At 61.4% G+C, this 112,994-nt stretch carries 99 protein-coding genes, 1 tRNA gene and 1 riboswitch (1 of these 101 running past the window's edge); of the genes, 51 read left to right on the top strand and 49 right to left on the bottom strand.

Annotated features, from left to right (window positions below; genetic code table 11):
• Positions 1 to 142: 142 nt before the first annotated feature.
• A complete protein-coding gene (locus C0V76_RS09375) occupies positions 143 to 739 on the top strand; it encodes a hypothetical protein (protein ID WP_101942121.1) in 597 nt (198 codons plus the stop codon).
• Here C0V76_RS09375 and C0V76_RS09370 read toward each other — a convergent pair.
• The 5 genes from C0V76_RS09370 to C0V76_RS09350 form a co-directional block, all read right to left on the bottom strand.
• Positions 721 to 1,446, bottom strand: a complete 726-nt coding sequence (locus tag C0V76_RS09370; protein ID WP_101942120.1) for an ABC transporter ATP-binding protein — start codon at positions 1,444 to 1,446, stop codon at positions 721 to 723. The genes C0V76_RS09375 and C0V76_RS09370 overlap by 19 nt on opposite strands.
• Positions 1,436 to 2,209 carry an ABC transporter ATP-binding protein gene (locus tag C0V76_RS09365; RefSeq protein WP_101942119.1) on the bottom strand — a complete coding sequence of 258 codons (774 nt, stop codon included), beginning with the start codon at positions 2,207 to 2,209 and terminating at the stop codon, positions 1,436 to 1,438. Before C0V76_RS09365 ends, C0V76_RS09370 begins: the two co-directional genes overlap by 11 nt.
• Positions 2,206 to 3,306, bottom strand: coding sequence for an ABC transporter ATP-binding protein (locus tag C0V76_RS09360; RefSeq protein ID WP_101942118.1), 1,101 nt, complete (start codon positions 3,304 to 3,306; stop codon positions 2,206 to 2,208). Before C0V76_RS09360 ends, C0V76_RS09365 begins: the two co-directional genes overlap by 4 nt.
• A gap of 24 nt (positions 3,307 to 3,330) precedes the next feature.
• Positions 3,331 to 4,332, bottom strand: coding sequence for a branched-chain amino acid ABC transporter permease (locus tag C0V76_RS09355; protein WP_101942117.1), 1,002 nt, complete (start codon positions 4,330 to 4,332; stop codon positions 3,331 to 3,333).
• 156 nt (positions 4,333 to 4,488) lie between these two features.
• Positions 4,489 to 5,601, bottom strand: coding sequence for a branched-chain amino acid ABC transporter substrate-binding protein (locus tag C0V76_RS09350; RefSeq protein WP_101942246.1), 1,113 nt, complete (start codon positions 5,599 to 5,601; stop codon positions 4,489 to 4,491).
• Between the two features lie 229 nt (positions 5,602 to 5,830).
• Between C0V76_RS09350 and bamE the strand changes: the two genes are divergently transcribed.
• Positions 5,831 to 6,343 (top strand): outer membrane protein assembly factor BamE, encoded by a 513-nt coding sequence (bamE, locus tag C0V76_RS09345; protein WP_101942116.1) that lies wholly within the window; start codon positions 5,831 to 5,833, stop codon positions 6,341 to 6,343.
• Between the two features lie 7 nt (positions 6,344 to 6,350).
• Positions 6,351 to 6,456, top strand: a riboswitch (S-adenosyl-L-homocysteine riboswitch).
• 91 nt (positions 6,457 to 6,547) lie between these two features.
• On the top strand, positions 6,548 to 10,249 hold the full coding sequence (metH, locus tag C0V76_RS09340) for a methionine synthase (protein ID WP_101942115.1): 3,702 nt from the start codon (positions 6,548 to 6,550) through the stop codon (positions 10,247 to 10,249).
• A gap of 115 nt (positions 10,250 to 10,364) precedes the next feature.
• Here metH and C0V76_RS09335 read toward each other — a convergent pair whose 3' ends face one another.
• Positions 10,365 to 11,561: a hypothetical protein gene (locus C0V76_RS09335; protein WP_143707387.1), complete on the bottom strand. Its 1,197-nt coding sequence runs from the start codon at positions 11,559 to 11,561 to the stop codon at positions 10,365 to 10,367.
• Between the two features lie 689 nt (positions 11,562 to 12,250).
• Here C0V76_RS09335 and ygiD point away from each other — a divergent pair.
• The 3 genes from ygiD (at position 12,251) to C0V76_RS09320 (ending at position 14,641) form a co-directional block, all read left to right on the top strand.
• The gene (ygiD, locus tag C0V76_RS09330; protein ID WP_101942113.1) at positions 12,251 to 13,177 is read left to right on the top strand and encodes a 4,5-DOPA dioxygenase extradiol; all 927 of its coding nucleotides are present in this window, start codon (positions 12,251 to 12,253) and stop codon (positions 13,175 to 13,177) included.
• A gap of 523 nt (positions 13,178 to 13,700) precedes the next feature.
• The gene (locus tag C0V76_RS09325; RefSeq protein WP_101942112.1) at positions 13,701 to 14,189 is read left to right on the top strand and encodes a glutathione peroxidase; all 489 of its coding nucleotides are present in this window, start codon (positions 13,701 to 13,703) and stop codon (positions 14,187 to 14,189) included.
• Entirely contained in the window at positions 14,186 to 14,641 is a 456-nt protein-coding gene (locus C0V76_RS09320; RefSeq protein ID WP_101942111.1) for a MarR family winged helix-turn-helix transcriptional regulator, read from the top strand. Before C0V76_RS09325 ends, C0V76_RS09320 begins: the two co-directional genes overlap by 4 nt.
• 3 nt (positions 14,642 to 14,644) lie before the next feature.
• Here the strand turns inward: C0V76_RS09320 and C0V76_RS09315 are convergent, their stop codons facing one another.
• From C0V76_RS09315 to C0V76_RS09300, 4 genes are read right to left on the bottom strand one after another with little or no spacing between them, the layout of a single operon-like run.
• On the bottom strand, positions 14,645 to 15,118 hold the full coding sequence (locus C0V76_RS09315) for a nuclear transport factor 2 family protein (protein ID WP_101942110.1): 474 nt from the start codon (positions 15,116 to 15,118) through the stop codon (positions 14,645 to 14,647).
• A complete protein-coding gene (locus C0V76_RS09310; protein WP_101942109.1) occupies positions 15,115 to 15,741 on the bottom strand; it encodes a pyridoxamine 5'-phosphate oxidase family protein in 627 nt (208 codons plus the stop codon). The genes C0V76_RS09315 and C0V76_RS09310 overlap by 4 nt, the downstream gene beginning before the upstream one ends.
• A gap of 3 nt (positions 15,742 to 15,744) precedes the next feature.
• Positions 15,745 to 15,978: a glutaredoxin 3 gene (gene grxC, locus C0V76_RS09305; protein WP_101942108.1), complete on the bottom strand. Its 234-nt coding sequence runs from the start codon at positions 15,976 to 15,978 to the stop codon at positions 15,745 to 15,747.
• Between the two features lie 54 nt (positions 15,979 to 16,032).
• Positions 16,033 to 16,578, bottom strand: a complete 546-nt coding sequence (locus C0V76_RS09300; protein WP_101942107.1) for a carboxymuconolactone decarboxylase family protein — start codon at positions 16,576 to 16,578, stop codon at positions 16,033 to 16,035.
• 142 nt (positions 16,579 to 16,720) lie between these two features.
• Here C0V76_RS09300 and C0V76_RS09295 point away from each other — a divergent pair, with 142 nt between their 5' ends.
• Positions 16,721 to 17,626 carry a LysR family transcriptional regulator gene (locus C0V76_RS09295; protein ID WP_101942106.1) on the top strand — a complete coding sequence of 302 codons (906 nt, stop codon included), beginning with the start codon at positions 16,721 to 16,723 and terminating at the stop codon, positions 17,624 to 17,626.
• Positions 17,627 to 17,688: 62 nt separating this feature from the next.
• Here C0V76_RS09295 and C0V76_RS09290 read toward each other — a convergent pair whose 3' ends face one another.
• The 4 genes from C0V76_RS09290 to C0V76_RS20330 all read right to left on the bottom strand — a co-directional run bounded on the left by C0V76_RS09290 (position 17,689) and on the right by C0V76_RS20330 (position 20,354).
• A complete protein-coding gene (locus tag C0V76_RS09290) occupies positions 17,689 to 18,453 on the bottom strand; it encodes a hypothetical protein (protein ID WP_101942105.1) in 765 nt (254 codons plus the stop codon).
• A complete protein-coding gene (locus tag C0V76_RS09285) occupies positions 18,450 to 19,343 on the bottom strand; it encodes a hypothetical protein (RefSeq protein ID WP_101942104.1) in 894 nt (297 codons plus the stop codon). The genes C0V76_RS09290 and C0V76_RS09285 overlap by 4 nt, the downstream gene beginning before the upstream one ends.
• Complete coding sequence (locus C0V76_RS09280) at positions 19,330 to 19,932, bottom strand: 5-fold beta-flower protein (RefSeq protein ID WP_216821702.1); 603 nt, start codon at positions 19,930 to 19,932, stop codon at positions 19,330 to 19,332. Before C0V76_RS09280 ends, C0V76_RS09285 begins: the two co-directional genes overlap by 14 nt.
• A gap of 290 nt (positions 19,933 to 20,222) precedes the next feature.
• Positions 20,223 to 20,354 (bottom strand): hypothetical protein, encoded by a 132-nt coding sequence (locus C0V76_RS20330; RefSeq protein WP_256376400.1) that lies wholly within the window; start codon positions 20,352 to 20,354, stop codon positions 20,223 to 20,225.
• Here C0V76_RS20330 and C0V76_RS09275 point away from each other — a divergent pair.
• Together C0V76_RS09275 and C0V76_RS09270 are read left to right on the top strand one after the other, a co-directional pair.
• Positions 20,353 to 20,649 carry a hypothetical protein gene (locus tag C0V76_RS09275; protein WP_101942103.1) on the top strand — a complete coding sequence of 99 codons (297 nt, stop codon included), beginning with the start codon at positions 20,353 to 20,355 and terminating at the stop codon, positions 20,647 to 20,649. The genes C0V76_RS20330 and C0V76_RS09275 overlap by 2 nt on opposite strands.
• A gap of 186 nt (positions 20,650 to 20,835) precedes the next feature.
• Positions 20,836 to 22,206 carry a Fic family protein gene (locus C0V76_RS09270; RefSeq protein ID WP_101942102.1) on the top strand — a complete coding sequence of 457 codons (1,371 nt, stop codon included), beginning with the start codon at positions 20,836 to 20,838 and terminating at the stop codon, positions 22,204 to 22,206.
• On the opposite strand, the gene C0V76_RS09265 is transcribed toward C0V76_RS09270, so the two are convergent.
• Together C0V76_RS09265 and C0V76_RS09260 are read right to left on the bottom strand one after the other, a co-directional pair.
• Entirely contained in the window at positions 22,203 to 23,201 is a 999-nt protein-coding gene (locus C0V76_RS09265) for a 2-hydroxyacid dehydrogenase (RefSeq protein WP_101942101.1), read from the bottom strand. The two genes, C0V76_RS09270 and C0V76_RS09265, sit on opposite strands and share 4 nt — an antisense overlap.
• A gap of 171 nt (positions 23,202 to 23,372) precedes the next feature.
• Positions 23,373 to 24,086, bottom strand: a complete 714-nt coding sequence (locus C0V76_RS09260) for a YebC/PmpR family DNA-binding transcriptional regulator (RefSeq protein WP_101942245.1) — start codon at positions 24,084 to 24,086, stop codon at positions 23,373 to 23,375.
• A gap of 176 nt (positions 24,087 to 24,262) precedes the next feature.
• Between C0V76_RS09260 and C0V76_RS09255 the strand changes: the two genes are divergently transcribed.
• From C0V76_RS09255 to C0V76_RS09235, 5 genes are all read left to right on the top strand, one after another.
• Positions 24,263 to 25,138 (top strand): EamA family transporter, encoded by an 876-nt coding sequence (locus C0V76_RS09255; protein WP_101942100.1) that lies wholly within the window; start codon positions 24,263 to 24,265, stop codon positions 25,136 to 25,138.
• A 137-nt stretch (positions 25,139 to 25,275) separates the two neighbouring features.
• Positions 25,276 to 25,602 carry a multidrug efflux SMR transporter gene (locus tag C0V76_RS09250; protein ID WP_101942099.1) on the top strand — a complete coding sequence of 109 codons (327 nt, stop codon included), beginning with the start codon at positions 25,276 to 25,278 and terminating at the stop codon, positions 25,600 to 25,602.
• Positions 25,603 to 25,640: 38 nt separating this feature from the next.
• Positions 25,641 to 26,504 (top strand): S9 family peptidase, encoded by an 864-nt coding sequence (locus C0V76_RS09245; RefSeq protein ID WP_158239194.1) that lies wholly within the window; start codon positions 25,641 to 25,643, stop codon positions 26,502 to 26,504.
• A 73-nt stretch (positions 26,505 to 26,577) separates the two neighbouring features.
• Positions 26,578 to 26,654 (top strand) — tRNA-Arg (locus C0V76_RS09240).
• Positions 26,655 to 26,692: 38 nt separating this feature from the next.
• Entirely contained in the window at positions 26,693 to 27,109 is a 417-nt protein-coding gene (locus C0V76_RS09235; RefSeq protein WP_101942097.1) for a cytochrome c5 family protein, read from the top strand.
• Between the two features lie 59 nt (positions 27,110 to 27,168).
• Here C0V76_RS09235 and grxD read toward each other — a convergent pair whose 3' ends face one another.
• The 5 genes from grxD to hemA form a co-directional block, all read right to left on the bottom strand.
• Positions 27,169 to 27,489, bottom strand: a complete 321-nt coding sequence (gene grxD, locus C0V76_RS09230) for a Grx4 family monothiol glutaredoxin (RefSeq protein ID WP_101942096.1) — start codon at positions 27,487 to 27,489, stop codon at positions 27,169 to 27,171.
• Positions 27,490 to 27,578: 89 nt separating this feature from the next.
• Positions 27,579 to 28,406 (bottom strand): peptide chain release factor N(5)-glutamine methyltransferase, encoded by an 828-nt coding sequence (gene prmC, locus C0V76_RS09225; protein WP_101942095.1) that lies wholly within the window; start codon positions 28,404 to 28,406, stop codon positions 27,579 to 27,581.
• Entirely contained in the window at positions 28,403 to 29,236 is an 834-nt protein-coding gene (locus C0V76_RS09220; RefSeq protein ID WP_101942094.1) for a peptidyl-prolyl cis-trans isomerase, read from the bottom strand. The genes prmC and C0V76_RS09220 overlap by 4 nt, the downstream gene beginning before the upstream one ends.
• Before the next feature lie 23 nt (positions 29,237 to 29,259).
• Complete coding sequence (gene prfA, locus C0V76_RS09215) at positions 29,260 to 30,342, bottom strand: peptide chain release factor 1 (RefSeq protein ID WP_101942093.1); 1,083 nt, start codon at positions 30,340 to 30,342, stop codon at positions 29,260 to 29,262.
• The gene (hemA, locus tag C0V76_RS09210; RefSeq protein ID WP_101942244.1) at positions 30,339 to 31,616 is read right to left on the bottom strand and encodes a glutamyl-tRNA reductase; all 1,278 of its coding nucleotides are present in this window, start codon (positions 31,614 to 31,616) and stop codon (positions 30,339 to 30,341) included. The genes prfA and hemA overlap by 4 nt, the downstream gene beginning before the upstream one ends.
• Positions 31,617 to 31,775: 159 nt before the next feature.
• Between hemA and C0V76_RS09205 the strand changes: the two genes are divergently transcribed.
• Positions 31,776 to 32,675, top strand: a complete 900-nt coding sequence (locus C0V76_RS09205; RefSeq protein ID WP_158239193.1) for a DMT family transporter — start codon at positions 31,776 to 31,778, stop codon at positions 32,673 to 32,675.
• A gap of 6 nt (positions 32,676 to 32,681) precedes the next feature.
• Here C0V76_RS09205 and hemL read toward each other — a convergent pair whose 3' ends face one another.
• Genes hemL through C0V76_RS09190 form a run of 3 tightly spaced genes read right to left on the bottom strand, consistent with a single transcriptional unit; the run spans position 32,682 to position 35,426 of the window.
• A complete protein-coding gene (gene hemL, locus C0V76_RS09200) occupies positions 32,682 to 33,959 on the bottom strand; it encodes a glutamate-1-semialdehyde 2,1-aminomutase (protein ID WP_101942091.1) in 1,278 nt (425 codons plus the stop codon).
• Between the two features lie 46 nt (positions 33,960 to 34,005).
• Positions 34,006 to 34,614 carry a thiamine phosphate synthase gene (gene thiE / locus C0V76_RS09195; RefSeq protein ID WP_101942090.1) on the bottom strand — a complete coding sequence of 203 codons (609 nt, stop codon included), beginning with the start codon at positions 34,612 to 34,614 and terminating at the stop codon, positions 34,006 to 34,008.
• Positions 34,611 to 35,426: a hydroxymethylpyrimidine/phosphomethylpyrimidine kinase gene (locus tag C0V76_RS09190; RefSeq protein ID WP_101942089.1), complete on the bottom strand. Its 816-nt coding sequence runs from the start codon at positions 35,424 to 35,426 to the stop codon at positions 34,611 to 34,613. Before C0V76_RS09190 ends, thiE begins: the two co-directional genes overlap by 4 nt.
• Before the next feature lie 333 nt (positions 35,427 to 35,759).
• Here C0V76_RS09190 and pilG point away from each other — a divergent pair, with 333 nt between their 5' ends.
• From pilG to C0V76_RS09140, 10 genes are all read left to right on the top strand, one after another.
• On the top strand, positions 35,760 to 36,125 hold the full coding sequence (pilG, locus tag C0V76_RS09185) for a twitching motility response regulator PilG (protein WP_101942243.1): 366 nt from the start codon (positions 35,760 to 35,762) through the stop codon (positions 36,123 to 36,125).
• A gap of 25 nt (positions 36,126 to 36,150) precedes the next feature.
• On the top strand, positions 36,151 to 36,516 hold the full coding sequence (locus tag C0V76_RS09180; protein ID WP_101942088.1) for a response regulator transcription factor: 366 nt from the start codon (positions 36,151 to 36,153) through the stop codon (positions 36,514 to 36,516).
• A gap of 23 nt (positions 36,517 to 36,539) precedes the next feature.
• Positions 36,540 to 37,061, top strand: coding sequence for a chemotaxis protein CheW (locus C0V76_RS09175; RefSeq protein WP_101942087.1), 522 nt, complete (start codon positions 36,540 to 36,542; stop codon positions 37,059 to 37,061).
• A gap of 93 nt (positions 37,062 to 37,154) precedes the next feature.
• The gene (locus tag C0V76_RS09170; RefSeq protein WP_101942086.1) at positions 37,155 to 39,302 is read left to right on the top strand and encodes a methyl-accepting chemotaxis protein; all 2,148 of its coding nucleotides are present in this window, start codon (positions 37,155 to 37,157) and stop codon (positions 39,300 to 39,302) included.
• A gap of 97 nt (positions 39,303 to 39,399) precedes the next feature.
• A complete protein-coding gene (locus C0V76_RS09165) occupies positions 39,400 to 45,723 on the top strand; it encodes an Hpt domain-containing protein (protein WP_101942085.1) in 6,324 nt (2,107 codons plus the stop codon).
• 140 nt (positions 45,724 to 45,863) lie between these two features.
• Positions 45,864 to 46,991 carry an ABC transporter permease gene (locus tag C0V76_RS09160; protein WP_101942084.1) on the top strand — a complete coding sequence of 376 codons (1,128 nt, stop codon included), beginning with the start codon at positions 45,864 to 45,866 and terminating at the stop codon, positions 46,989 to 46,991.
• Positions 46,988 to 47,743: an ABC transporter ATP-binding protein gene (locus C0V76_RS09155; RefSeq protein WP_216821701.1), complete on the top strand. Its 756-nt coding sequence runs from the start codon at positions 46,988 to 46,990 to the stop codon at positions 47,741 to 47,743. The genes C0V76_RS09160 and C0V76_RS09155 overlap by 4 nt, the downstream gene beginning before the upstream one ends.
• On the top strand, positions 47,740 to 48,741 hold the full coding sequence (locus tag C0V76_RS09150) for an MlaD family protein (protein ID WP_101942082.1): 1,002 nt from the start codon (positions 47,740 to 47,742) through the stop codon (positions 48,739 to 48,741). The genes C0V76_RS09155 and C0V76_RS09150 overlap by 4 nt, the downstream gene beginning before the upstream one ends.
• Positions 48,741 to 49,325 (top strand): membrane integrity-associated transporter subunit PqiC, encoded by a 585-nt coding sequence (locus tag C0V76_RS09145; RefSeq protein WP_101942081.1) that lies wholly within the window; start codon positions 48,741 to 48,743, stop codon positions 49,323 to 49,325. Before C0V76_RS09150 ends, C0V76_RS09145 begins: the two co-directional genes overlap by 1 nt.
• 179 nt (positions 49,326 to 49,504) lie before the next feature.
• The gene (locus C0V76_RS09140) at positions 49,505 to 51,295 is read left to right on the top strand and encodes an ABC transporter ATP-binding protein/permease (RefSeq protein ID WP_216821700.1); all 1,791 of its coding nucleotides are present in this window, start codon (positions 49,505 to 49,507) and stop codon (positions 51,293 to 51,295) included.
• Positions 51,296 to 51,356: 61 nt separating this feature from the next.
• Here C0V76_RS09140 and C0V76_RS19890 read toward each other — a convergent pair whose 3' ends face one another.
• Positions 51,357 to 51,530 (bottom strand): hypothetical protein, encoded by a 174-nt coding sequence (locus C0V76_RS19890; protein WP_158239192.1) that lies wholly within the window; start codon positions 51,528 to 51,530, stop codon positions 51,357 to 51,359.
• Between the two features lie 14 nt (positions 51,531 to 51,544).
• Between C0V76_RS19890 and C0V76_RS09135 the strand changes: the two genes are divergently transcribed.
• Positions 51,545 to 53,560, top strand: coding sequence for a BCCT family transporter (locus C0V76_RS09135; protein ID WP_101942079.1), 2,016 nt, complete (start codon positions 51,545 to 51,547; stop codon positions 53,558 to 53,560).
• A gap of 57 nt (positions 53,561 to 53,617) precedes the next feature.
• On the opposite strand, the gene C0V76_RS09130 is transcribed toward C0V76_RS09135, so the two are convergent.
• Positions 53,618 to 54,643, bottom strand: coding sequence for a hypothetical protein (locus tag C0V76_RS09130; RefSeq protein WP_101942078.1), 1,026 nt, complete (start codon positions 54,641 to 54,643; stop codon positions 53,618 to 53,620).
• A gap of 68 nt (positions 54,644 to 54,711) precedes the next feature.
• Between C0V76_RS09130 and ruvB the strand changes: the two genes are divergently transcribed.
• The 3 genes from ruvB (at position 54,712) to C0V76_RS09115 (ending at position 57,188) form a co-directional block, all read left to right on the top strand.
• Positions 54,712 to 55,776, top strand: coding sequence for a Holliday junction branch migration DNA helicase RuvB (ruvB, locus tag C0V76_RS09125; protein ID WP_101942242.1), 1,065 nt, complete (start codon positions 54,712 to 54,714; stop codon positions 55,774 to 55,776).
• Positions 55,773 to 56,408, top strand: a complete 636-nt coding sequence (locus C0V76_RS09120) for a DUF502 domain-containing protein (protein ID WP_101942077.1) — start codon at positions 55,773 to 55,775, stop codon at positions 56,406 to 56,408. Before ruvB ends, C0V76_RS09120 begins: the two co-directional genes overlap by 4 nt.
• A gap of 63 nt (positions 56,409 to 56,471) precedes the next feature.
• Complete coding sequence (locus C0V76_RS09115; RefSeq protein ID WP_101942241.1) at positions 56,472 to 57,188, top strand: UPF0149 family protein; 717 nt, start codon at positions 56,472 to 56,474, stop codon at positions 57,186 to 57,188.
• A 122-nt stretch (positions 57,189 to 57,310) separates the two neighbouring features.
• Here the strand turns inward: C0V76_RS09115 and C0V76_RS09110 are convergent, their stop codons facing one another.
• The gene (locus C0V76_RS09110; protein WP_101942076.1) at positions 57,311 to 58,711 is read right to left on the bottom strand and encodes an EAL and HDOD domain-containing protein; all 1,401 of its coding nucleotides are present in this window, start codon (positions 58,709 to 58,711) and stop codon (positions 57,311 to 57,313) included.
• A gap of 137 nt (positions 58,712 to 58,848) precedes the next feature.
• Between C0V76_RS09110 and C0V76_RS09105 the strand changes: the two genes are divergently transcribed.
• Positions 58,849 to 59,451 carry a flavin prenyltransferase UbiX gene (locus C0V76_RS09105; RefSeq protein ID WP_101942075.1) on the top strand — a complete coding sequence of 201 codons (603 nt, stop codon included), beginning with the start codon at positions 58,849 to 58,851 and terminating at the stop codon, positions 59,449 to 59,451.
• Positions 59,452 to 59,533: 82 nt separating this feature from the next.
• On the opposite strand, the gene C0V76_RS09100 is transcribed toward C0V76_RS09105, so the two are convergent.
• Entirely contained in the window at positions 59,534 to 60,463 is a 930-nt protein-coding gene (locus C0V76_RS09100) for a hypothetical protein (protein ID WP_101942074.1), read from the bottom strand.
• Positions 60,464 to 60,787: 324 nt separating this feature from the next.
• Here C0V76_RS09100 and C0V76_RS09095 point away from each other — a divergent pair, with 324 nt between their 5' ends.
• On the top strand, positions 60,788 to 62,437 hold the full coding sequence (locus C0V76_RS09095) for an ABC-F family ATPase (protein WP_101942073.1): 1,650 nt from the start codon (positions 60,788 to 60,790) through the stop codon (positions 62,435 to 62,437).
• A 199-nt stretch (positions 62,438 to 62,636) separates the two neighbouring features.
• Here the strand turns inward: C0V76_RS09095 and C0V76_RS09090 are convergent, their stop codons facing one another.
• Genes C0V76_RS09090 through C0V76_RS09055 form a run of 8 tightly spaced genes read right to left on the bottom strand, consistent with a single transcriptional unit; the run spans position 62,637 to position 76,454 of the window.
• The gene (locus C0V76_RS09090) at positions 62,637 to 63,953 is read right to left on the bottom strand and encodes an McrC family protein (protein WP_101942072.1); all 1,317 of its coding nucleotides are present in this window, start codon (positions 63,951 to 63,953) and stop codon (positions 62,637 to 62,639) included.
• Positions 63,950 to 66,346: an McrB family protein gene (locus C0V76_RS09085; protein WP_101942071.1), complete on the bottom strand. Its 2,397-nt coding sequence runs from the start codon at positions 66,344 to 66,346 to the stop codon at positions 63,950 to 63,952. The genes C0V76_RS09090 and C0V76_RS09085 overlap by 4 nt, the downstream gene beginning before the upstream one ends.
• A 6-nt stretch (positions 66,347 to 66,352) precedes the next feature.
• The gene (locus C0V76_RS09080) at positions 66,353 to 67,105 is read right to left on the bottom strand and encodes a M48 family metallopeptidase (RefSeq protein ID WP_101942070.1); all 753 of its coding nucleotides are present in this window, start codon (positions 67,103 to 67,105) and stop codon (positions 66,353 to 66,355) included.
• A 2-nt stretch (positions 67,106 to 67,107) separates the two neighbouring features.
• Positions 67,108 to 70,455 (bottom strand): type I restriction endonuclease subunit R, encoded by a 3,348-nt coding sequence (locus C0V76_RS09075; RefSeq protein ID WP_101942069.1) that lies wholly within the window; start codon positions 70,453 to 70,455, stop codon positions 67,108 to 67,110.
• Positions 70,455 to 71,822, bottom strand: a complete 1,368-nt coding sequence (locus tag C0V76_RS09070; protein ID WP_101942068.1) for a restriction endonuclease subunit S — start codon at positions 71,820 to 71,822, stop codon at positions 70,455 to 70,457. The genes C0V76_RS09075 and C0V76_RS09070 overlap by 1 nt, the downstream gene beginning before the upstream one ends.
• Entirely contained in the window at positions 71,815 to 74,319 is a 2,505-nt protein-coding gene (locus tag C0V76_RS09065) for a class I SAM-dependent DNA methyltransferase (RefSeq protein ID WP_101942067.1), read from the bottom strand. Before C0V76_RS09065 ends, C0V76_RS09070 begins: the two co-directional genes overlap by 8 nt.
• Before the next feature lie 46 nt (positions 74,320 to 74,365).
• Positions 74,366 to 76,207, bottom strand: a complete 1,842-nt coding sequence (locus tag C0V76_RS09060; protein WP_101942066.1) for an N-6 DNA methylase — start codon at positions 76,205 to 76,207, stop codon at positions 74,366 to 74,368.
• Entirely contained in the window at positions 76,200 to 76,454 is a 255-nt protein-coding gene (locus C0V76_RS09055; protein ID WP_143707386.1) for a hypothetical protein, read from the bottom strand. Before C0V76_RS09055 ends, C0V76_RS09060 begins: the two co-directional genes overlap by 8 nt.
• Positions 76,455 to 76,834: 380 nt before the next feature.
• Here C0V76_RS09055 and C0V76_RS09050 point away from each other — a divergent pair, with 380 nt between their 5' ends.
• The 9 genes from C0V76_RS09050 to C0V76_RS09020 all read left to right on the top strand — a co-directional run bounded on the left by C0V76_RS09050 (position 76,835) and on the right by C0V76_RS09020 (position 89,914).
• Positions 76,835 to 77,416: a hypothetical protein gene (locus C0V76_RS09050; RefSeq protein WP_101942064.1), complete on the top strand. Its 582-nt coding sequence runs from the start codon at positions 76,835 to 76,837 to the stop codon at positions 77,414 to 77,416.
• A 54-nt stretch (positions 77,417 to 77,470) separates the two neighbouring features.
• Positions 77,471 to 78,736 (top strand): site-specific integrase, encoded by a 1,266-nt coding sequence (locus C0V76_RS09045; RefSeq protein WP_101942063.1) that lies wholly within the window; start codon positions 77,471 to 77,473, stop codon positions 78,734 to 78,736.
• Complete coding sequence (locus C0V76_RS19590; RefSeq protein WP_143707385.1) at positions 78,723 to 80,459, top strand: site-specific integrase; 1,737 nt, start codon at positions 78,723 to 78,725, stop codon at positions 80,457 to 80,459. The genes C0V76_RS09045 and C0V76_RS19590 overlap by 14 nt, the downstream gene beginning before the upstream one ends.
• Position 80,460: 1 nt before the next feature.
• Positions 80,461 to 82,509, top strand: a complete 2,049-nt coding sequence (locus tag C0V76_RS19585) for a hypothetical protein (protein ID WP_143707384.1) — start codon at positions 80,461 to 80,463, stop codon at positions 82,507 to 82,509.
• A 34-nt stretch (positions 82,510 to 82,543) separates the two neighbouring features.
• Positions 82,544 to 82,945 carry a hypothetical protein gene (locus C0V76_RS09035; RefSeq protein ID WP_101942061.1) on the top strand — a complete coding sequence of 134 codons (402 nt, stop codon included), beginning with the start codon at positions 82,544 to 82,546 and terminating at the stop codon, positions 82,943 to 82,945.
• Positions 82,946 to 83,253: 308 nt separating this feature from the next.
• Positions 83,254 to 83,655, top strand: coding sequence for a hypothetical protein (locus tag C0V76_RS19580; RefSeq protein ID WP_143707383.1), 402 nt, complete (start codon positions 83,254 to 83,256; stop codon positions 83,653 to 83,655).
• 3 nt (positions 83,656 to 83,658) lie between these two features.
• Entirely contained in the window at positions 83,659 to 84,369 is a 711-nt protein-coding gene (locus C0V76_RS19575) for a hypothetical protein (RefSeq protein ID WP_143707382.1), read from the top strand.
• A 590-nt stretch (positions 84,370 to 84,959) separates the two neighbouring features.
• Positions 84,960 to 85,685, top strand: a complete 726-nt coding sequence (locus C0V76_RS09025; RefSeq protein ID WP_101942059.1) for an FKBP-type peptidyl-prolyl cis-trans isomerase — start codon at positions 84,960 to 84,962, stop codon at positions 85,683 to 85,685.
• 164 nt (positions 85,686 to 85,849) lie between these two features.
• The gene (locus tag C0V76_RS09020) at positions 85,850 to 89,914 is read left to right on the top strand and encodes a PAS domain-containing protein (protein ID WP_158239191.1); all 4,065 of its coding nucleotides are present in this window, start codon (positions 85,850 to 85,852) and stop codon (positions 89,912 to 89,914) included.
• A 63-nt stretch (positions 89,915 to 89,977) separates the two neighbouring features.
• Here C0V76_RS09020 and C0V76_RS09015 read toward each other — a convergent pair whose 3' ends face one another.
• The 7 genes from C0V76_RS09015 to dctP all read right to left on the bottom strand — a co-directional run bounded on the left by C0V76_RS09015 (position 89,978) and on the right by dctP (position 99,514).
• Entirely contained in the window at positions 89,978 to 90,367 is a 390-nt protein-coding gene (locus tag C0V76_RS09015) for a hypothetical protein (protein ID WP_101942057.1), read from the bottom strand.
• 118 nt (positions 90,368 to 90,485) lie between these two features.
• Positions 90,486 to 92,129, bottom strand: coding sequence for a DEAD/DEAH box helicase (locus C0V76_RS09010; protein ID WP_101942056.1), 1,644 nt, complete (start codon positions 92,127 to 92,129; stop codon positions 90,486 to 90,488).
• 321 nt (positions 92,130 to 92,450) lie between these two features.
• Positions 92,451 to 92,963, bottom strand: a complete 513-nt coding sequence (locus C0V76_RS09005) for a hypothetical protein (protein ID WP_101942055.1) — start codon at positions 92,961 to 92,963, stop codon at positions 92,451 to 92,453.
• Positions 92,960 to 93,589 carry an esterase gene (gene ypfH / locus C0V76_RS09000; RefSeq protein WP_101942054.1) on the bottom strand — a complete coding sequence of 210 codons (630 nt, stop codon included), beginning with the start codon at positions 93,587 to 93,589 and terminating at the stop codon, positions 92,960 to 92,962. The genes C0V76_RS09005 and ypfH overlap by 4 nt, the downstream gene beginning before the upstream one ends.
• 172 nt (positions 93,590 to 93,761) lie before the next feature.
• A complete protein-coding gene (locus tag C0V76_RS08995) occupies positions 93,762 to 95,966 on the bottom strand; it encodes a rhamnogalacturonan lyase (protein WP_254048213.1) in 2,205 nt (734 codons plus the stop codon).
• Positions 95,967 to 96,210: 244 nt separating this feature from the next.
• Positions 96,211 to 97,200, bottom strand: a complete 990-nt coding sequence (locus C0V76_RS08990; protein WP_158239190.1) for a TRAP transporter substrate-binding protein — start codon at positions 97,198 to 97,200, stop codon at positions 96,211 to 96,213.
• Positions 97,201 to 97,357: 157 nt separating this feature from the next.
• Positions 97,358 to 99,514: a TRAP transporter substrate-binding protein DctP gene (dctP, locus tag C0V76_RS08985; protein ID WP_158239189.1), complete on the bottom strand. Its 2,157-nt coding sequence runs from the start codon at positions 99,512 to 99,514 to the stop codon at positions 97,358 to 97,360.
• Between the two features lie 207 nt (positions 99,515 to 99,721).
• Here dctP and ccmA point away from each other — a divergent pair, with 207 nt between their 5' ends.
• The 11 genes from ccmA (at position 99,722) to C0V76_RS08930 (ending at position 107,702) form a co-directional block, all read left to right on the top strand.
• The gene (ccmA, locus tag C0V76_RS08980) at positions 99,722 to 100,348 is read left to right on the top strand and encodes a cytochrome c biogenesis heme-transporting ATPase CcmA (protein WP_101942239.1); all 627 of its coding nucleotides are present in this window, start codon (positions 99,722 to 99,724) and stop codon (positions 100,346 to 100,348) included.
• Positions 100,345 to 101,010 carry a heme exporter protein CcmB gene (gene ccmB, locus C0V76_RS08975; protein ID WP_101942051.1) on the top strand — a complete coding sequence of 222 codons (666 nt, stop codon included), beginning with the start codon at positions 100,345 to 100,347 and terminating at the stop codon, positions 101,008 to 101,010. The genes ccmA and ccmB overlap by 4 nt, the downstream gene beginning before the upstream one ends.
• Before the next feature lie 82 nt (positions 101,011 to 101,092).
• The gene (gene ccmC, locus C0V76_RS08970) at positions 101,093 to 101,830 is read left to right on the top strand and encodes a heme ABC transporter permease CcmC (protein WP_101942050.1); all 738 of its coding nucleotides are present in this window, start codon (positions 101,093 to 101,095) and stop codon (positions 101,828 to 101,830) included.
• Complete coding sequence (gene ccmD, locus C0V76_RS08965; protein ID WP_254048212.1) at positions 101,827 to 102,006, top strand: heme exporter protein CcmD; 180 nt, start codon at positions 101,827 to 101,829, stop codon at positions 102,004 to 102,006. The genes ccmC and ccmD overlap by 4 nt, the downstream gene beginning before the upstream one ends.
• Positions 102,003 to 102,656 (top strand): class I SAM-dependent methyltransferase, encoded by a 654-nt coding sequence (locus C0V76_RS08960; protein WP_216821699.1) that lies wholly within the window; start codon positions 102,003 to 102,005, stop codon positions 102,654 to 102,656. Before ccmD ends, C0V76_RS08960 begins: the two co-directional genes overlap by 4 nt.
• 17 nt (positions 102,657 to 102,673) lie before the next feature.
• The gene (ccmE, locus tag C0V76_RS08955) at positions 102,674 to 103,117 is read left to right on the top strand and encodes a cytochrome c maturation protein CcmE (protein WP_101942048.1); all 444 of its coding nucleotides are present in this window, start codon (positions 102,674 to 102,676) and stop codon (positions 103,115 to 103,117) included.
• A 10-nt stretch (positions 103,118 to 103,127) separates the two neighbouring features.
• Positions 103,128 to 105,056, top strand: coding sequence for a heme lyase CcmF/NrfE family subunit (locus C0V76_RS08950; RefSeq protein WP_101942047.1), 1,929 nt, complete (start codon positions 103,128 to 103,130; stop codon positions 105,054 to 105,056).
• Complete coding sequence (locus tag C0V76_RS08945; RefSeq protein WP_101942046.1) at positions 105,053 to 105,583, top strand: DsbE family thiol:disulfide interchange protein; 531 nt, start codon at positions 105,053 to 105,055, stop codon at positions 105,581 to 105,583. The genes C0V76_RS08950 and C0V76_RS08945 overlap by 4 nt, the downstream gene beginning before the upstream one ends.
• Entirely contained in the window at positions 105,576 to 106,022 is a 447-nt protein-coding gene (locus C0V76_RS08940) for a cytochrome c-type biogenesis protein (RefSeq protein WP_101942045.1), read from the top strand. The genes C0V76_RS08945 and C0V76_RS08940 overlap by 8 nt, the downstream gene beginning before the upstream one ends.
• The gene (ccmI, locus tag C0V76_RS08935; protein ID WP_101942044.1) at positions 106,019 to 107,224 is read left to right on the top strand and encodes a c-type cytochrome biogenesis protein CcmI; all 1,206 of its coding nucleotides are present in this window, start codon (positions 106,019 to 106,021) and stop codon (positions 107,222 to 107,224) included. The genes C0V76_RS08940 and ccmI overlap by 4 nt, the downstream gene beginning before the upstream one ends.
• A 175-nt stretch (positions 107,225 to 107,399) precedes the next feature.
• Positions 107,400 to 107,702, top strand: coding sequence for a hypothetical protein (locus C0V76_RS08930; protein ID WP_101942043.1), 303 nt, complete (start codon positions 107,400 to 107,402; stop codon positions 107,700 to 107,702).
• On the opposite strand, the gene C0V76_RS08925 is transcribed toward C0V76_RS08930, so the two are convergent.
• From C0V76_RS08925 to C0V76_RS19570, 6 genes are all read right to left on the bottom strand, one after another.
• Positions 107,618 to 108,349 carry a hypothetical protein gene (locus C0V76_RS08925; RefSeq protein ID WP_101942042.1) on the bottom strand — a complete coding sequence of 244 codons (732 nt, stop codon included), beginning with the start codon at positions 108,347 to 108,349 and terminating at the stop codon, positions 107,618 to 107,620. The two genes, C0V76_RS08930 and C0V76_RS08925, sit on opposite strands and share 85 nt — an antisense overlap.
• Positions 108,350 to 108,419: 70 nt before the next feature.
• Positions 108,420 to 109,049 (bottom strand): YceH family protein, encoded by a 630-nt coding sequence (locus C0V76_RS08920; RefSeq protein ID WP_101942041.1) that lies wholly within the window; start codon positions 109,047 to 109,049, stop codon positions 108,420 to 108,422.
• A gap of 61 nt (positions 109,050 to 109,110) precedes the next feature.
• Entirely contained in the window at positions 109,111 to 109,824 is a 714-nt protein-coding gene (locus tag C0V76_RS08915; protein ID WP_101942040.1) for a pseudouridine synthase, read from the bottom strand.
• Positions 109,825 to 109,883: 59 nt separating this feature from the next.
• The gene (gene thiD / locus C0V76_RS08910; RefSeq protein WP_101942039.1) at positions 109,884 to 110,717 is read right to left on the bottom strand and encodes a bifunctional hydroxymethylpyrimidine kinase/phosphomethylpyrimidine kinase; all 834 of its coding nucleotides are present in this window, start codon (positions 110,715 to 110,717) and stop codon (positions 109,884 to 109,886) included.
• Positions 110,718 to 110,913: 196 nt separating this feature from the next.
• Positions 110,914 to 112,863 carry a U32 family peptidase gene (locus C0V76_RS08905; RefSeq protein WP_101942038.1) on the bottom strand — a complete coding sequence of 650 codons (1,950 nt, stop codon included), beginning with the start codon at positions 112,861 to 112,863 and terminating at the stop codon, positions 110,914 to 110,916.
• A gap of 112 nt (positions 112,864 to 112,975) precedes the next feature.
• On the bottom strand, positions 112,976 to 112,994 hold the 3' portion of the coding sequence (locus C0V76_RS19570) for a hypothetical protein (protein ID WP_143707381.1). Its footprint extends 167 nt past the window's final position; only the last 19 of its 186 coding nucleotides appear in the window; its start codon lies beyond the right edge, outside the window; the stop codon is at positions 112,976 to 112,978.

Here is a 112,994-nt window from a genome sequence, read left to right as displayed (position 1 = left end):
CGGCTTAAACCCGTCGGGGCAGGGGGCGCCGGGATATCCGTGAAGAGGCGCTTGAGCGCTGGCTTTGCACGCGGTGCCTGCCTTGCAGGTGGCACTGGCCGTCCGAGGCAGATCATGGCGCCGGGGGCAAAGCGCGGCTTGAATGGCAGCAGGAAGCTCCTCGCTGACCATCATGATCGAACTGCTGCCCCGGATCCTGACTGTGAGTTTGTTGTGCCTGGCCCTGTGGCTGGGCTGGCGGGCGTATTGCCAGTCGCCGCTGCGCCTGCGCCAGATCCGGCCCTATCGTCAGTCACGTGGCGCGCTGGTGGTGCTGACGGCGCGCGAGGGCCATCTGGCGCAGAGCATCGCGCAGGTCGAGGCGCATATCGAGGCGGCGATGGCGCTGGGTTTGCCGGTGATTACCGTACAGCAGACCGAGAGCCTGATCATGAGTGTGGTGAGTAGCCTGCTCGGCCGGCATCCGCACGGCGAGGCCAATGCCGAGGGGCATCTGCTGATGTTCACGGTGAGCAGTGAAGATGCTTTCGACAATGCGGCTTTCGAAGCCCTGCTGGTCGCCCTGCAGGTTTCCGAGCTCTACACCCTCAGTGCCAATCCGGCTTTCCCGCCCGAACCTACGGTGTGCAGCGCACGGGCACGTGGCTATGAGACGCGTACCTTGCGCCCGGCCGCTGCGTTGCAGCCCGCGCGCGCCGAGGCACGCGGGCTGGGTGGCTATCAGGCTTCGCCGAGGTAGGCGCTGCGCACAGCGGGATCGTTCAGCAGCTCGCTGCCCGAGCCGGCCAGGGTGATGCGGCCGCCATCCATCACATAGCCGCGGCTGGCAAATTCCAGCGCGAGGTTGGCGTTCTGCTCCACCAGCAGGATACTCATGCCTTCCTTCACCACGGTCTGGATCACTTCGAAGATCTTTTCGACCACCAGCGGGGCGAGGCCCATCGAGGGCTCATCCAGCAGCAGCAGCTTGGGGCGCGAAAGCAAGGCGCGGCCGATCGCCACCATCTGCTGTTCGCCACCCGAGAGCGTGCCGGCGACCTGGGCCAGCCGTTCCTTCACGCGCGGCAGCATGCTGTAGACGCGCTCGAGATCCTGCTCGATGGCTTCCTTGTCGTCGCGTGTGTAGGCGCCCATGCGCAGGTTTTCTTCCACCGTCAGGCGGGTGAAGATGCCGCGGCCTTCCGGCACCAGGGCGAGGCCCTGGCGCAGGCGCAGGTGGGCCGGCAGCTTGCTGATGTCCTGCCCGGCGAAGCGGATCTCGCCGCTCTTGATCGGCAGGGTGCCGGAGATGGCATTCAGGGTGGTGGTCTTGCCGGCGCCGTTGGCACCGATCAGGCACACCAGCTCGCCGGTGCTGACGTGAAAGTCGATGCCCTTCACGGCCTGGATCTGGCCGTAGGCGATCTGCACGTCCTTGAGTTCGAGGATGGTGTTGTCAGTGGGCATGGCTGCTTCCCAGATAGGCTTCGATCACTTCCGGATTCTTCTGCACTTCGGCCGGTACGTCTTCGGCGATCTTCTTGCCAAAGTTCAGCACCGCGACGCGGTCGCACAGGCCCATCACCAGCTTCACATCGTGTTCGATCAGTAGCACGGTGACGCCGTCCTGGCGGATCGTGGAGATGAGGTCGCGGAGTTGCGACGTTTCGGTGGCATTCATGCCGGCGGCCGGCTCGTCCAGCGCCAGCAGCTGCGGCTCGGTGGCGAGTGCACGGGCGATCTCCAGGCGGCGTTGATCGCCGTAGGAGAGGTTGCGCGAGAGTGTGGTGGCGTGGCGCTCGATGCCCACGTAACGCAGCATCTCGAAGGCACGCTCGGTGATCAGGCGCTCTTCTTCGCGCATGTGGCGGTTCTGGGTGAGAATGCCCCACAGGCTCGAATCCGAGCGCAGGTGGTGGCCGGCCATCACGTTTTCCAGGGCGGTCATTTCGCGGAACAGACGGATGTTCTGGAAGGTGCGGGCGATGCCGCGCGCCACTACTTCATGCGGCTTGCCGGTGGGCAGCTCGCTGCCGGCGAAGATGAACTCGCCGCCATTAGGCGTGTAGGCACCGGTGAGCACGTTGAAGAAGGTGGTCTTGCCGGCGCCATTGGGGCCAATCAGGCCGTACACCTCACCCTTGCGGATGGTCAGCGAGACATCCGACAGCGCGGTGAGGCCACCGAAACGCTTGCCGATGTTCTGGGCTTCAAGAAGGGTGATGCTCATTCAGTGATCCTCCCGGCGCCGGCGAGTTCTGGTCGTGAGTAGCGGGCATGGGCAGGCAGCAGGCCGGCCGGGCGCAGCAACATCATGAAAATCATGGCCAGCGAGAGCAGCAGCATGCGCAGCACTTCCGGATCCAGGATCACATGGCCGAACAGCGCTTGCTGCACCGGCAGGGCCACGCTGCGCAGCAGCTCGGGCAGCAGCGAGAGGGCGATGGCGCCGAGGATCACACCGCCGAGGTTGCCCATGCCGCCGAACACGACCATGGTCAGGATCGCGATGGACTCCATCAGCGAGAAGGATTCCGGCGAGACGAAGCCCTGGAAGCTGCCGAACAGGCCGCCGGCCACGCCCCCGAAGGTGGCGCCCATCGAGAAGGCCAGCAGCTTCATGTTGCGTACATTGATGCCGATGGCCTTGGCAGCCAGTTCGTCGTCACGAATCGCAGCCCAGGCACGGCCCACGCGCGACAGTTGCAGGCGCCGGATCACGATCACCGAGCCCACCACGCAGAGCAGGAACACGTAATAGAACAGCACCAGCGAGTTGATCTTGAAGTCATCCGTGATCTGGATGTGGCGCGAGATGTCCCAGCCGAACAGGCTCAGGGAATCGAGCATGTTCACGCCCTGCGGCCCGTTGGTGATGTTGATCGGGTGGTTCAGGTTGTTCATGAAGATGCGCACGATCTCGCCGAAGCCCAGCGTGACGATGGCGAGATAGTCGCCCCGTAGCCGCAGTACCGGCGCACCGAGGATCAGGCCAGCGAGGGCCGCGAAACCGGCTCCGGCCGGCAGCACGATCCAGAACGGCAGGTGCAGGCCAAAGTGCGGCGAGGCCAGGAAGGCCCAGGTGTAGGCGCCCACGGCGTAGAAGGCGATGTAGCCCAGATCGAGCAGACCAGCAAAGCCCACCACCAGGTTCAGGCCCAGCGCCAGCATCACGTAGAGCAGGGCGAAGTCGAGGATGCGCACCCAGGTATTGCCCGCCGACAAGGCGATCATGGGGGCAATCAGCATCAGCGCCAGCACCACGCCGCGTGCAGCACGCGGGTTGCGGCTGCCGAGCCAGGGAACTGCTTCAGCAAGTTCGTACATAAGAAGGTTCCGTAAAGAATGGGGTCAGGCGCGATCGGATACGCGCTCACCGAGCAGGCCGGTGGGGCGGAAGATCAGCACGATGCCGAGAATCACGAAGGCGAAGATGTCCTGATAGTTCGAGGACAGCAGCTCGAAGCTGCCACCATTGGCGCAGGTCTCGATCAGCGAGGCGCTTTGCGCCCAGCTTGGCAAGTTGCACAGATCGGTAGCCGAGCCGAGGTAGCCGGCACCGATGGATTCCACCAGGCCCAGCACCACACCGCCGACCATCGCGCCGCCGAGGTTGCCAATGCCACCCAGCACCGCAGCGGTGAAGGCCTTCAGCCCCGGCGTGAAGCCCATCGCGTAATGCGCCACACCGTAGTTGGACGAGAACATCACGCCGGCTACGGCTGCCAGGGCTGAACCGATGATGAAGGTGGTGGCGATGATCTTGTTGGTATCCACGCCCATCAGGCTGGCCACGCGGTGATTCTCTGCGGTGGCACGCATGGCGCGGCCGAGCCGGGTCTTGTTCACCAGCAGGATGAGGCCGGTCATCAGCAGAGCAGAGCTGACCAGGATGATGATCTGCACCGGGGTGATGAACACGCCTTCCACCGGCTGTAGCGGAGTGGTTGTGATCAGCTGCGGGAAGCTGTGGTAGTTGCGCCCCCAGATGATCATTGCCAGCGTCTGCAGCAGGAAGGACACGCCGATCGCGGTGATCAGCGGCGCCAGGCGCGGTGCGTTGCGCAGACGCCGGTAGGCGGTGCGTTCGATGATGTAGCCGAGTGCCATGCACACCGCCATCGCCACCGTGAGGGCGATCAGCAGGGTGGGAACAGCCCCAAGCAGGGGAAAGGCTTTTTGCAGGAAGAGTACAACCTGCAGGGCAACCAGGGCTCCGACCATGAGCACGTCACCGTGCGCGAAATTGATCAGGCCGAGGATGCCGTAGACCATGGTGTAGCCGAGGGCGACGAGCGCATACACGCTACCTACCACGAGGCCATTGACGATTTGCTGGAGCAGGGTTTCCATGATCCGGGCGTAAGTCGAAAGTTATAGACAAGGCATGGGATTTGCCGTACGGCTGCGCATTGTCCGGAGTTCGAACAATGTGTCAATGCGCTGCGACAAGAGTTTGCGCCTAAGAAAACGGGGCGCCGCCGGCGCCCCGTTCGTGTGTGGTCAGGCTTACTTCAGCGCGACCCAGTTGCCAGCCTTGTACTGGTACATGGTGATGGCGCCGAACTTGGTGTCACCCTTCTCATCGAAGGCCACTTCGCCGGTCACACCCTTGAACTGCACCTTCTTGAGGGCAGCCAGGTACTTGGAAGGCTCGGCCGAGTTGGCGGCCTTCATGCCTTCGATGAGTGCAGCGGCAGCATCGTAGGAATACGGTGCGTAGATCTGCACGTCGGCACCGAAGCGCTTCTTGAAGCGATCCTTGAAGGTCTTGTCGGCGATCTGATCCAGCGGCAGGCCAGCCTGGGTGCAGAAGGCTGCTTCAGACATGGCGTCACCGGCCAGCTTGATGAACTCGGGCGTGCAGCCGCCGTCGCCGGTGACGAATTTGGCCGGGATGCCCAGTGCCTTGACTTGCTTGAGCATCGGGCCGCCCTGGGCATCCATGCCGGTGTAGACGATCACGTCCGGCTTCTGGGCCTTGATCTTGGTGAGAATGGCCATGAAGTCAGTGGCCTGGTTGTTGGTGAATTCACGCGAAGTCACTTTGCCGCCAGCCGCTTTCACGCCCTTTTCCACTTCGTCGGCGAGGCCCTGGCCGTAGGCGGTGCGGTCGTCGATGATGGCCACGGTCTTGCCGAGCTTGCTGGCCGCGTACTTGCCGATCACGCTGCCTTGCTGGGCATCGTTGGCCATGGTGCGGAAGATGTTCGCGAAGCCTTGTTGGGTCAGCGTCACATTGGTCGCCGAGGGCGAAATCATCGGGATTCCGGACTGGTTGTAAATGCGCGAAGCGGGGATTGTGGTGCCCGAATTCAGGTGGCCGACCACACCCTTAACGCCAGCATCCACCAGGCGCTGGGCCACGATGTTGCCGGTCTTCGGATCGGCGGCGTCATCTTCACCGACCAACTCGAACTTCACCTTCTTGCCGCCGATCGTGATGCCCTTGGTGTTGTACTCCTCGACCGCGAGGCGGGCGCCATTTTCGTTGTCCTTGCCAAGGTGGGCGATGTTGCCGGTGAGCGGGCCGACGTGGCCGATCTTCACGACGACTTCCTGAGCCTGTGCAAGGCCACTGGTGGTGCCAAGTACTGCAAGTGCAATCAAGGTCTTCTTCATTTCGAACATTCTCCAGAGTGGATGATGAGTTCAGGGGCCGCTGGCTTGTCTCCGACCGGGGCGGTATGTCCCGGAGGCATGTTACACAAATAAGCGAGCGGGCAAGCCCACACGGGGCCAGACTGCTCCGTATGCAAGAAGCGCACCCACGCCGCAGGGGAATACGAGAATTGGCGCTGACTGGCGTGCCAACTAGGCTGCTTGGGTAGCCCTGCGGGATAAGCCGTCGATGTTCAAATCCACCCTTCTGCTGTTGCTTGCCAGCCTGCTGGCTGCCTGTATTGGCAGCTCCAGTGTGGAACCGGGCAAGACGACCTTGCCGCAACTGCTTGAGCAGCTCGGACAGCCCAGCATGGTGTGGTCTGAGCGGGATGGCAGCCTGCAGATGGAGTTCGCCCGGGTGACGCAGGGCGGGGGCAATTTCATGGCCCGTTTGGCTCCCAGCGGGGTGCTCTTGAGCCTGCAGCAGGTGCTGACCGAAGCCAGCGTGGATGCCCTGCGACAGGGCATGAGCCGCGACGAGGTGCGACGCCAGATGGGGCGGCCGGCGCGCACCGAACATGTTGCCGGAGGGGAGGTCTGGCACTGGCCGCTGGATGTGCGGCGCCCCGCAAACTGGCAGGTCGATGCCCACTTTGGTGCAGAGGGTATTCTTCAGGAGGTAAGGCGCAGCCGGATTCGCCTCGAGCGGCCTGCTCCTGAAGCCCGGCTGGCTGGTCAGCCCGAGCGTTCGCCCTTATAATTCAGTCCTTTCCGAGGAGCGCTGCGAGACTGCCGGGTTTTTTCCCGCAATCCCAGGCTCGGAACCTGCCGCCTCTCTTTGGCGCAGGCCAGATTCAACGGCGCTCACCGCTTCGTGCAGAACTCGTGCGGATTGCCGGTGAGCCAGAACTCCCCCGCCCATCCCCGGCTTGCCCGAAGCGTTGAACGCTTTGGAGAGTGACTCATGCAAGCCGACCGCAGCCAAGAACTCAACGCCCTGCTCCGTGAACGTATCCTGATTCTGGATGGCGGCATGGGCACCGAGATCCAGCAATACAAGCTCTCCGAAGCCGATTACCGGGGAAGCCGCTTTGCTGCGCACAACAAGGATCTGAAGGGCAATAACGATCTGCTGGTGCTCACCCGTCCGGACGTGGTCGGCGCGATCCACCGCGAGTATCTGGAGGCGGGTGCGGACATCATCGAAACCTGCACCTTCAACGGCACGCGCGTGTCGCAAGCCGAATACGGCCTGCAGGACTTCGCGTATGAGATCAACGTGGCTGGCGCGCGTCTGGTGCGTGAGCTGTGCGACGAATTCACCGCAAGGACACCTAACAAGCCGCGCTACTGCGCTGGCGTGATCGGCCCGACCTCGCGCACCCTTTCGATCTCGCCGGATGTGAACGACCCCGGCTACCGTAACGTCAGCTTCGACGAGCTGGTCGACGACTACTACGACTCGGCCAAGGCTCTGATGGAAGGCGGCGCCGATCTGCTGCTGATCGAAACGGTGTTCGACACCGCCAATGCCAAGGCTGCCATCTTCGCCGTGCTCAAGCTCTTCGATGATCTGGGCCGCAAGTTGCCGGTCATGATCTCGGGCACCATCACCGATGCCTCGGGCCGCACGCTCTCGGGCCAGACCGCCACCGCCTTCTGGAACTCGCTCAAGCACGTCAAGCCGATCTCCTTCGGTCTCAACTGTGCGCTCGGCGCCAAGGAGTTGCGCCAGTACGTGGCCGAGCTTTCCGGCATCTGCGATACCTTCGTCTCCGCCCACCCCAACGCCGGCCTGCCGAATCCGCTGGCCCCCACCGGTTACGACGAAACGCCTGAGCAGCTGGCGGCCGATATCAAGGATTGGGCAGAGTCCGGCTTCCTCAATATCGTCGGCGGTTGCTGCGGCACCCGGCCTTCACATATCAAGGCCGTGAGTGAGGCGGTGGCGCAGATCCGCCCGCGCGCCATTCCCGAGCTCGAAGTGAGGCAGGCCCTGTCGGGTCTGGAGCCTTTCTTCATCGGCAAGGACAGCCTGTTCGTGAACGTCGGCGAGCGCAACAACGTCACCGGCTCGCGCGCTTTTGCCAAGATGATCATCGAAGGCCGCTTCGACGATGCACTGGCCGTGGCTCGCCAGCAGGTGGAAAACGGCGCCCAGGTCATCGACATCAACATGGACGAAGCCATGCTGGACTCGAAGGCCGCGATGGAGCGCTTCCTCAAGCTCATCGCCTCCGAGCCGGACATCTCGCGCGTGCCGATCATGATCGACTCCTCCAAGTGGGAGATCATCGAAGCCGGCCTCAAGTGCATCCAGGGCAAGGGCATCGTTAACTCGATCTCCATGAAGGAGGGCGAGGAAGCCTTCCTGCATCACGCCCGCCTGTGCATGAAATACGGCGCGGCCGCCGTGGTGATGGCCTTCGACGAGCAGGGCCAGGCCGACACCTATGCGCGCAAGACTGAGATCTGCAAGCGCGCCTACGATCTCTTGATGACGATCGGCTTCCCGCCGGAAGACATCATTTTTGATGCCAACATCTTCGCCATTGCCACCGGCATCGAAGAGCACAACAACTACGCGGTCGACTTCATCGAAGCTGTGCGCTGGATTCACACGAATCTGCCTTATGCCAAGACCAGCGGCGGTGTTTCCAACGTGAGCTTCAGCTTCCGTGGCAACGACCCGGTGCGCGAAGCCATTCACACCGTATTCCTCTACCACGCCATCAAGGCGGGCCTCACCATGGGCATCGTTAACGCCGGTCAGCTCGGCGTGTATGACGACCTTGCCCCCGAGCTGCGCGACAAGGTGGAAGACGTTGTATTGAATCGTCATCCCGAAGCCGGCGAGCGCCTGGTCGAATTCGCACAGACCGTGAAGGGCCAGGCCAAGGAAAACGTGCAGGATCTGGCCTGGCGCGAATGGCCGGTCGAAGAGCGCCTGTCGCATGCGCTGGTGAAGGGCATCACCCAGTTCGTGGTGGAAGACACCGAAGAAGTCCGGGCCAAGCTGTTTGCCGAGGGCAAGCCGCCGCTGGCGGTGATCGAAGGCCCGCTGATGGCCGGCATGTCGGTCGTGGGGGATCTCTTCGGCGCGGGCAAGATGTTCCTGCCGCAGGTGGTCAAATCCGCTCGCGTCATGAAGTCCGCCGTGGCGCATCTGATTCCCTACATCGAGGAAGAAAAGAAGCGCACCGGCGCGGCCGCCAAGGGCAAGATCATCATGGCCACCGTGAAGGGCGATGTGCATGACATCGGCAAGAACATCGTCGGCGTGGTGCTCTCCTGCAACGGCTACGAAGTCGTCGATCTCGGCGTGATGGTGCCCTGCGACAAGATCCTTGCCGCCGCGAAGGAGCATGGCGCGCAGGCCATTGGCCTCTCCGGCCTGATCACGCCCTCGCTTGAAGAAATGGCCCATGTCGCCAGCGAGATGAAGCGCCTTGGCTTCGGTGGCGAGAATGCCGTGCCCCTGCTGATTGGTGGCGCCACCACCAGCCGCGCCCACACCGCGATCAAGATCGCGCCGCACTACGATGGCCCGGTGGTCTACACGCCGGATGCTTCACGCGCCGTGGGCGTGGTCACCAGCCTGCTCTCCATCGATCAGCGCGAAAGCTATGTCGCCGAAATCGCGGCGGACTATGAAAAGCTGCGCGTTCAGCATGCCTCCAAGAGTGGCGTGAAGCTGGTCTCGCTCGAAGCCGCACGCGCCAACCGCTTCAAGTGGAACAGCGACGCCAGCTATGTGCCGGCGAAGCCTTCACGCCCCGGCATCCAGCGCCTGCGCAACATCGATCTCGCCACGCTCGAGCAGTACATCGACTGGGGCCCCTTCTTCCAGACCTGGGATCTGGCCGGCGCCTACCCGGCGATTCTGGATGACGAGATCGTGGGCGAAACCGCACGCAACGTCTTCCGTGATGCCAAGGCCATGCTCAAGAGCGCCATCGAGCAGCGCTGGATCGAAGTGCACGCCGTGTTCGGCCTCTTTCCCGCCGCTGCGCATCAGGATGATGTGCTGGTTTATGGCGACGAATCACGTGGCGAAGTGATCGCCAAGTGGCACGGATTGCGCCAGCAGCACGAACGTCCGGCCGGCAAGCCCAACTACTGCCTGAGCGACTTCATCGCGGATCGTGATTCTGGTGTGGCGGACTGGGTCGGCATGTTCGCCGTTTCGGCCGGTCGGGGGCTGGAGCCGCGCATCGCTGCCTATGAAGCCGAGCACGACGACTATCACGCCATCATGCTCAAGGCCATTGCTGACCGCTTTGCGGAAGCTGCAGCCGAATGGCTGCACCAGCGCGTGCGCAAGGAATACTGGGCTTACGCCCCTGCCGAGACGCTCGATGGAGCCGCCCTGATCGCCGAGCAATACAGCGGCATCCGTCCTGCTCCCGGCTATCCGGCCTGCCCAGATCACACCGCCAAAGGCGAGATCTTCCGGGTGCTGAACCCGCAGGAAGCCATCGGTCTGGAGATCACCGAAACCTTCGCCATGTACCCGGCGGCGGCCGTATCAGGCTTCTACCTCGCGCATCCGGAGGCGCAGTACTTCGCGGTGAGCAAGATTGGGGAAGATCAGATGAAGGATTGGGCACAGCGGGCGGGCTTCAGTGAAGGCGAGGCGAAGAGGTGGCTGGCGCCGATTCTTTGATTAGCGTCGAAGCGTGAAATGACAAAGGGGCCAATTTCGGCCCCTTTGTTTTATCTGTAGGGTGGGCGCAGTGTGCCCACGTATTTCGCGGATGTGCACTCAACACCGCGCGGGCTCAGTTTCGCGAATAGGTCAGCGCGGCAGCGTCGGTTCTGAGGTTGTAATGCCAGATGTTTCTCACCCCGCCATCGACGATGTAGACCAGCGCAATGTCATCCCCGGTTGCTGCGATTTGCAGCCTGGGCGGTCGACCATTGCCGCGGTCATAGACACGACCGAAACTTTCTAGGCGCGATATAACCGGCTGGGCAAACAACGCATCGCCCGTGCCGGAGATGAATAGCAGGCTGCCCTGGTCCGTCCAGGCCACATAGCGATCTGCCTTCGCGTCATAGCTCAAGGAGAAGATATCGACGTTATTGACGGACCGATAGTCGAGCCACTTTTGATTCCGTGCATCAAACCGGTAAAGGAAGCCTTCGCCACCGAGCGTGACAATCGAAACGACATTCCGCTTGCTGTCGTAGGCCAGGTCCATCGCCCACGAAAACCGTGGGAAATCAGGTGGCAAGGCGATGCTGGTGGCTTGCCCTGTCGGGACATCTACCGACTCAAGTTGATCACCTCTCAATCTGAAAGCGCGATCGCCTGACTCCGATACGGCAATTTTCCCCTCGCTCACGTAGGCTTCCTTGCCGCCATTTAGTGGGCCCGACAATGTCCAGCGCGCCCTGCCGTAGTCCCGCGTCGGAAGCCTGAATGTGAAGCCTGAGCTGGACGCTCTGGGCTTTGGTCCTTGCATGGTCAGATCGGCGCGTGGTGCATCCGGCGCAGTCACGCTGATCAGCGCCGGCAGCGTATAGCTGCCCCGGAAGGCATTCACCTGCTCGACGCCGAATAGCTGGTTCAAGCGTACAAGCAGCTCTCTGAATTTTAGGTTTTCGGTTTCGTAGGCATACGGCAGTTTCACCATATAGCCTTGCGTCTGCAGCGTCGTCGAAACGGTAGATGGGTGATATCCACCAACAAGAATCGCCACGATTGAGGTCTTGGGCGAAGCTGTTACCCGCCAATTGATTTGTTCGTAGCTTGTCATGACCAGCAAGACCTTCGCGCCAGGCCGGTCGATATTGACATGCACAGCTCCCTTTGGTGGCTCGTAGCCGGATACCAGAATGACTTCAGCGTCCTGTGCTAGTTCCCGCGCTGGCGGCTCTGGCGACAAGACCAGCAAGTTGTCCTGCTGCTGTACTCCGGCTTTCACCGGCGCACCAAAGCGAAGTACTTCATCAGCCCGAACCACACTTGCCAAGACAGGGGCAAGTCCTATCAAACAATGCGCGACCAGTCGTACGGCTCTCAAAATGCCTCCGATGCATAGAGTGGATTCAAGACATGCAGCCTGTTATGCGTTCAGCGTACCAAAACGAACTGTTCTTGGCCTCGCTGCTCTTTGTACGATGGCGTCGAGAATGCATGTTCAAGCTCGGTAGGGGCTTTGCGCATGGATGTCACATGACCGCGTACGGCGCAGTCGTAGGGTGCGGTGCCAACCGCACCGGATGTTTCCCTCGCGCGCGACAGCGTGCGTTGATCAAAGTGGCGGAGTTTGCACTCCGCCCTACGCCTGAACGCCCGTTTTCAATTCTCCGACCGTCCGCATCGGGTCGAAAGCGGCTGTTCGCAGCTCCAGTGGCATGCTCAAGTCACGCCAGCGTAGTGATCATGCGTTCCAGACTTCGCAAGAAGTCCTGAGATGTTCCTGCGGCCGGCGACGCTCCGCGACTCACCGCGTACGTCGGAGTGTAGGGTGCGGTGCAAACCGCACCGGATGTTTTCCCCTGTATGACGGAGTGCGTTGATCAGGCTGGCGGAGTTTGCACTCCGCCCTACGCCGGGCACTCGGATTGTTGCGGAAGCTGGGAGGGGCTTTTGCGGGGCGCGGCTGGAACCTCCGGGCTGGGGCGGGTATCAATGGGGTTTTGAATCTGCAGGATCAGCATGAGTCATTCCCGCCACCCCGATTCCCAACGTCGCCGCTTCCTGATTCAGGGCTCGGCGTTCGGCACGCTCACCGCCCTCCACAGCCTGGGCGCCTGGGCGGCCACGCAAGGCAAGCCCTCGGGCAAGGGCGAAAAGTTCAAGCCTGCGCCGGTGCTTTTCATCGGCCACGGCAGCCCGATGAATGCGATCCACGAAAATGCCTTTACCCGCTGCCTTAACGCGCTGGGCAAGAAGCTGCCTGCGCCGAAGGCGATGCTGGTGGTGTCTGCGCACTGGCTCTCGCCCGGCGTGACAGCGGTGAACGTGGCCGAGCGCCCGCCGACGATTCACGACTTCGGTGGCTTCCCGGCCGAACTCCACGCCATGGAATACCCGGCACCGGGCTCGCCCCGGCTTGCACGCGAAGCGATCCGCGCGGTGAAGGGCGTGAAGGTGGTGGCGACCGAGGAGTGGGGGCTGGATCATGGCACCTGGACCGTGCTGCACCACCTGTATCCGGAGGCGAAGATTCCGGTCTTCCAGCTTTCCATCGATTACGCCAGGGGGCCGGAATTTCATTACCAGCTCGGTCGCGAGCTGGCCGCCCTGCGCCAGAAGGGGGTGATGATCATCGGCAGCGGCAACATCGTGCACAACCTGCGTGCTACCCAGCGCAACCAGTCTGAGGCAATGCGCGCCTCGCAGGACTGGGCTCAGCGCTTCGATGAGGCCTTTGCTGCTGCGCTCGCTCAGCGGGAAGACAAACGCATTCTCGACTACACCCGGCTGGACGCCAGCGTGAGCATGGCCGTGCCCACGCCTGACCATTACTTTCCGATGCTCTACGCGCTGGGCGCGGCCGGTCGTGATGAAGCGGCAGAGACGCTCTTCACCGGCTTTCACAGCGGCACCCTGAGCATGCGCTGCTTCGGTTTCGGGGTGTAAGCGGCGAACCGGGCAGGAAATGAAACGCCGTGTGCGGCTCGGCCTTGGGGGCGGGCACTCCAAACCACCGCGTACGGCGCAGTCTTAGGGTGAAGTGAAACTCCACCGCATGTGTTGATCAAAGCGGCGGAGTTTGCACTCCGCCCTACGCTGGGCTGGATGTCATGTAACCCAGGCGGAGGAGGGGCCGAAGTCGCTTTCGGTAATGGTCGTTGAATCAAGTGTCGCACCACCTTGGAACGCCATGATCGCAAGAAGAATCCTGCCGCTTCCGACATGCCATGCGCCTAAATGAACGGTATTAGCCTCGCGGCCCCTTTTTGTCGTTCTGGCAGATCGAGAGATCAGGCGGCTCTGCGCGTTGGCGCAGTCCCGTCAAAGCGGGGCTCGCGGCAGAAACGTGATCCGCCCGCTTGATCTGCTGGCGGCGATTGACAGAGCGGGTCGGAAAGCGCGAATATAAGTCGCACGCGATTTAATCGTAAAAGATTTAAGTTCCCCCCAGATCATTCCGGAGTTCAGCATGAGCAGCTTTCATCAATTCAGCGCCCGCAGCCTGCGCGGCGAGCCCGTCGATTTCAGCCGCTACGCCGGCAAGGTGGTGCTGGTGGTGAATACCGCCAGCCAGTGTGGTCTCACGCCGCAATACACCGGGCTGGAGGCGCTGTACCAGAAGTACCGCGAGCATGGGCTGGAGATCCTCGGCTTTCCCTGCAACCAGTTTGGCCAGCAGGAGCCGGGCGGGGTGAAGGAAATCGAGCAGACCTGCCTGCTCAACTACGGGGTGAGCTTTCCGATGTTCGAGAAGGTGGATGTGAATGGTGGGCAGAGCCATCCGCTGTTTGCCTGGCTGCGCGGCGCGCTGCCGGGGTTCTTCGGGCAGAAGATCCGCTGGAATTTCACCAAGTTCCTGATCGGTCGCGATGGCCAGCCGATCAAGCGTTTCGCGCCGATCACCAAGCCGGCGGCGCTTGAAGCACAAGTGCGTCGCGCGCTGGGGCTGGCGGCATGAGCGAGGCCCAGCCCGACGATCCGCTGCGCCTGGAGCTTCAGCTGTGCTTTCCGCTCTACGCCGCTTCGCGGCTGGTCACGCGCCTGTATCAGCCGTTGCTGGAGCCGCTGGGCCTGACCTATCCGCAGTACATCGTGCTGATGATCCTGTGGGAAGAGTCGCCCTGCTCGGTGTCGCACATCGGCGAGCGCGCGCTGCTGGCCTCGAACACGCTTACGCCGCTGCTCAAGCGCCTGGAGCAGCAAGGCCTGGTGCAGCGCAGCCGCGCGGCGCATGACGAGCGCGTGGTCACCATCGCCCTCACCGAAGCCGGGCAGGCGCTGCGGCAGGACTGCGCCTGTGTGCCGGAGAAGCTCTACCAGCAGGTGGGCTATCCGCTCGATGAGGCGCGCCAGCTCAAGGCGCAGCTGGACACCTTGCTGGCGCGGCTGGCGAGCCTGCCGCCGGAGTGAGGCTCAGAGCCCCAGCTCGCTCAGGCCGGGGTGATCGTCCGGCCGGCGGCCTTGTGGCCAGTGGAACTTGCGCTCGGCTGCGCTGATCGGCAAATCGTTGATGCTGGCGTAGCGCTTGGCCATCAGGCCGTGCTCGTCGAATTCCCAGTTTTCGTTGCCGTAGGAGCGGAACCAGTTGCCGCCCTCGTCGTGCCATTCATAGGCGAAGCGCACGGCGATGCGATTGGCTGTGAAGGCCCAAAGCTCCTTGATGAGCCGGTAGTCGTGTTCGCGCGCCCACTTGCGCACCAGAAAGGCTTCGATCTCGGCGCGGCCGCGCGGGAATTCGGCGCGATTGCGCCACTGACTGTCCGGCGTATAGGCCAGCGCCACGCGTGCGGGCTCACGGCTGTTCCAGGCATCTTCGGCGAGGCGCACTTTCTGGCGCGCGCTGTCTTCGTTGAAGGGCGGCAGGGGCGGGCGGTCGACGGTGTTCATGGTTTCGATTCCTGTGAGGCTTGAAGGCTGGCGACTTGCGCGCGCAGTTGCTGCAGTTCGTCGAGCAAGGGCGCCAGCATGGGTTTGAGTTCGGCTTCGGTAAAACGCGGGGTGATGTGCTGCGGGCAGTTCCACTCGATGGCTTCGATGTGGATCAGCACACCGCGCTCGACTGCTGCAGGGTAGTTGGGCAGGGCGAGCTGCGCCATGACTTCGGGCGCGTCCTCGGCATGCACGATGCGGGCCAGCCCCCACAGCTTGAGGCGGCGCTGGCCTGCGTAATCCATGAGGATCAGCGAGACGCGCTCGTCGGCGTTCAGGTTGCCTACGCTGAGGTACTGCGCATTGCCCCGGAAGTCGGCATAGCCAATCGTGCGCGCATCGAGCACGCGCAGAAAGCCGGCCGGCCCGCCGCGATGCTGGACGTAGGGCCAGCCGGTTTCGCTGACTGTGGCCTGATAGAAGCTGTCGCGCGTGCTGATGAAGGCAATGTCGGCTTCGCGCAGGGTGTTGCGCGGATCGGAGGCACGCTCGAAGCCTTCCATGTGGGCGCGGCTGCCGTAGCGCGTCTGCGCCGCACGCACGCTGTCGGTGAAGCTGATGTCGGCGAATGCGCGTGGCATAGCTCAGCCCTGCTTTGCAAACCAGGCCTGCAGATCGTCGAAGCCGCCGATGTGCTGCTCGCCCGCGAAGATCTGCGGCACGGTGCGGCGCTGGCTGCGGGCTTGCGCTTCGGCGCGTGCGGCGGGGTTGGTGCTGACGTCGATCTCGGTGAAGCCGAGTCCGCGCTGCGTGAGCAGGGATTTTGCTGCGTGGCAGTAGGGGCAGGTGCTTGAGGTGTAGAGCGTGATGTCGGACATGTTGATTCCTTTCTTGAGGAAAATGCCCCGGGCTGGTGCCGGGGCTGTGCTTGATCAGGCGGCCTTGTGCGCGACGAGCGGGAAATCCACATCGGTCTGCGCAACGTTGTTGATGTAGTTGGTGAGCACATTGAGCGCGACGTTGAGCACGATTTCGACGACTTCCGCTTCGCCGAAGCCGGCGGCGCGCAGGCTGGCGAGATCACCATCGCTGACGCGACCGCGCTCGGCTGCGACACGGCGGGCGAATTTCAGCGCAGCGGCGGTCTTGGCATCGCTGGAGTGCGCGTCGCGCGCAGCGTCGATTTCTGCCGCGCTGACCTTGGCGAGATTGGCTGCGAGGTAGCTGTGGGCCGAGAGGCAGTAATCGCAGCCGTTGTATTCGGCGATGGCCAGCGCAATGCGCTCGCGCAGCGGGGCGGACAGCGCGCCCTTGGCGAGAGCGCCGTTGAGCAACAGATAGCCTTCGAGCGCGGCCGGGCTGTGGCCGACGAGCTTCATCAGGTTGGGCACGACGCCCAGTTGCTTGTGGACAGCGTCCAGCAGGGGGCGGGAAGCGGCTTGGGATTGTTCGACGGCGGGGATGCTGATGCGTGACATGGTGGTTCTCCTTGGGTTTGCATGGCTGCCGTTGCACACCGTGTGCAGCGGATGGAATGCATTCTTCCAAGTTCCACCAGATTGAAGAATATCCATGATTTGCAATTTATAATTCCACTTATTGGAATGCAGAGAGCGCGGCATGGACCGACTGTTGAGCATGGGCGTCTTCGTGGCGGTGGCGGAGGAAGAGAGCTTCGCGGGGGCTGCGCGGCGGCTGGCGATGTCGCCCCCTGCGGTGACACGCACGATTGCCGCGCTGGAGGGGCACCTGGGCGTGAAGCTGCTCAACCGCACGACACGCTATGTGCGCGTGACCGAAGCCGGGCAGCGTTATCTGGACGATTCGCGGCGCGTGATCGCGGCGGCGGATGAAGCGGACGAAGCCGCCGCCGGCGTGAATGCTGCGCCGCGTGGCCATGTGACGATCACGGCACCCGTTTCATTCGGCCGCCTGCATGTGATGCCCTGCGTGGTGGAGTACCTCGCGCGCTATCCGGAAACCGAGGTAAACGCGCTGCTGCTGGACCGCGTGGTGAACCTGGTGGAAGAAGGCGTGGATGTTGGCGTACGCATCGGCAATCTGCCGGATGCGAGCTTCAAGGCGCTGCGCGTGGGGCAGATCCGGCGCGTGCTGTGTGCCGCGCCGGACTATCTCGCACAACACGACGAACCCACCGAGCCGCAACAGCTCGCGGCGCATCAGATCATCGCGGCAACGAGCGTGAGCCCCATGGTGGAATGGCGCTTCGGGCTGGAAGGCGCGGAACAATCGGTGCGCATCCGCCCCCGCCTCACCGTGACGAACAATGACGCGGCCATCGCAGCCGCAGTGCGTGGCGCTGGCATCGCGCGCCTGCTCTCCTACCAGGTCGCCAGCGCAGTGGCGGAAGGCACGCTGCGGATCGTGATGGCCGCGCACGAGCCGCCGCCGATGCCGATCCACGTGATCCACCGCGAAGGGCGGCAAGCCTCAGCGAAGGTGCGCGCGCTGGTGGATCTGCTGGTCGAACACTTGCGCGCAGAACGCAGCCTGCAGCCGGGTTGAGAGGGTGCGGGCCGTGATGGCGCGCAGCCAGGCCCTCGCGTTTGCCTGGTGTGGCGAACGGCTCAGCCGCCGTGCCGCCGTTCGATGACCTCGCCGTTCTTTCTGCGCCAGTCGTAAATCTGCCAGCGCAGCGGCTCCGTTGTGAGCGGCACTTCGGCTTTTTCCAGCACCTGCCCGTTGATGATCACGGTGATCCAGCTCTTCTGTGGCGGGGTGTCGAAGCGGCTGGGCAGGAGGCTCATCTCCTGAGACTGCTTGGCGCGCGTAACGCCGTCGTAGGTGATGCTGCGCGAGCCGTCCCACGGCGACTTCATGTGCGAGCCATCGCGCTTGCTGACGATGAACATCGGCAGCATGACTTTCTTGCCATCGCGCTGGCCCTTAAGGCCGGGGATCGGCGCCTTCTCAAATTCCCATTCCACCCAGGCCATGAGGTCGTCCTGATCCTTGGTGCCAAGGAAAGAGGGCGGCAGGGCGAGTTGCAGCTCGAAGAGACAGGTCTGGCCGCGTGAGGCCTCGCCGACGATCAGCCCCTTGCCGGGCAGGAAGAGCCCGCGCCGGTCGGGGCGGTCGTCAGGGGTGACACGCTCGGGAAACACCGGCGGCCAGTCGCAGCGAAAATTGAAGCCGTAGTAGCGCGGCGGGCTGTCGAGACTGGCGCAGTAGTTGGGGTCGCGCCCGAAGCACAGGATGCGCTGCATCTTTTGCGAGCGCGGGCTGTTGGTGTCGAAGACGCGGCCGCTATCGTATTCCTCTTCCGGCACCAGGGTGAGTGCGTGGCTGTGGCTGGCGAGCAGCAAGAGGGCCGCAAGCAGGGCGCGGATCATGGTTTCACCTCGAATCGGGTGCGGCTGAGGAGTTTGCCGGCGTACCACCATTCGAAGGTGTAGAAGCCGGGTGGATCCTTGGGGCCGATGCGCCAGCTCTGGCTGAGAGTGCGGTAGTACTCGCCGACGTTGAAATTGACGCTGTGGCGGAAGATGTAGGAGGTCACCTCGCGCTGGCTGCGCTGCCCCCAGAGCTTGACCACGTAGCGTGCGCCGCAGTCGCCGCCGCCCTTGTAGTGATGGCTGTTGGGAATCTTGCCGGTGGTGTGCGCCGGCACCAGCGCTGCGGTTTCGCCCATGCACTGGCGCCATTCGACGCCGCGCATGCTCGGGCGCGGGCGGTAGATCACGGTGTCGGACGGCACCACCACGCGCTGTTGCAGGTTGAGGAAACCACCGCCGCGCTGGCGGGCAATGGCCAGCGTGCTGTTGTACTGCTCGCCCGCCTTCAGCGCCGGGATGCTGTCGAGCGGCTGCACGCGGTATTCGGTTTCGCCGCGCGCGTTGTCGCTCACCAATGCATGGCTGGCGCCGAGCAGGAAGAAGTTGGGCTGGGTGAGATCGTCGTTCGAATCGCCGCGCCGATTGGCGAGACGCTCGGCGGCGAGCGTTTCCGGCCGCGAGGGGTCGAAGAAGCGCAGGGCGACGGGGAATTGCGTGAAGGGCTGGTCGTAGTCCAGCGGCAACTGTGTGCACAGCTTGCTCATGCTGCTGAGCGGCGGGTCGCACAGGCGTTCATTGAAAATTACGCCGGGCGCTTCGAAGGCTTCGAGGTACTGCACTTCCTTTTCGCTCAGCTCACGATGCGGCAGGGTTTGCGCCAGCGCGGCGGGTGATGCGGCCACCGCGATGCAGCAGGCCAGCAGGCGAGCGGCATCAGGGGCGCGCACAGTCGGCGTCTCCGTAAGTGCAGAAGGTCGAGGGGCTGAGTTGCCGGCTCTGCTCGACCTGGGTGGCGCGCGTGCGGGCGGCGTTGCTGTCGCCAGGCGCTGGCGGGTTGGGCGAGGGCGCAGCAGGTGTTGCCGTGTCGGACGTCAGGCGGCCGGTGTAGCGCCCCTGCGCGTCGTATTGCCGGCCATCGGCATCGACGCGGCCCTGATAGGCGCCTTGTGCGCTGTAGATGCGTCCGCTGGCATCGATGCGGCCGGTGTGCACGCCCTGCGCGTCGTAGAAGCGCCCGGAGACATCCGTCTTGCCGATGTAGCGACCCTGGCTGTCGTACATGCGCCCGCTCTGCGGATCAGTGCGCCCCTGATAGCGCCCTTGGCTGTCGTAACGGCGGCCGTCGGCATCGATGCGGCCGGTATGGCGCCCTTGGCTGTCGTACTGCCGGGCGGGGGCGGGGCGGGCCTGTGCGCTGCCCGCGCGCGTGCCCTTGGCGACGGCGGGCACGGCATGCAGCGCCAGTAGCGGGCAGAGCAGGGCAAGCAGGACAGCAAGGCAGCGTGACGCAGTCGATCGGATGGCGGGCGGATTCATGCAGGCAGCGTTCCTCACAGGCGGTTGGGGACCCCTCCGCACTGCTGGAAACTACGACCGCTGAAGGCGTACGCTTGATGGCATGGGTGTAAAAAAAGGATGCAGCGTGCGCCCGACGACAAGCCCGTTCTTTTCTGAGAAGCTGTTCCCGATCTTACTGCGAGGCCGTGATCAGGGCTCATGCGCAGCTCGGAATCCTCATTGATCAACATAAACTCCGGCTCCTGTGCAGCTCTTCCCTTGCTGAACGGCTTCTCGCTACAGATCGTGATCAGCTTCTGAGGGCCGACTCAGACGAGATTGCAGGCGTAGTCTTCGAGCTGCTGGATGCAGATTCCCCAGCCTTCGTGAAAGCCCATCTCTTCGCGCTGGCGCTTCGCTTCCGGCGTGCCGTGCATCAGGTGAGCGGTGCAGCCGGCCATGGGCGTGCAGCTCGATTCCACGGCCCATATCGGTATCGCGCCGATCAGCGCGCTGAGCGCCGAGGGTGTGCAGCATCCGCACGGCTATATCGGTGCGCTGATGGCGGCGTCCGAAATGGCTTGGGCCGGTATGGCGTGGGGGACGCTGAGCTGGGGCTCACATAGGCGTGCTGCCATCCTTGCCGACGGTGAGGCGTTCGCTCGTCAGTTTGCCGTTGGCGTCGCGGCTGACGCTGAGCACGACATGCGCGCCGCTTACGAGTTGGCTGCGTTCGCCCATTTCCGTCTGGATTGAACGCACGAAACACCCACGGGACAAGGCTTTCCGCCTCTTTTTTTCGACTTTAATTGTCTGGAACAACTCCAAACCAGGGGGGGCGCCGTGCGTAGAGGTCAGTTAATACTAATTTAATTGATGATTAGTAGACATTGCCGGAGTGAGTTGCTACTTTCTACTAAATTAAATTTGAATTAGTAGAAAATGCGCATCCCTCGCACGCCTCCCGCACTCAAGGATGTATTTGCTTCGCTGGCCCGGCCTGAGGATTTGGCGCTGATTGCTCAGCACGCCAATCCGCTGCCGGCAGGGCGCTATCTGCATCGGGAGGATCTGCGCTATCGCAGGCCGCCTGAGGGCCTGAATCATGAGCAGTGGTGGGCGGCGACCTGTCTTGGGCGGGCTCCCCTGCTGTATGAACTGCCCTTGCTGGATGTGCAGGGACAGCCGTTCCGGTTTGCGACCCCCCAGCCTGTCCTGATCGATCTGCATCATATTGACCGGGATGCGGCCGGCCAGATCCGGGCGCCGGAGGGGGCGCCGATCCATGAGAACCGGCAGCCTTATCTGCTTGCTTCACTGATCGAGGAGGCCATTACTTCTAGTCAGCTGGAAGGTGCGGCCACCACCCGCAAGGTGGCCGCAGACATGCTGCGCGAAGGGCGCCAGCCGCGGGACCATGGCGAGCAGATGATTTTCAACAATTACCGGGCGATGGAATACCTGCGGGAGCTGCGCGATGAGCCGATCACGCCTCAGCGCATCCTGGACCTGCACCGCCTGCTGACGGTTGATACCCTGGAGAGCCCGGAGGATGCCGGGCGTTTGCGCAGTGGCAATGATGTGCAGGTCATCGATCAGCGCGATGGCAGCACGCTCCACACCCCGCCGGATTTCAGCGAGCTGCCCGGCCGGCTGGAGGCGCTGTGCGCGTTTGCCAATGCTGACGAGAACAGCCAGCCCTTCGTGCATCCGGTTCTGCGCGCAATCCTGCTGCACTTCATGCTGGGCTATGACCATCCCTTTGTGGATGGCAACGGGCGCACGGCGCGCGCCTTGTTCTACTGGGCGATGGCGCGCAGCGGCTACTGGCTGATGGAGTTCGTGTCGATCTCGCACATCATCAAGCAGGCGCCCGCCCGGTATGTGCGAGCCTATCTGCATACCGAAACGGATCACGGCGACACCAGCTACTTCCTGATTCATCAGCTGGGCACCATCCGCCGGGCGATCACGGCCCTGCACGCCTACATTGCGCGCAAGACTCGCGAGCAGCAGGATACCGAGCAGTTGCTGACGGACAAGTCTCCGTTTCTGCGCTTCCGCCTGAACCACCGGCAGATTTCCTTGCTGCGCAGCGCCCTGAAACACCCGTCTACGCCGCTGCGCATCGATGCGCACCAGAACACGCACGGCGTGGTCTATCAGACGGCACGTGCCGACTTGCTGGACCTGGAGTCTCTCGGGCTGTTCATCAAGGGCAAGCGCGGCAATGCCTACGAGTTCTACCCCCAGCCTGAGTTGCTGACGCGGATCCAGAGCCTGGCTGACACCGGGCCGGCGGCAAAGACCTAACCCAGTCGCACCCGGTTGATCACTTCTGCGCCGCGCTCGAAGGCGCTGGCGCTGGCGAGCGTGGTCTGGGCGATGGCGTTGAGGGCCTCACGCGTGAGGAAGCCCTGGTGAGAGGTGATCAGCACGTTGGGGAAGGTCATCAGGCGGGCCAGCTGGTCATCCTGCAGTGGGCGATCGGAGAGGTCGTGGAAGAACACGCCTTCCTCCATTTCATACACATCCAGCCCCACGCCGCCGACCTGGCCGCTCTTGAGCGCTTCGATCAGCGCTGGCGTGTCGATCAGGCCACCGCGTGAGGTGTTGATGAGAATCACGCCGCGCCGGGTCTGCGCCAGTGCGGCGGCATTGATGATGTGGTGGCTCTGTTCGGTGAGCGGCAGGTGCAGCGAGATCACGTCGGCCTCGGCCAGCACGCGTTCCAGGCTCGCATATTCGAAGCCGATCTCGGCCGCGATGGCGGGATTTTCGTAGGGGTCGTAGGCGATCAGCTTGCAGCCGAAACCCTTGGCGATGCGCATCGCGCACTGGCCGATGCGACCGGCACCGAGCGAGCCGTAGGTCTTGCCATGCAGGGTGAAGCCTTCGAGATTGTCGAGCGAGAAATTCTGCTCGCGCACGCGGTTGTAGGCGCGGTGGGTCTTGCGGACCAGGGTCAGGAGGAGCGCGAAGGCGTGCTCGGCGACGGCTTCCGGCGAGTAGGCCGGCACGCGTGCCACGACGATCCCGGCGCGCTCGGCAGCGGCGATGTCAATGCCATTGAAACCGGCCGCGCGCAGGGCCACCAGGCGGACGCCCAGCTCCGCTAAACGCTGCAGCACATGCTCGGTGAGGCGGCAATTCACGAAGGGGCAGACGGCGTCGAAGCCGGCGGCGAGTTCCACGGTCTTGTCGTGCAACCGCTCTTCGAAGAATTCGAGCTGATGGGCGCCACTGGCGTTGGCTTCGCTCAGGGCGCGTTCATCGTAAGGATGGGTGTCGAAAACTGCGATGCGCATCGTGCTTCTCCTGTCTGCTGCGATGAGGTCAGTATGCCGCGTCAGCGCGAGGCCGCGCATCGTTTGTCCGGATGCAGCAAGCAAAGACTTTGATCCCTCGGCAAGACGCGGCGCTGCAATGCACAGGGGCCGCAAATGCGGCCCCTGAGGTGGTGACAGAGCCGGCGAGGTTCAGTCCGTCAGCGCGACGTAAACGTTCTGCACGTCGTCGTTTTCATCGATGGCGGCGAGGAAGGCTTCGACCTCCTCCAGCGCTTCGGCACTCAGGCTGGCAGCGCTGACCGGGTTCTTGGGGCGGTAGCCGAGCTTGGCTGAGAGCACGTTGAAGCCCTGACCGGCGAGCGCCTTGCTGACCAGATCGAGCTCGGTCGGATCGGTATAGAAGAGGGTTGTGCCCGCCTCATCACCAGCCTCCAGATCCTGCGCGCCGGCTTCGATGGCGGCTTCTTCCGGATCGACGCCAGCCTTGACTGCTTCGGCTTCGATCATGCCCAGGTGATCGAAGTCCCAGGCTACCGAGCCGGAGGTGCCGAGCTGGCCCTTGCGGAACAGCACGCGCATTTCGGGCGCGGTGCGGCGCACGTTGTCGGTGAGGCACTCGACCATCACCGCAACCTGATGCGGGGCGAAACCTTCGTAGATGACGTGTTCGAAGCTGACCGGCTCGTCGGTGAGACCCGCGCCGCGTTTGATCGCGCGTTCCAGCGTGTCCTTGGGCATGGAAGCCTTCTTGGCCTGCTCCACGGCCAGACGCAGGCGCGAGTTCATCGCCGGGTCGGCACCGCCGCGCGCGGCGACGAGGATTTCCTTGACCAGTTTGCCGAAAATCTTGCCTTTGACGTTGGCGGCGATGTCTTTATGTTTGGCTTTCCACTGAGCGCCCATGGTGCGATTACCTGTATTGGTTGGCGTGACGGCGCCTGAAAGGTTCCAGGCTGTGCAGGCCGGCATTTTAAGCGCGCTGGCGGAAGACGGGTTCTGTCCTCATCCGCGCCTTGAGCCAGATCCATTGGCCGCACTCTGCGGCACAATGGCGACCCCCGTGTTCCGGAAGCGCCGCCATGCTTTACGTTCTTCTCGCTGCCACCTGCAGCGTGCTTGTCGCCGTGCTGCTGAAGCGCGCCCGGCGCCATGAAATTGATGTGGCCCAGGCGGTTGGCTGGAATTATCTGGCGGCATCCGTGCTGTGCTGGTTTCTGCTCCAGCCTTCGCTGAGCAGCCTGCAGCAGCCGGGCGCCCCCTGGCCTTCCTTGCTGGGTCTGGCCGTGGTGTTGCCGACCCTGTTCCTGGTGCTGGCGGCGAGCGTGCGCCGTGCCGGCATCGTGCTGACCGATATCGCTCAGCGCCTGTCCTTGCTCTTGTCCCTGCTGGCGGCCTTCCTGCTCTTTGGTGAAACCGCCAGCCTGCTCAAGCTGGCCGGGCTGGGGCTGGGCCTGTTGGCTGTGCTGGGGATTGTGTGGCGGCCGCAGCGCAGCGCGGCCAGCGAAGGCGGCGCGGCCTGGCCGCTGCTGCTCACGGTGTGGGCTGGCTTTGCGCTGGTCGACGTGATGCTCAAGCATATTGCCGCCGCCGGAACGCCTTTTGCTGCGTCCTTGCAGGTCAGCTTTGCTCTGGCCTTTGTCGGCATGGCGAGCTGGCTGCTGATCCGCGCTGTGCGCGCGCAAAAAACGGGGCAGGGGCGGCTCACCCTGCGCAATGGCGCAGCCGGCCTGCTGCTGGGGGCGCTCAATTTCGGCAACATCTTGTTCTATGTGCAGGCTCACCGCGCCCTGGCCAGCCAGCCAGCGGTGGTGTTTGCGAGCATGAACATCGGCGTGGTGGTGCTGGGCACGCTGGTGGGCGTGCTGGCCTTCGGCGAGCGCCTCTCGCGGCTCAATCGTGTGGCGATCGGGCTAGCGATCCTGGCCATCGGCCTGATTGCCCTGGCCAGGGCCTGAGCCGGGCGCGGCGGGTTCCGTGGCATAATCCGCCCCCTTTCACGTGGCGCAAGGCCACGCGCAGTGCTCCTTTCTTCAGGGTTTCCGGGGAGCGCGGTGTGTTGAGTACGAGCCCCGTTGCGTCATGGGAGCGTGCAATGTTCAATTACTGGTTCGTCCTGTTCATCGCGGTGATCACGGAGATCCTGTGGGCCTTGAGCCTCAAATGGATCCATCACCAGCCGGCGGGCATCTGGCCGATCGCGGCCTCCGTGCTGCTGACGGCAACCAACATGACTCTGCTGTCCTTCGCCATGCGCGGCATTCCGGCTGGTGTGGCCTACGCGGTGTGGACCGGGTTGGGGGCCGTGGGCGTGGCGATCTTCAGCGCGATGGTGTTCGGCGATCATCTCAACAACGGCCAGATCGCTTCGATGGCGCTGGTCATCCTTGGCGTGGTGGGGATGAAGCTGAGTACTGGTTGAGTGGGTAGAATCCGCATTTTCATGCCGAAGGAATGAACATGCGGGTCCTGCTGGGAATGCTGTGCTTGCTGCTGGGCCTGATCCGGGCGGCCAGTGCTCAGGAGGTGCTGGACGTCAGCCTGCATGAAGAGATCGTGCAGCTGCCGGTCGCTGCGCTGGCGACTGGCGAAGAGCCGCGCCAGATCGTGGCGACTCTGTTCCGGCCCGATGGTGCCGGGCCTTTCCCCTTGCTGGTGCTGAGCCATGGCAATCCGCCCTCGGCGGCTGATCGACCCAGGATCGGGCGCTATCGCCAGATCGTGCAGATCCGCGAATTCGTGCAGCGTGGCTATGCGGTGATTGTGCCGATCCGGCGCGGCTATGGTGCGAGTGGTGGCGACTATGCCGAATCCTATGCGCGTTGCAGTTCGAATGAGTTTTTCCGAGCCGGCATGGAGGCTGCACGGGATGTGCTGGCTGCGCTGGCGTATGCCCGTACGCTGCCTTGGGTACGGACTGAGGGCACGGTGCTGGCGGGGCAGTCGGCGGGGGGCTTTGCTTCCATCGCGGCGGCCAGCCTGCAACCGGCCGGCGTTGTGGCCGTGCTGAATTTCTCGGGCGGACGTGGCGGAGATCCGGTGAAGCATCCTGCGGTGCCCTGTGGTGAGGGCGCCATGGCCGCCACTTTCGCCCGCTTCGGCGCAAGCACCCGGGTGCCGGTGTTGTTCCACTATGTTGAAAACGACCAGTTCTTCGGGCCGGACTACACCCGCAGCTGGTTCGAGGCGTTCGAGCAGGCGGGAGGGCGCGGGCGCTTTGTGCTGCAGCCGGCCTATGGCAAGGATGGCCATGGTCTCTTTGCCAGCAAGGGCGCCACGCAGATCTGGAGCCGTGAGGTGGATGCGTTTCTGGCCGCTTTGTAGCGGCTTGCCGGACTGCCACACGCTTTGCAAGCCTTCCGGCGGCAGCTCGGTGTAGAATGCGGGCCTCAATCGCGCATCCGTAGCTCAGCTGGATAGAGTACTGCCCTCCGAAGGCAGGGGTCGCACGTTCGAATCGTGTCGGATGCGCCAATAATTCAAGTTTTGCCCTGAGAGCAAAGGACTTTCCCATGAACAGCTTCCGTCCGGCCACGCTGCTGCTGGCCCTGATTGCTGCCGCAACGCTGGTGGCTTGCGGCAAGGCCAAAGTGGATGAAGAGAAGACGGCTGAGCTGATCCAGCCGGTGGCGCGCGTGGAGCTGGCGGCGGCTGCGCCGGCTGAAGCTGCCGCGACGGGTGGGGCACCGAAATCCGGCGAACAGGTGGTCGCTCAGGTCTGTGGCGCTTGCCACAGCACGGGCGCTGCCGGCGCGCCGAAGATCGGCGACAAGGCCGCCTGGGCTCCGCGTATCGCGCAGGGGCTGAGCACCCTGGTGGCGAGCGTGACCAATGGCAAGAATGCGATGCCAGCGCGTGGCGGCAATCCAGCACTGAGCGACGAAGAGCTCAAGGCGGCGGTGGATTACCTGGTCAAGCAGGCCAAGTAAGCTGTTCCGGCCGAAAAAAAGGCGACCCGCGGGTCGCCTTTTTCATGTTTGCCAACTCTTCAGCCGGCAATGCCTTCGAGCAGCTTCTGCAGCTCGCCGGACTGGTACATCTCTTTCATGATGTCGCTGCCACCCACGAATTCACCCTTGATGTAGAGCTGGGGAATGGTCGGCCAGCTGGCGTATTCCTTGATGCCCTGGCGCACATCATCGTCTGCCAGCACATTCACGGCGACGTAGTTGGTCACGCCGCACAGCTTGAGGATGTGTGCTGCGGCTGACGAGAAGCCGCACTGCGGGAAAGTGGGGGTGCCCTTCATGTAAAGGACGACGGGGTTGCCGGTAACGGTGGCGTGGATCTTTTCCTGGGCGGTGCTCATCGAGGTTCTCCTGCGCTGGGGGAATGCGCTTTATACCCGAGTAATTTTATCGGACTTTTCCGGCCGCCGTAAACCCGCCGCCGTCAGACTCAGAGATGCCCGCCGCTGACGCGCTCAATGCCGGCCAGATCGTGCCAGGAATGCACGCCCCGGAATCCTGCATCTTCGAGCAGGGCGCGTACTGCCTCGGCCTGGTCGTAGCCATGTTCGAGCAGCAACCAGCCGCCATCTTCCAGATGCTCGGGAGCGTTGTGGATGATGTGGCACAGATCGTTGAGGCCATCTGCGCCGGAGGCCAGTGCGGTGAGCGGCTCGAAGCGCAGGTCGCCCTGGCTCAGGTGCGGATCTGCTTCGGCAATGTAGGGCGGGTTGCTCAGGATGCAGTCAAAGCGCGCCGCGTTCAGCGAACTGAACCAGCTGCCGGATTGAAACTGCACCCGTGCGCCGAGCGCCAGGGCATTGCTCTGGGCGATTTCGAGCGCGGCGGGGGAAAAGTCCACCGCCCACACTTCGGCCTGCGGACATTCGAGGGCGATGCTGATTGCAATGGCCCCACTGCCGGTGCCCAGGTCGAGGATGCGCGGGGTTTGCCGGCCGGCGAGTTGATGCAGGCCGAGTTCGACCAGTAGTTCGGTATCTGGGCGCGGAATCAGGGTGGCGGGGCTGACGCGGAAGGGGCGGCCGTAGAACTCGCGACAGCCCAGAATGTGCGCGACCGGCTCTCCAACGGCCCGCCGCTCCAGCCAGTCGGCATAGCAACGAGCCGCGCCTGGGGCCAGCGCGCGCTCCTGAAAGGCGATCAGCTGCGCCGTGGTGGCGCCGCTGGCTTCGCGTAGCAGGATGCGCGCATCAACCGGGTCGATGCGCCCGCGCGCCCGGGCGAGGGCGTCGCCCAGGGTGACGGGCAGATCGTTCATTGCGAGGCTGCGGCCTTGGGTTCGGCCGGCTTGCTGTCTTCAACCTTGGCCTTGGCAACCAGATCCTTGATGTAGGCCGCCAGTGCTTCCTGTTGCAGGGATTGCTGGAGTTGCGGCTTGATCGATTCGATCGGCGGCGGTGCAATCTTGCGCACGTCTTCGAGAAGGATCACGTGATAGCCGAACTGGCTCTTGACCGGGGTTTCGGTGAACTTGCCCTTTTCCAGGCCCTTGAGGGCTTCGGCGAACTCGGGCACGAAGGTGGCGGGGCGGGCCCAGCCCAGGTCGCCACCGGTGGCGGCGCTGCCCGGATCCTTGGACGCCTTGGCCAGATCGGCGAACTTGCCGCCCTTCTTGAGCTTCTCGATGAGGGCCTTGGCGTCCTCTTCCTTCTCGACGAGGATGTGACGGGCCTTGAATTCGGTGTCGCCGGCCTCAGCGATGCGCTTGTCGAACTCGGCCTTCACCTTTTCGTCGGTCACCGGGTTCTTGGCGAGCCAGTCCTTGATGTAGGCGTTGACCAGCTGTTCGTCGCGCACGTATTCCATGCGCATCTTGATGTCGGCTTGCTGATCGAGCTTGGCGGTGCGGGCGGCTTCGAGCAGCACGGCGCGCTGGACCAGGTGATCGCGGGCGCGCAGACGCAGGGAATCGTCCACCGGGGTGCCGGCCGGAACCTGTTCCTTGATCAGCCAATCCAGCGTATCGGTGCTGATCACGTTGCCGTTCACCTTGGTCAGGACCTTGTCGGTCGGGGTCTTGTCGCCGCAGGCGGCAAGGGTGAGGGTGGCGGCTACGGCGAGAACGGCTGCTTTCAGGGTATGCGTCACTGCTTGTCTCCTTGGTTAGACGATCAATCGTCCTGGGTGAGCTGAGCGAGAAGCTCGGTCTGGTGCTCGGTGATGAGGGCGTCGATCAGCTCATTGATCTCGCCTTCCATCGCCGCATCAAGCTTGTAGAGCGTGAGGTTGATGCGGTGATCGGTGATTCGCCCCTGCGGGAAATTGTACGTGCGGATGCGCTCGGAGCGATCGCCACTGCCGACCAGGCTCTTGCGCGTGGCGGCTTCCTTGGCTTGTTGCTCGCGCAGCTGCACGTCCTGGATACGGGCCGCCAGCACGCTCATGGCCTGGGCCTTGTTGCGATGCTGGGAGCGGTCGTCCTGGCATTCGACGACGATGCCGGTCGGCAGGTGGGTGATGCGTACGGCCGAATCGGTCTTGTTGATGTGCTGGCCACCGGCACCGCTGGCACGGAAGGTGTCGATGCGCAGATCGGCCGGATTGATGCTCACCTCGGCGAGTTCATCTGCTTCCGGCATCACGGCCACGGTACAGGCCGAGGTATGAATGCGGCCCTGCGTTTCGGTGGCCGGCACGCGCTGCACGCGATGGCCGCCGGATTCGAACTTGAGGCGAGAGAAGGCGCCGAAGCCGGCCACGCGGGCGATCACTTCTTTGTAACCGCCGAGATCTGATTCGCTGACCGAGACCAGCTCCACCTTCCAGCCCTGACGTTCAGCGTAGCGGGTGTACATGCGCAGCAGGTCACCGGCGAACAGGGCCGCTTCATCGCCACCGGTGCCTGCACGGATTTCGAGGAAGAGGTTGCGTTCGTCGTTCGGATCCTTGGGCAGCAAGGCCAGCTGCAATGCGTGCTCGATGCCGGCCTGAGCGGACTGGGCGGTCTCCAGTTCGGCCTGGGCGAACTCCTTCATTTCCGGGTCGGCGAGCATTTCGCGGGCACTCTGCTCATCGGCTTCGGCCTGCACGAAGCGCTGCCAGAGCCCGATGATCGGACCCAGCTCGGCGTGCTCACGGCTGAGTTTGCGGAAAGCGTCGATGTTCTGCGTAATGGTCTCGGACGCCAGCAGGCCTTCGAGTTCTTCGAGGCGGAAGGCGAGCTGTTCGAGACGGGCGCGGATACCTGGTTTCATGAATCCTGACGAGGTGGATGAGCCCCGGACTGATCGAGCTGGAACACTTCGCGCACGCTGCTCACGGCCGGGGCAATGCGCTCGCCTTCAGCATGATTCAGGAAGTGCGTGGGGGCGTGGAGCAGCTTGTTACTGAGGGCGTGGCTGAAGGCTTCGAGTACGGCTTGCGGATCTTCGCCCCGGGCGAGCTGACGCTGAGCGCGTTGCAGCTCGGCCTGGCGCAGGTTGTCGGCATGCTCGCGCAGCTGGCGAATGGTGGGTACCGCATCGCGGCTGCCCAGCCAGTGCTGGAAGCCATCGACCCGGCTGCGGATGATCGTTTCGGCCTCGGCGACGGCAGACTGGCGCGATTCCATGCCCTTGCTGACGATCTGGGCGAGATCGTCCACGGTGTACAGGAATATGTCCGAGAGCGTGGCCACTTCCGGTTCGATATCGCGTGGCACCGCCAGGTCGACCATCACGAGAGGGCGGCGGCGGCGGATCTTGAGCGCACGCTCGGCCATGCCGCGGCCAATCAGGGGGAGCGGGCTGCCGGTGCAGCTGATGATCACATCATGGCGCGGCAAGGCATCGGCAAGGGCTTCGAGCGGCAGTACTTCGGCACCGAAGCGGCTCGCCAGCGTTTCGGCACGGCTGAGCGTGCGGTTGGCGATACTCATGCTGCGCGGCTGGCTGCCGGCGAAGTGGGCGGCGCACAGCTCGATCATCTCGCCGGCACCGACGAAGAGGATGCGCGTGTCGCTCATGCGCTCGAAAATGCGGGCCGCCAGATGCACGGCTGCGGCTGCCATCGAGACGGTATTGGCGCCGATGGCAGTGGAGGAGCGGACCTCCTTGGCGACCGCAAAGCTGTTCTGGAAGAGCTTGTGCAGATTGGCGCCCAGCGTGCCGGCGGAATCGGCGAGGCGGGCGGCTTCCTTGAGCTGGCCAAGAATCTGCGGCTCGCCAAGGACCATCGAATCCAGCCCGCTGGCGACGCGGAACACGTGCTGCACGGCTTCCTGCTCGGGCAGCGTGTAGAGGAAGGGCGCAATGTCGCGCAACGCCACGTCACGCCGCCGGGCCAGCCAGTCGGCGGCGGCCTCCGGATTGTCGGTGCTGCAGTAAAGCTCGGTGCGGTTGCAGGTGGATAGCAGCGCCGCCTCCTGCGCCACCCCCTCGGCCAATAAGCCCTGCAAGGCCTCGATCAGGCTTTCGGGCGGAAAGGCCACACGCTCCCGGATCGCGACGGGCGCCGTGTGGTGATTCAGGCCTAAAGCGAAGAGAGGCATGTGGGCGAGGGCTGGGGCCGGAAAATGGCGGCGGGCCGCATGGACGGCCCGCAGAAACAGGCCGGATTGTAGCATCCGGGCGCCCTGGCCCTGCCGCGACGGCAGTCGATACGCAGACGCATGGCACAATCCGCCTTTGCTTCTTGTCCTTCCTGTCGCATGTCCGCTTCCCGCACGCCTGTTGTTGCCAGCCTGGTCCTGTTGCTTGTCACCCTGTGTTGGGGGACCACTTTCCCGGCCATGAAGGCTGTGTCGCAGCAGATGCCGCCGGGGCTGATGGTGGGCACGCGCTGGGCGCTGGCGGCGCTGGCGCTGGCGCCCTTCATCGACTGGCGCAATCGCCGCTTGTGGCGCGATGCGGCCCTGCTGGCGGCAGCACTGTTTGCCAGTTTCGTGCTCCAGGTGCTGGGCCTCACGCTGATGAGCGCCGGGCGGAATGCTTTCATCACCGGCCTCAACGTAATCATGGTGCCGCTGCTCCTGCCGCTGCTTGGGCGACGGATCGGACCGGCGGTGTGGGTGGCCGTGGTGCTGGCGGGGGCGGGCATCGTGGTGATGAGCTACGAGCAGGGCTCCAGCCTGCTTGGTGACGCGCTGACTTTTGCCTGTGCGTTGGCGTTTGCCTTTTACGTGCTGGGCATGGAGCGCTTCGCCCCGCGCCATCCGGCGCTGGCGCTGGCTGGCGCCCAGGCCGTGGTGATGGCGCTGCTGACGCTCTTGTGGATCGGCGTGGAGTGGTGGCTGCAGGGGGCGGCCTATCCGACGCAGGCCGCAGGTGCTTTGCAGGTGTGGCCGGAATTGCTGTATCTGGGTGTGATCTGCAGCGGCCTGATCCTGATCCTGCAGACCTGGGCACAGGCTCGCGCCAGTGCCGTGCAGGCGGCGGTGGTGTATGCGCTGGAGCCCTTCTTCGCGGCGGTGTTTTCGGCTTGGTGGCTGGCGGAGGCGTTTGGCCTGCGGGCCATGCTCGGCGGGGCGCTGGTGATCGGGGCGATGATCGTGTCGCAGTGGCCGCAGCGCCCCCATCAGGGCGCGGAACATCCACACGCCCCGAACTGAGCGCTCTTACAGTGCGTGAAAGGCGGCGTCAGCTGCCGTAAGCGTTGCGGCGATATCCGCCTCGCTGTGCGCGGCCGATACGAAGCCGGCTTCGAAGGCTGAGGGCGCGAGGTAGTGACCAGCGTCCAGCATCAGGTGGAAGAAGCGATTGAAGCGCTCGCGATCCGAAGCCATTACGTCCGCAAAGCTCTGCGGCACGTTCTTGCTGAAATACAGCCCGAACATCGCGCCGACGGCCTGGGCCGAGAAGGCGAGGCCGTGCTTGGCGGCCGCGGCAGTCATGCCATCGACAAATGCGTTGGTACGTGCGGTGAGTGTTTCGTAGAAACCGGGCTGACGGATCAGGCGCAGCGTGGCGAGTCCCGCCGCTACGGCGACCGGACTGCCGGACAAGGTTCCGGCCTGATACACCGTGCCCAGCGGGGCGATGCATTCCATGATCTCGCGCTTGCCGCCGAAGGCCCCAACCGGCATGCCGCCGCCGATGATCTTGCCCAGCGTGGTGAGATCCGGCGTGATCTTGTACAAGCCCTGCACGCCTTGCAGGCCGACGCGGAAGCCGGTCATCACCTCATCGAAGATCAGCACTGCGCCATGCTCGGTGCACAGCGCGCGCAGACGATCCATGTATTCCTGCGAAGGGCGCACGAGGTTCATGTTGCCGGCCACCGGTTCGATAATTACGCAGGCGATGTCCTTGCCGCGCGTGGCGAAACACTCTTCCAGCGCCGGGATGCTGTTGTAATCCAGCACCAGCGTGTGCTTGGCGAAATCGGCCGGTACGCCGCCCGAGGATGGGTTGCCGAAGGTAAGCAGGCCGGAACCCGCTTTCACCAGCAGGCTGTCGGCGTGGCCGTGGTAGCAGCCTTCGAACTTGACGATGGCGTCGCGCCCGGTGAAGCCACGGGCCAAGCGGATCGCGCTCATCGTGGCTTCGGTGCCGGAGGACACCAGACGTACCATTTCGATAGAAGGCAGAAGCTCGATCAGCAGCTCGGCCATCTCGATTTCGCCCTCGGTCGGCGCACCAAAGGAGAGACCATTTATCGCCGCGCGCTGCACGGCTTCGATCACTTCCGGATGGGCGTGCCCCAGGATCGCCGGGCCCCAGGAGCCGACGTAGTCGACGTACTGTTTGCCATCGGCATCCCAGGTGTAAGCGCCCTGCGCGCGGGTCAGGAAGCGCGGCGTGCCGCCGACCGAGCGGAAAGCGCGGACGGGGGAGTTCACTCCACCGGGAATGCTGCGCTGGGCGCGTTCGAAGAGTTCGGCGTTCTTTGACATGACGGGGAGATCCGGAAGTGTGGAGTGAGCTTGGCGAGCCCACGCGTTATCGGAAAAGTGCAGCGATCTTCGCGGCCTGCGCCTGCGGGTCAGCGGCTTGATAAATGTCGGTAATCACCGCAACCCAATCGGCACCCGCGGCGACCAGCGGCGCAGCATTGGCCGCCGTGATGCCGCCAATGCAGGCCACGTTTGCGCCGAGCTCCTGCTTGGCGCGTCGGATCAGGTCGATTGGTGCGGAAGGGGCGTGGGGCTTGGTGGGCGAGGCATACATCGCACCGAAGGCGACATAGGCCGCGCCGCCAGCGTGTGCAGTGCGCGCGCGTTCAAAATCGTTGTAGCAGGAAATACCGACCGGCAGACCGGGCGCAGCCACCAGTACAGCGGCCAGTTCGCCATCCTCCCGACCGATGTGCAGGCCATCTGCAGCTACCTGCAGGGCCAGCGGCAGGTCATCGTTGATGATCAGGCTGACCCCCAGCTCGTGGGTCAGGGCGCGTAGTGCCCGCGCTTGCTCCAGTCGCAGGGCTGCAGCAGCCGTTTTGTGACGGTATTGCAGCACCGTGGCGCCGCCGCGGATCGCGGTCCGGCTGATGTCCAGCAGGCGGGCGCTGTCGTCCAGATCCGGCGTGACAAGGTAGAGGCCGCGTTTCATGGGCGCGACCAAGTGCAGAAACGATTCGGAAAACTCGGGCCCATGCCGGGACGCCAGCCTTGGGCCAGGGCCTGCCAGGTGTAGGACTGGGCTGCGTGCACGGCGGCGGAAAGCTCCATGCCCTGGGCGAGGAAGGTGGCGAGCGCGGCGGCAAGCGTGTCGCCTGCGCCGTGGAAACTGCCCGGCAGGCGTTCCCAGGCATCGGTGCGCAGCACGCCGGTGCTGCCATAGAGGGTGTTGACAAGTTGGGGGCCGGGTTCGCGCGCTCCGGTCAGCAAGACCTGGGCGGCGCCGAATTCAAGCAGCCGGCGGGCGTACTCTGCGCTGGTGATGTCACTTTCTTGCTGCTCTTCTTCGTCGCTGGTCAGGCGCCGGGCCAGCTCGCCATCTGCGATGAGAACGGTGGATTGCGGCACCAGCAGCTCGCACAGGGCTTCGAGCATCTCCTCTTCGGCGAGCGGATCACCGGCGGAGCCCGGATCCGGAGCGAAAACTACCGGCAGATCCGGATAATCAGTCAGCACGTCGGCAACTTCGGTGACATTCTCGGGGCTGGCCAGCTGGCCGATCACGAAGGCGTGTACCGGCATATCCTCCAGCAGGGCGCGTGCCTGATCGGCGACCCAGTCGCCATCCGTCGCCTGCAGGCCCTCGCTGCGCACGCTATCGCGCACCGAGATGCCGGTCAGCACCGACAATGGATGGGCGCCGAGGGCTGCAATGGTGAGCAGGCCGCCTTGCAAGCCTCCTCCGCCACTGGGGTCGGAGACGGCAAAGCTGAGAACGGCATGAGGGGCTGGCTGAGTCGACATGAAGGCGTGCGGGCGACGGGCCCGTAACAAGGACGCGGTAAGGTACCGAGTTTACCTGATAAGGGGCCCGCGCCCGCGATGCAGCGAGATAGGGCAGCGAAGTCAAGCTCCCAAAATTGATACAGGTCTTCCCGCTCCTTGAATGCAAATATGCTTGTCAGGCCGCGTAGGCTTGCAAGTTTGGTATATTTGCCATACAAAGCGCGTGGAGTAGGGGCTGCAGGGTATGCAGCACGCGGTACGAACAAATACTTCTCTGCATCTCCGGCATGCAGAAGGGTTGAGAGGAGTTTGACGTTGGCAGAACGAGCTGAAGCCTCTGGCACCAAGGTGATGGTGATTGATGACAGCAACACCATCCGCCGCAGCGCAGAGATCTTCCTGGCCCAGGCGGGATACCAGGTGCTGTTGGCTGAAGATGGCTTTGATGCCCTCTCAAAGATTGCAGATCATCACCCGGACCTGATTTTTGTCGACATCATGATGCCGCGCCTCGATGGTTATCAGACTTGTGCACTAATCAAGAAGAATCCCCGTTTCGCGTCCACCCCGGTCATCATGCTCTCCTCAAAGGACGGTCTGTTCGATCGCGCCCGGGGGCGTATGGTGGGGTCTGACGAGTACCTGACCAAACCCTTTACGAAAGATAGTTTGCTCAAGGCTGTGTCGACACACATGGCCGCGCGCGAACAACGCTGACATATTCATTGTTTGAGGTTCAAGCATGGCAATCAAGAAAATCCTGGTCGTTGATGACTCCCCCACCGAGCGTTTCGCTCTGATCGAATTCCTCTCCAAGCAAGGATTTTCGGTGGTGACCGCCGATAACGGTGAAGAGGGTGTGGCCAAGGCCAAGGCCGAGATTCCGGACCTGATCCTGATGGATGTGGTGATGCCCGGCATTAATGGCTATCAGGCCACGCGTACCATCTCGCGTGAGGAAACCACGCGCCAGATCCCGATCATCATGACCACCAGCAAGGATCAGGAAACTGACAAGATCTGGGGCATGCGTCAGGGGGCCTTCGACTACATGACCAAGCCGCTCGATCTTGAAGAGTTGCTCCGCAAGATTCAGGCCATCGGCTGATCACTCATACGGGAGTCTGTTGAATGGCCAAGCGCATCAGCCTGCGGGAGTTTCAACAGGATCTGACCAAGCGGCTCGCCGAAATGAGCGCCTCCGGGCGCCGTTCGGCTTTGCTCGCGGTAACCGCCGGTGGTGAAAACTGGCTGGTGGATCTTTCTGACGCTGGCGAAATCATCGCTGCTCCGAGCCTCACCGAAGTGCCGCTGACCCGGAACTGGTTTCGCGGTCTGGCCAACGTGCGCGGCAATCTTTTCAGCGTGGTTGATCTTGCCGCGTTCTGCGGCGATCCGCTGCCGCCACTTACCAATGACTCGCGCATGATGCTGATTGGCGCCAAGCATGGCCTGCACACCGCTTTGCTGGTGTCGCGTGCGCTGGGCTTGCGCAACCCGGACGATTTCGAGGTGGATGAGAGCTTCACTGATTCCCGGCCATGGATCGGCGGCGCCTTGCGTGACCACCAGAATCGGCTGTGGAAGCAACTCGTGGTGCGTCCGCTGTTGTCGGATCCGCGCTTTCTTGATGCGGGTGCCGACCTGCGCTGACATGAAGCTCTCAGACTCTTCTTTCTCTGGCGCGCATCTGCACCACTGCCGAACAACCAAGACATCAACGCCCGCACCAATCGGAGCACACGCATGGCACTGAAACTTCCTGGCTTCCTGAGCCGCTTCACCAGCAAGGCCGCATCAGCTGACTCCACTCTCATGGACAGCCGCGCCACCGTGATCGATCGTACGGTCGCCACGCCCGGCAGTGCCCGCCGCTGGGCGCTGCCTGTGATCGGAGCCAAGCCGCTGAATGAGCAGTTGCGCATTCTTGGCACGATCTTCGGTGTGCTGGTGGCTGTCGTGGTGGCACTGACCTTCCTGCAGATCCGTTCCGGTCGAGAAGGTACCTCCTTCGTGTCGGCGTCCGGGCAGATGGGCACGCTGTCGCAGATTCTTGCCAAGGCTGCTCAGTTGGCCGTGACCGGTGGTCGTACCGGTTTCTCGGAGCTCAAGGATAGCCGCGAGAAATTCGAAGGCATTCTCAAGGCGATTACAGAAGGTGGCGAAATTGATGGTCTGGCCGTGCCGAGTTCGCCGCGTGCTGTGAAGCCGCAGCTTGATACCACGACCGAACTGTGGAACAAGCTCAACAAGGAAGCCAAGGACGTTGCTGGTCAGCAGGTGCAGATCACACGTTTGGGTATGGCCGTAGCCAGCATCAACAGCAATAATGCCCAACTGCTCGACTTCGCTGAGCAGGTGGCACGCTTGAAGCTGGAAGGCCACTCCTCCGCCACCGATATCGAAACGGCCAACCAGGTGGTGATGCTCTCGCAGCGCATGGCCAAGAATGCCAACGCCCTGCTCGCCGCCGAAACGGTGGATCCGGAAGTGATCTTCTTGCTCGGGCGTGACTCCAACAGCTTCGAAGAGCTCCTCGAGAAGCTGGGCGGCACTATGGCCAGCGGCGAAGCCGCAGAGAAATACGAAAGTCTCAAGCTCTACGGAACCAAGCACCAGCTCGCTGTCGGCGGCATTCTGGCCAACGTGCAGCCGCTGCTGACCGCCAAGCGCGCCGGTATCACCATTTTCCAGGAGTCCACCCAGCTGCTGGAGGCGGTGAATGAATTGTCGGCTGCATACAACAAGGCATACACCGGTCTGAACATTTACATTATCGGCTTGATGATATTCGGCCCGCTGTCCTTGCTGGCCCTGGCCGCGCTGGTGTGGGTCTATAACAACGACTTGGCCGTGCGTCGTGATGAGGCAGACCGTCAGCGCCTGGAGGCAGAGACTGACAAGAACAACACCCAGCAGGCCATTCTGCGTCTGATGAACGAAATGGGTGACTTGGCTGACGGTGACTTGACTATCCGCGCAACCGTTACGGAAGACGTGACGGGCGCCATCGCCGACTCGGTGAACTACACGATTGAAGAACTCTCCGTGCTGGTGCGCCGAATCAACGATGCGGCCGGCCGCGTGACCATCGCAACCGAATCCGCCCAGCGCCTGTCGGGCGAGCTGCTCGACGCTTCCGAGCGCCAGTCGCGTGAAATTACTCAGGCCGGTTCGCAGGTGCAGGAAATGGCCCGCTCGATGACGGCCGTATCCGGCTCCGCGCTGCAGACCGCGCAGGTGGCCCGCCGCTCGCTGGAGGCCGCGCGCAAGGGTGCTGACGCGGTGCAGAACTCGATCAAGGGTATGAACGAAATTCGCGAACAGATCCAGGAGACCTCCAAGCGGATCAAGCGCCTCGGCGAATCCTCGCAGGAGATCGGTGAAATCGTGGAACTGATTTCCGACATTACCGAGCAAACCAACGTGCTGGCGCTTAACGCTGCCATTCAGGCCGCGTCCGCCGGTGAAGCCGGTCGCGGCTTTACGGTGGTTGCGGAAGAAGTGCAGCGGCTCGCAGAACGTTCCGCTGAAGCTACCAAGCAGATCGCGGCCATCGTGAAGACCATTCAGACGGATACGGGCGATGCCGTGGCCGCTATGGAAAACTCGACCCGCAACGTGGTTGAAGGGGCCAAACTGTCCGATGCGGCCGGTCAGGCCCTGTCCGAGATCGGCGACGTGTCGGTGGAAATGGCAACCCTGGTTGAAAAGATTTCGTCCGACACGCAGCGTCAGGCCAACGTGGCAACCGAAGTGTCCGAAGCTATGCGCGGCATTCTCTCGATCAATGAATCGACCACGCGCGGTACCCAACAGTCCGCTGTGTCGATCGGCCAGCTGGCTGACCTCGCCGTTGAACTCAAGGGTTCGGTGTCGGGCTTCAAGGTCTGATGAGTGGCGGGTGCGGCCCCGGGGTCGCGCCGATCACTGCCCCCGGCCGCCGGCCGGGGCTGCGGTGGCCTTGCTGAGTCTCCTTACGAGGCAATAGATGAGCCAAAAGAACGAGTTTGATGTCGGCCCGCTGACCTGGGTGAAGGGCGAAATCGATGCAGCCCTGAGTGCTGCACGTGAGCGTCTTGCCGAAGTCCAGGCCGACCCTGCCCAGCGCGAGCCGCTGCGCTTTGCACAGAGCCATGTCCACCAGGCCAGCGGTGCGCTGTCCATCGTTGGGCTGGATGGTGTATCCCAGTTTGCTGAAGCCATCGATAAGCTGCTTTCTGCCTTGGCAGCAGGCGAGCTGGTTGTCAGCAGCGACCTGTTGGCGCTCGCCATGCGCAGCGTGGGTATGCTGGGGAATTACATCAACGAGATTTCCGCTGGTGCGCCGCACCAGCCGCTGCGCCTGTTCCCAGCCTATCAGGAACTGGTCAGCGCCCGCGGTGGCGAAGCCCCGCAGCCCTCAGAACTGTTTTTCCCTGATTTGTCGGTACGTCCGCAGCTGGCCAGTACCGAGTCTCTTGCGCCTGAGCGGGCTGCGCACGAACTGCGCGTGCTGCGTGGGCGTTTTGAAAAGGGCTTGCTGACCTGGCTACGCAAGCCGCAGGACAAGGCGGGTCCGATGGAGATGCTCACGGCGGTACACCGCATCGAGCAAATCCAGTCCCTGCCGGCCACGCGTGCGTTCTGGTGGGCGTCCATCGCCTTCTTCGAAGGCCTGGCATTGCAGGCCATTCCCGCTGATCGTCCGGCGCAGCGTCTGTGCCGCCGCATCGACACTCAAATGCGTCGCCTGCTTGAAGGTTCGCAGATCGTTGCGGAGCGTCTGGTGCGCGATGTGCTGTATTTCGTCGCGACCGCGGGTTTCGATTCCGAGCATGCGCAGGCTGTGCGCCATACCTACGGCCTGGACCGTGCCCTGCCGGCGTCCGATGTAGAACTATCCGACACTTTGCGCCAGCCCTATGTGCTGCGCGTGCGCGAAGTGCTGGAACAGGCCAAGGAATCCTGGAATCGCTTCTGCGCCGGGGCTGCCGTGGCCCTACCGCAATTTCAGGAGCAATTGGGCGAGCTGGTGTCACGCGTCGAACCGATGCGCCTGGCCCAGGTCGACCGTCTGCTGACCGCTTTGCGCGAGGCCATCGAATGGCTGCGTGCCGATCCGCTGCGCCTCTCCGACGACCTTTCGATGGAAGTGGCTACCAGCCTGCTGGTGGTGGAACAGGCCTGCGAATCGCCGAATGCCGACCCGGCCTTGCTGCGCAAGCAGGTTGATCTGCTGTGCACCCAGTTCACTGCTCGTGTGCGCGGTGATCTGGTTATGGAGCTGGATCTCGCCCCCTTTGGCGAAGCCTCGCGTCGGGCTCAGGAACGTCTCTTCTTCAACCAGCTGGCGCGCGAGATTCTGACCAATCTGGGACAGATCGAGCAGACCCTGGATAGTTTCTTCCGCAGCCCCGAGCAACGTGACAGCCTCGCCTCGCTGGCTGCCCCGCTGAAGCAGATCGAAGGTGCTTTTGCCGTGCTTGGCGAGATGCAGGCAGTCGAACTGGTGCGCAACAACGCCGCTGCCATCAGCGCGCTGGGCGCCCAGGACGAGCCGCCGGCGCAGGACGAGTGCGACACGATTGCGCATCAACTCTCGGCACTGGGCTTCTACGTTGAATCCCTGAAAAACGGCCCGGCAAAACTTGAATCTTTCCTCAATCCGGGAAGCGCGCGCGTCGACGAGGAGTTGGTCGCAGCGGCGGACGCCACGGTGGAAGCGCAGTTGCAGCGCGAGACGCGCGAGACGCAAAACCTGGTGGAAGCCCTCAAGGAAGCACCGGAAGATGCCTTCCTGCGTGAGCAGCTGGTCAGCAGTCTTGAAGCCATTCGCGAAGATGCACAGCTGGTGGCGGATTCGGGCCTGGAGCAGAAGGCCAAGGATGCACTGGCCAGCCTCAAGTCTGGCGATGCCACCCAGGAACAGCTCGCCGAGGCGCTGGCCGGTGTGAGTCCGGCAGCAAGCCCGCAGCACTCCGAAGAAACAGCCCGTCTGCTGGAGGCCAGCGACCAGGAGGTAGATGCCGAGCTGCTCGCGATCTTCCTTGAAGAGGCGGTCGAAGTGCTTGCCACGATTGCCGAACATCGCAATAAGGTGGTCTCGGAAGCCCATGATTTCGATGCCCTGACGACGGTCAGGCGCGGCTTCCATACCCTCAAGGGCTCCAGCCGCATGGTGGGCCTGAATGATTTCTCCGATGCGGCGCGCTACATCGAAATGGCGATGAATCGCTGGCTGCAATTGGAGAAAGACGCGGATGCGCGTCTGGTTTCCTTGCTCGACCACGGTTGTCTGACCTTCGGAGCCTGGGTTGAGCAGCTTGAGGCAGGCGGCAGCCTGCATCGTGATGCCACCGCCCTGATTGCCGAAGCGCAAGCCCTGCTGGCCTCGCTGGATGTGCCGGCCGACGAGCAAGCGCCGGTGGTGAGTGTGGCCGCTGCTGCGCCAGCGCTCGCTGAAGCGAATGCCGAGCCGGAAAGCATTGATCTTGACTTGGAAGTGCCTGCACTTGGTGCGCTGACGGAAGAGCCGGCGATCCTCGAAGATGCGCCTGAAGAAGCCCCGGCTGCGGGCGCTTCCGAGCTCGATCTCACCAGCACTTTGCTGGAACTGGACTTGGCCTCGATTTCTTCCGGCGAACGGCACGATACCGTGGTCGACTTGGCCGTTACCGATTTCGAGGGCGACGCCTTGCGTGCCTTCACTGAAGAATTCGGTTCGGAAGCGGGTGACGCTGCGGCACAGGAGCAGCTTGGTCGTTTCGAGGCGCAGCCGATCGCTGCGGCCACGGCCGAGCTGGATCTGGAGTTTGATGATCTCGACAGTGATGACAGCGCACTCGAGCTGCCGGTGCTGGAAGCGGCTGAAGCCGAGGCAGAAGAATCTGCTCAGCATTTGGAGCTGGATCTGACGGCGTCCATGACCACGCCGGATCTCGAGTCCCTGATCGAAGCGGGTAATGAGCCGCAGACCGTGCTTGACCTGAGCGTCACCGATTTTGCTGGTGAAAGCCTTCTTGCTACGCTGGAGATGGGCGAAGAAACTGCCGAAGTGGCCGCGCCCAATACGCCGGAAATCGAGCTCGATATCGACATCGACCTGCCGGTCATCGACGAGCAGGGTGCTGAACTTGATGCTGCCTCTGCGGACGAAGGCCCGACGACTGAAATCGAGGTTAAATTGCCGAGCGAAACGGCCGAGCTGGCTGCGCCAGAGCTCGACGTTGTTGCGGAGCTTCCTGTACTTGAGGGGGCTGGGGCCGCTGCGACTGCTGAGGCAGGCGAAGAGCCTCTCGAAGAGATTGCCATCGACGATGGTGACGATGGGATTGATCTGCCCGAACTGAATTTCGGCGCCCTGAGCGTTCCGGAACCGGTAGCAGCAAGCAGTATTGATCCGCTTGAAGGCCTCTCCGGGGATGAAGTCAGCATTGGCGATCAGACCCTCTCACGCGGTCTCTACGATCTTTACATTGCCGAAGCGCGCCAGTTGCTGGACAACCTGCTCGATGAGCACACCCGCCTGTCGAACAACCCGCTGCGCGTGCCGACCATCGATGCGATCCGTGCGGCGCATACTTTGGCCGGCATTTCCGGTACGGCCCGCATTGAGCCGGCTTATGCGCTTGGCAAGGCGCTGGAACACGCGCTGCATCGTTTCACCGATGTCGAGGTGCCGCCTGAGGCAGGTCAGACCGATGTTTTCGGAACGGCTATCTTGACCCTCGACGGGATGCTGGCAGAGGTTGTGCATCATGTGATGCCGGTCGAGGCGCCCGATCTGATCGAACAGCTCAAGGCACTGCATCCGGCACTGCTGGATGCGCCGAAGCCCGACCTTGTCGTGGCGCCAGTCGTGGTCGAGCCGATCGTCGAAGCGCTTGCCGAAGAAGTGCCCGAGGCGCCGGCTGAAATCCAGATTGCGGCGGCTCTGCCGGTGGCCCCGACGCCTGAAGAGGCGGCAGCGGGGCCGCAAGATGATCTTGATGATCAATTGCTGCCGATTTTCTTTGAGGAAGCCGACGAGCTTTCCGACGCTATGGCTGCCGTGCTGCGCGAAATGCGCGCCAATCCGGCGGATACCGCCCCTCAGCAAGCGTTGGCACGCCATCTGCACACCATCAAGGGCAGTTCGCGGATGGCTGGTGCCATGCGTCTGGGGCAGTACATCCACAACCTTGAAAGCCATCTCGAATCTGCCTTGCACAATGGGCAGACCGGTTCAGCGCTGGTCGATGATCTGGAAAATGGTCTGGACCATATCAGTGCGATGATCGAGGCACTGAAGAATCCGCAGGCTCCGGTTGTAACCGACGAAGACGTCAGTAATGCGGAGGCTGAGCTTGAGCTGATCTCCGCGCCGCCGTCGGCTTCTGTGACGGAGGTCCCGGCTGAGCCGGCTAAGCCGCAAGCGGGGCTTGCGCAGCCTGCAGCTCCGCGTGCGGCCCAGCAGCCGCTGCCGACTCAGGTCTTCGATGAGCTGGAAGCCAGCCAGACCCAGCAGCGCGCTCCGCTGCGGGTGCGTGCCGACATGATTGACCGCTTCGTGAACGAAGCGGGTGAGGTGTCGATTGCACGAACCCGGATTGAGGGTGAGCTGCGTTCTTTGCGTCGCTCCCTGCTGGATCTCACCGAAAACGTGATTCGCTTGCGCAACCAGTTGCGTGAGGTGGAAATTCAGGCCGAGTCACAAATGCAGTCGCGTATTGCGGCGGCAGAATCGACCCACGCCAACTTCGATCCGCTCGAGTTCGACCGCTTCACCCGTCTGCAAGAGCTGACCCGTTTCATGGCCGAGTCGGTGGGTGACGTCACCACCATCCAGCAGAACCTTCTGCGTAACCTCGACGCGGCTGATGCCGCGCTGCATGCCCAGGGCCGCCTCTCACGCGACCTGCAGCAAGCGCTGATGAGTGTGCGGATGGTGCCTTTCGAAGAGCTCGCCGATCGCCTCTACCGCGTCGTGCGCCAGACGTCCAAGGAACTCGGAAAGCGCGCCAACCTGGACATCCAGGGCGGCTCAATCGAAATCGACCGTGGCGTGCTGGACCGCATGACTGCGCCGATCGAACACTTGCTGCGCAACGCGATTGCCCACGGCATTGAAACGCCGGAACAGCGTGCTGCCGCGGGTAAGCCTGAGTTCGGCCAGATCACCCTCAAACTGACCCAGCTCTCCAACGAAATTGCGCTGGAACTGGCCGATGACGGGCATGGCCTCGACTACGCCCGCATCCTGGCGCGTGGCCGAGCCGCTGGCCTGGTGGGTGCCGACGAGCAGCCGAACGAGAATCGCCTCACCCAACTGATCTTCGAACCCGGCTTTTCCACTGCTGAAACCGTGTCCGGCGTTGCTGGCCGCGGTGTGGGCATGGACGTGGTGAAGAATGAAACGCTGTCGGTGGGCGGCCGTATCGAGATCTTCTCCGATGCAGGTCAGGGCTCGCGCTTCCTGATTCACCTGCCACTGACGCTAGCGGTCACGCAGGCCTTGCTGGTGCGATCGGGCGAGCGTACCTACGCCATCCCGTCGAACATGGTCGAGCAGGCGCTCGAACTGAAGGAAGCGGCGCTCAACGAAGTCCGTACCAAGGGCGTCGTCGAGTGGAAGGATACTCAGTATTCATTCACCTACTTGCCGCGTCTGCTGGGCAATCTTCACGCCCATCCGCAGCCTGGTCGTTATCACTGGGTGCTGTTGGTGCGTGCCGGTAGCCAGACCCTTGCGGTACATATTGACGAGCTGCGTGGCAACCAGGAAATCGTGGTCAAGAATGCTGGCCCGCAATTCGTGCGTTTGCTTGGCTACTCGGGTGCCACGGTGCTGGCTGACGGCGAGATCTCGCTGATCATCAATCCGGTGGCGCTGGCGGCTCGCCAGAGCGTGCCGGCGGAAGTGCTGGCCGAGTCTGCGGAAGCCTTCGAAGCGGGCTATCAGGAGCCGGCCGAGACGCGTATCCCCTCGATCATGGTGGTGGATGACTCGCTTACCGTGCGCAAGATCACCAGCCGCATGCTCGAGCGGGAAGGTTTCCAGGTCGTCACTGCCAAGGATGGTGTCGATGCGCTGGAACAACTCGTCGAGTACAAGCCGGATGTGATGCTGCTGGACATCGAGATGCCGCGTATGGACGGTTTCGATCTGGCCCGCAACGTGCGCGCGGATGCCCGCCTGAAAGATGTGCCGATCATCATGATTACCTCGCGCATGGCGGACAAGCACCGCAATTACGCGATGGAGATCGGGGTGAACAACTATCTCGGCAAGCCCTTCCAGGAAGAGCAATTGCTGGAGCTGATCACCGGCTTCATTGCAGCACAGCGCGGCTAAGCGCGTCGCAGCAGAATGCAAAGCGCTCCGCTGGACGGGGCGCTTTGTTTTTGGACTTCCGGTCAGGGCGTGCGCGCTGATTGTCCAATCCTGTCTGGCTTGCGCTACCCTGCAGGCCATCAGTCCTTGATGAAAACTCAATGAGCACGGACGCTTCCCTTTCCGCTCAAGCCCGCTTTGCTCGCCAGGCGATGCAGCTCGATGTGTTCGTCGAGGGGGCCTGGAACTGGCAAGTGCCCGCACCATTGCTGCCGGAAGCGGCGCTGTGGGCGGGTGCGGCGCAACTACGCCTGCAGGCTGGTACGTTCAGTGATCAGGATGGCGCCTTGCTGGCCTGGCTGCTGCGCCTGTGTCGCAGGGCTGTGCAGGCAGGTGTGCAGGTGGATGGCAGTGGGCTGCCGGACAGCATGCGCAAGCTACTAGAACTGGCGCTGGCGGTGCCACCGCAAGCTCAGACACATTCAGCACAGGGGCCTGGTTTCTTCGTCAGCCTGGGCTTGATTACCTTGCATGTCTGGTCGGACCTGCCGCGTGCCCTGCATTTCACCGGCGAGATCACTCAGAGTCTGTGGCGTTTGCTGCGTGGGCGGACGCGTTTGCGGCGGCGAGACTTCCTGTGGCTGATCGAAGCCAGCGGCCCGCGCGCCCTGCCGATTGCGTCCCTGATCAGTTTTCTCGTGGGCACCATCCTGGCGTACATGGGCGCAGTGCAGCTCGCCCAGTTCGGCGCCCAGATCTACATTGCGGACCTGGTTGCAATCGGCATGGTGCGCGAGATCGGTGCCCTGATGACCGGGGTCATCTTGGCAGGCCGCACCGGCGCCTCCTACGCGGCGCAGCTGGGCACGATGCAGGTCAATGAGGAAATCGATGCCTACCGCACCCTGGGGCTCTCACCGATCGACTATCTGGTGCTGCCGCGCCTGTTGGCCCTGCTGCTGATGGTGCCGCTGCTGACTCTGTATGCCGGCGTAGTGGGCATTGTGGCCGGCATGCTGGTGGCGACTACTGTCTTCGGGGTCGGTTTGCGCGAATACTTCAACGAAACGGTCATTGCCTTGTCCTGGAGCCATATCCTGATCGGCATGTTCAAGGGCACCGTGTACGGCGCGCTGGTGGCTTTTTCCGGATGCTGGCGCGGCATGGATTGCGGGCGCAGCGCCCAGGCGGTGGGGGAGGCCACCACTTCCGCGGTGGTGACCAGCATTCTGCTGATCACCGTGTCGGCTTCCTTGCTGACCATCCTGTTCCAGAGGCTCGGGCTGTGAGTACGTCGGGGCCGGCCATCACGGTGCGGGATCTCACCATGGCTTATGACGGTCGGGTGATTCAGCATGATCTGAGCTTCGACGTCCAGCGTGGCGACATCTTCGTCATCATGGGGGGCAGCGGTTGTGGCAAGAGTACTCTGTTGCGTCACTTGATCGGTTTGCAATCACCGGTGGTGGGTACAGTGAAGTATGGCAGCGAGGATTTCTGGGCCGCTGATCCTGCCGCCCAGGCTGCCCTCAAACGCCGCTTCGGCGTGCTGTTCCAGGCAGGTGCCTTATGGAGTTCGCTGACCCTGGCCGAAAACGTGGCTTTGCCACTGGAGGAGTTTTCGACCTTGCCGGCGGATGCAATTCGCGAAATTGTCAGCGTCAAGCTGGCGCTGGTTGGTCTGGCGGGCTTCGAGCATTACTATCCGAGCGAAATTTCCGGCGGCATGAAAAAGCGTGCCGGGCTCGCCAGGGCGATGGCCCTGAACCCGGACATCCTGTTCTTTGACGAGCCGTCGGCTGGGCTTGATCCGCTCAGCTCCAAGCGCCTGGATGAACTGATTCTGCAGTTGCGTGACAGCCTCGGTGCCACCATCGTGCTGGTAACCCATGAACTGGCGAGTATTTTTGCGGTGGCGAACAAGGCCATCTTTCTGGATGCGGAGAGCCGCAGCATGATCGCCAGCGGCGATCCGAAACAACTCCTGCACCATGGCCCGGCGGCCGTGCGTGCCTTTCTTTCGCGTGGAGACCTCCCATGAGTCAGCGCTCCAGTCCTGCCTTGATTGGCGCCTTTGTTTTTGGCGCCATGGTCTTGATCGTGATCGGGATCTTCCTGTTCACAGGCCATGATTTCTTCACCCGCAAACCGCGCTATGTGATGTATTTCGAGGGCTCGGTTTATGGACTGCAGATCGGTGCGCCGGTCGTCTTCCGTGGGGTGCAGATCGGCTCGGTGCAGCGCATCGACCTGCGATATGACGCCGGTCACGATCAGCTGGTGGTTCCGGTTGTAATGGAAGGGATTCCGCGCAAGGTGCTGGATGTGGACGGTGATGCGGCCGACGAGTTGCTGCCGAATATCGACGAAATGGTCAATCGTGGCTTGCGTGCGCGCCTGGCCAGCCAGAGCATGCTGACCGGTCAGCTCTACATCGATCTCGATCTGTTGCCGGACAAGCCTTTGGTCTACCGCGCACCGACCAAACGCCTGCCGGAGATCCCCACCGTAGTGTCGCCAGTGCAGGAAATCGCTCAGAAACTGCAACAAGTGGATCTTGAAAGCCTGCTCAAGGACATGGCGGCGATCGTTGAAAGCGCTCGTGACTTTGTGCGCAGCCCGGAATTGCGCACCTCACTGGCCAAGGTGGATGCCAGCCTTGGTGCCATGCAAGGCGTGAGCCAGCAACTCGAACAGCGGATCGGGCCCTTGGCGGATAAGCTCGACAAGAGCCTCGACAGCATCGTGCTCAACATGGACAAGATGGGCATTGCATCAGATGGCCTGGCAAGCATGAGCGCGCAGAGTGCTGCGCCGATGGAAAGCCTGACGCAGGCAGCCGATGAATTGCGCCGTACCGCGGCGACCTTGTCCGAGCTGGCTGGCATGGGAGGGCCAGCCCTGCACGAGGCGGGTCAGACCCTGCGCGAGTTACGCGGCACAGCCCAGTCCCTGCAGGAGCTCAGCGATACCCTCGAACGTCAGCCCAACGCGCTGCTGTTTGGCAGAAGCCCCGCCGCACGTAAGGAGCCCAAGTGATGAAGCGTCCCGCCATCCTCATTCTTGTGAGTTTGTTGCTCGCTGCCTGTAGTGCTAGCCCGCCGCAGCCCCTGCAGCTCTATCAGCTCAGCCCGCAGGCCGCAGTGCAGGCCGGAGCCAGCCTACCGGTGGCGGTGGGTCTCGGGCCGCTGAAGTGGCCGGACTACCTGACGCGGCGTGGCCTGATCACGCGCCTGGATGATAACCGCCTCGAGGTGGCCGACAGCGAGCGATGGGCTGAGCCGCTGGAGGCCGCCTTTGAGCGGGTGCTGCGCGACAATCTGGTGCGGCGTAGCAGTCCGAGCCGGCTGCAGGCCTGGCCGTGGCCGCTGACTGAAGCGCCGGCGATCCAGGTGCCGCTCGAAGTGCTGCAGTTCGACACCAGCGCGCAGGGCGAAGTAGTGCTGCGGGTGCGTTGGCGCATCGTGTCGCGCGAGAAGCAGGCGCTTGCCGCTGAGCGCAGCAGTGAATACCGTGTAAAAGCCGCCGGGCGAGGCCCGACAGCCAGCGTGGCAGCACACAGTGAAGCTTTGGCGCGGCTGAGTGAAGACATTGCAGGCGCGCTGCAGGCGGTGCGGCCCTAAGAAGCTGTTTGCGATCTGACTGCGAGGCCGCTCATTGATCACTGAGAGGGCTCATGCGCTGCACGGAATTCTCATTGATCAACATACACTCCGGTTCCTGTGCGTATCGATGCCCTGCTGACGGCCTCTCGCTACAGATCGTGAACAGCTTCTAAGGCGTTTCATATTCGGGGATGCAGATGGACTGGAATCAGGAACTCGTCAATAGCGCGCTGTGGCTGGCCAAGGCCTTCGTCATCAGCGTGCTGGTGTTCGGTAGCATCGTGTTGTGGCTGGCCCGGCGCAGCGCCTGGGGGCGGCAGGTCAAACGGATCGCCTGGCCCTGGTTCGATCCGCGCCGCAGCTGGCGGCCACTGGCGATGGTGGTCTTGCTGGTCTTGCTGACCCTGGTGTCGGTGCGCATGAATGTGCTGTTTTCCTTCTGGTACAACGGTATCTACACCGCGATGCAGAAGCTGGAAGCCAAGCCTTTTTGGTTCCTGATGGGCGTATTCGGGGTGCTGGCCGCTTTGCATGTGGCGCGTGCTTTGTTCACCACCTATCTGCGCGAATCCTTCCAGATCCGCTGGCGCGCAGCGCTGAGCGAGAGCCTGATGGAGCGCTGGCTGGCCGGCCAGACCTATCATCGCAGCCAGTATCTGGCGGAGCAGATCGACAACCCGGATCAGCGTATCCAGCAGGATGTCACCCAGTTCGTCGAAGGCACGCTGAAGCTCTCACTGGGCATGCTGGAGGCCATCGTGTCGCTGATCGAATTCACCCTCATGCTGTGGGGCTTGTCCGGCGCGCTGGCTCTGCTGGGTTTCGAGATCCCGCGAGCGATGGTTTTTCTAGTCTACATCTATGTGGCTGTGGCAACCGGGCTAGCAATCTGGATCGGCCGTCCGCTGATCGCACTGACTTTCCAGAACGAGCGCTTCAACGCCGACTTCCGCTATGCACTGATCCGCCTGCGCGAATATGGTGAAAGCATTGCCTTCTATGCGGGTGAGCAGGTTGAGCGCAGCACCCTGCTGCAGCGCTTCGCCAGCGTGATCCGCAATATGTGGGATCTGCTCTTTCGTGGTCTCAAACTGCAGGGTTTCAATCTGGCTGTGAGCCAGCTGGCGGTGGTCTTTCCGATCATTATCCAGGCGCCTCGGCTGTTTGCGCAGCAGATCACTTTGGGCGACCTGATGCAGACTTCGCAGGCCTTCGGCCAGGTGCAGGACGCGCTGTCCTTCTTTCGCAGTTCCTACGATGAGTTTGCCAGCTATCGGGCAGTGCTGGCACGCCTTGGCGGTTTTCTGGATGTCATCGATCAGACCGCAGCACTGCCGGTAGTGGAAATCCGTAGCGATGGCGCGCGGGTGGCCGTCAGCGCGCTGACGGTGCGTTCAACGACGCAGCAGGTGCTGCTTGCGGATCTTGACCTGGAGCTGGCTGCCGGCGAATCCCTGCTGATTCGCGGCCCTTCCGGAGTAGGCAAGACCACCCTGCTGCGAGCCATGGCGGGGTTGTGGCCGTTTGCCGCGGGGCAGGTGGTGCGGCCGCAGGGGCGTGCTGTGCTGTTCCTGTCGCAGAAGCCTTATCTGCCCCTCGGTACGCTGCGCGCCGCGCTCTTCTATCCGGCGCCAGCACTCGTCAATGAGCATGCCGCCGAGGTGTTGCGCCAGTGTCAGCTTCCCCATCTGATCGAACGACTCGACGAAGAGGCTGACTGGAGCCGCATTCTCTCGCTGGGTGAGCAGCAACGCCTGGCCATCGGCCGCGCTCTGCTGGCGAAGCCTGCCGTGATTTTCATGGATGAATCCAGCTCGGCGATGGACGAAGGCCTCGAGCACGCCATGTATGCCTTGCTGCGTGAGCGCCTGCCGGAGAGCACGCTGATCAGCGTTGGGCATCGCAGCAGCCTGCTGGCCTTCCATCAGCAGGCTTTGCGCCTCGAAGGTGGCGGGGGCTGGTGTCTGGAGCGGCTCGCTGCGGTCTGATTCACACTCTGACACACAGGGCAGGCATGCCAGGGGAACTCTCCGCGCCGCCCTCGTGTCTTTAATGAAAGACATGGATGATTTGTTGATGAATGCTTTTTGCATTTTTGTTATCCACTGCATGCCAGCCAACATCTTTAGTTGAGCAGTTTCTTTGCGTCACGCAGCGCGCATCCCTTGCCGCAAGCTTCATGCTGTTTCTGTCCGTAGCTGACAGCGCTTGCTTGCGTGCCATGACAGGAGAATCAGATGAGTGAAGTGCGAGCGCCCTTCCACACTTTCAACCTGCCCGTGTTATTACCCAGCCTGGCTTTGATCATTGGCCTGCTGATGTTCTGTGGCAGCGATCCAGCCGGAGCCGAAGCTTTCCTGAGCAGCGTACAGGGCTGGATCGCAACGCGTTTCTCGTGGTTTTACATTCTGGCCGTGTCCGGTTTCGTGATCTTCCTGGTCGGGATTGCGCTGAGTGCTTACGGCAAGATCCGGCTGGGTAGCGATGAATCCGAGCCGGAATTCAGCTTCCCCTCCTGGCTGGCGATGCTGTTTGCCGCTGGCATGGGCATCGGTCTGATGTACTACGGTGTTGGCGAGCCGCTACAGCATTTCGTTTCACCACCGCTGGGCGAGGGCAGAACGCTTTTGGCTGCGCGCGAGGCCATGAGCAGTACTTTCCTGCACTGGGGCTTCGGTGCCTGGGCCATTTATGGCACGGTGGGTCTGGTGCTGGCTTATTTTGGCTTCCGCTACAACCTGCCATTGTCGTTGCGCTCCGGTCTTTACCCGATCCTGCGCGAGCGTATCCACGGGCCGGCGGGCCATGCGGTCGACATTTTCGCGCTGTGCTGCACCTTGTTCGGCCTGGCGCCTTCGGTTGGCCTGGGCGTGGTGCAACTGGCTGCCGGGATTCATCGCCTGACCGGCTGGGATACCAGTGGTTTTGCTGTGCAGCTGGGCCTGATTGCCGGGGTGATCGTCCTGGCCGGCATTTCTGCCGCGACCGGCGTGGGCAAGGGCGTGCGACGCCTCTCGGAGCTGAACCTGGTGCTGGCTGTGCTGCTGATGCTCTTCGTGCTGTTCGCCGGCCCTACGCAGTATCTGCTGGGAGCGTTTGGCGATAACCTGGGGCATTACCTCGGCAACTTTGCCAGCCTCAGCCTGCGCAACTTCACCTATGCGCCGGCTAATAGCGAAGGCTGGCTGACAGGCTGGACGGTTCTCTACTGGGCCTGGTGGATGTCCTGGTCACCCTTTGTGGGCCTATTCATCGCCCGCATCTCGCGCGGCCGCACGATCCGTGAGTTCATCGCCGGGGTGTTGCTGATCCCCAGTGTGTTCACCTTCCTGTGGATGACGGTGTTCGGGAACTCGGTGATCTGGTTTGACATGAATGTGGCTCAAGGGGCGCTTTCTGCTACAGCGGGCAATGTCGATGCGCTGCTGTTTAGCTTCTTCGACTATCTGCCGCTACCGCTTTTGACTTCGACGGTGGCGCTGCTGCTGATCAGTGTGTTCTTTGTGACTTCAGCGGATTCTGGAGCGTTGATGCTGGACATGCTCTCGTCCCGGAGTGATCGCCCCTCACCGGTCTGGCAGCGTCTGTTCTGGGCCGTTTTGCTGGGCATGACAGCCGCCGTGCTGATGGGAACCGGTGGCCAGAAGGCCTTGATGACCATGACCCTGATCGCGGCTTTGCCCTTTGCGGTGATCATGCTGCTGCTGGTGTATTCGTTGTGGCGCGGGCTGGCGGCGGACCATCGCCATGCGCAGCAGAAGTTCACCCCTGCCAGCTCCTTCTGGAATGGCCTGCACTGGAAGCAGCGGCTGGATCAGATCCTGCACCAGCCAACCGAATATGACGTGAAGCACTTCATCACCCAGCTGGTGCTCCCGGCGCTGGAGGAGGTGGCGGCTGAAATGCGCAGTAAGGGCTGTGCGGCGGAACTTCGTCACGAAGCGGATGGCGCCTGCGCGCTGGTGATGCCGCAAGCCAGCCTGCGCGACTTTGTGTACGGGGTGCGTCCTGTATCGCGCCCGCTGGCGGCCTTCGCATTGAATGCAACCGGTTTGCCGGCGAGCGAGCGTCGCCACACCTGGACGCCGCTGACCTTTTTTGCGGACGGCCGCAGCGGCTACACCATCGAGTATCTGCGGCGCGAAGAAGTGATTGCCGACGTACTGCGCCAGTACGAGCGCTACCTGGCCCTGAGCCAGAGCCCGCAGGCGCACCTCATCAATACCACGCCGGAACATCGGCCCGCAGTCTGAATCGGAAACACCGGCAGAGCCCCACGCATGCGGGCCTGCCGGTGTTTTCCTGTGTGATCAGAGCCAGCGTTCGGCGCTGTCGAGCTTGAGCTTGCGCCCCTCACCGATCAGGCTGCGATCCACCCGCAGCGGGAGGAAGGCGCGGCGTTGCGGCAACTGACGTGTGAAGCTGACCACGCCGAATTCAACCTCCTCGCCGCTGTGGCCCTCGCAGACCACGTTCATGCTATCGAGACGTACCGTGCGCCGTTCGATCTGCAGGTGTTTGGCCGGCTCGGTCAGTACTTCCATCAGATAGCCGAGCTGGCGCTCCAGCAAGTCTTCCGAGCCCCCGAGGGCGGCGAGTTCGGCTTCATTCTCCTCAAGCTTCTGCAGCAAGGCGTGCGAGTCATCGTTGCTCACCAGCAGGCCATCCCCACCGAGGAAGGAGTCCGCCCCGGCGCCGCGTTGGCGGAAGGTGGCGAGGCGGGCGCTGATCAGCTGGCGCTGCTCGGCGAGTTCGCGGCGTTGGGCCTGCTCGCCTTCCATGTGCTCCAGTGCGGTGACGGCCAGCTCATCGAGCAGGCGGCGGGCCACACTGCGCCACAGATCCTGTTCCGTGCGGGCAAACAGGCGCAGGCGTGGCTGGCGGAAGGAGAGCGCGGTCTGCGCCACATCGCGCACCACCATCTGCCCCTGCATGCCGACGCCGAAATGACGGTTCTCTTCGTACTCCATCGCGAGCACGGCGTAGATCGGATCGAGCGGCGAACTCTGGGCCGCGTAATTGCGCAGTGAGTCGCAGCTGCCGAACACTTCCTGCATGCTGTCGGCGGCGCCGAAGAATGCGTGCAATGAGGGGTCCAGCGACCAGGCGAGGGCCGTGGCGTCATGCACTGCCGGCATGTCGCCGCGGCGCGCCATCAGGAACTCCAGGCAGATGCGCACCGGCCCGCTGAGCCGTTCGTGGTAGCGCGGCACCAGCGTCAGGCGTGAATCCGTCATCTTCACCAGATAGGCGATGGTGTTGTTGATCAGATCGGGGGACAGGCGTTCATCGCCAAGGCTGGGGGTGCTCTGGCGGAACCAGTCGAGTAATCCCATGATGGTCTTCCTTGCGTGCTGATTTTCAAGAGTACGCCAGCCCTGTGCCCTGTGCTATGTTCCTCGTCATGATTCAAACAGATCAGATTCAGGGCACAGGTGCGCCGCGCATCGTCTCCGCCGTGACCACCACACCGCAGGAAGATGCCATCGAGCGTGCCCTGCGCCCCAAGCGCCTGGCCGAGTATGTCGGCCAGCAGAAGATCCGCGAGCAGTTGGAGATCTTCATCCATGCCGCCAAGAATCGCAGCGAGGCGCTCGACCATGTGCTGCTCTTCGGCCCGCCCGGCCTCGGCAAGACCACCCTGGCCCACATCATTGCCGCCGAGATGGGCGTGAATCTGCGCCAGACCTCCGGCCCGGTGCTGGAGCGCGCTGGTGATCTGGCCGCGCTGCTGACCAATCTTGAGCCGCACGACGTGCTGTTCATCGACGAAATCCACCGCCTCTCACCGGTGGTCGAGGAAATCCTCTACCCGGCGCTGGAGGATTACCAGATCGACATCATGATCGGCGAGGGCCCGGCCGCGCGTTCGGTCAAGCTTGATCTGCCGCCCTTCACCCTGGTTGGCGCCACCACGCGGGCCGGCATGCTCACCAACCCGCTGCGCGACCGTTTCGGCATCAATGCGCGGCTGGAGTTCTATACGCCCGAAGAACTGGGCTACATCGTCAGCCGTTCGGCAGGCCTGCTCGGCGTCGCCATCGAGGAGGAAGGCGCGCTCGAAATCGCCCGCCGTGCGCGCGGGACCCCGCGTATCGCCAACCGTCTGCTGCGGCGTTGTCGTGACTATGCAGAGGTCAAGGCCGATGGCCGCATCACCAAGCTGGTGGCGGATGCTGCCCTGTCGATGCTGGACGTTGATCACCTTGGCCTCGATCTGATGGACCGCAAGATGCTCGGCGCGATGCTGGAGAAATTCGGTGGCGGCCCGGTCGGGCTGGACAATCTGGCCGCAGCCATCGGTGAGGCGCCGGACACTATTGAAGATGTGCTGGAGCCTTATCTGATCCAGCAGGGTTATCTGCAGCGCACGCCGCGTGGCCGCGTCGCCACGCCGGTGATGTGGCGCCATTTCGGTCTCGTGCAGCCGCGCAGCGGTGCGCCGGATCTCTTCGAGGGCGGCCAATGAAACGCATCCTGAAGGCGCCGCTGAATACCTTCCTGGCGGGGCTGCTGGCCTCGCTGCCGCTGATCCTCACCTTCATCATGCTGGGCTGGGTCGCCAATCTCATCAAGCAACTGCTTGGGCCGGGCAGCATCATCGGTGGCCTGTTCTCGGCAATTGGCCTGCAGATGGTGGAAAACGAGTGGAAAGCCTATCTGCTCGGGGTGCTGGTGTTGCTCAGCGTGGTGTTTGCGCTCGGCCTGGTGGTGCAGACCAGCTTGCGCCGCCACCTGCGGGCATTGATCGACCGCAGCGTCAAGCGCCTGCCCCTGATCGGCACGCTGTATGACGCCACGGATCGCTTCGTCGGCATGTTCGATCGCAAGCAGCAGACTGATCTGGCGGCCATGAAACCGGTGTGGTGCTTCTTCGGTGGCGAGGGCGGCACGGCCGTACTGGCCCTGATGCCCAATCCGGCGATCATCGAGTTGGGCGGCAAACCCTATCGTACGGTGCTGGTGCCGACTGCGCCGATCCCGATCGGCGGCGGCCTGCTGTATGTGCCGGCCGAATGGGTAAAGCCGGCGGATATGGGTGTCGAGCAACTCTCCAGCATCTATCTTTCCATGGGGCTCACGGCTCCGAGCAAAGCCTGACAAATCCGGGCCGATCGAACCTGTTGTAGGCGACAATACGCTATTGACTCTCCGGTACCTGCCATGACTGCACCCCAGCTTGAAACTCCGCTGAATGACGACGAACTCGAAGAGCTCGACACGCTGCTGGACCGTTATCCCGGCTCCTGCGCGATTGAGGAACTCGATGGTCTGTTCTGCGCCCTGATCATCGGCCCTGAGACCATCCTGCCGAGTGAGTGGCTGCCGGTGGTGCTGGGCGAGGAAGAGGACGGCGAGATCAGCGAGGAAGATACCCGCCGTGTCTTCGAGCTCCTGATCCGCCACTGGAACAGCGTGTCGGCCGGCTTCCGCGAAGACTGGTCCGGCGTGTCAGCCAGTGAAGGCTCCGAGCTGATGTATTTCCCCTATCTTGAAGACCCGCTCGACAGTGGCTGGCCGCTGGCCGAAGGCTGGGCGCGCGGCTTTCGTGATGGCATGGACTGGCTCGAAGACCAGTACTGGGATGCGCTGGAAGAAGACGAAGAGTGCGTGGCGGTGCTCAACCTGATCGCCGCGTTCGATACCGGCGAGAAGTCCCCCGGCCATCCGCTCACCGAAAACGAGCGGGACGAAGTCATCAGCCTGCTGGTGGCAGGTTTGCAGTACCTCTACGTGTTCTGGCGGCGTTACCTCAAAGTGGTGAATGCCTCGCGCGAGCCGATCCGTGCCGAGGATGTGCCGGGCCGTAACGAGGAATGCCCCTGTGGCAGCGGCAAGAAGTACAAGAAGTGCTGCGGCGCGCCCGAGAAGCTGCACTGAGCAGCCTGTGGTCCCAAGTTTGGGCCCTGAGTAGAAATGTGCGCCGGCTTGTGCCGGCGTAGTTTTTTGTGAGAGCCGTTACTGGGCAGTCCTAAAGGCGTCCTCAGGGCGTTGAGCGGTTTTTACTGCCGGGCGCGCAGGGCGGGCTGGGCGGCAATTTCGGCCACCCAGTTGATCGCTTCTACCTGGCGTGCGCTGACCTTGTTGCTGGTCAGTCCCAGCATCAGCGCGTAGCGTGCGATTTCCGACGCCACGCCGCGCTCGCAGGCGTCAGCCAGCGACAGGTACATGCCGTAAGCGCCCTCGTGGCGCAGCAGGGCGGCGTTCAGAGGCTCGGCCAGGCGCAAAGGCTTCACGGCGGTTTCAAGTGGCACTTTGAGGGCCACATCAAGCATCGAGAACAGGCCCAGCACGAACAGCTTCTCGCATTGTTCGGGCGGCAGGCGATAGCTGCCGACGAGTTCCAGGAAGCGGGCGCGGGTCAGCGCAATTTCGGTCAGGGCGGTATCGCCCATTGCACCGCCGGAGAGGAGCAACAGGGTCAGCCAGCGATCCATCTGCGCCTGGCCCAGTATCAGCAGACCCTGCTCGATGGTGGCGATCTGCTGGTTCAGGCCGTGAGCGGCTGAATTCACGTAACGTAACAGGCGGTAGGACATGGCCATGTCCTGCTTCAAGACCCGGGCTACTTCGCGCAGATTGGTTTCCTCCTGGATCTGGTTGATCAACGAGGCCACGGTGAGCATCTGCGGTGAGAGTTCATTGCCGCCCCAGTCCTCGCGGCGGGTCACAAAGGCGCCGGAGAAACGTGTGCAGCGCAGGCGACGCGCCAGCTCGAAGTCTTCCTGAGTATTCACATCCCAGGCGCCGAGGCGGATGCCCGGCTGCAGTTCGCGCACCTCCCGGAATAGTGCATCCGCTTCGAAGGGGGTGCGCAGGGCGAGTCTCAGGGTCACGCCGCTGGCTTGTCCAAGCAGGCTGTGACACCAGGGGCTGCCGATCACGTCATCGAGCCAGACCTCGTGACCGGCATCCTGCATGGCGCTCATCGCTTCACGCAGATCTGCCGAGGCCGGCCGGCTGGTGTCATCGGCAAGCAGCAGCACACAGGCACGTGCCGGCAGCTTGCCAGTGCCCAAGCGCATCAGGCTCAACTCCGAGAGTTGCACCCAGGCCTGACGCTGCCGCATCGGCGTGTGGCGCAAACTGGCGAGTTGATCCACCAGCACGCCATCGAGAAAACGGCGCGCGGCATTCCGCTGGGTCTGGATCTTGTCACGCAACTCGCCGCGCACGAAAAACTCCACACCGCGTACGGCCAATGCTTCATCCAGCACTTCGCGATGCACCAGTACTGGTTCGGCCTCCACCGTCATGCCGGCAGGCAGGGGGCGTGCCGCTATCTCGGGGATAGGCGCACCGGTTTCTTTTGCGGAAGCAGTGGTGGGCTTGGCGCGCAGAGCGACTGGAGCGGGAGTGTCGTCCAACCAGTGCTGGAAGGCGGTGATCAGTTTGCCGAGCATGGAGGCGCAAGGTTCGAATAGGGTACGTTTCGTTTTACGGCAGAAAAGGCTCCGGGTTTAGCTGTCGCGTGCTGTGCTGGATTGACCTCGCAGTCTGCAGTGCTAGGATCGACTGACTCTCACTTCCTACCCTGACCATGAAAACCATCACCGTCGCCCTCACCGGGGCCTCCGGCATGCCCTATGGCCTGCGTCTGATCGAGTCCCTGCTGGTTGCGGGATGCCGTGTGCAGGTGGTCTACACCCAGGCCGCGCAGATCGTGGCGAAACAGGAAATGGATCTGCAACTGGGCTCTACGCGGGAAACCGAGGCGATGCTGCGAGCGCGCTTCGCCGCGGCGGAGGGGCAGCTTGTGGTTTACGGCCGGGAAGAATGGTTTGCGCCAATCGCTTCCGGCAGCAATCCACCCGATGCGATGGTGATCTGCCCTTGCACCATGGGCACGCTGGCCGCTGTGGCGGCGGGTTTGTCGAGCAACCTGATCGAGCGTGCGGCGGACGTTTGCCTCAAGGAAGGTCGCAAGCTGGTGATCGTGCCGCGCGAAGCGCCATTCTCCACCTTGCACCTGGAAAACATGCTGCGCCTATCGAGGATGGGCACCGTGATCCTGCCGCCCAACCCCGGTTTCTACCACCATCCTCAGACCTTGCAGGATCTGGTGGACTTCGTGGTGGCGCGGATTCTGGATCAGCTGGGCGTGGCGCATCACCTGATGGCGAAGTGGGGCGAGGCTGACTGAGCCTGAGGCTTAATAAAAAGCCCCGTCCGGGGACGGGGCTTTTCGCTTCTACGACTACTTTATGGCTTGCAGAGCTGCGCTATCAATAGCCCGTCGTAGTACCGAGGCTGGACGGCAACTGACCGCTTAGTTGAGCGGGTGTATAAGCGCCATTCATCCAAACCATCCAGTCCAGCGAACCCTGATACTTATTGGATGTGCTGTTGGCTCCGAACGCAACGTAGTTGTCGGTTGTGGTGCTTGCGGGCCGTAGTGCGCCTGCCGTGGCCACCGAGAGGTTGGCATTCTCAGCGCCGTCGACGTAGGTTGTAAACGTACCCGTGCTAGCCGAAGTGAGTGTCAGAACAATGTGATAAATATGGTAGGAACTGACGTCTACCGTGTTGTCCTTGATAGAGTTTGTATTGTCATACTTCTCAATTTGCGGGCCGGTCGTGGTATTGGTCGAGACGATCAGTTTGACACGGCTGGCAGCACCGGCGGCGGTGTCCGGGACGGCAATTTCAAGATCCATGCCTTTATAGGTTGCGGCCGCGCCCTTGACGCGTGCAACGAAAGTGACGGATTTCGGATAGGTGCTGGATGCATCGAAGGCTCCGGTGTACTTGGCCCAGTTCGTTGCAGCGGCAGCGGAGGTGTCTACCGTTTCCTCACCTGCGCCGTTGTTCGCGAAGTTGGCTCCCGAAACGGTGAAAGATGCGGCTGTAGCGTTACTCAGCGTGATTGCGGCGGAGTTGTCCGGGGCGTTGGTTGCGCTGTATGCGTTGATCGGAACACCAGCCGCAACCGAAGCTGCTGTTGAGGAGGTGGCTGTTGCCGTCGAAGAGGTGGCTGCTGCCGTCGAAGAGGTGGCTGCTGCCGTCGAAGAGGCTGCCTTGCTTGACGCCGCTGCGCTGGAGGCGGCTGCAGTTGTCGTGCTGCTACCCGAATCATCACCACCGCCGCCACCGCAGGCGACCAGGATCAGGCTGAGGAGCAGCGCGCCGGCTGCCGGTTTGATCGAACGATGCATCTTGAGTCTCCTTCATGGATGGTCAGTCCGGGCGCTGCCCTGGCTGCGATCCTTGGTTGCTGTTGTCTGGCCGTCGCCAGACGGTCCGGACTTGTCACTGGTTTTGGTTCCGGTAACAAGTAGGAACAAATCCTACACCGATACCCTCTAGTTATGGAATTGATTAATCGCATCATTTTTTTCATTTATTACTTTGTTTTGCATTTCGGCAACAGATCAAAAAGTCAGGCAACTGCTTGAGCTGTCGGGTTTTTTTGTGCTGCGCTAGAATAGTGAGCTTTGCTGCCTGCCCCTCCGGGTAGCCGATTTCCGGGAACACCTGTCGTGCTTATCGCCAACAACATCACCATGCAGTTCGGGGCCAAGCCCCTGTTTGAAAACGTCTCGATCAAGTTCGGCGACGGCAACCGCTACGGTCTGATCGGCGCCAATGGCGCCGGCAAGTCGACCTTCATGAAGATTCTGGCGGGAGTGCTGGAGCCTTCGGCTGGCAACGTGGCGCTGGATTCGGGTGAGCGCATGGCATTCCTGCGCCAGGATCAGTTCGCTTATGAAGATGTGCGGGTGCTGGACGTGGTGATGATGGGCCACGAGCAGATGTGGGCCTGCATGCAGGAAAAGGATGCGATCTACGCCAATCCGGAAGCCACCGAAGACGACTACATGCACGCGGCCGAGCTGGAGCACCAGTTCTCCGAATACGACGGCTACACCGCCGAGGCGCGTGCCGGCGAGTTGCTGCTGGGCGTGGGCATCCCGACCAGCCAGCACAATGGGCCGATGCGCGAAGTGGCGCCGGGCTGGAAGCTGCGTGTGCTGCTGTGTCAGGCCTTGTTCTCGAACCCGGACATCCTGTTGCTCGATGAGCCGACCAACAACCTCGATATCAACACTATCCGCTGGCTGGAGCATGTGCTGAACAATCGCAACAGCACGATGATCATCATCAGTCACGACCGCCACTTCCTGAATCAGGTGTGCACGCACATGGCCGATCTGGACTATGGCCGCATCCAGACTTACCCCGGCAACTGGGATGACTACACGGAAGCCGCTCAGCAGGCGCGCGAACAGCAGTCGCGTGACAATGCACGCGCCAAGGAAAAGGTCGCCGAGTTGCAGGAGTTCGTGCGCCGTTTCTCGGCCAACAAGTCGAAAGCCCGTCAGGCCACTAGCCGCGCCAAGCAGATCGAGAAGATCAAGATTGAGGACTTCAAGCCTTCCAGCCGCCAGTACCCGTGGATTCGCTTTGACTTTGACGAGAAAGAGAAGCTGCACCGTCAGGCGGTGGAGATCGAAAACCTTAGCTTCGGCTACGAGCCGGGCCAGAAAATCATCAACAAGCTCACTGTCACCTTTGATGCGGGCGACCGTGTGGCGATCATCGGTGAGAACGGTGTCGGTAAGACCACGCTGATGAAGCTGCTGGTAGGCGAGCTCACCCCAACCTCCGGCACGATCAAGTGGGCTGAGAAGGCCAAGCTCGGCTACTACGCACAGGATCACGCCAAGGATTTCGAAGTCGACGAGAACCTGACCGACTGGATCTCGGGTTATGTGCGCGAAGGTGGCTATGAAGGCGACGACGCCGAAACCCTGATTCGCGGCACGCTCGGCCGTCTGCTCTTCAAGGGCGATGACGTGAAGAAATCCGTCAAGGTGATTTCCGGGGGCGAGCAAGGCCGCATGCTCTTCGGCCGCCTCATGCTCCAGCGCAAGAATGTAGTGCTGCTGGATGAGCCGACCAATCACTTGGACATGGAATCCATCGAGTCGTTGAACTCTGGCGTAATGGACTTTGGCGGCACCCTGATCTTCGTCTCGCACGACCGCGAGTTCGTCGATTCTCTGGCTACCCGCATTCTTGAACTCAAGGAAAACGGCGAGGTCGTGGATTACCGCGGGACCTACGAGGAATATCTCGCTAACTGCGTGTTGCCGGCTGAGTACGCGAAAGCGAACAAGAAAGCGTAATAGACACGGAAGTGCAAAATTCAGGGTATGGACACACCGGCCCGACGGTGGCGTTGCTCTTGTGGGTTTTGATCAAGTTCATAAACTGACTCTTGCCCAGAACGAGGTCTGGACTTGCTCCGCGTAGCGGAGCAAGTCAGAAAGCAAGCGAAGCGCCGCAGATTTTTCTGGCTCTTTGTTGGCTGCGTTTTATTAAACGCTACGCATCAAGCTTGTTAAGTCCTGCTGCTGATAGAAAAATCCCGTCCAGCTCATTTGAAGACGGTAGCTTCAACTTTCTAGCCTTGAGATAAAACGGCAGCACCCAAAGACGCATTCCATTCGCCTTCGGAAACGCGAAGACAGGCAGCGGCTCTGCAAAGGCGTCTGTCTTGGGGTAGATCAATACGATGTCCCCGTCGCCGTCCAGGTAGTGATGACCATAGGCGTACAGCTGATAGAAATCGGCCTGGCTGAGTTGGTATTTCTCTCGCCCGTTCTTTTTCGCAGAATCTAGCAGCTTCCATTTCGTGTCTAAGACCAAGCGTGTGGTTTGCTTCTGCTTAACCAATAAGTCAGGCTTCAAGCGGAACCATCGCTGATCGTCGTGCGCAACGAGGTGCTGGCTGCTTGCCTGCGCCTTCAAGACGAAGTCATCGCGTAACTGCTTTGCCAAGTGCTTCTCGACGTAGGCCTCAAACACGGCCTCCATCGGAAACAGCAGCGAAGGGGCATGATGCGTTCCCATCCCTGAAATCGGGCTAAGGCCCTGCAGGATCAGCTTCGCCCAGTCCAACGCAGATTCGTAATAGCCCATGCCTCGATCCAGCCTGATTCGCTGAATATCTAAGGCAACATCGACGGACAGTGGGACATCCGCGAAAACGAAGCCAAGTTCGCGTGCGACACGCTGGCTCTCCTGTGAACGGCACAGGGTGAGCGCATGACGAAGCGCTGTATGAATCAGTCGGTTCTCTGCGCGGTCCTGCGAAAACTCATCATGCTCTGTGAAGAAGCGATCACGACGCAGCAGATTCTGTGATATCTGCTGTGCGACCAACAGACGGCCGCGCAAGGCAAAGAGATTGTCCTGTCGCGCAACATAGTCACTACGCAATCCACGCTTAATCAGCGTACTCACTGCCGACAAGAATTGCTGGATAAACACCTCCAGGAGAGGCATCCGTTCAGCCACCAAGTCCGCGTTAGCTGTTTTGATGTGCCGAAAGCCAGCCAAGCACTTAAGCATTTCAATGAGGAGTGCGCGTGCCTCATCAGGTGAAGTGTGCTTTCCCGTTTTCGGCAGCACTTCAATTTGAAACCCACAAGGCGCACGAAGCACCCCTACATAGCTGGTGACCTGAATAGCCCGCTGGCCATTCAGCTGGGTCAGCTTGAGCCAGCCAGGGGCATCTTCGTCACTTCTCAAGCATTGTGTTTCCAGCCAAGCGAAAACACGCCGGGGCACCGTAAGCCCTGCGGCACCTTCCTTTGCTTCGACAAGCTTGTCGAACTCAAAGATCGTCAGCGAATTCATTCAGCGTTTGCTACGGTGTTGGCTGCATAGATGCCCACGTACGCTTCAGGCAGAGCAAGCGCATCGGGATTCAACTGATACCGCGATCGAAGCGCATATTGATCCAACTCGTTATCACGACCGAACAAGGCCAGCAGATCCTCCTCGCGGCCAATTTCGTGCACGAATTGCAGCTCTGTATTTTTCGTCTTCTGGTTGTCGCCCAGAACCAGACGAATCTTCTGCCAGTCCTCGAAAAAATACTCCTCCAGAAGCGGGATGATCTTGTTTTTGAAGATGGTCTTCAGCTCATCGAATCTCTCGGTCTCCGGCAGGTCTTTGATTCCCGTGAAGTAGGCATGCCCGATGGTGTGATCACGGTCGTACAACGCCTCGACCCGCTTGTTCAGCATGGTCAGCATCTGTTCGAGATTGATGTCCACGCCGCCATGAGAAACGATGACGCCTGCCAGAACAGAAGGCTTTGGCATCGACTCGACAAACTCGAAGCGGCGGCGAAGCGCGGTATCGACCAGCGCGAGTGAACGGTCTGCGGTATTCATCGTCCCGATTACATCGACATTCGAGGGTACGCTGAAAGACTCTCCCGAGTAGGGAAGCGTGACGGTGACGGGATACTTCGCGCCCTCGCGCTTATCGATTTCCACGAGGGTGATGAGCTCTCCAAAGATCTTACTGATATTCCCTCGGTTGATCTCATCGATCACCATCGCAAAGCGTTTGTTGGGGTAGAGCCGAGCCCTTGCGCATAGCTTCTTGAAAGCACCTGATGCGACCCTGTATTTCACATCACCACTGGCGTCGTTCTCTTCGCTGGCGCCGTCTGCTTGCAACACAGGGCGTAAGCCCTCCACAAACTCCTCGTAGCCATAGGATTGATGGAAGGTCACAAACTCATAGCGCTTCAGTTGCTCTTTCTGATCAGGCCCCTTTTCCAGGCGATCCAAAATATCCAGCAAATCCGCACACTCATCCTTCCAGCCCTCGATCAATTGCCAGTTGGAGTCGGTCAATTTATCGAAAATTGCAGGGGCGACGCCTTTCTTTGTCTTAACCGTCTGGGAGCCACTTTGTGTGTGGTACTGCAACGCCCCCCAAAGCGTCTGGGTCGGGCTTTTGTTTCCCGTGTTGGTCGCCACGATGGCCTTGATGAACGGATGCTCACGCAATTGGGCGACTTTGGCTTTGCCGCCGAGTTGGTGCAGTGCTAAAGCGGCACCCTCCCACCATTTGAGATCGCCTATCTGTTCAGCGATGAATTGCTTGCGCCATTCTTCGATCGGAATTGAATTGATAGGATCTTTGTAATCTGCGCCGAGCAACTCACACAACTCATACGTTTTCCCGGTTCCTGGAGGGCCGTAGTAGATGCGATTGAAGGCTTGCGTAACGGGGGTGTCCATAGGCAGCTCCTCGTCATCGGAATCCTCATCGGACTCCGTCGGATCATCCAGAAGTTCATCGGGCCACAGACCAGGGCGTTCTGTTTCCAACACCAACCACCGTTCCAAGCTTTCGCGCTCAGAGGCCAAGGCGTCTTTAATTTGTTCCACCAGTTCTTCAGTTAATGGAACACGGTGCATTTCGACCACAGGGCCGACATCACGATGCCAGGATATCTTCCGGATGCCTTTTCCACGGACTATTCCAAGCACACCTATTGCCCGCTCGCTGCCAGGGCTTTTGCGGCCAAAACGCACTTGAATCCCTTTGCCCATGTGCCACCAGTCCAGTCCCGCTGCGTGAACGGCTTTGGCCAGTCTGCAAAACGTCGCTTTGTCTTCCGGCGACCAAGAAGCTCGGAATGTTTTGAAAGCAGGCTTGCCATCGAAATGTTTGAGCAGATCTTCATCGCTCAGTTCTTCAGCCAGCCTCAGCTTGGCTACCACCTCGTCATAGCGGAGCCGAAAATTGCGAATAGCTTTAACGCTCCACTCGACTAGTTCAGTCAGCGATTTACCCAGCCCTTCCGAGGCCGGAAGCATGGCGACAATAGGTGACTTGTTGTCATAGCCGCCACGCAGTGCAAGGTAGTCACGTCGAATGGGATTGCCCTCATCGAGCCCAACCGTATCGACCTTGACCACAAAAACATTGTCATCACCAATCCCAACGGTATAAGCCAGCTCTTTTGGCGAATTCGCAGCCGGGTAGATTCGCGCCCAGTTGTAGGGAAGGAATGAGTTCGCCTGACTGGTTGGGCGCTTGCGAACCTTGACCACCCCCTTCGGGAACAGCTTGGTCTTCACCCCGGTGGCCCACGCCTCGGTCACCTCGTAGGCCCTCTTCAGCTCCTCGTAAGCACGGTTCTGCTCGGGACTGGATTCGTCGCGCTTTTGCCCCTTCCACTTGTTCAGCAGCTTGAAGTGGTCACTGGTGAAATAGTCCGCCATGTTTTTCTATATCCCCTCAACATCAATTCCGTGTTCGGCCAACCAGGCCCTGCGCTGCGCATAGTCGGGCATTGCGCGCTCAACGCGCAGCCAGAATGCAGGTGTGTGGTGTGGCTCGTGCAGGTGGGCAATCTCATGCACCACCACATATTCCGCGATGCGCGCGGGCAGCAAGATTGTCTTCCAGTGGAAGTACAGCCAGTCACCTTTTCCGCAAGAGCCCCAGCGATAGCCAAGGTCCTGCACCTTCACGCCAGCCGGCGCAACTTCCATGCGTGACTGGTAGTCGGCCACCCGGCCCGACAACCAGACGCGAGCCCTATCGCTATACCAGCGGATGAAGTGCTCCCGTGCGCCTGCCTGCGCATCGCGACACAGCGCAAAGCGCCCATTTACAAGCTTCAGGGGCGAGTCTTGTCCATCAACCAGTTTCAGCCGATGGGTGCGCCCGAGATACAGGAAGCCCTCGCCAGCGACGAACTCCTTGCGCGGCACTTTGCGTTGCAAGCGATCCTTTTCTGCCAGCTTGGTATAAATCCAGAAACGTTTCTCGCTGACAAATTCGCGAAGCCGGTCGATGCCCACCTCAGGCGGCGCACTCAGAATCAGTTCCCCTGTGCGTTCCACCGTGATCTGCATCGTCCGCCGTCGGGAGCTGCGTCGGATTGCAAATTGCAAACCGTCCATCTGGATACAGCCCTCTGCCTCGGCAGCAGAGCTATCCGTCTGGTGATCGTTTGGGGGCAGGGGCGCGAGCATCCTCAAACCTGCACCAGCTTGTCGTGGTTGGCGCGTGCTTGTTCCATCAGCTTGTCGGCCAGCACCCCTGCCTTTTCGGTATCAACTAGTGGGGGGCGCAGCCGCATCAGATGCTCAAACAATTGCGTGTTCAAGTTTTCCTGTGCCGCGCGCTTGCTGGGGCTCCAGATGCCACGATTGTCTTTCAGCTCCTGCACCAGCAGCTCCACCAGCTCTACTGTCAGATCCTTCAGGCGCAGCAAATCGTCTGGGGTCGGTGCCTGGCCTGCACACACTACGTCCAAGACTGTGCGCAGAAACGGCGCGCAATGCTCGGGCAAGTCGCTCGGTGCATCAGCACTGCCAGCCTTGCCGGAGCGCAGCTCATCGATGATCTTCTGCAGCTGTGCGATCACCTCATTCCACTGTTCGCCCAAGCTCTTCAGGATGTCGTTCAAACGCTCGGAGAGTTTGCGGTACAGCACCGGATCTTCCTCGGTGTGCTTGCGGATGTGCGAACGGATCGCGTGTTCCATTTCGGAAGCCACTGCACGACTGGCGACTACGCCGGCTTCTTTGGTTGTCGTCTCCAGGTGCTTTTCAAAAGCGGCATCCGTCAGTTGAACTGGCGGAACTTTGGGATCGATGCCCAGCGAAATCACATGATCATCGATCAGCTTGCGCACTTTGGCGCCGACATCCTTGCCCAGTACGGGCGTGTCTTTGTAGCGGTTGCGCGCACGGGCATAGATGTAGGCGAGCCGCTTGGAATCGCCCGTGTACGGCAGCCCCTCGGGGCGTGGCAGAACGGTGTCCAGTGAAGAGAGGAAGGCTTTCAGCTTGACGGCGAACTCGGCGCGCAGCTTCTCGTCGCGCAATGCTTCGACGCAAGCCTCGGTATCCTCCAGCGACTCGATGCCGCGCTGGCGGAACAGATCCACTACGCGCAGATGCCGGTCGCGCAGCACCGGTACTTCGTCCTTCAGGCTGGCCAGCGCACCTTCCACATCCTCATCGGCGTAGGCAGCCAGCGCCTCTTTCAGGTGCTGCGCCACGCCGTAATAGTCCACCACGATGCCGCAGCGCTTGCCGAAGCCGGTACGGTTGACGCGCGCAATCGCCTGCAGCAGTTCTGCCTCGCGGATCGGGCGGTCCAGGTACATCACGCCTTCGATGGGGGCATCAAACCCGGTCAGCAGCATCGACTTCACCACCAGAAAGGCCAGCGGATCGGTCTTCTCAGGCTTGGCATGGAACAGTGGCTTCTTGAAACGCTTGATCAGCTGCTCGTGCACCGCGCCATCGGTCCATTGCTTCCAGGCCGGATCATCGTTGTTGCTGCCCGAAATGATGGGAGCAAATTCGATGTTGGCCAGCGTGTCGCGATAGCGCCAGGCCTGCACAACGGCTTGCACCTTCGGCGGGCGCTGACACAGAGCTTCGTCATCCAGCGCCTTGTCTTCGGCAGAAAGCGCATTCGCCTCGGCCAACAGTTCATCGCGGGCCTGCTTCAAGGCCTCGAAGTAGCGAATCGCCGCCAAGCGGCTGTAGGCCACTACCTGCGCCTTGTAGCCGTTGGGCAGGATGTTGGTGACATAGTGGCGAAGGATGTCGCGCGCCTTGTCGGCAATCAGCGCCGGGGCATCGAAGATATGGCCCTTGGTGGCGTACTTCTTCTTGATCGCCTCCAGCTCTTCCTTCGTGTGCTGACGGAACAGATCTTCAAACAACTCGTCCAGGCTGGCGCCATCCTTGACTGCGCCGTTGGCGGTACGCCCTTCGTAGAGCACGGGCACGGTCGCACCGTCGGCCTCGGCCTCCTTGATGGTGTAGCGATCGATGAATTCGCCGAAGATCTCATGGGTGCGTTTCTTCTCGCCCATGATGATCGGCGTGCCGGTGAAGCCAATGCGCGCGCAATTCGGCAGCCCGGCCATCAGGTTCGCATGCAGGTCGCCCGCCTGAGTGCGGTGCGCTTCGTCTACCAGCACGAGGATGCTGTCATCCTCGTTCAGCACTTCAAATTTCTCGTCGGCTTTGTCGCCTTTGCCATACACGGCCTTGGGTTCTTCCACCTTGGGCAGGTCGTCGGCCGTCAGCGGAGCATCATCGGTGCTGTCTGAATCCCGGTATTTCTGGATCGTGGCAAAGATCAGTCCCGGTCCTTTGCGCCGCGCCAGCGCCTTCACGCCGATCGTGCTCTCAGCAACTTCAACTATCTCGCCAGTCAGCGTGGCCGTTACGGACAACTGGCCCTGCAGGTCCTTGCGGTCGGTAACGACGATCACCTTGAAGCGCCGGAGCTGCGCGTCTGCGCGCATCTTGCGCACCAGAAACACCATGGTGAGCGACTTGCCAGAGCCCTGGGTGTGCCAGATGATGCCGCCACGCTGATCACTCTCGCCGTGCTGCAAGCGTGTCTTGCCGGCCTTGAGCCGAACGATGGCGCGGTTCACGGCGCGATACTGCTGATAGCGGCACACCGTCTTGATGGTCTGCCCGCCCGCCTGCATGAACAGCATGAAGTTCTGCAGCACATCCAGCAGATGCGCGGGAGCGAGCATCCCAGCGATCAGCCGCTCCTGTTCGGAGAGTGCGGCCTTGCCGAGCGCCTGCGCCACCTCGATCTCGCTTCCTGAGCCATCGGGGCCGACCACCGTCTTCCACTGGGCGTAGTGCTCGAAAGCTGCGCCCACGCAGCCAACGCGCGCCTCGTCAAAGCTGGTGGCCACCAGCAGCTGATTGGTCGCGAACAGAGGCTCGTTGCCCTCGTTGTCATCTACCTCGAGTGCTGCCTTGCGCTGGTTGCTGTAGCGCCGCAGTTGGTCCACCGCATCAGCCAGTGGCTCGGGGATGGACGGGCTCTTGCACTCCACCACCACCAGCGGAATGCCATTCACCAGCAGCACCAGATCGGGCACGATGAAGTGCTTGGCGCTGTTGAAGCCGGGTGGGCAATCCACGCGGAACTGGTTGACGACCGTGAAGCGGTTGTTGGCCGGGGTGTCCCAGTCGATGAAGCGAATCGTCTGGCCGCGCCCGCCATCCCAGCCGGGCAGGCCTTCCACCGTCAGGCCACGGATCAGCAAAGCTGTGGCCTTCTCGTTCGCCTCCATCAACTTGTGCGTGCCCAGCCTTGTGATCGCGGCAACGGCTTCCGAAAGCCGCGCCTCATCCAGCCAGGGCGCCACATCAGGCCCCAGGTTCAGCGCGCGCAATTGTTCGCGCAGCAGCCCCTCCTGGATCACTTCGGCAAAACTGGTTCTGCCGGTGACTGCCGGGTCGTCAAGGCTGCCCGCGACATGTGTCCATCCCAGCCCCTGCAACTGGGCTACAAATGGTTTTTCTACCTCTTCGAGTTCCCAGCCCATCAGGCGCTCCCTGGTTGTTGTGCAGCTTCGGCCAGCAGTGGCGTGACGCGGACGCGACCGGTGAGGAGGTCGTCCATGAGGCCGGATTTTTCCTGTTTCTGCTTGTTCAGAGCGGCCAATTCACTGGCCAGCTTATGCTCAACCGAGAACAGTCTTTGTGCGATCAGCGACTGCTCATCAACGGGTGGCGACTTAAAGTGCAGCTTGACCAATTCGGCTCGCTGAATTCCCGTAGCTGTACTACCGGTTGACCGTTTGACCATCGCTCGCCGGAACTCTGTGCTTTGCATTTGCCAGAACGCGAATTCATTGAGAATCTTGTCTGGTTTGAATCGAAGAGCGATGACGCGTTGACTCAGGATGTACCTAGCGTCATCGGGAATCTGCGCTACGTTGCCAAGCGGAGCTTCCATGGTCAGAAGGACGTCACCCTTACGCACATCACCACTGGTCATCCACTTGCGATACAGACGCTCCCCACCAAAGTAGGCCTCGCGACTGATGTCAATCCCGCCGGGCTGCACGTTGTTGGCCGACAGAGCAAGGATGTCGCCGCCACCCCAATCCATCCCGAGCTTTTTCGGCGTGCGTCCACGAAAGTCGATGATGTGCTCGATGGTATCGCCGAATACATGGGCATCCCACTCCTTCGGAATCCACCCTAGCGGCGACTCCTTGTAGAGATGCGGTGCCTCGACCTGGGGCGGGCGCAGATCACCGTTGGTATCGATGCCGCGCGTCAGCAGGTCATGCAGCAGGCCCTGTTTGACGGCCTTGAGCTTGGCGATGATCGCCTCAGTTTCGTGAATGGCGGTGTCGAGGGTGTCGAGAATCTGCGAGATCGTCAGTTTCTCGTTCGGCGATGGGCTGGGCACTTTGATGGAGCCAAACTCAGCACCAGATATTTCTAGGAAGGTAGTTCCCGATGCTCGACGTACTAGTTCGGGCTTTACCTTTTCAAAGAGGTGGAAGTAGTAGCTGGCTTCCTCGGGGCTTTTGAATACAACGGACTTGAAACCCTGGTTTGTCGCCATGGGCACCGCATTGATGACGCGGGCGCCCAGCGTGGCACGTGTTGTCACTAGTAGTGATCCGGCAGGCAGCAGGTTCGCGCCACTGCCAGCCAGGCCCGACGCGCTGATGTGGTCGGCCGTGTCGTGGAGCAGCTTGGCAGCTTCGCCACTGACTTCGCCGGGCGTGACCCATGGGATTGATCCCCGCCAGAAGGACGGCACATCGCGTGACGGTGTCCCCCCGCCAACAACGGCTCCGATTTGTTTGATCTCCTTCTGCTCCCAGTCGTCAGGCAATTGCTCCAGGAAAGCGCCATATTGATGACGGGGCAGGATATCCACTGGCTTAGACATACTTGAGCCCCTTCAAAAAGCCCTGTAGTGCCGCAGCTGCGTCGCCACGCCTGCCCTCTATCTCGGTCAGAGTTACACGGTACTTGTCCCACCAGTTCTCGAATGCAGCGACGATATCTTTGCGCTTGGCGGTCATGTAGCGCTCGACGATAGCCTGCATGTCGTTATGCAGGATGGTAAGCAGCAATTCAGCGGCGGCCTCCGGCGTCAGGCCATCCACGGCCTCATCAATGTGCTGTTTGAAGCTGTCGTTTTTGGCCTTGAGTTGCTTCTTGACGGCGGTGAGTTCCTTTTTCCAGGCCTTGAGCTGGGCTTCGTCCACGGCGTTTTCTTCGTCCGCATCGTCCTCCGCTGCCTCGGCGGCTTCGCCATCTTCCACTTCTGCATCCTTGGGGCTGGCGGCCTTGATCTGGCTGTCCAGCTCAGTCTTTTTGGCCTCCAGCTCGGTGATGGCTTCGACGAAGTCGCTCATGAGGAACTTGACCAGCTTGTGCTCCAGCGGACTTTCCTTGCTGGCCTTGTCTTCCAGCGCGGTGACGATGCTGGTGCGCCAGGCATCCGCCACGCCCTTGGCGCCGCGTGCCTGCAAGGTGAGGAATTCGTACTTGGTCTGGTACCAGAAGCCCGCCACGATGCCTCGCACCTGGAAGGGGTCGAGCAGGCCGATGGCCTCCAGACTCTGGCTGAAGCTGGCCAGAAGATCAGCACGCAACGCCACCAGGCTGGCTGCATTTTCCAGCTGCCCGGAGAGCGCCGTGATGCGCACGCTATGCTCTTGCCACCACTGCTCGAAAGCAGCGCGGATGGCGGCCTCCTTGGCGACGAGCCCGACATTGCCTTCGATGGCAGGCTTGAGTGATTGCCGTGTGGCCAGTGCGGGTGCGAAGTCGAAATACTTGGCGTCGCGTTCAACCAGCAAGTCCAGCGGGTTCAAACCGTGGGCGCTGAAGAGTTGGGCCTTATCAGCCACCTCGGCCTTGGGGATGCCACCGACCAGATGGGCGCGCACGTCGTGCGGCTCGGGCGGTGGCGCGTTATCGGCGTAGCGGCGGATGTTGAGGTTGTAATCGTTAGCCTTGAGCGTGGTGTTGTCCACGATGGCCGAGAAACCATCAATGGCGCGGAATTCGTCGAAGGTGGTGACGATTTTTTCGATGTGCTCAGGCAGCAGGTAGTTCTGCGCGCGGCCCTCGAAGAACTCGCGGTCGGCATTGATGAACAGAACCTTGCCCTGGCGCTCGGCAGGCTTACCGCTGACGCGATTGGCACCATTCTGCACCCGCTGGCGCAGAACCAGAATGCAGGCGGGAATGCCGGTGCCGTAGAACAGATTGGGTGCCACGCCGATGACGGCTTCGAGCAGGTCGTCTTCAATGATGCCAGCGCGGATGGATTTTTCCTCACCGCCCCGGAACAACACCCCGTGAGGCAGAACAGTGGCCACCATGCCGCCGTCTCGCGTGACGGCCAGCATGTGTTGCAGGAACATCAGGTCGGCCTTCTTGGCGCCCAGCGGCACCTGGCCGTAGGTGAAGCGCTCGGTTTCAAACTTGGGTTTCCAGGCCGGGTTGCCATCGGCGTCTTTTTCCGTATTGCCCCAGTTGATGGAAAACGGTGGATTGGTGAGCACGCGGTCGAAGTGCATCAGCTCGCCGTCTTCCACATGCTGCGGGTCAGCCAAGGTGTCTTCGTTCTGCAGGTTGGCATTGCTGATGCCATGCAGCAGCATGTTCATCTTGGCGATGGACCACACCGTGCCGTTGAATTCCTGGCCAAACAGGCTCGCCTTGCGCCCGTCTTCGCCGTGCTCGTCGATGTATTCCTTGGCGGCGATCAGCATGCCGCCAGAGCCGCAGCAAGGGTCGTAGATATCGTGCTGGAGCTCGGGCTTGAGCAAGCGCACCATCATCCGCACCACCGAGCGCGGCGTGTAGAACTCGCCGCCTTTCTTGCCTGCTGAGTCTGCGAATTCGCCAATCAGGTATTCGTAGGCGGCCCCCAGCAGATCAGGGAACTCAAAGTCTTCATTGCGCAGGCTGTACTTGCTGAAATGCGTGATGAGCTGCTGCAGCTTGAGATCGGGAATCTTGCTCTGGCCGATCTTGCGGGTGAAGTCGATGTGCTCCAGCACGTCGTAGAGGCTGACGTTCTCGCCTTCAATCCCGGCGAGCGCCTTGCTCAGCAGGTCGCCCACGTTGACCTGACGCGAGTTGTCGAGCAGATAGCTGTAGCGCGACTTTTCCGGCACCCAGAAGTAGCCGTCTTTCTTGTACCAGCGCTTGTTCTCGGCGGAGGCTTCGGCTTCCTCAGGTGTTTTGCCTGCTTCGATTTCGAGTTTGATGACCTCGGCACGACGCTGCTCGAACACGTCGGAGCAGCGCTTGAGGAACAGCATCCCGAAGATGTATTCCTTGAATTCGGAGGCATCCATCTTGCCGCGCAGGATGTCGGCGGCTTTGAAGAGGTGGCGTTCCAGTTGTGGCAGGGTTAGTGGCATGTCACTGATCCAGTTATGTTCTGTTGCTATTTATTTGCGCGGCGGCTCACAAGCCGAGGCGGATTTCTTCCATGCGGCTCTGCGCACGCTTTACCTGTTCTTCAAGCTGGCATAACTCGTAATAGAGGCTTTCCGCAGCCTGTTGCTCAGGCAGACTGCGCAAGGGAATCTTCACGTCTCGCAATAGCGAGCTAGGCGTTACGTGAGCTTGAGCCACGCCGGTCCTGAACGCGGTCAGTTGGTTCTTGAAATCGTCAGATCGCAGATACAGATAAAGCGACACCACGCTTACCCGATCGGTCCTGACGCGCAGCGCCACAACGCTTTGTGCGCAGACGGAATGCAACTCTGCTTTTTCGGAATCCCGAACACCATCATCCAAGAACATACCGACTTTACCGAGCGTACCCTTGACGGATACCAATATGTCATTCCGACGCAAGCGGCATTCCTCAAGCTTTCTGGCCTGAATATTGGTCGTCCGCAGGAATGGGCCGAATAAGCCACCCCATTGATCAAGGTCTGCGATGCCTACCTCCTGCACCTCGACTGCGGACGCTTCCTTCGATGCAACAGGTGCTCTGACAACGGTTTCGACCAGTTCGCCAAGCGGAACTCGATACTCTGCATCCAAGCTTGGCGGGCTGATGTATCGTGCAGGCATCAGGCCAAAGTCATTGGCGATGATTTCATCCAGACCGATCGTCCGCGACACATCCGGCACTTCGCCTGGGCTTGTAAGCAATTCTGTCACTCGCCGCGAATCAAGAGCACGCGAAAACTTCATCGTGGACTTGGTTTCGATCGTTGCAGCCGCCGCATCAACCATACGCACGCCAAATGATTTCTGGCGGCGATCCAAAACCGTAATCGCAGTGACAACGCCACTTCCATTGATGAGGCGCGGAGGAAGCGAAATGACAGCTGCCGGCTGACTTGAACCGAGGATCAGAAACTCACGCAGCCGCTGCTCCTGCCCCTTGGCGAAGAGCACGTTCGGGCTTGTCAGGAAAACGGCACGCTTTTCGACATACGGCCAAAATGCGGCAACAGCCCAGGATTCGCTGCGATCCAACTGGACGGTATGCCGATCCAGCATCGGCCGATATATCGAGTCGCTTCCCGGTAGCCCCAGTTCGACACCTTCCCACTTTCTCCAACCGGCCCCCTGCATGAGCTTCACCCCGATAGGCGGACAAGCAAGCAGATAATCAACAGATCGGAGTGGCGGCAAGCCATGTGCTGCCATGTCGTCTTCGTTGAGATCAAGCAGGCCGTACTTCCCCTCGATCAGCGCCAACAAGCGAACAACAGACTGGGACCAATGATTTCGTGCAGGGCCAGAGACAACTACCCGCAAACCACGGCGCAGGGCTCTGACAGCAAGTTGTCCGCTGGGATCGAAGGGGATCCAAACCTTGCTGCCCGCCGGCGCCTCCAGCGTTTCGATCAGGGTGTCGCACAAACCAGCGTCGTACCCCAAACCCAATGTGTCGGCGTATTCGCCGATCACATCATGGAGATCCAGCTCGCCAAGACCTGATTCCGCAAACGATTCAGAAACGAGCCCCAAGGCACGCAAGCGCGTCCGCTCAGAAGCCCCCCCTGCATCTTCTGCAGGCCAAAGCAGGCCATGAATATCCTCAGGCAAGCCAAGCTGCTTCGCCTCTTCCCAGCACCTCGCTTGCAAGAGGTCTTGGAGTTCTCCGGTGAGTTCGCCCCGAACCAGCATTCGAGTGACGGCTACCCAGCCCAGTGCACAAAGGGCTGCGTCATTACGAGACCGAGGAGCTGCTTTCCAGAACTCATCGACAAGTCCGGAAAAAGCGGCTGACGCTGATGCACGGGAAAGCCCACCGGCAGTACGACTATTGATGTTCTCAGACATAGAGATGCCCCACGGTGATTACGCTGCACTCGTCTTCTGCACTCAGCACGACGTAGCACCCTTTCAGTTTTTCCACACGCGCCGAGGCGCCCAGCTGGCTGGCCAGTCGAGCAATCACCTTCGCAGTCATCACGCAGCGGATGCCTCCCCGCCCGTCATGCGAACGTTCACCGAAGAACACGATGAGTTCGATTGCATCCTGAGAGATCGCGCGCTGCTGCTTGCGCACCTGAGCGTGTTGGCTCAAGTCGAGGTCCAGCTTCCGACGGCGAATCGGCTGGAAATTCGTGTTTGTTGCCGCATGCATGACCGACCTCCAATCAACATCGTGACTCGTTGGACTGAAGTGTGAGGCAAAAATCCAAGGCAGTCAACAATTATCTTCGTTGTACTTTTTGTTTCGTTGCTGAGCTTGTCGGCATTGAGCCCGATGTGATGAGATCTTGCCTTGCTAGCGCTAGAGACGCCTTCTGTTACCCCTTGCTTGAGCGATAAGGCGGCACGCATTCCATTGCCCATGCAAGCACAGCAACGAAGGCTGGCTGAAACCGGCGGGCTTGTTTGGTGTAAATTTAATGCTATAAATACACTGTCCTGGCCTTGGGGTGCTGATACCGACAATCTTGTATGACAAAGAAATCCGAGATCAATGAACGACTCCGCAAACTCGCACATGACAGATTTAACTGCAGGGGGAGGTTTCGCTTGCTTGAAGTAGCGAGCGGGATTAGTGCGGATAAATGGAAAAATTTTTATTACAAAAAACAGTCCGCCACTCAAGAAATGCTTGAGTTTTGGTGCAGAGCCTACAGGGAAGATGAAATCTGGTTGATGGCAGGGGAGAAGATCCCGGAAGCAGAAGGTTTTCCGTTTGCAGCACCCGTCCCAATAAAGAACGAAAATGAAACTGCTGCGGATCGCTTGAGTTGGGCTATTAGGGAATGGGCAAGTGATACCGGCGATCAGCTTTATGAATATCTAGAACAGCAGTCACACGGAAAAATTACTGCAGCGGAATGGGCTGATGTTTTGTTAAGAAAAAATCAGCCAACTTTAGAAATGGTGGATGTCGTTGGTGTGGCACGACCGATGTTTGTTGAATGGATAGTTAGAGGCTTTGCTGGCTACAAACAAGTTGACCCGAGCAATAAAGCATCTGTTGAGTGGTGGAAAAGAGAGAAATGGTCATATGTCCATCCGCTGGAATGAAAATTTAAAAGCGGATCGTACGCGAATAGCGCTTTAAAAACTTTCCTAGATTCCATGGCCCGTCTGGAATACATCCACTATCAACCACACCGCCCGGTCGTCGCTGGGCGATCAGTGCAATGGGAGCTCGACGCGGTGGTTCGGGCTGTTGAACGTTTGCCCCAGATATTTTGGAAGGACGCAACGCCATGGAGCGAAGCAAATCTATGGGCTCTAGAAATGAGCCGCAGTCGGGGAATGAAGGCGGAAACCATACAGAACTTGTTGGAACATCTGCACAAATACGCTAAATGGCTAGATTCAGAGAGTGTTGATTGGAGGCATTTTCCGAAAAATAAGGCCGAGCGTGTTCTTGTGCGCTATAGGGGCGCCCTAATCGACGAAAGGGATCGCGGAGGCCTCAGTCCAGCTACTACTTCCGCCCGGATGAGGGCTGTTATCAGGTTCTATCGCTTTTGTGCTGGGCATAACTTCATCAGCCATGACGCCCCGAAGTGGCAAAACAGAGTGGCTGTTATGCGTTATTTCGATAGCGTCGGGTTTGAACGGACGCTGCAGAGGATAACTACAGACATCTCGATACCGAATCGAGCGAGGCCGGGAGTCAGGCTCGAAGACGGCCTTTTGCCGATTACAGCAGAGCATATGCAGGATCTGCTTCGCTACACCAAGGAGCATGCCAGTGAAGAGTTGCATTTGATGCTGTTGATCGGCTTCTTTACAGGGGCTCGCTTAGGAACAATCACCTCACTTAAAGTCCCTGCGCTTGAAAATGCCATGAGAGATCCTGCTGTTCCTGGCATGTGGGTTGTGCCCGTCGGTCCTGGGACGGGCATTTCTACGAAGTTTGATGTGTCAGGGGACTTGCTGATACCAGATGAATTAATGCGCCTGATGAAAGCCTATGCGACCTCTACAAGACATCTCGACCGGGTAATAAAAGCAGACAAATCAAATAAGGCATGCCTTTTCTTGACGCGCTTTGGAAACCCGTTCAAGCCGGCGGCAGTGAATAGAGAAATGGTAGATATTCGTCGCCACGGTATCTGCGCAGGGTTGAAATTTTTACAGAGATTCCATTTTCACCAGACTCGGGCGACATATGGAACATGGTTAATGTCCATCTCCATTGGGGTTGGAAACGTTAAGGCCGCAATCGAGTTCGTCAGAAGAGCGATGCATCATCGACATGAGTCCACAACATTTCGATACATCACATTTATTGAGCACACAAAGGCGAAAATTGAGGTGGCCAACGCATTTACGCTGGCCTTTTTTGGGGTCTCCAAAAGCGTGAGTCCAAGAAATGAAAAATACTGATATCCCGGACCTGACCTTTCCCATGGTTGAGTATGGGCGGCATCAAACTCCATGGGATTTGCGCATATTCCTATATAGGGGTGCGACAGGGGAGAATGCCCGGGTGGTTGCCGAAAAAATTAATTCAGGATTGTTTGGCGATGTGATTGAGGAACGTTTAGGCCTCGTGAATGACATCCATGCAGTATTGATTTCCGCATTGGTGTCCGGCGGATCCCCACATACGGCGCGCGCTGCTGTCCGTAACTTACGGACATTCTGGACATGGGCGGATCAAGACCCGATAAATCGTCCGATAAGCTATCAGACCGTTGAGTCGACATACCGGCATTGGTGTGACTACTTAATTCATCTCTATAAGATCAAGAGTGTTTCTGGAGAAACGATGCATACGCTAGCTAGTACAGTGGCGAGCGTTCTGAATAGGGTCTTCGAACGTAAAACATCGCTTTTGGAGACAACTAGAGTGCGACGCCCAAAGAAACCACGGCGGGCTGTTGGTGGGAGAGAGGCTGACAAAAGTTCTTTATCTTCGGCTCTGGAGTTTAGTGGCCTTTTGATCGACGTGATTAATGGGTTGTCAGCAGACGCGTTGCTTGGCCCCTTGCCTGTACGAATCAAACTGCGCTCAGGGCAAGAGCTTGTTGAGTGGTCAGGGATGAAAGATAGAGAAAGTCTCGTGGCGTATAAATCTGAAAATAAATATTCAAAATATGCGGAAAGCCAAGTACGGGCGGCAAGGGAGCAGCGAGAAAATAACACGAGCATGAGCAGAAGGTTTCCACTAGCGAATCTTCGCCTTGAAGCTGAGCTATTGCTGTTCATCTCACAAACTGGCATGAATTTGGCGCAGGCCTACAGGCTGAAAATTACACAGTACAGCTATAAAAGCTCCATAGATGGTTATGAGGTTAGGGAGTATAAAAACAGAAAATCGGGTGAGGTTTTATTTGAAATATATTCTGAATATAAAAAGCACTTCGAAAGATATTTAGGCTGGAGGGCAGAGTTCTTTTCTGGCTGCTCTGAGCTGTTTCCGTTCGTAAAAATAAATGGCCGATCAGATATGAATGCGCCGTATTTCACAAGATTCAGGAATGATATCTGCCTACGGTCTGGAATTAAATTTGTGCCGCCATCAGTTCTTCGCAAAGTCAGGGTTAATTGGCTTTTGAAGAAATCTAGAGACCCAGAGCTTGCGGCGGAGCAATCCCAGCACACGAAAGAAATCCTGTTTCGAGTGTACGAAGAGCCTAGTCTTCAAGTCGCTATGGCCGAGATCGTTCAATTCTGGCCCCTTTACGATCCTTCAATTGGCGTAAGCGGAAAGGAAAGTGTAGCCCCGGGAATGTGTGATGGCGTACCGGAATTGGTGTCAAATATCCCGGGAATGACGCCTGTTCCGGATTGCAAAACTCCAACAGGGTGTTTGTTTTGTGCGCATCATCGCGACATTGATAGCCAGGATTATGTTTGGTCTGTTGCAAGCATGAGATGCCTGAAAATGATTGTTCTTCAAGGGTATGCGCCTATTCAGAAAAACAAGGTCGATCCTGCGGTTCATGTCGATCTGGCTATCAAGGCATTGAGTTCAAAGTTGAAATGGTTCAAAGAATCCAATGAGCTGCGAAAATACTGGGTTCGAGAGGCGTTGGAGCGGATAGATGAGGGCGAATTTCATCCCCATTGGAGATACCTCATAGAAAGCACTTGTGAGGTCTGAAATGACTTTAAGCCTAGATCACTTTGGATTGGCAATTCCTGGTCTGCCAGCAACTCCTGAATCACGAAGCTACCGCCCCCCAAGTTGGCCACCGCCAAAAGACTGGATTTGTATCGAAGACGAGAATGGCAATGAAGTGTCGCGCTGGGGTGATCCAGTGTGGGATTTGTCTCCATGGGGCGGGAAAAGGAAACTGCTGAACTTCGGCGATGGTGTAAAAATTAATAGAAAGTCACCGTCGATTGATCCTTTGAACGCAGATGATTTGCGTCTTGTGTTTTCATGGAGGATATGGGGGCCGCGTGGTGCTGTAAACTTGGGCTCTGCGGTTGAAAATTTTTTCAAGCCCGTCAGGAAGATATTCGAACTCTGTAGCCGAGAAGGAATTCTGGCTAGAGACTTGATGAGGCATCCGCGTGTTTTTGATGCTGCGATTGCGTTGATATCAAAAAGTAAATACACGCAACTTGTAGCTGAGCTGGATAGACTTATTGATGCCAGAGACTTTCTTGGGTTTGTCGTTGTTGACCGAAGCGGTATAAGGCGACTGGAGTCTTGTAACCCGAGGCATTTTCAAGATCAGACCCCTTACATCCCGCCACGGATTTGGTCGTATCAAGTGACGCGTTTGAAGTCATGCCTTGATGAGTATTTGCTGCATCAAAAAAAGATCGAAGAGTGCTTCAGGTTTTGTTCCGACGCATATCGGAACAACATGGGACGAGATGGGGGCGTTTCCAGGCATCAAGCACCATTTCAGAGTCATCCAGATCGGACAGGCAAATACTCAAAAATTGTTTTCTACGGCCCTTTCCCATTGACGGCTGAAAGGTATGGGCTCGATGGATTACTAAAAAACTGGGTTTCTGGATACTCCAGCACAAGTACCATTCAGTCGTTTTCTGCTTACTTGAATCTTGTCCAGTATGCGGGATTGGCATACTTGATTAATTTTTCTTTGATGCGAGTTTCCGAAGGGGCTTCTATTCGAACAGACGCACTTGTCTGGGAAGAGTGTGACACGGTTGGGCGTGTTTTGATGATTAAAGGGGAGACAACAAAAACGGATCAGGACTCAGATGCTCTGTGGGTTGTAAGCCCAGGTGTTGAAATCGCGATTTTGGCAATGAAGTCTATCGCAGCCCTCAGGGCCTCTTTCCCGGGGGCTTCTGCCGAAGGATGCCCATATTTGATGGACTGGAGTAGCGAGCCATGGGTCGGTGGGGTTGGAAGGCGTAGGAGCCATAAAGTCAGGAGTGTTCGACCTCATGTCAGACCTTATGGAGAGATTCAGCGCCTGTGTCGGAAGCTCTTCGACCCCAAGCATATGATCGTGACGGAAGATGATCTTAAACTGGCTCGCGCTGTCACCCCAACGCTTGATCCTGATAGATACAAAGTTGGCTCCCCTTGGCCATTGGCCTGGCACCAATTGAGGCGTACAGGCGCTGTAAACATGTTCGCATCTGGAATGGTTAGCGACGCATCGATTCAATTTCAGTTGAAACATCTTACGCGCGCCATGCCTTTGTATTACGGACGTGGGAACTTCAGTCTTCGCCTGAACGAAGAGACTCGGCTGATATTGGTAGCTGCTCAGTACGAGGTTATGGGGCGGGAGCTGGCTTCGTTACATTCGAGTAGGTATCTAAGTCCTCATGGCGATGAGCATAAGCTTCGAATTGTTTCAGCTGCGGGCATTACTGAATCAGTCAACCTGATCGAAGAAGGGACTGCGCAACGGTATGAGAAAGCGGCTCGTAAAGGGAAAATCAGCTTTCGCCGGACGCCTCTTGGCGCGTGTATGAATAGCGGCCGATGTGACAGTGGCGATTGTGTTGAGAGTGTTGGCGACTGTGCTGGAAACTCTGATACATCGCCTTGTGCCCATGTGCTGTTTGATCGAACACGCGCGTCTTCGAATCAGGCTCGTTTGAAGGGCGTCAAGGCCCTCTTGGCTGATACACCAGTCGACTCCCCCCGATATCGCGCGCTCGAACAAGAAAGACGTGGATTGGAGAACTATTTTGCCTATATCAACCAAGGATAGTCAGGGAACGGATTCCGCTGAGCAGCGGTTTCGTATGGCCTTCGAGCGTCTGAAGTTTGGCGTTCCGCGAGTTCTTCCAAAAGGAACTTCAGTCAGCCAAAACAACGTAGCAAAGGAGGCGGGGTGTGATCCGAGCGCCTTGCGTAAGGCAAGATTTCCGCTTCTTGTGCTAGAGATCCAGGAGTGGATAGAGGCGAATCAACGACCTCCGGCTGACTCAGCCCGGCAGAGGTCACTAAAGGATAGGCGCAAGAACCGTGATAAACGAGAGTTGATTGCAGATCTCAAGCGGCAGCGGGATAGTGCTGCGAGTTTATTGGCCGATGCCAATCTGAGAATTGTCGAGCTCACCGAACAAGTCGCTGACATGAGTGCTCGGTTAGATCAACTTCAGCCTTCCGCCACAGTTTTGAATTTACCGATGCGGGGCAACTGAGGTGTTGTAAATTCTCATCGCCATTTCCCATGCTTGCAATCGTTGTTTCCGCTCGCCAAGACTTGATGAGGTCATAATTGGGCAATGAGATGGTCAAAGTTTTTGCTTTGCGATATGTTTAGTCTGAGAAAACGCGAATATTGTGATCTACGTCACGCCACTCAGGTGACGATATGCTTACCGTATTGAAGCAGTACTCGCACTGAGAGTGGTAAAAGGCTTAGTCGCGAGTGCTTGCACGCATATAGACCCATGGATTTGAAATTTATAAAACAACTCTGGTCGCAACAGGAAAGGATTTTCCGTAAATGAAAAACATAGGAAAAGTAAAGTCTGTAGATGAATTGCGCGAACTCGGAGATCTATCAACTTTAGTTGATATTTTGGAAAAAGATATAGATCCTTTGAGAGTGAATGTTTCTAGTTACGATGATCTTTTTAGTGTTGTATTGAAGCTTCGTCGCAATTGGCTTCCATATATAAAAGGGCCTTTCGTTTCTAAACGGCATGAATATATTTACTACTTAACAAGACTTGAGGGGAAGCAAAGAAATATCGCTCTAGGGATTACAGACAGGCTTTATGAAGACAAAAGTGCAGCGAAGAGGTGGTTTCGTAAGATAGCAAACCAAGTTCATCCGGATAAAGGTGGTGATGAAACTGCATTTATTGTTGCAAAAAAAATATATGAAGTCATGATCGAGAATTAAGTTATGTCTGAAGACGACAAAAACCTCCCGGCAATCTGTTCAACATCTATGGTGCCCATAGAGTTTCCAGCGGTCATCTATGGTGTAGATCAAGAGTGCGGCGAAAAAACAAGAGATTTAATTCAACAAACTTCAGTTTACACTCCTGGTGGAGAGGCTTTTGTTGACAAAGATACTGTGCCACACTTGTTGGCGACGGATAAAAAAGGCGTAAATAGAGTCTATAACAATCTAAATAATGAAGATAAGTTGGAGGATGGAACGAGAAAATTTATATCTGTTCCTGCTTTGCAAAAAGAGCTGTCAACGCGGATTCAGGAGCCTCGCGATGCGATTGAGCGTGAAAGGCTTCGAGATTCAGAGGCTTGTGTTGTTGCGTTGCGCGACGCGCCTCTGCTTGAAAAAATGCGTGTTTTGGAAGAGTCGAAGAATCGAGAAGAGCAGCCTCGGTTAAAAGCAAAAAAAATTAAAGCAGAAGGAATTGATTCTTGTCAGCTGACAGGTCAGCCGCTTCAGGCTGATGCGCACGCGCATCACGTCGAAAGACGAGCAGACAAGCCTCGTAAGGCTAGAGATCTCAAGAACGTTATTGTTGTTAATCCAAAGCCACATCAGGAAATCCATCGACAAGGAGCGGAGTCGCCAGAGGAACTTAAAGCGTTGTGCGAGAAAGAAGGTTGGGCTAACCCCTTGGTAGAAAAACCTTCTGAATAATTTAAGAATAGTATGTGAATGAAAACGGTACGATTTTGCTGTCGCTTCAGGAAGCTGATTTGCAACTTAGAGCAGTCAATTTTTTGTTGTCTATCGAACGGGACAAAGGGTTAAACAGGAGTCATTTTTGTTAAGTCGTGAATGATCGCTGTACTCAGTTTCTTGTCGCTGACAGCGCATCAGGTCGAATGTTTGTGTCGGGTCGTAGCCGCCGCTCATAAGACTTAGCTTAGAACGCAGATATAGCCAACTCGGCAAGCAAGTTGGACACAGGCTTCTGTGATTTACCAGATTTCGCACCCGCCACGCGAAGCTGTGGACACAAGCACCTAAAATGGACGAAAAATTGCAATGTCTGTGGACATTCAGCAAACTGCCCGGTCACGCTTTGGCTGCAAAGCATTTAGGCTCTGTCCATGGGTGCCCAACTCGCGCTTAGGTCGCCAGCCAGGGCATCAACGATTGATCGAAGACGGCTCCGGGGGAACTGCAGGCTGCTGCGCCGGTCTGCAAGCGCTGGAGCTTTCGCTGCAATTCCGTATGCTTGCCCCTCGTGCCGGCTTGACCGGCCTCATCCACAAGGAACCGTAATGAAGAAACTTGTTCTCGTTGCTGCTTTGAGCCTGGCCCTGCCGCTGCATGCGGCTGACATGACCGATGACCAGAAGACGATGTATGCGCTGGGTACGGTGCTGGGCCAGCAGGTGTCCAACTCTTTCAGCGCGACGCCGGCCGAGCTTGAGTTCATCAAGAAGGGTCTGACGGATGCGGCCAGCGGCGCCAAGCCGGCGGTCGAGATGGAAGTGTATGGCCCCAAGATCCAGCAACTGGCGCAGGCGCGTGCCGCCGTCAAGGCCGAGAAGGCCAATGCAGCCGGCAAGGAATTTGCGGACAAGGCCGCCAAGGAAGCGGGCGCCGTGAAGAGTGCTTCCGGCCTGATCTACATTCCGCTCAAGGAAGGCACGGGCGCCAGCCCGGCAGCGGCTGACATCGTGAAGGTGAACTACCGTGGCACGCTGACTGACGGCAAGGAGTTCGACAGCTCCTACGCCCGCAACCAGCCGGCCCAGTTCCCGCTCAACGGCGTGATCAAGTGCTGGACTGAAGGTGTGGCCAAGATGAAGGTGGGCGGCAAGGCCCGTCTGGTCTGCCCGCCGGGCATTGCTTATGGTGATCAAGGCACCCCTGGCGGCCCGATCCCGCCTTCCGCGACCCTGAACTTCGAAGTCGAACTGCTTGAAATCACCAAGGCGGAAGCGCCCAAAGCCGCAGCCAAACCGGCCAAACCGGCCGCCAAGGACAGCAGCAAGAAGTAAGCATCCCTGCCGCAGAGGCCGCCCGAGGGCGGCCTTTTTCTTTTCCGCTGACGGGGGTTCAGTGACGGCAGATGCCTGCAGGTTGTCACAAACCCGGACCGAGGCGTTAAGCTGCGGACGCGAATCGCTCAAGACAAGAAAGCGGGCAGGGCATGGAGTGGGGCATGGAGGGAATGGAGGCGCTCGCAGCCAGCTTGCTGGCGGGGCTGGTATTTCTCGGCTGGAAACTCGTAGAGCTGCGCCGCGAACTGGGTTATGCCCGGGCGGCGCTCGATCTGGGCCATCTGCCCTATGTGGTGCTGCGTGAGGACGGGCGGATCCGCGCCTGTAGCGAGGCCTTCGCACTACTCAGCGGCGTGGCTCGCGAACGCCTGCTGGATGTGCGTCCGGACGCGGTGCTGCCGCGAGAATGGTGTCTGGTTCAGGCGCGCCAGCAGGCGCGTGCCTTGTCCGGCGAAACCGTGCACACGGAGCAGGCCTGGCTTGAGCGGAAAGATGCCGAACCGGTGCTGGTATCGCTACGCGCGCGTCTGCTGAGTCGCGGTGGATTGCGTGAAGTGCTGTTGAGCTGTGAGGATTGTAGTCAGCTTGCCGAGGCCAGCCGCGAGCAGCTCGAAGCCACCATGCGGGCTCGCACCTATGTGCAGAGCCTGATCGACGTGATTCCGCAGCCGGTCTTTGTGCGCGATGGTGAGGGCCGCTACGTACTGCTCAACGAAGCCTGCGCCAAGGCCCTGGGGCGGCCGCGCGAGCAGATTCTTGGACATACGCCCGCGGAAATCGGCACGCCGATTGAGCAGGCCAGCGAGATCCTGCATGAGGATGCCGAAGTCTTCGCTGGGCGGGTGATTTATAAGGAAATCGACAGCTGCCATGCCTGGGCGGGCGAGCACCGCCATCTGGTGCTTTCCAAAGGTGCGTGTGTGGACGCCAGCGGGCGCCCGGTGGTGGTGGGCACCTATTTTGACGTGACGCGCTGGCGCGCCGCCGAGACCGCCCTGCAGGCCGCGCTGGAGCGCGAGACCTTGCGACGTGAGCGCACCCAGGCCTATGTGCAGCGCCTGATCAACGTGATTCCGCAGCCGGTGTATGTGAAGGATGCACAGAGCCGCTATCTGCTGGTCAATGACGCTTTCTGCACTGAGCGCCGGCGCTCGCGGGAAGAGCTGATGGGGCAGAGCTCCTATGGTCTGGCCACCGATCGCCAGCTCTCCAGCTCGATTGCCGACGAGGATCTGCGCGTGCTGGCCGGCGAGGTGATCCTCAAGGAGGAATGCCTGCCGCACATGTACACCGGAGAGGAGCGCTTCCGCCTCATCACCAAGGGCTCCTGCCTGGATGCCGAAGGGCAGCCGGTGATCGTCGGCGCGAATTTCGATATCACTCACTGGCGTCAGGCCGAGCGTGCTGCCGGGCAGGCGGCCGAGCGCGAGCGCCGGCTGCGCGAGCGCACCCAGGCTTTCATCCAGCGCCTGATCGATGTGATTCCGGAGCCGGTGTATGTGAAGGATGCGCAAAGCCGTTACCTGATGGTTAACGACGCTTTTGCGCGCGATTTCCAGCTGCCCAAGGAAGACATCCCGGGCATCGATTCGATCTCGCGGGTGGGCGAAGAAGACCCCTCCATTGGCGAGGCCGTGCGCAGCGAGGATCTGGCCGTGCTGGCCGGCGCCTCGATCCGCAAGGAGGATCATCGCCCCTGGCTGCTGACCGGCGAGGAGCGGCATCGCATCGTGACCAAGGGCAGCTGCGAGGATGCCGATGGCAATCCGGTGATCGTGGTGGCGAGCTTCAATGTGACGCGCTGGTACCAAGCGGAGCGTGAATTGCAGCAGGCCTTGCAGCGCGAGGTGGAGCTGCGCGAGCGAACCCAGCAGTACATTCAGCGCCTGATCGACGTGATTCCGCATCCGGTGTTCGTGAAGGACGAGGAAAGCCGTTTCCTGCTCGCCAACCAGTCGATGGCCGATTACTACGGCTGCAGCGTGGCCGAGCTGATCGGCCGCACCTCCTTCTCAAAAGAGCATCCGCAGTCGCCGGTGGCGCTCAAGGTCAATAGTGAAGACCGGGCGGTGATCCATGATGGCCTGATCGTCAGCAAGGAAGAGCGCACCCTGCACCGCAGTTCGGGCGAGATGCGCGATCGCTTGTTTGCCAAAGGCCCTTGCGTGGATCCTTATGGCCGTACCGTGCTGGTCGGCACGCATATCGACATCACCTCGCTGCGCAATGCCGAGCGCGAATTGCGCGCTGCGCTGCAACGCGAAACCGAGCGCCGCGAACGCACCCAGGCCTTCATCCAGCGCCTCATCGACCTGATTCCGCAGCCGGTGTATGTGAAGGATGCCCAGAGCCGCTTCATGATGGTCAACGAAGCCCAGGTTCGCGAGATGGGCGTGCCGCGTGAGGACATCATCGGCCTGCGTTCCTTTGCCTGGATCGAGGAGAGTCATGCGGCACTGACTCACACGGTGACCACCGAGGATCAGGAGGTGTTGGCCGGCAAGGTCGTCTTCAAGGAAGAACACGGCCCCAGCCCGCTCACCGGCGAGGAGCGCCATCGCCTCGTGTCCAAGGGCAGCTGCCTGGATGCCGACGGCAATCCGGTGATCGTGGTGGCCAATTTCAACGTGACGCGCTGGTACGAGGCCGAGCGCGAGCTGACCGAGGCCCTCGAGCGCGAGCAGCTCAATCACGAGCGCACCCAGCACTACATCCAGCGCCTGATCGATGTGATCCCCTATCCGGTCTACGTGAAGGATGCGGAGAGTCGTTTCCTGCTCGTCAACAACGCCTTTGCGCAGGATCGTGGCGTGAGCAAGGATGAGTTGCGTGGCGTCAGCTCGGTCACGCCCGAGGTCAGTGCCGAGATCGGCATCGCCCAGACGCGTGAAGAAGATGCGTTTGTGCTGGGCAGTCGTGAGCTGATCGTGAAGGAGGAGTACAAGCCCCATCCGCTTACTGGCGAAGAGCGCTACCGGGTCATTTCCAAGGCTTGTTGCGAGGATGCTTCCGGTAAGCCGGTGATCGTGGTGTCGGTGTTTGACGTCACGCCCTGGCGTCTCGCGGAGCGGCAGCTCTCGGAAGCACTCGGGCGCGAAACGGATCGCCGCCAGCGGATTCAGGAATACGTGCAGCGCCTCATCGATGTGATTCCGCAGCCGGTGTATGTGAAGGACGCCAGCAGCCACTACATCATGGTTAATGAGGCCTTTGCCAAGGATCGTGGCCTGGCGCGTGAGAAGCTGGTGGGGCAGGTCTCCTCGGTGAGCCCGGAGATGTCGCGTCTGGTGTTCGCCGAAGATGCCGAGGTGCTGCAGGGCCGCAAAGTGCTCAAGGAAGAATATCGCCAGCACCCGAGCACGGGTCAGCCGCGCTATCGCGTGATCGCCAAGGGCAGTTGTCTGGATGACGAAGGCCGGCCGGTGATCGTCGGCGCCAATTTCGATGTCACGCCCTGGCGCCTGGCCGAGGCACGTCTGTTCATGGCGAAGGAGACCGCCGAGCGCGCCAATGCGGCGAAGTCCCTGTTCCTCACCAATATGTCGCACGAGCTGCGCACACCGATGCACGGCGTCCTGAGTTTCGCCCGGATCGGCGTGGAGCGCGCCCTGACGGTGGAGCCCGAGCGCCTGCTTGGTTACTTCGAGCGCATCGTGGTCAGCGGCGAGCGCTTGATGGGTCTGCTCAATGATCTGCTGGATCTGGCCAAGCTCGAATCCGGGCGCATGGAGATCCAATTGCATGAGCAGGACCTGGCCGGGCTGGTGCGCGATGTGCTCGGTGAATACGAAGCCATGGCGGCCGGGCGTGGTCAGAGCCTGCTGTTCGAACATCCGGGCGCCGCGTTTGCGGCGGTCGACAGCAAGCTCTTCAGCCAGGTGCTGCGCAATTTGCTCTCCAACGCGATCAAGTTCTCGGTGCCGGGCAGCCAGATCGAACTGGAGCTCCAGCCGGGTCAGCTCGAAGCCAAGGACGGTAGCCGGGTGCCTGCCATTGAGGTGCGGGTGGCCGATCGCGGCCCAGGTATTCCGGAGAACGAACTCGATGCGGTGTTCGACAAGTTCGTCCAGAGCAGCAAGACGCGCAGCGGCGCTGGCGGAACCGGTCTTGGTCTGGCGATCTGCCGCGAGATCATCAGTGCCCACCAGGGGCTTATTGTGGCGCGTAACCGCGTTGATGGTGGCGGAGCGGAGTTCATTGTCAGCCTGCCGCTGCGCCGGAGTTGAGTCCGGCGGGCATCCTGTGCAGCCGCCTAATGATTGGGGGCTGTACAGGGGTCACAAGCGTCTTCAGGACTTCACGAACACCGTTACCAGCGGCTGATTGCCGATCTGGCGGCTCCAGTGGCCGTGAATGGCAGGATCGAAGGTCGCGCCTTCCGGCAGGGTGTCGGCCGAGTAGAAGTGCTCACCGGCGACGAACACGCGCGAGCTGCCATCGACCAGACCCACTTCCATCGCGCCGCTGAGAATGAACAGCCATTGCGGCGTGCCGGTGCAGTGCATGGCGCTGCGGAAACCGACCGGGCTCTGACGGAACTGCACGCCGCTGGCATTGAGGATCTGCGACAGGCGGGCGTTGGGGTTGCCTTCAGTCAGCGCGATTTCCTCTTCGCGAAAGCGGGCGCGGCCGTCGGTATCGGTGTACAGCGTGACCTGGGTGAAGCTGGGAGTCGTCATGGCAGGGTTCCTGAGCAAAAGAGCGCCATGTTACTCCTGAAGCCGCAGCAGGCGCTGCCCGCTCGCACGCACAAAAAAAGGGCCGCCTGAGCGACCCTTTGGATGCTTTGCTGACGGATCAGCCGAGATTGCGCAGAGCTTTCAGGCCACGCGCAAACACGCCCTTGATCCCCTTGCTCGGGTCCGGCGAGAGGTGGGTGTCGCGGCCGGCGCGATTGCCGTCTGCATCACGGCTCGGAGCCTCGGGCACGTTGCCATTGACTTCACGACGCACACCGGCCGGTTTGTTGCCATTGGGCTCGCCGCGGCGCGGCGGGCGGGCGTGTTGCCCCTGGCGCGGTGATTGATGCGCACGGCCGGCACCTTCGCCGGCGGGGCCGTTGCGGCGCGCCTGGCCTGCCGGACGCTCGGCGCGGCCTTCTTCGGCAGGCCTGGCCGGTGCGGCGCGGCGCTCGTTGCCTTGGGGGCTGCGGCCTTCACCACTTCGTGCGCGCGGCTGAGCTGGCTTGCGGGCTGCGCCCTCGCGGCCCCCTTCGTTGCGGCCGCCCTCACGCCGCTGGCCCTGACCCTGGCGACCACGGCCCTGCGGCTGGCGCGGCGGGCGGTCGTCGGTTTCGGCGGCAGCGTTTTCCGGCATCTCGAAAGCCGGTACTTCGATACGTTCGATCTTGCGCTTGGTGAGTTTCTCGATATCGGCGAGGAACTTGCCTTCGTCGGACGACACCAGCGACAGCGCTTCACCGGTCGAACCGGCGCGGCCGGTACGGCCGATGCGATGCACATAGTCTTCCGGCACGTTGGGCAGTTCGAAGTTCACCACATGCGGCAACTCCGAGATGTCGATGCCGCGCGCGGCGATGTCGGTGGCCACCAGCACCTGCAGGTCGCCGGATTTGAACTCGGCCAGCGCACGGGTACGGGCGTTTTGGCTCTTGTTGCCGTGAATCGCCAGCGATGGAATGCCGCCCTTGGTCAATTGCTCGGCCAGACGATTCGCGCCGTGCTTGGTGCGGGTGAAGACGAGCACCTGGAACCAGGCGTGTTCCTTGATCAGGTGAGCCAGCAGATGGCGCTTGGCTTTCTGGTCGATGAACATCGCGCGCTGGGTCACCAGCTCGATCGGTGCATTGCGACGCGCCACTTCGATCATCGCCGGCTTGTTCAAGAGGCCATCGGCGAGCGCCTTGATTTCGTCCGAGAAAGTCGCCGAGAAGAGCAGGTTCTGGCGTTGCTTCGGCAGCAGGGCCAGCACCTTCTTGATGTCGCGGATGAAGCCCATGTCGAGCATGCGGTCGGCTTCATCGAGCACCAGGATTTCGACGCCGGAGAGATCGATCGTCTTCTGCTGCACATGGTCGAGCAGGCGGCCGGGGGTGGCAACCAGGATGTCCACGCCACGCTTGAGCTGGCCGATCTGCGGGTTGATGGAGACGCCGCCGAACATCATCATGGATTTCAGCGGCAGGTGCACGCCGTAGTGGCGCACGGATTCTTCCACCTGTGCGGCCAGTTCGCGGGTCGGCGTCAGCACCAGGGCGCGGATGGCGCCCTTCTTGCGGGCCGGGGTTTCGGTCAGGCGTTGCAGCAGCGGCAGGGTGAAGCCGGCGGTCTTGCCGGTGCCGGTCTGGGCGCCAGCGAGCAGGTCGCCACCGTTCAGCACGGCCGGAATGGCCTGGGCCTGAATGGGCGTAGGGGTAGTGTAGCCACGCTCGGACACGGCGCGGACGATGGGCTCACTGAGCCCGAGGGATGCAAAGGACATTGTTCTCTCAATCAGAGAGCTGCGTCGACCAGCCGCTGCCTTCAGGGCGCGGCTCCAGTCGAGGAGGACGAAGCAGGTTCGTTGGATTCCTGAGAGCCGGAGAAAAATCGTCGCGAGCGGCGCAAGCTTGAAGAGATCAGCGAAAACGTATGTGAATACGTTGAGCACCGGAACTTCGAGATTGCAGCGCGCAGTAGATCTTTACTGGCTCTGAGGGCAGCAGAGGCTGCATACAGACTGTGGCGGGGAGACTGGAACACGTGCCACAGGCTGCGCAGTGTGCACCAAAGCCGCTGCTTTGGATAGGCGCGCCACGATTCTTTACCTGACGCGAACCAGCTCGGCGAAGCCCAGGTGGTGCATCACTTCGCGCAGGATCAGCAGGCTGGCTGCAAAGCTGGCGTCATCGGGCAACCCGCTGGCGCTGAGTGGAAAGCCCTCCGCGACCTCAGCAAGAAGGCGGAACTGCTGCTCCACGGCCTCACGGCTCAGCCATTCACGGCCCGCGAACAGGGGTTGCAGCGCAGCGTCGGCGGCAAGCAGCAGATGCAGGCGTGCTGCCGGTCGTAGTTGCCTGGCCAGCGGCGCCAGCTGATCTTCCACGACGGCGATGGCTTCTTCCAGCGCCAGCGCGCTGGGCGGCATGTGCTGGAAATGGCGACGGCCGATGATCTGGGCGCCAGCGGCCAGTACAAAGCTATTGGGCTCCGAGCCGGATTCGCCGTTGATGAGATGACTCTCCTGCTCGCCAATGTGCAGCAGGCTCAGTCCGTTTGCGGCCGGCTCGGCCGTATTCAGGCGGGCGTAGTGCTGGCGCAGGCCGGCTTCGGTCATGGCGCAGCCCCTTCGGCGAGGCGTTGCAGTACGCAGGCCAGCGCGCGTTCATCGATGCCGTGGCCAAGCCCCGGGATCAGGTCCAGGCTGTGAGTCACGCCCAGTTGCTGCAAGGCGCTGGCGGCAGCCTGGCTCTGCTGCGCGGGGATGACTGGATCGGCCGTGCCGTGCACCAGATGTACTCGTACGGCACTGGCAAGGGTCGGGGGCGTGGCGAAGCGGCCGGCGATGGAGAGGATTTGCGCGGCAGGTGGGTCAGCCAGCTGCGTGGCTGCGAGGGACATGATGGCTCCTTGCGAGAAGCCGACGAGGCTGGTGTGCTCAGCCGCGAGGCCCGCTACCTCTTGCCAGTGCCGGACGGTGGCAACAAAGCCCGGTAATGCGGCGGCAATCCGCGCCAGCCGGTTTTCCTCACTGATCCCCTGTACCGAAAACCACTGGCGGCCACGCCCCAGATCCGATGGCTCGGCCGCAGCTACGCTCAGCACCATGGCGCCAGCGTGGGCCTGCGCGATGGCCTGTCCCAGTGGCAAGAGATCGCGGGCATTGGCGCCGACGCCATGGAACAGCAGGATCAGCCGCTGCGCAGCAGTGGCCGGTTGTTGGATCAGGAGAGTGTCATTCATGGCGCAAGCCTCGGGTGAAGGAGCAGGGTGGGCATGTAGCGACTCTATTCGCGGCTTGTTTTGAGATAAACAGCTCTTCCATGAAAGCACTGTCCCGAAATTCGGGATTCTTGCGGGGCGCTCCAAAAAAAACGGGCTGCCGTGGCAGCCCGTTGTACGCCCACTGGATGGATCAGGGCGTGCGGATGGCGGGCAGGCTTACCGTGCCCATGCCGTTGCCGAGGAAGAAGCTCGGGTGCGGGGGCTGGTTGTAAGCCATGTTCTGGCCAGCCACCTGCACGCGGTACTGCGGATCGTGCATCAGGGTCGGGAAGCGGTAGCCGGTCGGGATAGCGGTCGAATAGATCAGCAGCGCACTGTTGTCGGTGTTGCGCCAGATGACTTCTTCGCGCCAGTCTCCGAAGAGGTCCGCCGAAATCACCGGATTGGCCTTGGTGCTGTTGTTGGAGGCTGCGTTGGCGCCGGTTACCAGGCGGGTGACGCTGGACGAAGCGGGGACCCACTTGTCGATCTTCACGCCATCGAGGAGCTCGCGCGACAGATCACCATCCCACCAGATGCCGAAGTTGATGCTCGGGCGCGAGCTGCTGATCGATACGCCCGTGGCGCTGTAGATGCCACCCACGCTGGACCAGCACTCGTAACCGGGGAAGGCCGGATCGATATCGGCGCACATGCCACGCCCGGTATCCACGCCGGTCTTCACGCCCCACAGGATCTTGCCGCTGGCCGCATCGTGCATTTCCATGCCGTAGGCGGCGCCTGTCTCCTCGTGCACCATGAAAACTTCCTGACCGCTGCGGTTCGGATCCAGATCCGACATGTGTAGCGCATCGCCGTGGCCCAGGCCGGTGCGGTAGAGGAGCTTGCCATCGCTGCCGATGGTGGCGGCGCCGTAGATGATGTCGTCCTTGCCGTCATTATTGACGTCGCCCACGGTGAAATAGTGCGCGCCTTGGCCATAGGCGCCGGAGCCGGAGGTCGGGCTGTCATGCGTCCAGCGCTGGGTCAGCTTGCCGTCGCGCCAGTCCCAGGCCACCAGCACCGCGCGGGTGTAGTAGCCGCGTGAGAACACGGCCGAGGGCCTGGTGCCGTCCAGATAGGCGACGCCCGCCAGAAAGCGGTCCACACGGTTGCCGTAGGAGTCGCCCCAGCTCGAAACCGTGCCACGTGCCGGCAGGTAGTTGGTGGTGGCCATGGCGGCACCGGTGGCGCCGTTGAATACGGTGAGGTATTCCGGGCCGGAGAGGATATAGCCGGAGCTGTTGCGGTAGTCGGCGGTGCCTGAGCCGATCAGCGTGCCCTTGCCGTCGATCGTGCCGTCAGCTGTCTTCAGCATCAGCTCGGCCTTGCCGTCGCTGTCCAGGTCATACACCACCATCTGGGTGTAGTGCGCACCAGCGCGGATGTTCTTGCCCAGGTCGATGCGCCAAAGACGGGTGCCGTTGAACTTGTAAGCGTCGATGAAGGTGTTGCCGGTGTAGCCGGACTGCGAGTTGTCCTTGGAGTTGGTTGGTTGCCACTTGAGCACGATTTCGTACTCGCCGTCGCCATCCAGATCGGCAACCGAGCCGTCATTGGCGTCATAGGTGTAAGCCACGCCATCCGGTGTGGTGCCGCCTGCCGGCTTGCTGAGCGGGATGGAGAGGTAGGGATTGGCAAACACGGTGGCGTTGCTGCCGGCTTGCTCCACGCCATTCACAACCGCCTTGACGGTGTAAGCCGAGCCGGTGCTGCCGGTGCTGTCCTGGTAATTGGTGCTGGCGGTGATCGGGCTGCTGTTGAGCTTGACCGATCCGCGATAGACGTTGAAGCCGGTGCTGGCCGACTCGGTGCCGAGCAGGCGCCAGCTCACCAGCATGCCGCTGGCGGCGGGCACTGCCACTGCGCCGCGGCCGAGCTTCTCGACATATTTACCGCTCGCGGCAGCGGAGCTAGCCACCGCCGAGCTGGCGGCTGCGGAGCTGGCGACGGCAGATGAAGCCGCTTTGGAACTGGTGGCGACGGAAGTGGCTGCGGAGGACGCTGCCGAGGAGGCCGCGACAGAGGATTTCGCCGCGCTTGATGCCGCGGCGCTCGAAGCGGCGACACTGGACGCTGCGGCGCTGCTGCTGGCCGCGGCTGCGTAGGAGCAGTAACGGGTGCCGGTGATGTGGGTGCTGCTCGGGAACAGCGAGGCCTGACAGGTGAAGCTGCCACTGAGGGTGGCATATACGAAGACGCCGGACTTGCCGAAGGAGACGCTGCGCGTGCCCGTCATGGCGCAGGCGGCGCCTTCCTTGGCGCATTTGGTATAGCCGCTGGGATAGTCGGTGGCGGCCTGGGCATGGGCCGTCAGCAACATGATGGCGAGCCCGCCGAAGAGTTTGCTGCGCATGGTGTGCCTCCTGGATTGGCTGCCTCACTGCGGCAGCTCTGGTTGAGTGCTTTTTATGTAGGAAAAATACCTACATGTCTTCAAGCAGGGTTCCGCAAAGTAGGTGAGGAGAGGGGGGCCGTCAAGCGCCTTCCGTACGGCGGCGTGTGATTTCCGTCAGACGGGATTATTCAGCCAGATCATGTACTTGTCAGGCATTCGGGTTCGGGTGCGAGGGCTCGCACCCGAACCCGGGGCGGGCTTCTTACTGTGCCAGCACCTTCTGCCAGTCGGTTACCGTCCAGCGCGTGGCAAACAGCTGCCTGATTGCCGGCTCGGCGGCCTTGCGGATGGCTGCGGCATCCGGGGTCACGAGTTGCATGCCGCCAGTCTGCAGTTCGGCGAGCAGACGGGCTTCGTCCTGCTGGATCTTGCGGCTGCCCCATAGCGCCGCCTTGTGCATGGCATTGCGCACCTTTTCCTGATCCGTGGTGGAGAGTTCGTTGCGGAAGAAGCAGGCATTGGCCAGCGGCATGCCGAAGCCGACCAGATGATTGGTGATCACCAGTTGCTTCTGCACTTCGTTGAGCTTGAGCGACTTGATCTGGGTGAGATCGCCTTCCGAGGCTTGGGCACTGCCCGTCTTGAGTGCGTCATAGATACCGGGCAGGGGCACCTGCACCGGGGCGACGCCCAGCGGCTGCCACACCGAGATCCAGTCTGGCACCGGCGGCAGGCGCAGCTTCACGCCCTGGAAGTCGGCCGGGCTGTTGATGGGCTGATTGCTGGTGAACTGGCGGAAGCCGCGATAGACCGGTGCGAAACTGACCATGCCGCCCTTGGTTTCGAGCTGGTAGCGCAGGCTGTCGCCGATGCGGCTGTTCCACACGCGTTGCAGGTGATCGAAATCGCGAATCACATAGGGGCCGTTGAAGAAGAACCACTCCGGCGCGTAATCCTGGATCGGCTGGCCGCCGGTGAGCAGTAGTTCGCCGACCCGCTCGCTGGGTGCGCACTTCTGGAAGGCCGGGTTGATGCTTTGCTCGTTGAGCACGCCAGCCTGCACGCTGACCTGGATGTGCGGAGCGCTGGCCGCAAGCTCCCGCTTGAATTGCTGGGCGGTGTCGGCCAGCAGGTGGCCGTTGGCGAAGGGTGTGACTACGCGCAGGCTCACCGGAGCCGGGGCGGCTTGCGCCAGACCGGCCGCGAGCGTGGCGGCGAGGCTCAGGGTGAGGGATTTCAGGGCGATCTTCATGGATTTCCTCCGGGCTGTTTTGTGAGGCAGGCGTGTTGCCTCGGCCATGCTAGAGAACTGCCATGAAGCTTGTAATTACCCTTTTGGCCGGCCTGAAAACAAATCCGCCGGCAGGGGCCGGCGGGGGGAGCGCTTCAGGCCAGGTGCCCGGTTGATTTCAGCGCAACTCCTGGATCGCGCGCAGCAGGCTCTTTTGCTCGGAGGAGGTAATGAACTGGTCGTAGACCGGGCGCATCGCGTTCTCGAAGGATTGCTTGTTCACATCCTGGATCAGACGGGTGCCGGCGGCGACCACCGCCTTGCGGGCGCTGTCTTCGCGCTCCTTCCAGTACTGGCGCATCAGGCGTACCGAGTCGCGCGCAGCAGCACTGATGAGTTGCTGATCCTCGGCTGAGAGACCATCCCAGCGGCGCTTGGAGAAGACCAGGATGTCCGGCGCCATCGAATGCTCGGTGAAGGAGTACTGCTGGAAGATCTCGAAGTGCTTGAAGCCCTCGTAGGAGGGCAGGTTGTTTTCGGCTGCTTCGACGAGCCCCATGCGCTGGCCGGCGATGATTTCATCCAGCGCCATCGGTGTGGGCTGAGCACCCATGGCTTTGGCAATCGCGATCCACAGATCGGATTGCGGCACCCGCAGCTTGAGGCCGCGCATGTCGGCCAGCGAGCGGACTGCCTTGTTGGCGTAGACCGAGCGCGCGCCGCTGTCGTAGAAGGCGAGGCCCACATAGCCGCCGGCAGCGCAGGAGGCGAGGATCTGCTGACCGGGTCCTCCGTCCATGCTCTTCTGCATGTGGTCGATTGAGCGGAACAGGAAGGGCATGCCCGGCACCACGGTGAGCGGGCAATCCCTGTTGAGGCTGGAGAGCATGCTGCGGGTCATGTCCAGCGCGCCATTCTTGATCCCTTCCAGCGCGTCCTTCTCCGAGCCGAAAGCGCCCTTGGACATTACACGCAGGCGGATCCGGCCCTGCGAGCGCTCCTGGATCATCTCGGCCATGGCGCGCTGGGCACGCACCGCCGGGTGCTCGTCGGCATGGATATCTGCGACGCGCAATTCGAGGGTCTGCGCACCGGATGAAATGCGGTAGCGCGAGAGGGAGGCCACGATCTCGCGCCCGACCTGGCCGATGCGGCCGACGGCGACTGCCGACGAGGCTGCGGCTTCGGAATTCTGCTCGCTCATTTGGGCGATCTGCTCGATGTTCTGGGCGATCTCGGTGCTGGAGGTCTGCTGCTCGCGGATGGCGCCGGCGATTTCCTCAACTACCCCAGCCGCTGCAGATGAGCCTTCCTTGATACGTTCGATCGAATCGCCGGCCTGCTGGGCGCTTTCCACGCCCTGGCCCACCGCGGTTTCGGTGGTGGTCATGCTGTCGACGGCCGAGCGGGCGCTGTCCTGCATGCGCAGGACCAGGGCGGTGATTTCCTGGGTGGATCGGGCGGTGCGTTCAGCGAGCTTGCGCACTTCGTCGGCCACCACCGCGAAGCCGCGGCCCTGTTCGCCGGCGCGTGCCGCCTCGATGGCCGCATTCAGGGCCAGCAGATTGGTCTGGTCGGCGATCTCGCGGATCGTGCCGGCCATTGAGGAGATACCGTCGCAGTCGGTGCGCAGGGTCTTGATGCGGGCAGAAGCCTCACGGACCGAGTCGGCGATGGCACGGATGCCTACCACCGTGCTGAGGATGGCGCCCGCGCTGTGGCTGGCAATGTCGCTGGAATCCTGGGTGTGCTGATTGGCATCCCGGGCCTGCTGGGCCACCACCGAGATGCTGACCGTCATTTCCTCCACCGCAGCGGCCATGTTGGCCGAGGCGTCGCTCTGTATCTGCGAGTTGCGCGCGATCTTGCGCGAGGTGACGTCCACCTCCTCGGTCACTTCGAGCATGTGGCCGGTGGCTTGCTGGATTTCGGTGAAGCTCTGGCGCAGGCGCTCGAGCAGGCGGTTGTAGGCCAGCAGGGTCTGGCCGATTTCATCCTGGCTGGCGACCGTGATCTCGCTGGTGAAGTCGAGCTGATCGGCCGTGCGCTCGATCGTGCGCTGCATGACCTTGAGCGGGGTGACCAGGGCGCGCCACAACACGTAACCAACGATCAGAATCAGGCTGATGCCGAGCATCAGCACCACGATATTCGTGCTGCGGGCCGCAGCGAAGGCTGCTTCGACGGCGCGCAGCTTGTCGGCGCCATCGCTGCCGAGCGCCTTGGCGGCTTCGGCATTCAGGCTGGAGAGGCTGGACAGGGCCACCCCAAACATGACGCAACAAGTGGCCAGTGCCGCGCCGATCAGGAACTGGATTTTCCGGGTGATGCTCATTTGCTGTTCTCCGCTCCCTGTGATGCTTGTTCGGCCTGGCGCCTCGCTGCTGCAGGCGCAGGCAGATTTCTCCGGACTTCCTGCAGGCTTACGGCAGGCCTGGCGAGTTTCTTGAGACGGGTTTGCCCGCATTGGGCGCCGCCCTTCTGCATGGCAGGCGGGCGGCTGAGGTGGCTGCGCTGCCTGACTTGTGCTTGAATGCCGGCCATGCTTGAAACTCGTCAACTCGCCTGTCAGCGCGGTGAACGCCTGCTCTTCAAGGGCCTGGCCCTGCGCCTCGGTGCGGGTGAGCTGCTGCGCATTGGTGGCGCCAACGGCATGGGCAAGACCAGCCTGTTGCGCCTGCTGGCTGGTCTTGCTCTGCCGGCCGCTGGCGTGGTGAGTTGGCAGGGTGCGGAGATCCAGCATGGCCGCGAGGCTTTCCATGCTGCGCTCCTGTATCTGGGCCATGCCCCTGCATTGAACGACCTGCTCACCCCCCCCGAGAATCTGGCTTTCGCTTGCGCCACGGCCAGTCTGCCGGTGGATGCGGACGCCTGCCGGGAGGCTTTGGCGCGGCTGGGGCTTGCGCGGCAACTGGAGCTGCCGTGCAAGCTGCTGTCGCAAGGGCAGCGCCGCCGCGTCGGGCTGGCGCGGCTGGCCTTGTCAGCGAGCCGGCCGCTGTGGATTCTCGATGAACCCTTCACAGCGCTGGATGTGGCCGCCGTGAGTGCGTTGGCCGCGCAGATCGACGCGCACTGCGCCGCAGGCGGCAGCGTGATTTTCACCTCGCATCAGGACGTAGCCTTCGCCACGCCCCTGCGCGGGCTGGACGTGGAGACCTTCGCGCCATGAACGTCTTTCTCGCGGTGCTGCGGCGTGATCTGCTGCTGGCCTGGCGCGCGCGTGCCGATCTGCTGGTGGCGCTGTCCTTCTTCCTGATCGTGGCCAGCCTGTTCCCCTTCGGGGTCGGGGCGGATCCGACCCAGTTGCGCGCCATCGGGCCCGGTGTGGTCTGGGTGGCGGCCCTGCTGGCAGTGTTGCTGGCCTTGCCGCGCCTGTTCGACAAGGATTTCGACTCCGGTGTGCTGGAGCAACTGTTGCTCTCGCCCGAGCCGGCCGTGCTGTGGGTGGCCGCCAAGATTACCGCCCACTGGCTGGCCACTGGTCTGCCGCTGGTGATCCTCTCGCCGCTGCTGGGCACGATGTACCGCCTTGAGGGGGTGGAGCTTGGGGTGCTGGCAGGCGGCCTGCTGCTGGGTACGCCGATCCTGTCACTGGTGGGCGCCATCGGCGCCGCGCTGACCCTGGGCCTGCGCGGCGCGGGCTCACTCTTGGCCCTGCTGGTGCTGCCGCTGTTCGTGCCGGTGCTGGTCTTCGGCGCCGGGGCGGTGGATGCCTGGGGCGCCGGGATGGGCGTGAGCGCCCAGTTCTCGCTGCTCGGTGGCGGCCTGCTGGGGGCGCTGGCCTTGTCACCCCTGGCCTGCGCGGTAGCCCTGCGTCTCGCCGTCGAGTGATTTCTTGAAGCGGATCAAGGCCGGCGCCGGGCCATTCCTGCGTATCATCCGGTTCAGCTGAACAGCCTGCAGACTGACAAGCATGAATATTTTCCGATTCTCCTCACCGCAGACGTTCTACCCGCTGGCAGGTCGCCTGGTGCCGGTTTTTGCGGTGCTGGCCGCTGCATTTCTGGCCGTTGGCCTCTACATCGGCTTCTTCGAAGCGCCCACCGACGCGGTGCAGGGCGAGGTTTATCGCATCATCCATATCCATGTCGCCGCGGCCTGGATGAGCATGTTCATCTACCTCGTGATGGCATTTTGGTCGGCCATCGGCCTGGGCCTGGGGACGCGCCTTTCCTTCTACATGACCCAGGCGCTGGCGCCCACCGGAGCGCTGTTCTGCTTTATCGCGTTGTGGACCGGCGCGCTGTGGGGCCGCCCGACCTGGGGTGCCTACTGGGTGTGGGACGCGCGCCTGACCTCGCAGCTCCTGCTGCTGTTCCTGTACTTCGGCTTCATCGCGCTGACTCGTTCGATTGAAGATCCGCGCCGCGCGGACAAGGCCGGGGCGATCATCGCGCTGGTCGGGGCGGTGAATGTGCCGATCATCTATTTCTCGGTGAAGTGGTGGAACACCCTGCACCAGGGCGCTTCGGTGAAGCCGGGCGGCTCCAGCATGGCCAGCGTGATGCTGTGGGCCATGCTGCTCACCGCTCTGGGCTGCTGGTTCTATAGTCTGGCGGTGACGCTGACGCGTGCCCGCAGCATCATCCTTGAACGCGAACGTCATACCGACTGGGCCTCGACCGAGATCGCCCGCCTGGGGAGCAAATGATGGTCTGGCAATCCTTCAGTGACTTCATCGACATGGGCGGGCGCGGCGCCTTCGTGTGGGGCAGCTATGGCGTGTCCTGCGCGCTGATCGCCCTCGAGTTGTGGCTGCTGCGCCAGCGCCGCCGCCAGAGTCTGCGCCGCCTGCTGCAGTTGCAGCAGCTGGAACAGAACGGGTGAGTGCCGTGGAGGCCATGCAGGCCTACTATGCGCAACGAGCCCCTGAGTACGACGCGGTCTACCTGAAGCCGGAGCGTCAGGCCAATCTGCGCCAACTCGAAGCCTGGTTGCCGACGCAGTTCGCGCGTCGCAATGTGCTGGAGATTGCGGCGGGCACGGGCTACTGGAGCCAGTTCATCGCCCCGGTAGCCGCGTCGATCACGCTGACGGATGCCAATCTCGAACCGCTGGCCATCGCACGCGACCGTGTGCAGGGGCGTGCCGTGTTCGTGCAGGCGGATGCCTACGCGCTGCCCGCCGAGCTGGGCGGTTTCAACGCGGCCTTCGCCGGCTTCTGGCTCTCGCATGTGCTGGTCAGTCGTCGGCGCGAGTTTTTGCAAGGCTTGCACGCCCTGCTGGCACCCGAGTCGGTCGTGGTGCTGATGGACAATCGCTACGTGGCGGGCAGCAGCACGCCGATCAGTGAGCGTGATGCGGAAGGCAACACTTGGCAACTGCGCCCGCTCGAAGACGGCAGCCAGTTCCGGGTGCTGAAGAATTTTCCGCGTGAGGCGGAACTGCAGGCCATGATCGAGGGTCTGGGCGAAGCTGGCGTTTATCGCGAAACCGAATATTTCTGGACCTTCCAGTACCTCACGCCGGGTATCTGAGCCGGCATGGAGAACACATGAAACCCCGTCACAAACGCTTCCTCCTGATCGGCATCGCCCTGGTTTTGCTGGCTGGCGCCACCGCGCTGGTGCTGAACGCCTTCCGCGACAATCTGGTCTTCTTCCACACGCCCAGCGAAGTAGTGGCCGGCAAAGCGCCGCAGGGCCGTACCTTCCGTATTGGCGGCATGGTGGTGGCCGGCTCGGTGCAGCGCGCGGCCGATGGTCAGACCGTGCGCTTCGCGATCACTGATACTGCGCAGGTGGTGCCGGTGGTGTACAAGGGCGCGCTGCCGGACCTCTTCAAGGAAGCCAAGGGCGCGGTGGCGCAGGGCAAGCTGGGCGCCGACGGGGTGTTCACCGCCAGCGAAGTGCTGGCCAAGCACGACGAGAACTACATGCCGCCCGAGGCCAAGGACGCCATCGACAAGGCCCATGCCACGGCCAAGACCTTGAAATGAGGCACGCCTGATGATCCCTGAACTCGGCCATCTCTCCCTGATCCTCGCCTTCCTTGTGGCGCTCACACTGGGCGTGTTGCCGCTCATTGGCGCGGCGCGTAACCATGCGGCCCTGATCGGTATCGCCCGCCCGGCTGCGCGTGCGCAGTTCGCGCTGATCGCGCTGGCTTTCCTGTGTCTCACGCAGAGTTTCATCGCGAATGATTTCTCGGTGGCTTACGTCGCCTCGCACAGCAACACGAAGCTGCCGGTGTGGTACCGCATCACCGCCGTGTGGGGCAGCCATGAAGGCTCGCTGCTGCTGTGGGCGCTGCTGCTGGGCTTGTGGACCTGCGCCGTGTCCTTCGCGCGCAACCTGCCCGAGGAGTTTACGGCCCGCGTGCTGGCGGTGATGGGGCTGGCGGCCTCAGGCTTCCTGGCCTTCATGCTGTTCACCTCCAACCCCTTCGAGCGCCTGCTGCCCGGCGCGCTGGAAGGCAATGACCTGAATCCGTTGCTGCAGGATCCGGGCATGATCATTCACCCGCCGCTGCTTTACATGGGCTATGTGGGCTTCTCTGTAGCCTTCGCTTTCGCGATCGCAGCCCTGATCGGCGGGCGGCTGGACGCCGCCTGGGCACGCGCTTCGCGCCCCTGGACGCTGATTGCCTGGGTCTTCCTGACGCTCGGGATCATGGTCGGCTCGGGCTGGGCCTATTACGAACTGGGCTGGGGCGGCTGGTGGTTCTGGGATCCGGTCGAAAATGCCAGCTTCATGCCCTGGCTGGTCGGCACGGCGCTGGTGCACTCGCTGTCGGTGACCGAGAAGCGCGCGGCCTTCAAGAGCTGGACGGTGTTGCTGGCCATTTCGGCCTTCTCGCTCTCCTTGCTGGGCACCTTCCTAGTGCGCTCCGGCGTACTGACTTCGGTCCATGCCTTCGCCACTGATCCCAAGCGCGGCATCTTCATCCTGGCTTTGCTGGTGCTGGTGATCGGCGGCTCGCTGCTGCTGTATGCCTGGCGTGCTGCGAGTCTGGCGGGCGGCGGCAAGTTCGCCTTGTTCTCACGCGAAACCTTCTTGCTGATCAACAACGTGCTGCTGTCGGTGGTGGCGGCTACCGTGCTGCTCGGTACGCTTTATCCGCTGCTGGTGGATGCGCTGGGCATGGGCAAGCTGTCGGTCGGCCCGCCGTATTTCGAGGCGGTGTTCTTCCCGCTGATGACGCCGGTGGTGCTCCTGATGGTGGTCGCGCCCTTCGTGCGCTGGAAGGATCAGGCCGTGCAGGCGATCCTGCGCAAACTCTTGCCGGGTCTCGTGCTGGCCTTCGTGCTCGGCAATCTGGCGGCCTGGCTGGCCGGCGGTTGGAGCGTGCGCAGCGGCTTGGGCCTGTCGCTGGCGGCCTGGGTGCTGATCGGCAGCGCGCAGCTGCTGTGGCAGCGCCTGCGTGGCCCTGAGGCGGCTCTGGCGAAGATCCCGCGCGCCTGGTGGGGCATGTGGCTGGCGCACTTCGGCATCGGCATCTTCATTATCGGCGTGGCGATGGTGAAAACCTTCGAAGCCAACATCGATACCACCTTGAAGATCGGCAGCTCGGCCGAGCTGGCGGGTTACAGCTTCAAGCTCGACAAGGTCGAGGAAGTGCGTGGCCCCAACTATGCGGCGGCACGTGCCACGGTGAGCCTGAGCCGGGCCGGCGTGAGCCTCAACACCCTGCATCCGGAAAAGCGCATCTATCTGGCGCGCCAGATGCCGATGACCGAATCCTCGATCGACACAGGCCTGCTGCGTGACGTGTATGTGTCGCTGGGCGACGCCGTGGCGGATGACAGTTGGGTCGTGCGCCTCTACTACAAGCCCTTCATCAGCTGGATCTGGGCGGGCTGCCTGCTGATGGCGCTGGGCGGTTTGCTGGCAGCGCTGGACCCGCGTTATCGCAAGACGAAGAAGGTGGCCGCATGAAAGCCAAAGCACTGATCCCGCTGGTGCTGTTCGTGGGCCTCGTGGCCCTGCTGGGCATCGGCCTCACCCTCAAGCCGCGCGAGATTCCCTCGCCGCTGATCGACAAGCCGGCGCCGACCTTCAATCTGCCGCAGCTGCTGCAGCCGGAGGCCCGCCTGAGTCTGCCCGACATGCAGGGCAAGGTGTGGCTGCTCAATGTGTGGGCCAGCTGGTGCGTGGCCTGCCGCGAAGAGCATCCGGTGCTGGTGAAGTTCGCCAAACAGAACGTGCTGCCCATCATCGGCCTGAACTACAAGGACAAGCGCCTGGAGGCGCTGAGCTGGCTCAAGGACGGGGGCGACCCCTACACCCTGTCCATTGTCGATGCGGACGGTCGCGTCGGCATCGATTACGGCGTGTACGGCGTGCCTGAAACCTTCCTGATCGATCGCAATGGCCGCATCCGGTACAAGCACATAGGCCCGGTCACGCCTGAAGCCCTCGAACGTGAACTGATGCCGCGCATCAAGGAGCTGCAAGGTGTCTAAGCTGATCCTATGTCTGCTGCTGTGTCTGACGAGCTTCGCCAGTCTGGCGCAGACCGACACGGCGCTCGAAGCGCATGTCATGAAACTCTCGGAGGAGCTGCGCTGCCTCGTGTGCCAGAATCAGTCCATCGCCGAATCGCAGGCGGAGCTGGCGCTGGATCTGCGCCGCCAGGTGCGCGAGATGCTGACGGCCGGCAAGAGCGAGGATGAAGTGCGCGCCTTCATGGTCGAGCGCTACGGCGATTTCGTGCTCTACGAGCCGCCCGTCAAGCGCAGCACCCTGCTGCTGTGGCTGGGCCCGGCCGTGTTGCTGCTGGGGGCGCTGGGCGCCTTCCTGTGGCGCCTGCGTAGTCGTCGCCAGGAGCAGGCAGACGTGCCGGATGCAGCAGCGCTGGAAAAAGCGCGCGCCTTGCTGGCTGAACAAGACACCAAAGGATGAGCATGACTGCGTTCCTGATCGTTGCAGCGCTGGTGCTGCTGAGTGTGACTGCGTGGCTCATCCGCCACTTGCTGGCGCCGAAGGCGCTCTCCGCGGAGACGGAAAGTCCGGCCCTGCGGGTGCTGCGCGAGCAGCGCCGCGAGCTTGAAACCGATCTGGCGGCGAACCGCGTCAGTGCTGCAGAACATGCTGAAAGCATGGCCGAGCTGGAGCAGCGCACGGCCGCCGAAATGGCCGCGCTTGCTGCGCCCGGCGAAGCGCGTGCGGCGCGCGGCTGGGCGGCTGCGTTGGGTCTCGGCCTGCCGGCAGCGGCGATCGGCATCTACCTGATCATCGGTCAGCCTGCCGGGCTGGATCCGGCCAATACTGCGCCGCAACAGGCTTTCGGTGCGGGCGAAATCGAGGCCATGGTGAGCAAGCTGGCCGCAAAGGTGGCCGCCAATCCGGATGATCTGGAAGGCGCTCAGATGCTGGGGCGCTCTTACATGGTGCTGGAGCGTTTTGACGAAGCGGTGAAGGTTTTCGCCGCATTGGCCCAACGCCGCCCACAGGATGCCCAGGTGCGGGCCGATTGGGCCGATGCGCTCGGCAGCGTGCAAGGTAATCGGCTCAGTGGTGAGCCAGCGCGTCTGATCGATGAGGCCTTGAAGCTTGACCCGGACAACGTCAAGGCACTCGCGCTGGCCGGTTCGGTGGCCTTTGAGCAGGAGGACTATCGACGTGCCTTGCGCCACTGGCAGCGCATGGCGAGCAAGGTGGATCCGCAGAGCGAGATCGGCCGCAATGCTGAAGCCATGATCGCCGAAGCGCAGCAGCGTCTGACTGGCGCTGCGCCTGTGCCCGCACCGTCGCCTGCTGTGGCCGCAAACGGTTTGCAGATGGCAGGACGGATCAGTGTGTCTGCCAGCCTGCGCAGCCAGTTCTCGCCAGACGACGCCCTGTTCATCTTTGCTCGCCCTGTCGCAGGCGGACCTCCGGTCGCAGCCCTGCGCATGAAGGCCGGTGATCTGCCGGCAAATTTTGATTTTGCTCGCGCCCAGTTGATGGGCGGTGACCCGGGGCAAGGGCCATTCGTCATCGGCGCACGTATTTCAAAGAGCGGAGAGGCGAAGGCGAGTGTCGGTGATATGGAGGGTTATTCTGTAGGTGTTAGTCCTAATACTAAAGACATAATCATAAAAATCGACAAAATCATCAAGTGATAAACGGTTTTGTTGAATAGACTTGCTGAAAACGCCCTTGCAGCAAGCTTTGTGCATTAAGTCACAGATTGTGGTGGCGTTAATCCCGAGGGCGCCGCCTTTGGTCATTACGCACCTTCAGACAGTATTTAAAGAGGGTGCGAAAAGCTAGGATGCAGGCATTGATTACAGCTTCATGTCTGCCATGTTCGATATCGCCATCTACAGCAAGACCGCCCTTGGCCGCGCCGAGATGAACGAGCGCAGGCTGGGCCTGAGCCAGCGTCTGCGACGCGCCCTGATCATGGTGGACGGCAAGACGCGCTACGGCATCCTGCGCGAGATGCTCGAACCGTTAGGTGAGCCCAAGGAAGTCATTGAGCAGCTCGTGGAGCTTGGCCTGATCGAGTCCGACTACGATCTGCCGCCGATGCCGGTGTTCGGCAACATGCTGGTAGAAGATCCTTCGACGCTGATGGATGTCCATCCCACCAGATGATGTTGTCGTGGCGTGAGGGCCCACGTTGCGTGTTCCTGTGCTGGCAGCACTCCGAAGCTGCCATGATCAAACAGTTCCAGTTCGCCGCCTGACCAGAAGGCGGCCAACACCTGCTCCAGACTTTCTCCCTCCTGCCACTTGCGCGCCTGTGTATCGCGCGGCGTGCGGCTGCCTGCGACCACATCGTGATAGCTTGCCCATGAGCTGCCCTGCAGGGCCTGCAGGAGTTGTGCCGGCCAGCGTGAATCGAGTTGTGCGAGTTGCTGACCGAGCGAGTTGGCAAACAGGAAGGCCGCTTGCGGATAGTGCTGGCGCAGGGCTAATGGCCCATGCAGGCCCGCGAAGCAATCAAGCTGGCCGTGCCGGAAGTGGATGGCCGGGAAGCGTCGGCGTAACAGGGCGCGCGCCAGCGGGTCCGGCTCCAGGATTTCCACCTTCGCAAAGCGGGCGAGGAAATCGGCATTCAGCGTGTAACCGGCACTCGGACCAATGATCACCAGTTCTTTTTGTGGTGGCTGCCAGGCGGACAACCAATATCCCACCTGAGTCACGAAGGGCTGCCACAGGCGACGGCGATAGCGCAGGGCACGCCAGTGGTAGATCAGCCCGCCGCTTGGATTCCAGAGGTGGTTTTGCAGGGCGCTCATATCTGCAGGAGCGGCCGCGGGCCGTGAGTTCGTAGCCAGTGGCCGCCCCAACAGAAATCGGCCCGCACACTCACGCCAGGAGCGCCTTCAACTCTGCTACTTCGGCGCGCAATTGCATCACTTCTTCCCGCAGACTGGCGACTTCAGCGGCCAGACCCACACTTTCTGCGCCTCGTGTGGCGGGGGCTGCTGGCAATTCCGGTGTTCCGCTCAAGAGATGGGCCCAGCGGCTTTCGCGGGCTCCGGGCGCCCGAGGCAGCAGGATGGTCAGTGGATTGGCGGCGCGGATGGCAAGTTCCTCCAGGAAGGCTTCCAGCGAGGAGGCGTCGGCGAAGCGATAGAGGCGCTCGCAGTTGGCGCGCAACTCGGCCACGGTCTGCGGACCACGCAGGATCAGGGTGGTGAGGATGGCCACCGAAGGCGTCGGTAACTGGAAGACCTTGGGCAGGTTGTGACCGTATTTGGTCACGCGCCCCCCCGAGGACTCGATGATCAGGCTGTAGCTGCGCAGGCTATCGATGGCTTCCAGCACGGCGGCTTCGGATAGTTCCATCACCGGTTCACGGGCGGTCTTCTGATTGCAACCAGTGACCAGCGCATTCAGCGATAGCGGATAGGTGTCGGGAACGGTGGCCTGCTTTTCAACCAGAACGGCGAGGACGCGGGCTTCAACGGGGGAGAGCTGTTGGGGTTCGGACATGCTTTTTTTCGCTGCGGGTAAAAACCCAATCATAGCTGCCTGGCCCGTAAAACTATGCGATTCAGGCGTCCGGCCAGGGTAGCAGCCAGGGTTTGCCAGTGAGTTGGTCGGCAATGCGGGCAAACAGCTCGCCTTCTATCGGCCGTTCGAGAAAGTCGAAACACACGTTCTGCCAGGTGAAACGCAGGGCATAGGCATGCAGATAGCCGCGGTCGGCCGGGCTGCCGCCATAACGTGCGTCGCCAAGGATCGGGGCACTGAGGCTCTTGAGCGCCACGCGTAGCTGGTGGGTGCGGCCGGTGAGTGGGCGCAGCACGAACAGGCGCAGGCCATCCCCGGCCGAGAAGGCAAAGAACTGGGTGGCTGCGCGTAAATCGCCTTCGCGCGACAGGCGCCAGCTGCCGCCACGCGCCTTGAGCATCGCGCCCTTGATCCAGCCCTGCTTCTTGGACGGTTTGTAATCGGACAAGGCCAGATAGCATTTGCTGATCTCGCCGGCCTCGAACATGCGCCCGAATTCGCGTGCCGCGTCGGCATGCCGGGCGAACAGCACCAGCCCCGAAGTGATGCGATCGAGGCGGTGCACCGGATGCAGGCCGGCCTCGCCAGTGGCGGCTTTTACCCGGGCGACGAAACCGGGCTCGTCCTCCTCGGTGTGAAAGCTCACGCCCGCCGGCTTGAGGGTCAGCAGGAAATCTGGATGGCTGTAGAGGACGAATTGCGCAGTCTTTGCGCAGTGATCGGCACAGTCTTTTGCGTCAGGGGTTTGCAGCATTTTTCCAGAAGCTATCCACAGGCTTGCTCAGGGTTCTTGGGGATATCAAAGGCTGTGAGTCACTTCCACAGTGCGTGGAAATGATGCACAGGTCCATGACCGCTGCCGACCTGCAGGCTGCCCGAGGTGGCAATGGCACCGCGCAGCCAGTCGCGTGCGGCACGTACTGCGTTTTCGGTACGACGGAATTCACCGGCCTGTGGCAAGAGCGCGGCAATCGCAGAAGACAGCGAGCAGCCGGTACCGTGAGTGTTCTTGGTTTCGATGCGCGGGGCCGGCATCTCGATCATGCGGTCGCCGTCGAAGAGCAGATCGACCACTTCATTGCCGGGTAGGTGGCCACCCTTGAGCAAGACCCAGCGTTCGCTCGACAAAGGTTGCATCTCGCGCAGGCGTTCCGCGGCGCGGTACATCTCCTTGACTGTTTCCGGCGCGCGCTGCTCCAGCAATACGCCCGCCTCCGGCAGGTTCGGCGTGATCATGAAGCTCTGCGGCAGCAGTGCTTCGATCAACATGCTGACCGCATTTTTAGCCAGAAGATGGTCGCCGCTCTTGGCCACCATCACCGGGTCGCACACCACATACGGGGCCTGCCAGTGGGCGAGGCGCTCGGCCACGGTCTGCACGATTTCGGCCGAGCCGAGCATGCCCAGCTTTACGGCGTGGATCTTCACATCCGTGAACAGGGTGTCGATCTGCAGCTTGAGGAAATCGGTGGGTGGCACATGCACGCCGGTGACTGCCTGGGTGTTCTGTGCGGTGAGCGCGGCCACCACGCCGCAGCCGTAGGCACCCAGGGCCGAGAAGGATTTCAGGTCGGCCAGGATGCCGGCGCCGCCAGAGGGATCGACACCGGCGATGGAAACGACATTCGGAATGGGGCGTGTACTCATGGCAGCAGCAGTGATTCGGGGAAGCGCAGATTGTACGGCGGGGTCGGGGCTGTGGGAGCGAGGTTTGCGTCCGCGAATAGAGGCGATCGCGGCGTGGACGTTGCTCCTGCGAAACCACAGCGCCCCGTAGGGCCGGCTTAAGCCGGCGGGCCCCGAAGTGGCATGGGCTCACGCGGCTGAAGCCGCACCTACAAAATCAGGCGGGTCGCTTGGTGTGGAAAGTCAGCGGCACGCTCACCGGCGGCGGGCTCTTCAGGATGTGCGACTTCATCTTGCCCATGACATGCATTTCGCATGGCTTGCAGTCAAAACGCAGGGTGAGTTTTTCCTTGCCGTTGATCAGCGTCATCGGCTCGGCGCGCACCTGGCCCTGTACGCCGGTGACACCCTTGGCCTGCTTGGGGCACAGGTTGAAGGAGAAACGCAGGCAGTGCTTGGTAATCATCAGGCTTACCTCGCCGTCTTCCTCGTGCGCCTCGTAGGCGGCCTCGATCAACTTCACGCCATGCTTCGAGTAGAAGCGGCGGGCCGCGTCGTTGTAAACGTTGGCGAGATAGCTCAGGGACTCGTCCGGATACTGGGCGGCAGGCTCGCTGGCGGCATAACGTGGCGGGCGTCCCAAGGCTTTGAGGCGGGTGGCTTCGAGCGCTTCGATGGCTTCGCGGCGCAGGGCGTTGAGTGCAGAGGCAGGCAGGAACCAGGGCTGTTGCCAGGCGACGCTGATTTCTCGGGCAGCGAAAATCGTGGCGCCGAGCTTGGCGAGGTGTTCGCGCAGGCTGGCTTCACTCTTTTCCGGATGCTGGGCGGGCTGCTTGTCGCAGGTCAGTTGCGCCGTGGCCTCACTGCCGGACTCATCCACCACCCGCAGCGCAAAGCCCTCGGGCGTTTCGCTGAAATGCAGGTCCAGCGCGATGCGGCGCTCGGCGGATTTCTTGAGCAGGGCTTGCTCCCAGGCGTGGTCACGGTTGCGCGAAATTTCTGCGCCCACGACCAGCCCCGGTAGTTCGCTGATCTTCTGGTTCGGGGTCACGCGCCAGACGTTGCCGATCTGCTTCACCGTGTCGGCCTGCACGCCCTGCAGGCGGCGCTTGTAGAGCCAGCTGAGGCCGTCGCTGTTGGCGAGCGGCGCGGTGGATTCCAGCTCGAACCAGTCAGCGCTGACTTTGCTGACCGTGCCCAGCACCTCGCCGCCGTGGCTGGGCGCGTCGAAGGCGCCGATGTCTTCCTTGCGGCCCTGAACGAAGTAGTCGGTGCTGCTGCGGTTGAAGCTCTTGTCTGGCTCGGGCGTGAAGGTGAATGTGCTCTTGCCGTGCGAGGCAGCGGCTAGCTCTGGGCGCTCTTCGAGAATGCCATCGAGCAACTCGCGGTAATGAGCGGTGATGTTCTTCACATAGCTCATGTCCTTGTAGCGACCTTCAATCTTGAAGCTCTGCACGCCGGCGTCGACCAGCGCACGCAGGTTGGCGCTCTGGTCGTTGTCCTTTACCGACAGCAGGTGCTTGTCGAAGGCCACCACGCGGCCCTTCGAGTCTTCCAGCGTGTAGGGCAGGCGGCAGGCCTGCGAGCAATCGCCGCGGTTGGCGCTGCGCCCGGTGTGGGCATGGCTGATGTAGCACTGGCCAGAGAAGGCCACGCACAGCGCGCCGTGCACGAAAAACTCCAGCGGCACCGCCGGATTCACGGCGGCGCGAATCGCGGCGATTTCGTTCAGCGTGAGTTCGCGCGCCAGCACCAGTTGCGAGAAACCGACTTCGCCGAGAAACTTGGCCTTTTCCACTGTGCGGATGTCGCACTGGGTGGAGGCGTGCAGCGCGATCGGCGGCAGGTCCAGTTCGAGCAAGCCCATGTCCTGCACGATCAGCGCGTCCACGCCCGCGTCATACAGTTCGTGAATCAGCTTGCGCGCCGGCTCCAGTTCCGCGTCGTGGAGGATGGTGTTCAGTGTCACGAAGATGCGCGAGCTGTAGCGATGCGCGAATTCGACCAGCCCGGCAATATCGCTGACTGGATTGTCGGCCGAGGCGCGGGCGCCGAAGGAGGGGCCGCCGATGTAGACGGCATCGGCGCCATGCAGCACGGCTTCGCGGCCGATCTCAGCAGTCTTGGCGGGGGCGAGGAGTTCGAGTTGGTGGCGCAGGAGGCTCATGGGGGCGTACAGCAGATCTTGTTGTAGGCCGCGAGTTTACCTGCAAGCGCCGCGGGCTTCCCCTGAAAACACGAGCGGCCCCGCGGGGCCGCTGTGGCAGAGGGTGAAGTCTTCAGGCTGCTGGGCGTAGC

Source organism: Uliginosibacterium sp. TH139, from assembly GCF_002855595.1.
GTDB lineage: Bacteria > Pseudomonadota > Gammaproteobacteria > Burkholderiales > Rhodocyclaceae > Uliginosibacterium > Uliginosibacterium aquaticum.
This window is presented reverse-complemented; position numbering and strand designations above follow the sequence as displayed.

Excerpts from the sequence above, each read along its gene's own strand:
- C0V76_RS09375 (WP_101942121.1), top strand. The coding sequence starts at position 143 with ATGGCAGCAGGAAGCTCCTCGCTGACCATCATGATCGAACTGCTGCCC.
- C0V76_RS09370 (WP_101942120.1), bottom strand. The coding sequence starts at position 1,446 with ATGCCCACTGACAACACCATCCTCGAACTCAAGGACGTGCAGATCGCC.
- C0V76_RS09365 (WP_101942119.1), bottom strand. The coding sequence starts at position 2,209 with ATGAGCATCACCCTTCTTGAAGCCCAGAACATCGGCAAGCGTTTCGGT.
- C0V76_RS09360 (WP_101942118.1), bottom strand. The coding sequence starts at position 3,306 with ATGTACGAACTTGCTGAAGCAGTTCCCTGGCTCGGCAGCCGCAACCCG.
- C0V76_RS09355 (WP_101942117.1), bottom strand. The coding sequence starts at position 4,332 with ATGGAAACCCTGCTCCAGCAAATCGTCAATGGCCTCGTGGTAGGTAGC.
- C0V76_RS09350 (WP_101942246.1), bottom strand. The coding sequence starts at position 5,601 with ATGAAGAAGACCTTGATTGCACTTGCAGTACTTGGCACCACCAGTGGC.
- bamE (WP_101942116.1), top strand. The coding sequence starts at position 5,831 with ATGTTCAAATCCACCCTTCTGCTGTTGCTTGCCAGCCTGCTGGCTGCC.
- metH (WP_101942115.1), top strand. The coding sequence starts at position 6,548 with ATGCAAGCCGACCGCAGCCAAGAACTCAACGCCCTGCTCCGTGAACGT.
- ygiD (WP_101942113.1), top strand. The coding sequence starts at position 12,251 with ATGAGTCATTCCCGCCACCCCGATTCCCAACGTCGCCGCTTCCTGATT.
- C0V76_RS09325 (WP_101942112.1), top strand. The coding sequence starts at position 13,701 with ATGAGCAGCTTTCATCAATTCAGCGCCCGCAGCCTGCGCGGCGAGCCC.
- C0V76_RS09320 (WP_101942111.1), top strand. The coding sequence starts at position 14,186 with ATGAGCGAGGCCCAGCCCGACGATCCGCTGCGCCTGGAGCTTCAGCTG.
- C0V76_RS09315 (WP_101942110.1), bottom strand. The coding sequence starts at position 15,118 with ATGAACACCGTCGACCGCCCGCCCCTGCCGCCCTTCAACGAAGACAGC.
- C0V76_RS09310 (WP_101942109.1), bottom strand. The coding sequence starts at position 15,741 with ATGCCACGCGCATTCGCCGACATCAGCTTCACCGACAGCGTGCGTGCG.
- grxC (WP_101942108.1), bottom strand. The coding sequence starts at position 15,978 with ATGTCCGACATCACGCTCTACACCTCAAGCACCTGCCCCTACTGCCAC.
- C0V76_RS09300 (WP_101942107.1), bottom strand. The coding sequence starts at position 16,578 with ATGTCACGCATCAGCATCCCCGCCGTCGAACAATCCCAAGCCGCTTCC.
- C0V76_RS09295 (WP_101942106.1), top strand. The coding sequence starts at position 16,721 with ATGGACCGACTGTTGAGCATGGGCGTCTTCGTGGCGGTGGCGGAGGAA.
- C0V76_RS09290 (WP_101942105.1), bottom strand. The coding sequence starts at position 18,453 with ATGATCCGCGCCCTGCTTGCGGCCCTCTTGCTGCTCGCCAGCCACAGC.
- C0V76_RS09280 (WP_216821702.1), bottom strand. The coding sequence starts at position 19,932 with ATGAATCCGCCCGCCATCCGATCGACTGCGTCACGCTGCCTTGCTGTC.
- C0V76_RS09275 (WP_101942103.1), top strand. The coding sequence starts at position 20,353 with ATGGGCGTGCAGCTCGATTCCACGGCCCATATCGGTATCGCGCCGATC.
- C0V76_RS20330 (WP_256376400.1), bottom strand. The coding sequence starts at position 20,354 with ATGGCCGGCTGCACCGCTCACCTGATGCACGGCACGCCGGAAGCGAAG.
- C0V76_RS09270 (WP_101942102.1), top strand. The coding sequence starts at position 20,836 with ATGCGCATCCCTCGCACGCCTCCCGCACTCAAGGATGTATTTGCTTCG.
- C0V76_RS09265 (WP_101942101.1), bottom strand. The coding sequence starts at position 23,201 with ATGCGCATCGCAGTTTTCGACACCCATCCTTACGATGAACGCGCCCTG.
- C0V76_RS09260 (WP_101942245.1), bottom strand. The coding sequence starts at position 24,086 with ATGGGCGCTCAGTGGAAAGCCAAACATAAAGACATCGCCGCCAACGTC.
- C0V76_RS09255 (WP_101942100.1), top strand. The coding sequence starts at position 24,263 with ATGCTTTACGTTCTTCTCGCTGCCACCTGCAGCGTGCTTGTCGCCGTG.
- C0V76_RS09250 (WP_101942099.1), top strand. The coding sequence starts at position 25,276 with ATGTTCAATTACTGGTTCGTCCTGTTCATCGCGGTGATCACGGAGATC.
- C0V76_RS09245 (WP_158239194.1), top strand. The coding sequence starts at position 25,641 with ATGCGGGTCCTGCTGGGAATGCTGTGCTTGCTGCTGGGCCTGATCCGG.
- C0V76_RS09235 (WP_101942097.1), top strand. The coding sequence starts at position 26,693 with ATGAACAGCTTCCGTCCGGCCACGCTGCTGCTGGCCCTGATTGCTGCC.
- grxD (WP_101942096.1), bottom strand. The coding sequence starts at position 27,489 with ATGAGCACCGCCCAGGAAAAGATCCACGCCACCGTTACCGGCAACCCC.
- prmC (WP_101942095.1), bottom strand. The coding sequence starts at position 28,406 with ATGAACGATCTGCCCGTCACCCTGGGCGACGCCCTCGCCCGGGCGCGC.
- prfA (WP_101942093.1), bottom strand. The coding sequence starts at position 30,342 with ATGAAACCAGGTATCCGCGCCCGTCTCGAACAGCTCGCCTTCCGCCTC.
- hemA (WP_101942244.1), bottom strand. The coding sequence starts at position 31,616 with ATGCCTCTCTTCGCTTTAGGCCTGAATCACCACACGGCGCCCGTCGCG.
- C0V76_RS09205 (WP_158239193.1), top strand. The coding sequence starts at position 31,776 with ATGTCCGCTTCCCGCACGCCTGTTGTTGCCAGCCTGGTCCTGTTGCTT.
- hemL (WP_101942091.1), bottom strand. The coding sequence starts at position 33,959 with ATGTCAAAGAACGCCGAACTCTTCGAACGCGCCCAGCGCAGCATTCCC.
- thiE (WP_101942090.1), bottom strand. The coding sequence starts at position 34,614 with ATGAAACGCGGCCTCTACCTTGTCACGCCGGATCTGGACGACAGCGCC.
- C0V76_RS09190 (WP_101942089.1), bottom strand. The coding sequence starts at position 35,426 with ATGTCGACTCAGCCAGCCCCTCATGCCGTTCTCAGCTTTGCCGTCTCC.
- pilG (WP_101942243.1), top strand. The coding sequence starts at position 35,760 with ATGGTGATTGATGACAGCAACACCATCCGCCGCAGCGCAGAGATCTTC.
- C0V76_RS09180 (WP_101942088.1), top strand. The coding sequence starts at position 36,151 with ATGGCAATCAAGAAAATCCTGGTCGTTGATGACTCCCCCACCGAGCGT.
- C0V76_RS09175 (WP_101942087.1), top strand. The coding sequence starts at position 36,540 with ATGGCCAAGCGCATCAGCCTGCGGGAGTTTCAACAGGATCTGACCAAG.
- C0V76_RS09170 (WP_101942086.1), top strand. The coding sequence starts at position 37,155 with ATGGCACTGAAACTTCCTGGCTTCCTGAGCCGCTTCACCAGCAAGGCC.
- C0V76_RS09165 (WP_101942085.1), top strand. The coding sequence starts at position 39,400 with ATGAGCCAAAAGAACGAGTTTGATGTCGGCCCGCTGACCTGGGTGAAG.
- C0V76_RS09160 (WP_101942084.1), top strand. The coding sequence starts at position 45,864 with ATGAGCACGGACGCTTCCCTTTCCGCTCAAGCCCGCTTTGCTCGCCAG.
- C0V76_RS09150 (WP_101942082.1), top strand. The coding sequence starts at position 47,740 with ATGAGTCAGCGCTCCAGTCCTGCCTTGATTGGCGCCTTTGTTTTTGGC.
- C0V76_RS09145 (WP_101942081.1), top strand. The coding sequence starts at position 48,741 with ATGAAGCGTCCCGCCATCCTCATTCTTGTGAGTTTGTTGCTCGCTGCC.
- C0V76_RS09140 (WP_216821700.1), top strand. The coding sequence starts at position 49,505 with ATGGACTGGAATCAGGAACTCGTCAATAGCGCGCTGTGGCTGGCCAAG.
- C0V76_RS19890 (WP_158239192.1), bottom strand. The coding sequence starts at position 51,530 with ATGGCACGCAAGCAAGCGCTGTCAGCTACGGACAGAAACAGCATGAAG.
- C0V76_RS09135 (WP_101942079.1), top strand. The coding sequence starts at position 51,545 with ATGAGTGAAGTGCGAGCGCCCTTCCACACTTTCAACCTGCCCGTGTTA.
- C0V76_RS09130 (WP_101942078.1), bottom strand. The coding sequence starts at position 54,643 with ATGGGATTACTCGACTGGTTCCGCCAGAGCACCCCCAGCCTTGGCGAT.
- ruvB (WP_101942242.1), top strand. The coding sequence starts at position 54,712 with ATGATTCAAACAGATCAGATTCAGGGCACAGGTGCGCCGCGCATCGTC.
- C0V76_RS09120 (WP_101942077.1), top strand. The coding sequence starts at position 55,773 with ATGAAACGCATCCTGAAGGCGCCGCTGAATACCTTCCTGGCGGGGCTG.
- C0V76_RS09115 (WP_101942241.1), top strand. The coding sequence starts at position 56,472 with ATGACTGCACCCCAGCTTGAAACTCCGCTGAATGACGACGAACTCGAA.
- C0V76_RS09110 (WP_101942076.1), bottom strand. The coding sequence starts at position 58,711 with ATGCTCGGCAAACTGATCACCGCCTTCCAGCACTGGTTGGACGACACT.
- C0V76_RS09105 (WP_101942075.1), top strand. The coding sequence starts at position 58,849 with ATGAAAACCATCACCGTCGCCCTCACCGGGGCCTCCGGCATGCCCTAT.
- C0V76_RS09100 (WP_101942074.1), bottom strand. The coding sequence starts at position 60,463 with ATGCATCGTTCGATCAAACCGGCAGCCGGCGCGCTGCTCCTCAGCCTG.
- C0V76_RS09090 (WP_101942072.1), bottom strand. The coding sequence starts at position 63,953 with ATGAATTCGCTGACGATCTTTGAGTTCGACAAGCTTGTCGAAGCAAAG.
- C0V76_RS09085 (WP_101942071.1), bottom strand. The coding sequence starts at position 66,346 with ATGGCGGACTATTTCACCAGTGACCACTTCAAGCTGCTGAACAAGTGG.
- C0V76_RS09080 (WP_101942070.1), bottom strand. The coding sequence starts at position 67,105 with ATGCTCGCGCCCCTGCCCCCAAACGATCACCAGACGGATAGCTCTGCT.
- C0V76_RS09075 (WP_101942069.1), bottom strand. The coding sequence starts at position 70,455 with ATGGGCTGGGAACTCGAAGAGGTAGAAAAACCATTTGTAGCCCAGTTG.
- C0V76_RS09070 (WP_101942068.1), bottom strand. The coding sequence starts at position 71,822 with ATGTCTAAGCCAGTGGATATCCTGCCCCGTCATCAATATGGCGCTTTC.
- C0V76_RS09065 (WP_101942067.1), bottom strand. The coding sequence starts at position 74,319 with ATGCCACTAACCCTGCCACAACTGGAACGCCACCTCTTCAAAGCCGCC.
- C0V76_RS09060 (WP_101942066.1), bottom strand. The coding sequence starts at position 76,207 with ATGTCTGAGAACATCAATAGTCGTACTGCCGGTGGGCTTTCCCGTGCA.
- C0V76_RS09050 (WP_101942064.1), top strand. The coding sequence starts at position 76,835 with ATGACAAAGAAATCCGAGATCAATGAACGACTCCGCAAACTCGCACAT.
- C0V76_RS09045 (WP_101942063.1), top strand. The coding sequence starts at position 77,471 with ATGGCCCGTCTGGAATACATCCACTATCAACCACACCGCCCGGTCGTC.
- C0V76_RS19590 (WP_143707385.1), top strand. The coding sequence starts at position 78,723 with ATGAAAAATACTGATATCCCGGACCTGACCTTTCCCATGGTTGAGTAT.
- C0V76_RS19585 (WP_143707384.1), top strand. The coding sequence starts at position 80,461 with ATGACTTTAAGCCTAGATCACTTTGGATTGGCAATTCCTGGTCTGCCA.
- C0V76_RS09035 (WP_101942061.1), top strand. The coding sequence starts at position 82,544 with ATGGCCTTCGAGCGTCTGAAGTTTGGCGTTCCGCGAGTTCTTCCAAAA.
- C0V76_RS19580 (WP_143707383.1), top strand. The coding sequence starts at position 83,254 with ATGAAAAACATAGGAAAAGTAAAGTCTGTAGATGAATTGCGCGAACTC.
- C0V76_RS19575 (WP_143707382.1), top strand. The coding sequence starts at position 83,659 with ATGTCTGAAGACGACAAAAACCTCCCGGCAATCTGTTCAACATCTATG.
- C0V76_RS09025 (WP_101942059.1), top strand. The coding sequence starts at position 84,960 with ATGAAGAAACTTGTTCTCGTTGCTGCTTTGAGCCTGGCCCTGCCGCTG.
- C0V76_RS09020 (WP_158239191.1), top strand. The coding sequence starts at position 85,850 with ATGGAGGGAATGGAGGCGCTCGCAGCCAGCTTGCTGGCGGGGCTGGTA.
- C0V76_RS09015 (WP_101942057.1), bottom strand. The coding sequence starts at position 90,367 with ATGACGACTCCCAGCTTCACCCAGGTCACGCTGTACACCGATACCGAC.
- C0V76_RS09010 (WP_101942056.1), bottom strand. The coding sequence starts at position 92,129 with ATGTCCTTTGCATCCCTCGGGCTCAGTGAGCCCATCGTCCGCGCCGTG.
- C0V76_RS09005 (WP_101942055.1), bottom strand. The coding sequence starts at position 92,963 with ATGACCGAAGCCGGCCTGCGCCAGCACTACGCCCGCCTGAATACGGCC.
- ypfH (WP_101942054.1), bottom strand. The coding sequence starts at position 93,589 with ATGAATGACACTCTCCTGATCCAACAACCGGCCACTGCTGCGCAGCGG.
- C0V76_RS08995 (WP_254048213.1), bottom strand. The coding sequence starts at position 95,966 with ATGCGCAGCAAACTCTTCGGCGGGCTCGCCATCATGTTGCTGACGGCC.
- C0V76_RS08990 (WP_158239190.1), bottom strand. The coding sequence starts at position 97,200 with ATGAAGATCGCCCTGAAATCCCTCACCCTGAGCCTCGCCGCCACGCTC.
- dctP (WP_158239189.1), bottom strand. The coding sequence starts at position 99,514 with ATGAGCATCACCCGGAAAATCCAGTTCCTGATCGGCGCGGCACTGGCC.
- ccmA (WP_101942239.1), top strand. The coding sequence starts at position 99,722 with ATGCTTGAAACTCGTCAACTCGCCTGTCAGCGCGGTGAACGCCTGCTC.
- ccmB (WP_101942051.1), top strand. The coding sequence starts at position 100,345 with ATGAACGTCTTTCTCGCGGTGCTGCGGCGTGATCTGCTGCTGGCCTGG.
- ccmC (WP_101942050.1), top strand. The coding sequence starts at position 101,093 with ATGAATATTTTCCGATTCTCCTCACCGCAGACGTTCTACCCGCTGGCA.
- ccmD (WP_254048212.1), top strand. The coding sequence starts at position 101,827 with ATGATGGTCTGGCAATCCTTCAGTGACTTCATCGACATGGGCGGGCGC.
- ccmE (WP_101942048.1), top strand. The coding sequence starts at position 102,674 with ATGAAACCCCGTCACAAACGCTTCCTCCTGATCGGCATCGCCCTGGTT.
- C0V76_RS08950 (WP_101942047.1), top strand. The coding sequence starts at position 103,128 with ATGATCCCTGAACTCGGCCATCTCTCCCTGATCCTCGCCTTCCTTGTG.
- C0V76_RS08945 (WP_101942046.1), top strand. The coding sequence starts at position 105,053 with ATGAAAGCCAAAGCACTGATCCCGCTGGTGCTGTTCGTGGGCCTCGTG.
- ccmI (WP_101942044.1), top strand. The coding sequence starts at position 106,019 with ATGAGCATGACTGCGTTCCTGATCGTTGCAGCGCTGGTGCTGCTGAGT.
- C0V76_RS08930 (WP_101942043.1), top strand. The coding sequence starts at position 107,400 with ATGTCTGCCATGTTCGATATCGCCATCTACAGCAAGACCGCCCTTGGC.
- C0V76_RS08925 (WP_101942042.1), bottom strand. The coding sequence starts at position 108,349 with ATGAGCGCCCTGCAAAACCACCTCTGGAATCCAAGCGGCGGGCTGATC.
- C0V76_RS08920 (WP_101942041.1), bottom strand. The coding sequence starts at position 109,049 with ATGTCCGAACCCCAACAGCTCTCCCCCGTTGAAGCCCGCGTCCTCGCC.
- C0V76_RS08915 (WP_101942040.1), bottom strand. The coding sequence starts at position 109,824 with ATGCTGCAAACCCCTGACGCAAAAGACTGTGCCGATCACTGCGCAAAG.
- thiD (WP_101942039.1), bottom strand. The coding sequence starts at position 110,717 with ATGAGTACACGCCCCATTCCGAATGTCGTTTCCATCGCCGGTGTCGAT.
- C0V76_RS08905 (WP_101942038.1), bottom strand. The coding sequence starts at position 112,863 with ATGAGCCTCCTGCGCCACCAACTCGAACTCCTCGCCCCCGCCAAGACT.